This is a genomic window from Streptomyces sp. NPDC031274, assembly GCF_055570235.1.
Genome location: NZ_JBVIHP010000020.1, coordinates 1 through 111,949, shown reverse-complemented (window position 1 = coordinate 111,949; position 111,949 = coordinate 1). Strand labels below are relative to the sequence as shown.

Below are 111,949 nucleotides of genomic sequence, written 5' to 3'. Positions count from 1 at the left end.
CGCCGCCGAGAAGTCCCCGCCGTCATGGGGGTAGCCGAAGGCCACGTCCACCGGTTCACGCGGCAGCGGGTCGAAACGGAGGTTCGCGTCCAGCGGCGCGGGACGCACCAGCATCCCCGGGTTCAGCAGATCCGCCGGGTCCCACACCCCCTTCACCCGCTCGAAGAGCCCCACGAGCTCGGCCCCGTACATCTTCGGAAGCAACTCCGCCCGTGCCTGCCCGTCCCCGTGCTCCCCCGACAGCGAACCGCCGTGCGCGACCACGACCTCCGCCAGATCCTCCGAGAAGCGCCGGAAGCGCCGCACGCCCTCCGTGCTCATCAGGTCGAAGTCGATGCGTACGTGGATGCAGCCGTCCCCGAAGTGCCCGTACGGAGTTCCGCGCAGACCGTGGTCGGTGAGCAGCCCCCGGAAGTCCCGCAGATACGCCCCGAGCCGGGCGGGCGGCACCGCGCAGTCCTCCCAGCCCGGCCACGCCTCGCTGCCGTCCGGCATCCGCGTCGCCGTCCCGCTGGCGTCCTCGCGGACCCGCCACAGGGCGCGCTGCCCCGCCGGGTCGGTCACCACCACCGAGTCCACGACGCCCCCGGATGCGGCCCCCTTGACGATCGCGTCGGCACGCGCGCGTGCCTCGCCCCCGCTCTCCCCGCCCGTCTCCACGAACAGCCAGGCACCGCCCTTGGGCAGCCCGCTCGCTCCCCGTACGAGATCGGCGGCCATCCCCTCCACCGTCAGCGGCCCGTACGGCAGCAGGCCCGCCGCGGCCTCCGCCGCCGCGCTCTCGTCGGCGTACCCGAGTACCGCGAGGGCACGCGCGCGTGGCGCGTCGACGAGGCGTACGACCGCCTCCGTGACCACGCCGAGGGTGCCTTCCGAACCGCAGAACGCGCGGGCCAGGTCCACGCCCCGCTCGGGGAGCAGGGCGTCCAGGGCGTAGCCGGAGATACGGCGCGGGAGCTCGGGGAACCCGGTGCGCAGGAGTTCGAGATCGCCGTCCACCAAGGCGCGCAGGCCGTCGGGCGCGCCGGACCAGCCCTGGCCGAGCGCGAGCCGTGCGCCCCCGCCGCTCACGACCGAGAGGGACGAGACGTTGTCGGCGGTCGTCCCCCAGGCGACCGAGTGCGATCCGCAGGAGTTGTTGCCGATCATTCCGCCCAGGGTGCAGCGGTTGTGGGTGGACGGGTCGGGGCCGAAGGTCAGGCCGTGCGCGGACGCCGCGCCCCGCAGGTCGTCGCAGATCACCCCCGGCTGGACGACCGCGGTCCGCGACTCCGCGTCGAGCGACACGATCCGGTTCATGTGCCGGGTGAAGTCGAGGACGAGCCCCGTACCGGTCGCCTGCCCGGCGATGGAGGTACCGGCGCCGCGGGCGACGACGGGCACCCCGCGCTCCCGGCACACGGCGAGCGCCGCGGCCACGTCGTCCGCGTCGCGCGGGGCGAGGACGCCGAGCGGCACGCGACGGTAGTTGGACGCGTCCATGGTGTTCAGGGCCCGCGCGGTGACGGAGAAGTCCACCTCCCCCCGCACGGCTGCCCGCAGTTCCTTCTCTACGCCTTGGCCTACGCCTACACCGTCGCCTACGCCTCCGAGATCACTCATGCCCATATCCATGCCCTCAGGATGCATCCGCGAAGGGCCCGATCTGGGGCGGAGCCTCGCGCCCGGGGGCGGAGCCTCGCGTCCCTGGCGGTGGAGCCTCGCGGTGTCCGCTCTGTGGAGCTGCGCGATCTCAGCCGCCGGACGCCCGGATGACGGCCCGCCCCGAGCCGTTAGGCTCACCCCGTGGCTGAGATCCAGATTCCCGCTGACATCAAGCCCGCCGACGGACGTTTCGGCGCGGGCCCCTCCAAGGTGCGCACGGAGGCGCTGGACGCGCTCGCCGCCACCGGTACCTCTCTGCTCGGCACCTCCCACCGCCAGGCCCCGGTCAAGAACCTGGTCGGCAAGGTGCGCGAGGGTGTGCGCGACCTCTTCTCCCTCCCCGAGGGGTACGAGGTGATCCTGGGCAACGGCGGCTCCACCGCCTTCTGGGACGTCGCGACGCACGGCCTCATCGAGAACAAGTCGCAGCACCTCAGCTTCGGCGAGTTCTCCTCCAAGTTCGCCAAGGCCTCGAAGCTCGCCCCGTGGCTCGCCGAGCCCACCGTGATCACGAGTGAGCCGGGCACGCACCCGGAGCCGCAGGCCGAGGCGGGCGTGGACGTCTACGCGTTCACGCACAACGAGACCTCGACCGGTGTCGCGGCCCCCATCAAGCGGGTGGCCGGCGCGGACGCGGGTTCCCTCGTCCTGGTGGACGCCACCTCCGGCGCGGGCGGCCTGCCGGTCGACATCGCCGAGACGGACGTCTACTACTTCGCCCCGCAGAAGTCCTTCGCCTCGGACGGCGGCCTCTGGCTCGCCGCGTTCTCCCCGGCGGCGATCGAGCGGGCCGAGCGCATCCACGCGAGCGGTCGGCACGTCCCGGAGTTCTTCAGCCTCCCCACGGCGATCGACAACTCCCGCAAGAACCAGACGTACAACACCCCGGCTCTCGCCACGCTCTTCCTGCTCGGCGAGCAGCTGGAGTGGATGAACAGCCAGGGCGGCCTGGACTTCACGACCGGCCGCACGGCCGCGTCGTCGCAGGCGCTCTACGGGTGGGCCGACGATTCGAAGTACGCGACGCCGTTCGTCACCGACCCGGCCAAGCGCTCGCAGGTCATCGGCACGATCGACTTCGCGGACGAGATCGACGCGGCGGCGGTCGCGAAGGCTCTGCGCGCGAACGGCATCGTGGACACGGAGCCTTACCGCAAGCTCGGCCGCAACCAGCTGCGCGTGGCGATGTTCCCGGCGATCGACCCGGCGGATATCGAGGCGCTCACGAAGTGCATCGACTACGTCATCGAGAAGCTCTAACGCTTTCGCTGTCAGCTGCGGGTGCTCCGTGCTCTGTACTCCGTGGCTGGTCGCGCAGTTCCCCGCGCCCCTTTGGGCGCGGGGAACTCTGCTTTTACCTGCTCAGCTGCTTGAACTTCCGTACCGCGAGCGGGAGGAACAAGAGGGAGATCGCCACCGGCCACACCACCGCCATCAGCACCGCGTTCTGCTCGACCCAGCTCGCCCCGCCCGCCCCGGGGTTGCCGAAGAGTTCGCGTGTCGCCGTGCCCGTGGAGGACACCGGGTTCCAGGCGGCGACCGGCGCCAGCCAGTCGGGCATCAGGGACGGCGCGACGAAGACGCTGGAGATCATGGTGAGCGGGAAGGCGACCGCGTAGAGCCCGCCCGCCGCCTCCGGGGTCGGCACCACGAGGCCCAGGAACACGCCGACCCAGATCAGGCTGAACCGCAGGAACAGCAGCAGGCCGAAGGCGGCCAGGGTCTCGAACAGCCCCGCGCTGGAACGCCAGCCGATGGCCAACGCCGTCAGCGCGAGGATCGTCAGCTCGGCGCAGGCCACGATCAGGTCGGCGAGACCGCGCCCCGCCGCCACCGCCGAAGGTGCCATCGGCATCGAGCGGAAGCGGTCGATGACGCCCTTGGAGGAGTCCGTGACCACCGCCATCGCGGTGTTCATGAAGCCGAAGGCCATGGTCATCACGAACATGCCGGGCATCAGGAACTGCTTGTAGTCACCGTCGTCGCCCCCGCCGGGCACCTTCATCGCCTCCCCGAAGACAAAGCCGTACAGCAGTACGGAGATGATCGGGAAGCCCAGCTGCCAGGCGATGTTGGCGGGCTGGCGCTTGAAGTGGGTGAGATAGCGCCGTGTGACGTTCCAGGTGTCGGCGAACGCCCAGTAGAGGCGTCCGTGCGGGGGCGGCGTGTCCGTGACGTCCGTGGTCAGTACGGCGCTCATGCCGCGACCTCCGTCTTCTTCTCGTCGATGTCGGCGCCTTCCGCGTTCGGTTGGGGCCCGGAGGGCTGCGTGGACTCCGTCCGGTGTCCCGTGAGGCGCAGGAACACGTCGTCGAGGCTCGGCCTGCGAAGGCCGATGTCCTCCACCGCGACCCCCTGGTCCTGAAGCGTCCGCGCCACGTCCGTCAGCGCGCCGACCCGGTCGGTCACGGCCGCCTGGACGCGCCGCTCCAGGTCGACGGCCTCGGGCACACCCGCCGCGACCCGGGCGACGGCCTCCATGGCCGCCGGGAGATCGGCGGCCTCGCGCACCACGACCTCCAGGTAGCTGCCGCCCACCGTGTTCTTCAGGCCGTCCGGGGTGTCGTCGGCGATGGCGCGGCCCTGGTCGATGACGGTGATCCGGGACGCCAGCTTGTCGGCCTCCTCCAGATACTGGGTGGTGAGCAGGACGGTCGTGCCGTCCGCGACCAACTTCCGCACGGTGTCCCAGACTTCGAGGCGGCTGCGCGGGTCGAGACCGGTGGTCGGCTCGTCCAGGAAGAGGACGGCGGGCGCGAGGATCATCGACGCGGCGAGGTCGAGCCTGCGCCGCATGCCTCCGCTGTACTGGCCCGCGCCCTTGTCTGCCGCGTCCGCCAGGTCGAACTGGTCGAGCAGTTCCTGGGCGCGTCGCGCGGCCCGCTTGCCGCCCAGGTGGAAGAGGCGGCCGAACATCTCCAGGTTCTGCCGCCCGGTGAGGACCTCGTCGACCGCCGCGTACTGGCCGGTCAGACCGATGCGGCCGCGCACGACGTCGGGTCGGCGCGCCACATCGGCGCCGGAGACCTCCGCACGCCCGCCGTCGAGGCGCACCAGTGTCGCGAGGATGCGTACGGCGGTGGTCTTGCCCGCGCCGTTCGGGCCGAGCAGTCCGTGCACCGTGCCGCGCTCCACACGCAGATCGAAGGCGTCCAGGGCCTTCTTCTCCCCGTAGCGCTTGTCGAGCCCCTCGGCCCGCACCGCGTAGTCGTCGTTCTCGCTCACTGCCACCCCTCCAGGCTTTGAGTACGCCGTACCCAATGGAGAGTACACCGTACTCAGTTTCGTGGGTACGGTGTACCCAATAAGCGATACGGCGATTAGGCTGAGCGCCATGACGAGCACGAACGGCGGCGGTGACGCCCAGCGCAACGGTGACGACACCCGGCGCACCGGCAGCGACATCGCCCGCAGCCTTGAACTGCTCTGGGGCGAGGGCGAACGCCCCACGCGGGGCCCCAAACCCGGACTCACCCTGGACCGGATCGTCACCGAGGCCGTGCGCCTCGCGGATGCCGAGGGGCTCACGGCGGTCTCGATGCGCCGCCTTTCCACGGAGCTCGGCACAGGCACGATGTCCCTGTACCGCTACGTCCCCGGCAAGAGCGAGCTGCTCGACCTGATGCTGGACCGCGTCTACTCACGGGCGGGCGACGCCGAGCCGCCGGGCGGCGGCTGGCGCGAGGCCGTGGAGGCGTACGCCCGCGAGACGCTCGCCCTCTACCGCGAGCACCCCTGGCTGCTCCAGGTGAACCAGGCCCGCCCGGTGCTCGGGCCCGGCTCGGTCGGCGGCCTGGAGCACGCCCTGTCCGGGATCAAGTCGATGAGCCTGACCGACCCCGAGCTGATCGGCGTGATCGTCATGGTCGAGGGGTACGTCACCGGGGTCGCCCGCACTCAAGTGCACGAGATGGAGGCGGTGCGGAAGAGCGGCCTGACGGACCAGGAGTTCTGGGAGGCGCAGCACCCCACCCTCAACCGGATCATGAGCAGCGGCCGCTATCCCCACCTCGCCGGGCTCTCCGACGACGCGTTCGGCTCACAGTTCGACCATTTCGAGTTCGGCCTCCAGCGCCTGCTCGACGGCCTGGATGTGCTGGTGGCCCGGCGCGAGGCCGCGAAGAAGTAACCCGCGCCCTCTCCCCCTGCCTCTCCCCCTTGGCTACTTCCGCCGGAACAGCCGCTTCAGGCCGAAGAAGGCGACGAGCACGGCGCCGACGGTCAGCGCGCCCACCTTGAGGTCACCGTCGAACCCGGAGCCCCCGCCGTCACCCGCGCCACCGGAACTCCCGCTGCTGGAACCCGAGTTGCCGCCACCGGCCCCCTCGACCTCGACGGGCTCGACCTGGCTCTGCTCGCCCTCGCTGCCGTACATGAGGGTCGTACCGTCCAGGGTGTACGTCACCGACTCGCCCTGCCGCTGGAGCGGCACGCTCAGCCGCCCCTGACGCTCGGGCTTCTTCCCCTCGCCCTTCCAGGTGTACGAGACCCCGCCGAGGTATCCGCGCAGAGCGAGCTGCTTCCCGTCGGGCGAGAAGGCACCGTCCGTGGTCCAGAGGCCGGTGTCGCCGAGGCGCTTGAAGACATTGGTCCCGGAGGCGGACATCCGCGCGGGCCCTTCGTACAGGCCGCCGCCCTCCTCCTTCTTGTCGGCGATGTAGATCCGCCCGGTCTTGGGGTGCACCATCATCGCCTCAGCGTCGCGCGGACCGCCCTCGTACTTCACCGTGTACTGCGTGGCCCGGACCGTCTGGTCGCCCAGTTTCTTCGGCTCGGGCAGCTTGTAGATCCACACGTGGGGCCAGGTGCCGCCGAGGTTGTCGCCGATGTCGCCGACGTAGATGTTGCCGTCGCTGCCGACGGAGATGGCCTCCACGTCACGGGGCGTCCCGACGCCCGTCATGGTGACGGTGGCGACGGTCTTGCCGGTCTTGCCGTCCACCGCGTAGATCAGCGCGCCGTTCTTGTCCTGGTCGTTGTGCGTCCAGTAGACGCCCGGGTGGGCGCGGGAGGCGGCGAGGCCGCTCGACTCGATGATGCGGGGGTCCTTGATGGTGAACCCGTCGTGGCTATCGTCGGCGGTGGCGGGGCCGACGGCGGCGGCGAGAAAGAGCAGGGCTCCGGCGCCGATGGCACCTGTGGCCCTCATGGCACCCATGGCACCCGTGGCACCCGTCGAAGAACGCAGTGAACGCATGGGCCAAGACTGCCACCCCGGCGCAGGGGGCTGTCGTCCGGCAGGTGGTCAGCCTCACATCGCAGGCCGGGGCGTTGATCCGGGATGATGAGCGGATGCTCAGGTTCATGTTCGTCGGCGACTCGATGACGATCGGCAGCGCGGGGGAACACACCTGGCGCCACCGGATGTGGCAGCACTTGCGGGCCTCGCTCGGAGACGCGGCTTTCGCCGTGGTGGGCCCGCGACAGGCGCTGCACGACAAGGATTCCGGCGAACCGGTCTCGTACGCGTACGCCTGCGAGGACCCGGACTTCCCGCGCCATCACCTCGCGGGCTGGGGCGAGGGCTGGCTGCACATGGCGCCGCGGATGGCGGAGGCGGTGCGGCGGGACAGGCCCGACGTCCTTCTCGTCTCGCTCGGCCTGATCGACCTGGGCTTCTACACGGACGCGGAACAGACGGCGCACAACGCACGCCGCTTCATCGCGGAGGCGAGATCGGCGAACCCGCGCGTCCGGCTCGTCCTGCTCCCCGTGATCCCGAACATCCGGGCCCGGACGGACGCCCCCTTCGCGGCGGAGGTCTCACGCTTCAACGTGCTCCTCGCGAAGGCGGTGGCGGACCTGGACACGGGCGCGTCCCCGCTGCTCCTCGCCTCGACGCCGCCGTCGTACGACATCGACGTCGACACGTACGACGGGACGCACCCGGGCGAGAGCGGCGAGCACAAACTGGCGGCGGCGTTCGCGGACGCGATGCACCAGGCGTGGGGTCTCGGCGCGCCGTACAGGACGACGCACCAGCCCATGACGCCCGAGTCACCCGTGTCACCCGTGTCGGCGCTGTCGCCTACCGGCTGAAGTTGGCCTTGAGGGCCTTGAGTCCGGCGATGTCCCACTTCGTGTACTGACCGGCGTACTTCTTGGCGCGGGCGTCGCTGCCGCCCTTGGCCCTGGCGTGGCCGCCGTTGGGCGAGCACATGACCGGCCGGTCCTTGCTGCTGTTGGAGACGCACTCGTAGGGGTCGGCGGTGTTGTTGGCGTCCGAGCCGTCCACGTTGGCGTGGTCGAGTCCTATCGAGTGCCCTATCTCGTGGCTCACCGTGTTCGAGATGAGCGTCGGGGAGGCCGCCCAGTCGCCCGGCTTCCAGTACTCACTGTCGAGCCATATCCATCCGCCCCAAGCGCTCTGGTTCGCACTGGCCGAGCAGGGGTGCGCCTGGGAGTAGCCCGGCTTGTTGCCGGGGGTGAAGGGGCGGTACTTCATCCCCACGGTGATGACGTGACGCTCGGCGGTGTTACAGGCGCTCTGCTCCTTGTGATAGCCGCTGGCCAGCGTGAACTTGGTCCCGGTCACCGAGGTCAGCTGGGCGGCGGTCTTCTTCAACTGCGCCCGCAGCTGCGCCTCCGCCTTCTTGGTCTGCGCGGCGGTGAGCTTGGTGGCGGACGCGCTGGGCTTGACGAGCTGAATGACGTACGGGTCGGGGCTGAGCGACTGTATTTGCCTCTGGGTCAGGATCTTCCATCCGGTGCCCTTGTAGACATCCCCCGCGGCATAGGCCGGATTGCTGAGCGCGACGAGCCCCACGGTGGCGGCGAGGACGCCAAGCGAGCGGACGATCTTTTTCACGGTCATGCCCCGCATCCTCACCCACCCCACCAACAACTCCCCAACGCCCTCTCCCCTCGGTCATCTCCCGCACCTCCCATATCTCGTGTCCCGTATCTCGTGTCCCGTATCTCGTGTCCCGTATCGAGAGCAGTGGAATCGAGAGCAGTGGAGTCGGGAGCGCTGGAGTCGGGAGCGCTGGAGTCGGGAGCGCTGAAATGGAGCGGGCGGGGTGGGCGGGGGTCGGTGGAGGTGGTCGCCCTCACCGGGGGGGGCACGCCTCACTCGGCCCGGGTAAGCCGGTTCGCAAGCGTCGACATCGTGTACGTACCGATGCCCATCACGACCTCAAGGGCGTTCCGCTCCGTGTGACCAGCCGCCAGGAACCCCTTCAGCTCGGCGTCCCCGACGCCACCCGCGGTCGCAAGCACCTCCAGCGTGAACTGCCGTACCGCCTCCAGCCGTTCATCGCCGAGCGCCCGCCCCTCACGCAACGCGGCGATCAGCTCGGCATCCGCGCCCAGCTTCCGCAGCTTGCCGGTGTGCATGGTCACGCAGATGTGGCAGTCGTTGCGCACGGCGACGGTCATGATGACGACTTCCCGGGCCACGGGATCCAACGTCGTGCGCTCGAAGGACGCGCTCAACTCCAGGAAGCCATTGAGCAGTTCGGGCGACTCGGCCAGACGGGCCACGGCACTGGGCGTCTTCCCGGAAGCCGCGGCCGTACGCTCCATCGCCGCGCGAGAGCCCTCCGGCGCGGTCTCCACAGTGTGCTCAGCGAACAAGGCGGACACGACGTACCCCCTACGATGGACAACATGGTTGACGAAAATAAAGTAAACCAGGTTGTCGATACCCGCAAGAGCGACGAGCCGGACGAGCCGTCGGTGTCGGAGCCGGAGCCGGAGAGCGACGACCGCCACGGCTTCGAGCTGCCCCTGCTCCTCTTCGCCGGGTTCCGCACCCTGATCGACCGGCTCCACGCCGAACTCGCCCGCCAGGGACACCCCGACGCCCGCCCCGCCCACGGCTTCGCGATGCAGGCGATCGGTGTGCGGGGCGCGAGCGCGAGCGAGGTGGGCCGCCGCCTCGGCGTCACCAAGCAGGCAGCGGGCAAGACCGTCGACCGCCTCATCACCCTCGGCTACGCGGAACGCACCGACGACCCGACCGACGCCCGCCGCAAACTGGTCCGCCTCACCCCGCACGGCATCGACGCGCTGACCCGCTCGGCGGCGATCTTCGAGGAGCTGCACGCACAGTGGGCGAAACAGCTCGGCGCCCGGCGCCTGCGCGCGATGGAGGACGACCTGCGCGCCGTCGTACCGCCGGACGTGTTCCGCCTGGACGCGGCGGGCTGGCTGGGCGGCTCGTGACCTTGTCCGCCTTCGGAGCGGATGTGGACCTCACCCGCACAGTCCTCGGCCTCACCCTCAAGACCGACGAGTTCCCCCGCGACTGATCACCCCTCGGCCCGCACCCTTGCATAGAGCGCACTTCAAGTCGTTGGCTGAGCAACCATGAAGTACACGCAGCTGGGACGCACAGGACTCAAGGTCAGCCGACTCGCGCTCGGGACCATGAACTTCGGGCCTCTGACCAACGAGCCCGACAGCCACACGATCATGGACGCCGCGCTCGACGCGGGCATCAACTACTTCGATACAGCCAATGTCTACGGGTGGGACGCGAACAAGGGCCGCACCGAGGAGATCCTCGGCACCTGGTTCACGCAGGGCGGCGAGCGGCGCGACAAGGTCGTGCTCGCCACCAAGATGTACGCGAACATGGCCACCGACGGGAAGCCGGCCTGGCCCAACCACGATCTGCTCTCGGCGGTCAACATCCGCCGGTCCGTGGAGGCATCGCTCAAGCGGCTGCAGACCGACTACATCGACATCTACCAGTTCCACCACATCGACCGCCGCACTCCCTTCGAGGAGATCTGGCAGGCGATCGACACCCTCATCACGCAGGGCAAGATCCTTTACGCGGGTTCGTCGAACTTCCCCGGGTACAAGATCGCCCAGGCCAACGAGATCGCCAAGCGGCGTGGCAGCTACGGCCTCGTCAGCGAGCAGTGCCTCTACAACCTCGCCGAGCGCAGCGCCGAGATGGAGGTCATCCCGGCCGCCCAGGACTACGGCCTCGGTGTCATCCCGTGGTCGCCGCTGCACAGCGGTCTGCTCGGCGGCGTGCTGAAGAAGGAGGGCGAGGGCAAGCGGCGCGCCGCCGGGCGTGCCGCCGAGGAGCTCGCGAAGCCCGAGGTGCGCGCGCAGGTGCAGGCGTACGAGGACCTGCTCGACAAGCACGGCCTCGCACCGGGCGAAGTGGCGCTCGCCTGGCTGCTCACCCGGCCCGGCATCACCGGGCCGATCGTCGGGCCGCGCACCTCGGAGCAGCTCACCAGCGCTCTGCGCGCGGTCGAGCTCGAACTCTCGGACGAGCTGCTCGGCGCGCTGGACGAGATCTTCCCGGGGCCCGGTCCTTCGCCTGAGTCCTTCGCCTGGTAGCAGGTGCCGGGCAGCAGGTAGCAGGTAGCAGCAGCTTTACCTTTACGCGGCCGCGGTCATCGCCATCGCCTCACTGGCCGACCGCGGCCGCCACCGCCACGACGACGAACATCAGCACGAGCACACCGGCCATGATCCGGTTCCTGGTTTTCGGGTCCACGTAGTCGAGGTTAACCGGCTCCGCCCAGCGGCCATCGACCGACCACCTCATAGCGGGGCCGCTCCCCCGCCACCCCAGTCCTGCCTCCGGCGGTTCTCTCCCCAACCCCGCCGCCCTTTCCCGAAACCCGCTGCGCGAGGGCCTTGTGCCTCGTGCCTTGTGCCTCGTGCCTTGTGCCTCGTGCCTTGTGCGTACCGTCATCACCGGCTTCGCCGAGTTCGTCCTCAAACGCCGGACGGGCTGCATGGAGGCTCCAGGGGGCGGACCCCCATGGTTTCGGCAAGGGGCGGCGTGGGGGAGAGGAAATCCTATGGATCACATAACCATCCGCCCCGCCGGCCCCGACGACATCCCCACCGTCCTCGCCCTCTTCGACGAGGCGGTCGCCTGGCTCGTCTCCCAGGGGCGTACGGGGCAGTGGGGCGATCAGCCCTGGTCGACGAGGCCGAAGACCGTCGCCCTGGTCGAGAAGTATCTGACCACCGGCTCCGCCTGGATCGCGGAGATCGACGGGGAGGCGGTCGGCACGGTGACACTGACTGACGGACCGGGGGCGTACATCGCGCCGGTGGACGAGCCGGAGCAGTACATCCACCTGCTGACCGCACGGAACGGCACGGGCGCGGGCGCCGCCCTCCTCGCGCACGCGGCAGAGGAAACCCGGAGCCAGGGGATCTCCCTGCTCCGGGTCGACTGCTACGCGGGCGGTGACGGCAAGCTCGTCGCGTTCTACGAGCGCAACGGCTTCACCCGGACCGAGGCGTTCGTCGAGAAGGACGGCACCTGGCCGGGCCAGATCCTGGCCCGGCGCGTCTAGTCACGGAGAACGGCCTACGCCGCCGTCGCCAGCTGCTCCCGCGGCACGAACTGCACATGCTGCTGCCCGCGCCGCAGATCCACCTTCAGCCGCAGGTTCGCGGCGCGGGCCAGCATCAGGCCGACCCCGACCGCGGCCACGGCGCAGATGAGGCCGCCTGCGGCCATGCTGACGCGCACCCCGTACGCGTCGGCGAGCCAGCCGAAGAGCGGGCCGCCCAGGGGCGTACCGCCGGTGAAGACCATCATGAAGAGGGACATGACGCGCCCCCGCATCTCGGGGTCCGTGGCCATCTGGACCGAGGAGTTGGCGGTGACGTTCACCGTCAGGCCGAGGATGCCGATCGGGACGATCAACGCCACGAACATCCACAGCTCGGGCGCGAACGCGGCCACGATCTGCAGCACGCCGAAGGCGATCGCGGCCCCGGCGAGCAGCCTCAGGCGGGAGGTGCCGCGGCGGGCCGCGAGCAGCGCCCCTGCCAACGAGCCGATCGCCATCAGGGTGTTGAAGAGCCCGTACATCCCCACGCCGCCGTGGAAGATGTCGTCCGCGAAGGCGCTCAGCCAGATCGGGAAGTTGAACCCGAAGGTGCCGACGAAGCCGACGAGGACGATCGGCCAGATCAGCTCGGGGTGCTTGGAGACGTAGTTCAGGCCTTCCTTCAGCTGCCCCTTGCCGCGCGGCTTGCGCGGGGTGGCGTGCAGCTCCCCGGTGCGCATCAGGAGCAGGCCGGTGAGCGGCGCGAGGAAAGACAGGCCGTTGGCGAGGAACGCCCAGCCGGGTCCGACGGCGGCGGTGAGACCACTCGCCACGGCGGGGCCGATGAGGCGCGCGGACTGGAAGTTCGCCGAGTTCAGCGAGACGGCGTTGCGGACCTGGTCGGGCCCCACCATCTCGGACACGAAGGACTGCCGGGTCGGGTTGTCGACGACCGTGACGAGGCCCGTGAAGAAGGCCGCGAGGTAGACGTGCCAGACCTGGACGTTGCCGCTCAGGGTGAGCGTGGCGAGGAACAGGCCGCTGATGCTCATCGCGCCCTGCGTACAGAAGAGCAGGCTCCGTTTGGCGAAACGGTCGGCGATGACACCGCCGTAGAGGCCGAACAGGAGCATCGGCAGGAACTGCATCGCGGTGGTGATACCGACCGCGGCCGAGGAGCCGGTGAGGCTCAGGACCAGCCAGTCCTGGGTGATGCGCGCCATCCATGTGCCGGTGTTGGAGACAACGGCGCCGGAGGCGAAGAGCCGGTAGTTGCGGATCTTCAGTGAGCTGAACATCGACGACTTGGCGGCGGGGGACTTGTCGAGGGCGGTTGGTGCGGGGGCGGAGTCTGCTCCGGATCCCGTACTCAAAGGCGGTTCGCCTCCTTGGCGTGGTGCGGTCGTACGGCACACGGCAGGTGACCGCCGTGTGCGCTGCTTACAGGTGCGCGAGCTTCTCCAGTACGGGAGCCGCGGCGCTCAAACGCGCCCACTCGTCGTCGTCGAGCTGCTCGGTCAGGTCGGCCAGCCAGGCATTCCGCTTGCGGCGGCTCTCCTCGAGCATGGCCTCGGCCGTCTCCGTCTGGGTCACCACCTTCTGGCGGCGGTCCTCGGGATGCGGCTCGAGCCGGACGAGACCCTTGGCTTCGAGCAACGCGACGATGCGGGTCATCGACGGCGGCTGCACGTGTTCCTTGCGGGCCAGCTCACCGGGGGTGGCGTGGCCGCAGCGGGCGAGGGTGCCGAGCACCGACATTTCGGTGGGGCTCAGCGACTCGTCGACCCGCTGATGCTTGAGTCGACGGGACAGGCGCATCACGGCGGAGCGCAGAGAGTTCACGGCGGCGGCGTCGTCACCATGGGAGAGGTCCGGCATGTTCGTTAGAGTAACTCATTACTCTAGCTAAAGACCACTCTGTTAACACGGCGGGTCCGACTGGTTCCGTTCAGGAGTCCCGCAGGGCTCTCACGGGGCGCCCCACAGGGCATCTCACCGGGCATCCCGAAGGGCACTCGTACGGTCCCGTCGGCGGCCCCGAGTGGCTCAAATGGCTCCACTGGCTTCCCGCGCCGAGGGCCACGGAACCCTTTCGTCACCCATATGAGTGAGGTGACTTCGGAAAGTGAGACACGGTCCGCGCGGCGGCAGCGACCCTGTCACGCATGGGATCGACAGTGCTCAGCCTGCGAATAGACGGTGAGCTGCTCGACCGGCTCAAGCAGCACGCCGCGAAAAGGGGAATGAGCGTCCAGGACTACGTGGTCGGGACGCTCATCCGTGGAGACTTCGACGAACGCTTCCAGAGCGCCGTCGAGGAGACGGAAAAGTTCTACGGGGCGGCCTGATGGCCGCCCCGTAGGCACTGAGACGTAAGACCGGCCGCCGTTTGAGACGTAAGACCGGCCGCCTTTTACGTGAGGCCGAGCGCCGGCATCAGGTAGTAGAAGGCGAAGACGGCCGACACGACGTACATCGCGGCGGGCACCTCACGGCCGCGGCCCGACGCGAGGCGCAGCACGGTGAAGCTGATGAAGCCGATGCCGATGCCGTTCGTGATCGAGTACGTGAACGGCATCATCAGCATCGTCAGGAACGCCGGGATCGCGATGGTGAAGTCGCTCCAGTCGATCTTGCCGATCGAGCCGGACAGGATCAGGAAGCCGACCGCGAGCAGCGCGGGCGTGGCCGCCTGGGACGGCACCATCGTCGCGATGGGCGTGAGGAACAGCGCCACCGCGAAGAGGGCGCCGGTGACGATGTTGGCGAAGCCCGTACGCGCGCCTTCGCCGACGCCCGCCGTGGACTCCACGAAGCAGGTGGTGGCCGACGCGGACGAGGCGCCACCCGCGGCGACCGCGATGCCGTCGACGAACAGGACCTTGTTCATGCCCGGCATGTTGCCGTTGGCGTCGGTCAGCTTGGCCTCGTCGCCGATGCCCATGATCGTGCCCATGGCGTCGAAGAAGCAGGACAGCAGCACGGTGAAGACGAAGAGGATGCCGGTGAGCAGGCCGACCTTCTCGAAGCCGCCGAACAGGCTGATCTGACCGACGAGACCGAAGTCCGGCGTGCTGACCGGGTTGCCCGGCCACTCGGGCGTCGTCAGACCCCAGGAGGGGATCGTCGCGACCGCGTTGACGATCATCGCCACGATCGTCATGACGACGATGCTGATGAGGATCGCGCCGGGCACCTTGCGCACGAGCAGGCAGAGCGTGAGCAGCGCGCCGAGCACGAAGATCAGGACGGGCCAGCCGTTGAGGTGTCCGTCGGCGCCGAGCTGCAGCGGAACCGTGGTGTGCGCGGCGTCCGGCATGCGCGAGACGAAGCCGGAGTCGACGAGGCCGATCAGCATGATGAAGAGGCCGATACCGATCGCGATGCCCTTGCGCAGGCCGAGCGGCACGGCGCTCATCACGCGTTCCCGCAGGCCGGTCGCCACGAGCAGCATCACGACGAAGCCCGCGAGGACGACCATGCCCATCGCGTCGGGCCACGACATGCGCGGCGCGAGCTGGAGGGCGACCACGGTGTTCACGCCGAGGCCCGCGGCGAGCGCGATCGGCACATTGCCGATGACGCCCATCAGGAGCGTGGTGAAGGCCGCGGTGAGCACGGTCGCCGTGACCAGCTGCTTGTTGTCGAGCTGGTGCCCGTACATGTCCTTCGCGCTGCCCAGGATGATCGGGTTGAGCACGATGATGTAGGCCATGGCGAAGAAGGTGGCGAAGCCGCCGCGGACCTCTCGGACGAGGGTCGAGCCCCGTTCGGTGATCTTGAAGAAGCCGTCGATGCCACCCTGCGGGGGCTTCGGCGGCTCTTTGCTGGCGTCGACCGGGGTGGTGGCCGAGGAAGGCATGCGGGACCTCGCGGGCTCAGAGAAGAGGAAGATCATTAAGTGGCGGATTCTGATTGCTTTGTTTGTTCTTACGAAAACAACCAGCCATTAACGAGTCGTTTCAGTATGAATACATGAGAGGGAAATCGCTATCTCCGCGCGTAGACCCTTGCGGCACCAGGGCGAACCGGCCCCCTCAGTGCCCCCTCGGGGCCCCGGCCCGACGACTCGTAAGCTAGGCGCATGGAGAAGTGGACACCCAAGCACGACGCGCCGGAGCCCCTGGAGGGCCCCGTCGTCGCCACCATCACGGGCGGCACGATCCTCTGGTTCGTCCTCTTTCTCGTGCAGCTCCCGTTCTACGGCTGGTTCGACGACCGCGATGCCACCTGGTGGGTGTGGACCTGCCTGGCCGGTGCGGGCCTCGGCCTGATCGGCATCTGGTACGTGCGGGGCCGCGACGCGGCGATCAAGCGGAACGCGGAGCACAAGGCGGCGCCGGCCACGGAGTAATCAGTTCCGCCGAGGTCCGGGAGCCACCCGTACAACCACGGGAGGGTCCTTGTCCTACCGTGGTCGGATCTTTGGGGCGCTCAAGGGGTGAACCCCCCATCTCGCCCGTACCGTCGTTGGCATGACGCATATCGACGCGGGCGCCGAGCTCGACCCGGTCCACCCGGTGGAGCTGCCCACCGGACGCGCGACGGGTCTGACCGCCGCAGAGGTCGCCGAGCGAGTCGCACGCGGCGAGATCAACGACGTCCCCGTCCGCAGTTCCCGGTCCACCACCGAGATCGTCCGGGCGAACGTCTTCACCCGCTTCAACGCGATCATCGGCGTGCTCTGGGTGATCATGCTTTTCGTCGCGCCGATGCAGGACAGCCTCTTCGGCTACGTGATCATCGCCAACACGGGCATCGGCATCATCCAGGAGCTGCGCGCCAAGAAGACCCTGGACGGACTCGCGGTCATCGGCGAGTCCAAGCCGACCGTGCGGCGCGACGGCAGGGGCGCCGAGATCTCCACCTCCGAGATCGTCCTCGGCGACCTGGTGGAGCTGGGGCCAGGCGACAAGATCCCCGTGGACGGTGAGGCGGTCGAGACCGACAGCCTGGAGGTCGACGAGTCGCTCCTGACCGGTGAGGCGGACCCGGTCGTCAAGAAGCCCGGCGACAAGATGATGTCGGGCTCGTTCGTGGTCGCGGGCGGCGGCGCGTTCACCGCCACGAAGGTGGGCCGCGAGGCGTACGCGGCGCAGCTGGCCGAGGAGGCGAGCCGCTTCACGCTCGTCCACTCCGAGCTGCGCAACGGCATCTCCACGATCCTCAAGTACGTGACATGGCTGATGATCCCGACCTCCATCGGCCTCATCATCAGCCAGCTCGTCGTCAAGGACGACAACTTCAAGGAGTCCATCGCCTACACCGTGGGCGGGATCGTGCCCATGATCCCGGAGGGGCTCGTCCTCCTCACCTCGGTCGCCTTCGCCATAGGAGTCATCCGGCTCGGCCGCCAGCAGTGCCTGGTGCAGGAACTCCCCGCGATCGAGGGCCTGGCCCGCGTCGACACGGTCTGCCTGGACAAGACCGGCACCCTCACCGAGGGCGGCATGGACGTCACCGAGCTGCGCCCCCTCGGCGGCGCCGACGAGGCGTACGTACGCAAGGTCCTCGGGGCCCTCGGCGAATCCGACCCGCGGCCGAACGCGTCGCTCCAGGCGATCATCGACGCCTACCCCGACAGCGAGGAGTGGCGCTGCACCCAATCGCTGCCCTTCTCCTCCGCCCGCAAGTACAGCGGCGCCGCCTTCAGCGAGGGCGACGGCGACACCTCGGCGTGGCTGCTCGGCGCCCCCGACGTCCTGCTTCCCGACGGCGACCCGTCACTCGCCGAGATCGAGGACCTCAACCAGCAGGGCCTGCGCGTGCTGCTCCTGGCCCGCGCGGCCGGTGAACTCGACGACGCCGACGTGGCCGCGGGAGCCGAGGCCACCGCCCTGGTCGTCCTGGAGCAGCGCCTTCGCCCGGACGCCGCCGACACCCTGCGCTACTTCGAGGAGCAGGACGTAAGGGCCAAGGTCATCTCCGGCGACAACGCGGTCTCGGTGGGCGCGGTCGCCGGAAAGCTGGGCCTGCCGGGCGCGGAGAACACCGTGGACGCCCGCCGCCTGCCCACGGAGCACGACGAGATGGCCAAGGCCCTGGACGCCAACTCCGTCTTCGGCCGTGTCACCCCGCAGCAGAAGCGCGACATGGTGGGCGCCCTCCAGTCACACGGCCACACGGTCGCGATGACCGGCGACGGCGTGAACGACGTACTGGCCCTGAAGGACGCCGACATCGGCGTCTCGATGGGCTCGGGCTCGGAGGCGACGCGGGCGGTGGCCCAGATCGTGCTCCTGAACAACAGCTTCGCGACGCTGCCCTCGGTGGTCGCGGAGGGCCGCCGGGTCATCGGCAACATCACGCGGGTCGCGACGCTGTTCCTGGTGAAGACCGTCTACTCGGTCGTCATCGCGCTGCTCGTGGTCTGCTCGCAGGTGGAGTACCTGTTCCTGCCACGCCACTTGACGCTGCTCTCGACCCTGACGATCGGCGTCCCGGCCTTCTTCCTCGCCCTCGCGCCCAACAAGGAGCGGGCCAAGCCCCACTTCGTACGAAGGGTCATGCGGTACGCGATCCCGGGCGGTGTCGTCGCGGGCGTCGCCACCTTCTGTACGTACCTGCTGGCGCGCCACCACTACACGGGCGAGGGAGCGCGGGAAGCCGAGACCAGCGCGGCCACGCTTGCGCTGTTCCTGATCGCCATGTGGGTGCTCGCGATCATCGCCCGCCCCTACACGTGGTGGCGGCTCGGTCTGATCGGCGCGATGGGTCTCGGCTTCCTGCTGGTGCTCACCGTTCCGTGGCTCCAGGACTTCTTCCAGCTGAAGCTGGTGGGCGCGACGATGCCGTGGGCGGCGGTCGCGATCGCGGCGGTGGCCTCACTGGTGATCGAGGTCATCTACCGCTGGGTGGACCGCCGCTTTCCGGCGTAGCCGTTCAAGGGTAGTTACTAGTTGACGTCCACGAAGTCGCTCGTCGACGTGACGGCCGGGGTCGTGGACGTACCGGCGAAGACGTAGCGGTAGTAGCCGTCCGCGGTGGCCTTCACGGTCGTCTTCAGGTTGCCCTTGGTGTCGGACGTGATGGTCTTCAGGGTGGAGTAGGAGGCCGCACCCTTCTTCTTGTACTGGAGCTTCACCGACTGCTTGGTGTAGCCCGCGTACTTGAGGGTGTCCCAGTTGGCGCGGGTCAGGGCGCCCTTGACCGTGAGGGTCTTGCCCTTCTTGATGGGCTCCGGGGAGGCGTTGGTGGTGAGGCGGGCGTTGCGCTGGATGCTGGCGTAGCCGAACGTGTCCTTGGTGACGAAGTCGCCGTCGTTGCCGATCGCGTTCGCCGACACCTTCCACTTGCCGGCCAGGATGTTGCTGTAGAGGTCGAGCTTCGGGTCGACCGTGACGTTGACCGTGCAGGTGGAGGTGGTCGCGTCGACGACCTTGCACGTGGCCCCGTCCTCAGCGGAGAAGAGCAGGCCGTCGATGTCGCTCTCGATGTCCGAGCCGTGCCACAGCATGGCATCGGCGTCGTAGATGCCCTCGGGGTCGGTCGCCGTGATGGCGACGGTGAACTTCTTCTTCTCGGTGGTGCCGACCACGATGTTCTTGCCACCGTTGACGGCGACCTTCGTGATCTTGGTGTCGCCTATGGACTCGTCGACGGGGGCGTTGGCTTTGAAGGGCGCGAACTTCGGGGCGTTCGGCTCGTCGGCGGCCTGGGCGGCCGGGACGACGAGTGCGGAAAGGGCCAGGGTGCCGGTCAGTGCGGCCACGGTGGCACGGATGCGCATGTGTTTCCCCAGGTGGGAAGGGGGCGCCGCGGTGTATGGGGGTTGTCACGCGAAGCCCAGTGGTCTAGGAGTCTGTTGACTCGGAAGATCAGACCCTTGACATGGACCTCTGGTTGTACGGGAAGTGAAGATTTCGTGACCGAGCTCTGGAGCGCGGGATCCAACGGGCCCTGAAGGGGCGCGGGGAACTACGCGACCAGCCACCACGCCCCGCGGACGAGTCAGTCGAACCAGCGGTCCCGCTCCAGCTCATCCGTCCGGGAGGGATCCTCAAGGAGCGCCGCGACCTCGAAGCGGCGCGGCCACTGGCCCGCCGCCCAGGCGAGACCGGCGGCGACGCCCTCAAGCGTGGCAGCGTGGAGGGTGCCGTCCGGCGTCCGCCGCCAGTCCAGCTCGACGTCACCGGCGAACAGCTCCTCGTACTCGACGTACGTCTCCGGGGTGGCCGGACCGAGCAGAGTCCGCACCGAATCCGGCACCGGATGCTCGGCGCCGTCCCCCGAAGGCTCCTGAGCCGCCGTCTCACTCAGCCTGCGCACCTGGAACAGCTCGGCCAGGTCCCCAGCCTTTCGAGGCTGCACGGGCAGCAGCGCCACGCCCCCGGCGAGCGGCAGCAGGTCCGGCGCGTCGGCGACGACCGCGTCCGCCACGTCGACCACCACGACCTCACCGTCCACGACGGCCCGCACCTCGTCCGGCAGCGTCACCTGCTCCGGGTCCAGATCGGCCAGGGCGCCGTACAGCGCGTGCAGTTGGGCCGCCGAAACGGTCCTCTCCGGGTCCGCGAGCCGGTCCAGCAGCTCGGCCGCGCCGCCGGGCTCCTCCAGGAGCGCGGCGACCGACGTACGGACACCGAGAGCACGCAGCACCTGCTCGTCGTCGAAACCGGAGGCGTCGGCGGCGTCGTAGAGCCCTTCGAGCAGCGGGTCGCCGCCCGATGCCCGCAGACCGGCAGGACGCCGTCCGCCGAGCACCGGATTCCCGCGCAGCCACCAGGCCGTGTACGAACGGACAGTCTGCGTCGTGCCGTCCGGGAGCAGGATCCGCAGCGGCTGCGTGAGGGCGTCCCGCAGCGGCGGGCGCGAGAGCATCGCGAGGGCCTGCGGCCAGCAGTCCTCGTCCACCAGATCCAGATCCCGTACGGCGATGATCTCGGTGGCGACCGGCGGAACGGGAGTCTCCGGCAGCCGGTCGAGCACGTCCTCGGCCCACACGTCGACCGCGTCGAGCAGACCGGCGTCATCGGGCTCGGCGAAGTCGCCCTCGCGGGGGTCGAGTTCGTCGGGGTCGAGCACGACGTCCGTGGCGCGGACAAGGGCGAACGTGGCGAGCACGCCGCACGCGGCGAGGGGCTGCTCGCCCCAGCGGTCGGCGAGCTCGGCGTCCACCGAGGCGAGTTCGTCCTCGCGCATGACCTGCGCGAAGGGGCTGCCGGGGAAGACGAGTTCACCGGCAGGGGCGAGGTCGCCGTCCTCGTCGTCGGGGAGTGCGAGTGCGCCGAGCCAGGGCTCGTCGCCGGGTGCGAGGTTCGCGTCGCGGACGAGCGAGAGCACGATGTCCGCGAGCTCCTCGGCGTCGAGCGCGTCCTCGTCCCACGTGTCGTCGTCGAGGGACGCGGCCACGGCGGCACGGACCTGCGGGGTCGTCAGGACGGCGCGCGGCGTGGCGGGCAGGGCGCCGAGCTTCTCCAGAAGGGGATGTACGGCGTCGGGGTGGGCGACCTTCAGACCGAGGCGGACGAGCGCGGCCGGGTCGCTGTCGTCGCCGATGACGGGCAGGAGGATCTGGCGGGGCCCGATGGTGGTGCGCCCGTCGGCGAGGGGGACGGGAAGCCCCGTCAGGCGGTCGGGGTCGACACCGGCAAGTGTGTCGTACAGCCGTCGCCACCAGCCCGGCTCCCGTTCAAGACCGGCGAGGCGGTCGATCGCCTCGGTCAGCGGGAGGCGGGCGACGCCGAGGGTGCGCAGCTCGGCGCGCCGTTCGAGCCCGGCGGGCAGCAGGCTGGGCAGGACATCGGCGAGAACGCGTACGGTATCGGCGCCCGCGCCCTCCACGACCTCCGCGTCACGGGGCCGCAGCGCGACGGGCAGCTGCCACTCGGGTACGTCCGGGTCGTCGTCCTGCGGTGCGGGCTCGACGGCGGGCGGCAGGAACGCGGTGCGGGGCAGCCGGTCGAGGACGGCCTGGCGCAGGGCGCCGTCGAGCTCGCTCTTGCCGAGCGGTCCCGGGACGAGGCTGATGATGCCTTCCCCGACGGGCCGCCAGTCGGCGAGCAGTTCGGCGTACGCGTCGGCCGCGCGCTGCACCAGGAAGTCCGTGAGGGGCCCGGGCGCCGCGTGCCGCCGGGTGGTGTCGAGCGGGAACGAGGCGATGAGCAGGGCGGGCACGCCGAGGGGCTCGTCGCTCGGGGTCGGCGCGTGCAGGACGGGGGCGCTGCGGGGCGGCTGCGGGGCGCCTTCGCGGTCGGTGGGAACGGCCCAGGTGACGGACCAGTGGGGTCGCAGCCGCTCTTCGACGGGCCGGTCGGCGAGGAGTTCCGGCTCCAGGGGGCCCTGGTGGCTGACGAGGCGCCACCGGGTGTCGCCGTCACGGGTGTCGAAGACATCCACGTAGCCGGGCTCGGCGGTGCGGCGCAGGGTGCGGGGGGCGTGGTCGCCGACCTGGACGACGACTTCCTCAAGGCCAGGGAGGGCGAGGAGAAGCGCGTCGTCGATGCCCTCCAGGAGCCGTACGACGAGGTCCTCGGCGGCGGCGTCGCGCAGGGGCAGGATGACGACGGTGTCGTAGCCGTCGGGGGCGGTCCCTTCGGCGGCGAAGGGCAGCCGAAGGAGAGGCACGTGCCCGTCGCGCCTGCGGACCTCGTCCCCGAGGCCGGGGCTGAACCGGGCGGTCTCGGCAGCGAGTTCGCGGGCTTCGGTCAGCGACCACCGGACTCCGCCCGTACGCCCGACGACGGCGGGCTCGTCGGAGACGGCGAGCACGGCGGCGAAGCCGACGCCGAAGCGGCCGACGGCGCCGTTGTTCCGCTCCTCGTTCTGCTCCTCCCGCTTGGCGGACGCGCGGAGGGTGGAGAGGGACTCGACGCCGGTGGCGTCGAGGGGGGCGCCGTTGTTGGCGGCGGCGAGCACTCCGTCCCGGAGGGTGAGGGCGAGGCGGCCCGGGGTGCCGGTCCTCGCTGCCGCGTCGGCGGCGTTCTGGGCGAGCTCGACGATCAGGCGGTCCCGGTAGCCGCCGAGGGCGAGGTCCTCCTCGGCGTTGGCGTCCTCACGGAACCGGGCCGGGCTGGCGGCCCAGGCGTCGAGGACTCCCCGGCGGAGCCGTGCCGTGCCGAACGGGTCAGTACCCTCGGCCGCCGGCCGCACGGTCTTGCTCACGGTGTCGTCTCCCTCGCTCGGTTCGCGGGCCGAACCGTACCGCGTCCTGGGGTTTCCCCGATGGGCGGTCCGTTCCCCAGTGGCCGGGTGTGGCCCACGGGGGCGCTGCGCTGGGCTTGCGCGGATCGTCCACGGGCCGGCGAACTCTCCCTTCCGGGACACGGCAGCGGGCGTGCGCCGCTCTCTCGCGGGCCGACGGACGGCTCCTGCCCGGGTGCTTCACGGGGCGGGTGTACGTCACCTGCGGGTCCGCGGTCGCCCACTACCCGCGCTCCGCGCGGAACTTTCCCGCCCACCCGCCCGATCGCCCCGCATCGCGCGGTGCGCGTAGGTGCGGTGGATCCGCGCGGTGTGGCGTGGGGACGGAGTGCCACCCGCGGGTCAGTGGGCACCTTTCCCGCGCTCCGCGCGGGGTGTCTCCCGCCCACCCACCCGATTACCCCGGGTCAACGGGTGGGCGGGCGGGCAAAACTCGCGCGAAGCGCGAAAAGGCACCACCCACCGAGCTAAGCGAAAGAATCCAGCCCAGCCTGAACCCACCCAGCGGGAGGACCCAAAACCCCGCGCAGAGCGCGGAAACCCGATCAGCCCCACCCGGGGCACCCGGGGCACCCCCAACCCCGTCACCCCCAGCGGGAGCTCAGGAGTGGCCGAGATCCTCCCCCGCCCCCACCAACGGCACCGACCCCGAGTCCGCAGCGGGCCGCAGCGGCAGGACGTCCACCCGGGTCTCGTCGAGGACCGGCGCGGCCGGCCGCGTCGGTGTCGGCATCACGGCCGCCTCCGAGTGGCCCCCGCAGCCGTACGCGAGGGACACGACATGCCCGTCCGCGGGACCGAACTCATTCGCACACACCCCGAACGCCTGCCCGAGCGATCCGCCGATCGGGGCAAGGAAGCCACAGCTGACGCAGGACGCGGGCGCGGCCTGCGCCATCGCCGTCTTCGCGCCGTGCGACTCCTCCCAGCGATCGGCCGCGGCATGCAGCCCGTACCGGGAAAGGACGCGCGCCCGGCGCATGCCGAGTTCGTCCGCGAGCGCGGCGATCGAGCCACGCGCGGGCGCCGACGGCAGCTCGGCGGGCGGGCCCTCGGTGATCTCGGCGTCCTCCGCCTCGACCAGCTCCGCCATCTCCTCCGAGAACACGGAGTTCGGCGGCGGCTCCTCCTCGCCGGAGTATCCGGGTTCGAGGCGCAGGTCCTCGGCGTCGGTCGGCAGCAGGTCCCCGGGGCCCATGTCGCCGGGGCGGAGCCGCTCGCTCCAGGGCACCCACTCGGGTGCGAGCAGCGCGTCGGGCCCAGGAAGCAGCACCGTCTCGTCGAGCGTGACGATCTTGCCGCGCGAGGCGCGGGCCACCGTCACGGCCCAGCGCCAGCCCCGGTAGCCGAAGTCCTTGCACTCGAACAGGTGCGTGACGACGCGGTCGCCCTCGACCACGACCTCCACATGCTCACCGACCACACCGGGTGCGGCGGTCTCCTCGGCCGCTTCCCTGGCCAGTCCCACCGCCTCGGCGCACAGGCGGTCGGGAGTACGCGGGGTACGCGGGGTACGGCTTCGCGTTGTCGCTGCGCTCACAGGTATCGCTTCTCCATTACGCCGTCTCACGAGTGCGCCACCCATACGCGGGGGTGCGGACGGAGCGGACCTGAGGGCCGCGTCGACGTCCGCGCCCGAACGTCCTCGGGCGCACCTACGTCATCCATTCTGCGGGATGACCGAGAGGCGCGCGGCCAAGAACAACCGCCGCAGGCGCGCTACGCACGCTACCTTCTCCTGGCCCCTGGGCCTACACCGGCGTGCCCGGCCCCTGCGTCGAGGCCCAGCTCTGTTGCCGCTTCGCGGTGGTTTCGCCACCCCTCACACAAGCGCCCCGTGACAGGTTTATCGACCGCCCGCCCGATTGCCCCACAGCGTATGCGCACTAGTACACGCCATTAAGGGGCACTATGACGAGGTGGCTGCCGCGCGGTTGTCGTCCCAGGGAGTGAGCGGACGTCGCCCGGTACTGAACCGGGCCGCCCGCTGGGTCGGCCGCGCCCTGCACCTGCCTTTCACCGGCACGGCCCGCGGTATCCGCAAGGCCACGCACGCCCACGGCGCGGGCGAGTCGGGGCTCGGCAAGCTCATCGAACTGCACGCCGTGAACGGCGCCGGCGACGTCATGATCACCATCGCGCTCGCCTCGACCGTCTTCTTCTCCGTGCCGACCGACGAGGCCCGCGGCCGTGTCGCCCTCTATCTCGCCATCACCATGGCGCCCTTCACTCTCCTCGCCCCCGTCATCGGCCCCCTCCTGGACCGCCTCCCGCACGGCCGCCGCTACGCGATGGCAGCCGCCATGCTGGCCCGCGCCCTGCTCGCCCTGCTCCTTTCCGAGGCGGTGATCACCGGGAGCCTGGAGCTCTATCCCGCCGCGCTCGGCGTCCTGGTCGCCTCCAAGGCGTACGGGGTCGTACGAAGTGCCGTGGTGCCCCGGCTGCTGCCCAGAGGCTTCTCCCTGGTCAAGGCCAATTCGAGAGTCACGCTCGGCGGGCTGCTCGCCACCGGGCTCGCGGCCCCTGTCGGCGCGGGGCTCCAGGCGCTCGGGCCGCGCTGGCCGCTGTACGGCGCCTTCGTCATCTTCATCGTCGGAATGCTCCTGTCCCTCTCCCTGCCGTCCAAGGTCGACTCGGCGAAGGGCGAGCACAAGGCGCTGCTCGCGGCCGACGAGGAGCACCTGCATCTGCACGCCCGCGTCGAAGCCGCGACGGACACGTCCAAGAAGCGGCGCCTCGGCCTGCGTACGGTCGGGCCCGCCGTCACGCACGCCCTCACCGCGAACGCGTCACTGCGCTGTCTCTCCGGCTTCCTCATCTTCTTCCTCGCCTTCCTGCTGCGCGAGGAACCGCTCGGCGGCCAGAGCGCCGCGGTGTCCCTGGGGATAGTGGGAGTCGCCGCCGGAGCGGGCAACGCGCTCGGCACCGCCGTCGGCGCGGGCCTGAGATCGCGGGCGCCGGAGGTCATCATCGTGACCGTCGTCGGTGTGGCCCTCGGCGTGGCGATCACCGCCGCGGTGTTCTTCGGGGCGGTGGGCGTCGCCTGTCTGGGCGCGGTGGCGGGTTTCGCGCAGGCCATGTCGAAGCTGTCCCTGGACGCGCTGATCCAGCGGGACGTACCGGAAGAGGTGCGGACCTCCGCGTTCGCCCGTTCGGAGACCATCCTTCAGGTGGCGTGGGTGGTGGGCGGCGGAATCGGCATGGCCCTGCCGCTGAACGGGGCACTGGGGCTCTCGGTGGCCGCGGCGATCGTCGGACTCGGCTGGCTGACGACCGCGCGGGGCCTGCTCTCGGCGGCCCGGCACGGCGGTAAGCAGAGGCCGCGAGTGGCGTGAGCCCGCACCGCGAGTGACGTGAGCCCGGCGACGTAAGCGGCCTGAGCCCGGCACAGTGAGTGGGGTGAGTCCGAGACCGTGAGGGGCATGAGCCCGGCACCGCGAGTGGCCTGACCCCGTCGGCGTAAGTGGCCCGAGCCCGGCACCGTGAGTGGCCCGAGCCCGACGACGTAAGTGGCGTGAGCCCGACAAATCAACAGGTGCGGCACGCCGCGACCCCCACGTGGCGAGACGGCACGGGGTGCCCGATAGCCTTCGCCCATGACCTCCCTGCTCCGCGGCGGAGCCGCACACGTTCACAGCTCGGCGCGCCGCCGCCGTTCCGTGGCCGCCATTGGCGCTGTCTCCGCCGGACTCCTCGTCCTGTCGGCCTGCGACAAGCCGACGCCCCTCGCCACCGTCACGGTCGGCAGCGACTCGGTGAACACCGAGGCCTCCTGCTACAACGACGGCAAGGAGCTCGACCAGTCCCAGCTGCAGGGCTGCCTCAAGGACACGGACGTCAAGTCCATCAAGGTCGACCCCGACGAGAAGGTCCGCTTCGGCGTCGACCCCGAGGTCGCCGAGAAGGGCTGGACGCTCCTGATGAACGGTCAGCCGCTCACCGAGGCCAGCAAGAAGACGTACGTCGTCATCCCCGGCAGCGTCTTCTTCAACCAGCAGTACGGCGGCGGCGCCAAGTCGACCACCGTCAGCCTGCTCGAGGGCGGCAAGGGCTCGACCGCCAAGGCGACGGGCCTGTGGTCGTTCAAGCTCGAGAAGGACGCCTGACCGAGTCCTCGGTGTCCCCCCTCCGGATTCTGGTGGCCACCGCCGTCCCCGCCGAACGGGACGCGGTGGCGAGCCGCCTGCCCCCGTACGCCGACGCCGTCGCTGTCGGCGTCGGCCCCGCGGCCGCCGCGGCGCACACGGCGGCGGCCCTCGCACGCACCCCGTACGACCTCGTGATCTCCGCCGGAATCGGCGGCGGCTTCCAGCCCGACGCGGCCATCGGCTCCCTCGTGCTCGCCGAAGAGATCACCACGGCGGATCTGGGCGCCGAGACGCCCGACGGCTTCCTGCCCGTAACCGAACTCGGGTTCGGTGCCGTCACCCACCAGCCGCCCGTTTCCCTCGTACGGGACATGGCCGCTGCCTGCGGCGCTCTCACCGGCACCGTCCTGACCGTCTCCACCGTGACCGGCTCCGCCGAGCGCGCCGCCGAGCTGCGGCGGCGCCATCCGCGGGCACTTGCCGAGGCGATGGAGGGATTCGGCGTCGCCGAGGCCGCCGCCGCGTACGCACTGCCCGCCCTGGAGATTCGCGCGATCTCCAACGCCGTCGGGCCGCGGGACCGCGGAGCCTGGCGGATCGGCGAGGCGCTCGGCGCGCTGGGAGGCGCGTTCGGGAAATTCGCGCCCGTACTGGAGAGTTGGAAACGGCATGACTGAATCACCCACGCAGCACGCGACCCCGGACACGAACTCGGGCTCAGGCTCGGACCCGGACGCGCTGCAGATCGCCTACTCGCCCTGCCCCAACGACACCTTCGTCTTCGACGCCTGGGCCCACGGGCGGGTGCCCGGCGCGCCCGGACTCGACGTGACGTTCGCCGACATCGACATCACCAACGGCATGGCCGAGCGCGGCGAGTTCGACATCCTGAAGGTGTCGTACGCCGTTCTGCCCTACGTCCTCGACGAGTACGCCCTGCTGCCGTGCGGCGGGGCGCTCGGGCGCGGCTGCGGTCCGCTGGTGCTCACCCGGGAGGCCGGGGTCGATCTCACCGGCAAGACCGTCGCGGTGCCGAGCGAGAAGTCGACGGCGTACCTGCTGTTCCGGCTCTGGGCCGCGGACACCCTGGCCGGTGACGGCGTGGGCGAGATCGTGGTGCTGCCCTTCGACCAGATCATGCCCGCGGTGCGGGACGGCAAGGTCGACGCGGGGCTCGTCATCCACGAGGCGCGCTTCACCTATCAGAACTACGGGCTCAACCGCCTCGCCGACATGGGCGAGCACTGGGAGAAGACCACGGGCCTGCCCATCCCCCTCGGCGCGATCATCGCCAAGCGGTCACTCGGCGAGGAGCGCCTGCGGCAGCTCGCGGACACCGTCCGCACGTCGGTGCGGATGGCCTGGGACGACCCCGAGGCCTCGCGTCCCTACGTGCAGGAGCACGCGCAGGAGATGGATCCGGCGGTCGCCGACCAGCACATCGGTCTGTACGTGAACGAGTTCACGGCCGACCTGGGCGAGAACGGCTACGCGGCGATCCGCGGACTCCTCACGCGCGCGGCGGCGGAGGGGCTCGTACCGCCCCTCGCGCCCGACGCACTCTCCTTCGGCTGACAGTTCGGCTGACAGTCCGGCCGGTAGATCGGCCGACGATTCGGCCGGTGATTCGGCCGATATCCACAGGCCCTGCGGCCGGTATCTACACGTCCAGCTGGTCGGCGACAGCGCGCAGCAGGCCCGCGATCTTCGCGCCCGACGCCTTGTCGGGGTAGCGCCCCTTCTCCAGCATCGGCGTGATGTTCTCCAGAACGGTCGTCAGGTCCTGGACGATGGACGCCAGTTCGTCGGGCTTGCGCCGCTGGGCGGCGGCCACGGACGGCGTCGGGTCGAGGATCGCCACCGACAGGGCCTGGTCACCGCGCTGGCCCGCCACGACGCCGAACTCGACGCGCTGACCGGGCTTGAGTGTCTCGACACCTGAGGGCAGTACGGAGGAGTGCACGAAGACGTCGCCGCCGTCATCGCGGGAGAGAAAGCCGAAGCCCTTCTCACTGTTGAACCACTTGACCTTGCCGGTAGGCACGTGAAGTCCTCGTCCTCGTACTTGTCGTCGTACGCGTCTATGCCGCGGAAAAACGGCTCTGGATAGCACTACAGCGGGTCGCCCGACCCGCCGGAACCAAGAATATTGGTCCCGGGGCCGGTGACAAGACGTCCCCGGATTCTTCCTTCGGGCTGGGAACTACCCTGGTCGGGTGCGTGACAAAACCCAAGCGAATTCCGCCGGACCGGGCGATGGCCTGGTCCGTACCGGAGCGATCGTCTTCTTCGTCGGAGCCGTGGCCACTCTGGTCACGGTGGCCCCACTGTTCCTCGGCACCGACCCCTTCCCATCCATCGCGTACGCGGTGTGCATGCTGATGGGCGTCGGATTCGTCATCGCCGTGGCAGGAGTGCTGCGCGGTATCGCCGTTCAGCGCCGACAGGCGAAATCGGCGGCCACCTAGCGGCGGTCGGCTCCGGCGCCCGCGACGTACGCGTCGAGCCAGGCCGGGAACTCCGTCAGGTCGCTGAGCACGACGTCCGCGCCCGCCGCGCGCAGTTCCGCTGCGTCGCACGGACCGGTCGCCACCGCGACGGAGAGCGCGGACGCCGTACGCGCGCCGCGTACATCACCGGTGTGGTCACCGACGTACACCGCCGCGTCGTGCTCGCGCAGCGCGTCCGCCTTCGCCTCGGCCCACAGCCAGCCGATCACCGCGTCCGCCTCGATGCCCAGGTGCGCCAGGTGGAGCTTCGCGTTCGGCTCGTGCTTGGCGGTCACCACGATCGCCCGGCCGCCGTGGGAGCGCACGGCATCGACCGCCTCGCGGGCGCCGGGCATGGCGAGCGTGGGGGCGATGGCATATGTGGGATAGATCTCACGGTAGCGGTCGGCCGTCTCCTCGATCCGCTCCTCGGGGAACCAGTGGCGCAGCTCCTGCTCCAGGGGCGGGCCGAGCCGGGTGACCGCGAGATCGGCGTCTATGTACGTTCCTGTCTCGGCGGTCAGGGCCAGGAAGGCCTCCTTGATGCCGGGCCGGGAGTCGATCAGGGTCATGTCGAGGTCGAAGCCGACCGTCAGAGCGCGTGAGGTGGTCATAGGGCCATTGTGCCGAGGCCCGACAGCCGGGGCCGGGGGGCCAGGGACTCCCCCTTAGACTTAGCCGAGCCTTACCGCGCCTTCTCATGCTTCTTACCGCGCCTGCTCAGCCCTACTGAACCGAAACGAGCTCAGCCGATGCGTGTGCCAGCCAGACGCGCTGTCGCGATGACGGCGGCCGTCGTGGCCCTGCTGCTCGCGGTCCTGTTCAGCCTCTCCGTCGGCGCCCGCGCGATCGCGCCCTCCGCCGTCATCGACGCGCTCCTGCACGGCGGGCACAGCGACGCCGCCGAGGTCATCCGCGAGATGCGGGTGCCGCGCACGCTCATCGGCCTGATGGTCGGCGCCGCGCTCGCCCTCGCCGGCACGGTCCTCCAGGGCATCACCCGCAACCCCATCGCCGACCCCGGCATCCTCGGCGTCAGCCAGGGCGCTTCGGTGGGCGTGGTCATGGCGATCGCGTTCGCGGGCGTGCACACCCTGACCGGGTACGTCTGGTACGCCTTCGTCGGCGCGGGCATCGCGTCCGTCGCGGTGTACGCGATCGCCGCGAGCGGAAGGGGCGGGGCGACCCCCGTGAAGCTCGCCCTGGGCGGCGCCGCGATCAACGCGCTCCTCGTCTCGCTGACCACCGCGATCCTCACCACCAAGGCGTCGGCCCTGGACGAGTTCCGCTTCTGGCAGGTGGGCTCGCTCTCCGGGCGGGACGCGGAGATCGTCGGGCAGATCTGGCCGTTCCTGCTCGTGGGACTCGTTCTCGTGCTGTCCGTGGCCCGGGGGCTCGACGCGCTCGCCCTCGGCGAGGACGTGGCCAAGGGGCTCGGGCAGAAGGTCGCGACCGTGCGGATCGTCGGGGGGCTCGGGGCGACCGTGCTCACGGGGGCGGGCGTCGCCGCCGCCGGGCCCATCGCGTTCATCGGGCTCGCGGTCCCGCACATCGCTCGCGCGATCGTGGGCAGTGATCATCGCTGGGTGCTGCCCATGGCCGCTGTCCTGGGGCCGGTCATGCTGCTCGTCTCCGACACCGTGGGGCGCGTCGTCTTTCCGCCGAGTGAGGTGCCTGCCGGGGTGATGACCGCGCTCATCGGGGTGCCGTTCCTCGTGACCCTGGTGCGCCGGAAGGCGGTCGCGGCATGACCAACCGTTGCGGGCAGGCGTTGCGCGGGGCGGAACGGGTGGGTACGACCACCGCGGCGGGGCAGCCGACGAAGCAGCGCCCGGCCGGGTACTCGGTCCTACGGCTCGGCAGAGCCGCGTTCCTGGTGCACCGCAGGGCAGCTGCGATCGCCGTGCTCCTGACGCTGCTCCTGGCTGCCGGCTGCCTCGCCTACCTCTGCGTGGGCGAGGCCTTCGTCCCGCCCGGCGAGGTCCTGAAGGTCCTGACGGGGCGGCCGTCACCGGACGAACTGGTCGTGGGAACGCTGCGCGAACCCCGTCTGGTCGTGGGCCTCCTCGTCGGCGCTGCCTTCGGCGTCGCGGGCGGGCTCATCCAGACCGTCGCCCGCAACCCCCTGGCCAGCCCCGACATCATCGGCATCAGCCAGGGCGCGAGCGCCCTGACGGTGGGAGCGATGACCCTCGGGGTCACCTCCGCCACCGTCCTGCCCTGGCTCTCGGTGCTCGGCGGTATCGCCGCGGCCGCTCTCGTGTACGTCTTCGCCTGGCGCGGCGGCCTGCACGCCACGCGCTTCGTGCTCATCGGCATCGGCTTCGCGATCGCCCTGCGCTCCATCACCACGCTCTTCATGACCAAGGGCGACTACCTCGTCGCCCAGCAGGCGCAGATCTGGATGACGGGCTCGCTCAACGGCCGTGGCTGGGCGGAGGCCGAACCGCTCGCCCTGGCCCTGCTCGTCCTGCTCCCGTTCGTGTTCTGGGCCGCCCGCGCCCAGCGCTCGGTGACCATGGACGATGACACGGCGACCGCGCTCGGGGTGCGCCTGGGGCACGTACGGCTCGGTCTCGTCCTGCTCGGCGTCGTCCTCGCCTCCGTGGCGACCGGCGCCGCGGGGCCCGTCGACTTCGTGGCGCTGCTCGCCCCGCAGATCGCCCGCAGGATGACCCGCACCGCGCAGATCCCGCTGTTCTGCTCGGCGCTGCTCGGTTCGCTGATCATGGTCGTCGCGGACCTGCTCGCCCGGCGGCTCTTCTCGCCGACCGAGCTGCCGGTCGGGGTTCTCACGGCGGCCGTCGGAGCCCCGTACCTGATCTGGCTGATCGTAAGAAGCCACGGCGTCCGGTCCGGCAGCCGTTCCGTCGGAAATGGAGGCACCCAGTGACCGCCGCCCGCCTCAGCGCCCGCGAGCTGACCCTCGCCTACGAGGACCGCGAAGTCGTGCACGAGCTCGACCTCGCGATTCCCGACGGCAAGGTCACGGTCATCGTCGGCCCCAACGCCTGCGGGAAGTCGACGACCCTGCGCGCCCTCGGCCGCCTCCTCAAGCCCAAGAGCGGCGCCGTCCTGCTCGACGGCGACGCGCTCACCAAGCTGCCGACCAAGAAGATCGCCCAGCAGGTCGGGCTGCTCCCGCAGACGCCGGTCGCCCCCGAGGCGATCACCGTCGCCGACCTCGTCGCGCGCGGGCGCCAGCCGCATCAGCACTGGTGGCAGCAGTGGTCCGACGAGGACGAGCGGGCCGTGACGGAGGCGATGGAACGTACCGACGTCGCCACGCTCGCCGAACGGTCCGTGGACGAGCTGTCGGGCGGTCAGCGCCAGCGGGTGTGGATCGCGATGGCCATCGCGCAGGAGACGGACATCCTGCTCCTGGACGAGCCGACGACGTATCTGGACATCGCGCACCAGGTGGAAGTGCTCGATCTGGTCCGGCAGCTGGCCGCGCCCGCCCCGGACGGCGAGCGGGGACGGACCGTGGTCGTGGTGCTGCACGACCTCAACCAGGCCGCCCGGTACGCCGATCACCTCGTCGCCATGAAGGCGGGCCGCATCGTCGCGGAGGGCGCGCCCGCCGATGTCGTCACCGAGGATCTCGTACGCGAGGTGTTCGGTCTGGAGTGTGTGGTGGTACCGGATCCGGTGACGGGGTCGCCCCTGGTCGTCCCGGGGGCTCCGTGGGTCGCCCAGTCGCGCCCGCGCCCCTCGTCCGACCGGAAGACGGCCCCCAAGCCATGACCACCATGATCGCCATGATCGCCGTGACTCCGACGCAGCAGTAGTAGCTGCCGAGCAGTAATTACTGTTGCCGCTGCGATCTCCACAGGAGGTAGAGCGCGGAGGCGACGGCCGCGCCGCGTACCACCCACGGCCCCGTCTCGGCCATCGCGTCGCTCATGTGGCCGTCGACGATGGGATCGCCCCAGCGGCGCTCGCTCCTGCCCCACAGCCAGGTGATCCCGGCGGCCACGGAGAGGACCGGCATGCCGATGACGGCCCACTTCGCCTCGGCGCGGCTCAGCCTGCGCGAGGTGTAGGCGAGGAGCCAGCCGCCGCCGAGGGCGAGCCAGTTGCCGAGGATGGCGCCGACGGTGAGCAGGGCCGCGGCGAGCAGGAGGAGGGGGTTGGTGAAGCGGGGCGCGGCCGGGGCCACGGCTGCCGCCGTAGGGCGGCGGATGCGGATGCGACGGCGCCGCGTGGCAGCGGGCTCGTCCTCCTCCCACTCCTCTTCCTCGTCCTCCCCCTCTTCCTCCTCGTCCTCCGCTTCTTTCACGTCCTTTTCGAGGCGCTTCTTCGGCGGGGGCTTGAGGATCTCCGGGATCTCTACGCCGCCGGTGAAGCCCGGCACGCTGTCGCCGAGGCCGAACGGGCTGCTGTCCGTCCGCCACCAGTCGGGCTCGGAGCCGCCCTCACCGAGCTCGTCCGTGCCCGCGAGGTGCGGCGGGGACGGCCCGGGGTCCTCCTCGGGCAGCTCCGGCTTCTCCGCCGCCGGGCGGGGGCGGGGAACCACGCGGCGCAGGCGCTTGACGCGTTCCTTCGGCTCCTTCGGCTCCCTCGGCTCCCTCTGCTGCTTCGGCTCCTGAGTGCGCTGAGCCCACTGGGTGCGCTGGGTGGGGACGGCGGGGCGGGATTCTGTGCTTGTGCTTGCGCTTGTTCCCGTGTCCCTACCCGCGCCCCTACCCGTGCCCGAGCCCGCCGCTTCGACCAGGTCCTCGGGGCTGCCGAGGCGGTCCAGGATGCGGCGTATCGCTGCCGGGCTGTCGGCCGCCGTCTTCGCCCGGCTCCGGTCGATCTCGTTCCGCAGCTCGGAGACCAGACGCATGCGGGCGCCTGACGGCAGTTGGCACTGCTGAGCCAGGTCGCCGACGCGGCTCAGATAGTCGAAGACGAGCTGATCGCTCTCGATCCCCACGAAGTCCCCTCCGGGGCGGCCCCGTTGACGGCCCGCCCGTTGTACCCGGTGGGTCGACGGTATCGCGTCCGCCGCAGAGCGGGGCCCGGGGTACGTGGCGCGGCCGTACGGACATCCGGCGCGGCCCCGCCCCGCAACCCGAGCAACACCGCAACCCGACCCGCTACGGTGAGCGTGATGAGCACCGACGAGCAGCCCCAGCGCCCAGCGGACACCCCCCGGTCCCTCGCCGAGGCACTCCGCTCCCGTGACGACGCGTCCCTCGGCGCGCTGCTCCGCGCCCGCCCCGATCTGCTCACGCCGGTCCCGAACGACCTCACCCAGCTCGCCACCCGCGCGGCCACCCGCGCTTCCGTGGTCCGCGCCCTCGAACGTCTCGACCGGTTCTCCCAGCAGGTCGCCGAGGCGCTCGCCGTGGCACCGGAGCCGGCGACGTACGAAGAGCTGCACGCCCTCGTCGCCGGAGACGAGGGAAGCGGCGGAGACGAGAGCGGCGCGGGCGGCGCTGGAAGCAGCGCCGCCGTCCAGGCCGCGCTCGGCCGCGCCCTGCACACCCTCCGCGAGCAGGCCCTCATCTGGGGCGCCGAGGACCGCCTCCGCCTGGTCCGCACCGCACGCGAACTCCTCGCCCCCGCCCCGCAGTACCCCTCGCCCACCGGTCTCGGCCCGACCGTCGCCGAGGCCACCGCGGGCATGTCGCCGAACCGTATGCAGGACATCGTGGCGGCGGCCGGGCTCCCCTCGACCCACGACGCGGTCTCCGCGGTGCGCTCGCTCACCGAACTCTTCACGGACCGCACGCGGATGTCGGCGCTCCTCGACGAGGCCCCCGCCGAGTCCGTCGAGGTGCTCTCGCGGCTCGTCTGGGGCCCGCCGTACGGCCAGGTGACCGCCGATCCGGCGCGCCACCTGCGCTGGCTCCTCGACCGCGGTCTGCTGCTCCCGACCTCGCCGGGCACGGTCGTCCTCTCCCGCGAGGCGGCCCTGCATCTGCGCGCGGGCCGCGCGCACCGGGTGCTCGAACCGGTGCCGCCGGCCGTCGACGCGCTGCGCGAACACCGTCCACAGGCTGTGGACGCGGCGGCGGCGAGCCAGGCGTACATGGCGCTCGACACCGTCGAGGAGCTCCTGAAGGACTGGGACGAGGGCGGCCCCACGGTCCTTCGCGCGGGCGGCCTGAGCGTGCGCGACCTGAAACGGACGGCGGTGGCCCTGGACGTTCCGGAGCCGGTGGCCGCGTTCTGGGTCGAACTCGCCTACGCGGCGGGCCTCGTGGCGTCGGACGGCGAGGCGGACGAGCGGTACGCGGCGACACCCGCGTACGACGACTGGCAGGAACTGCCCGCCGCCCAGCGCTGGTCCGTCCTCGCCACGGCCTGGCTGTCGGCGACCCGCACGTCGGGCCTGATCGGCGGCCGTGACGGCAAGGACCGCACGCTGTCGGCCCTCGGCCCGCACCTGGACCGCTCGTCGGCGCCGGAGATCCGGCACCGGGTGCTCACGCTCCTCACCACACTGCCGGACGGCGCGAGCCCGACGCCGGAATCGATCCTCGCGCGCCTGCGCTGGGAGCGACCGCCGCGGGGCTCGGCCGGGGGCGGTGCGTCCGCGGGCGGCGTGTCCACCGGCCTCTCGTCCGGCGGGGCGCCCATGGAACTGCGGGCCCGGATCGCCCAGTGGACCTTGAACGAGGCGGAGTTGCTGGGCGTCACAGGGCGCGGGGCGCTGTCCGCGCACGGACGCGCGCTGCTCGGCTCCGAGAGCGGTGAGGGTTCGACGGAGACGGGCTCGGGCTCAGGCTCAGGATCCGCCCACCCCTCCCCCGCCGAACTCGCCGCGTACGGCGCACGGGCCGCCCGGCTCCTCGCGCCGCAGCTCCCCGAGCCGCTCGACCACGTGCTGCTACAAGCCGACCTCACGGCGGTGGCCCCGGGCCCCCTTGAGCGGCCCCTCGCCGAGACCCTCTCCGTGCTCGCCGACGTCGAGTCGAAGGGCGGGGCGACGGTGTACCGGTTCACGCCCGGCTCCGTGCGCCGCGCGCTCGACGCGGGGAAGTCCGCTTCCGACCTGCACGCCTTCCTCGCCGCGCACTCCCGTACGCCGGTTCCGCAGCCGCTGGCGTACCTCATCGACGATGTCGCCCGTAAACACGGCCACCTGCGGATCGGCGCCGCCTCCGCGTACGTGCGCTGCGACGACGAGGCGCTCCTGAACGAGATCCTCGCCGACAAGCGCTCGCAGGGCCTGCGCCTGCGCCGTCTCGCGCCGACCGTGCTCGCCGCCCAGGCCGACCCCGGGGCGCTCCTCGAAGGACTGCGCGGGATGGGCTTCGCGCCCGCCGCGGAGAGCGCCGAGGGAGACGTACTGATCACGCGGGCGCACGCCCACCGCTCGCCGCCCCGCACCGCGCCCGAGCCGGTCCACGACGGCCCGCCCCTCGCCGACTCCACCCTGACCGGCGCGGCCGTACGCGCCATCCGCGCGGGCGACCTGGCGTCGACCACCCCCCGCAAGGCGACCCCGGAGGCGGGCGACTCGCTGCCCCGCACGACGGCGGCGGAGACCCTCGCCACGATGCAGGCCGCTGTCCTGACCAACGAGGCGGTCTGGATCGGCTACGTGAACGCCGAGGGCTCGGCCAGCCAGCGCGTGATCGCCCCGATCCGGGTGGAGGGCGGCTTCGTGACGGCGTACGACCACACGGCGGACGAGGTCAGGACGTACCCCCTGCACCGGGTGACGGGAGTCGCGGAGCTGGCGGACGACTAGGGCAGGAACGTATTCGCGCGCCATGCGGCACACTGGACGTTTGGCTTACCGAAAGGGTGCGCGCGTGAATGGTCCCCTGATCGTCCAGTCGGACAAGACTCTCCTGCTCGAGGTCGACCACGAGCAGGCCGACGCCTGCCGCCGTGTCATCGCACCCTTCGCGGAGCTGGAGCGTGCTCCCGAGCACATCCACACCTACCGCGTGACGCCGCTGGGCCTGTGGAACGCCCGTGCGGCGGGGCACGACGCCGAGCAGGTCGTGGACGCCCTCGTGGAGTTCTCGCGCTACCCCGTGCCGCACGCGCTGCTCGTGGACATCGCCGAGACGATGGCGCGCTACGGACGCCTCACCCTCTCCAAGCACCCCACGCACGGCCTTGTCCTGACCACCACCGACCGGCCGGTCCTGGAAGAGATCCTGCGGTCCAAGAAGGTGCAGCCGCTCGTCGGTGAGCGGGTGGACGCGGACACCGTCGTCGTCCACCCGTCCGAGCGCGGGCAGGTCAAGCAGACCCTCCTGAAGCTGGGCTGGCCCGCCGAGGACCTCGCCGGGTACGTCGACGGCGAGGCGCACCGGATCGAACTCGCGGAGGACGGCTGGGCGCTGCGGCCGTACCAGAAGCAGGCGGTCGAGGGGTTCTGGCACGGCGGCAGTGGCGTGGTCGTGCTGCCCTGTGGCGCGGGAAAGACGCTGGTCGGGGCCGGTGCCATGGCCGAGGCTAAGGCGACCACGCTGATCCTGGTGACCAACACGGTCTCCGCCCGGCAGTGGAAGCACGAGCTGATCAAGCGGACCTCGTTGACCGAGGAGGAGATCGGCGAGTACAGCGGTACGCGCAAGGAGATCCGCCCCGTCACCATCGCCACGTACCAAGTCCTGACGACGAAGCGCAAGGGCGTCTACCCGCACCTTGAGCTCTTCGACTCCCGCGACTGGGGCCTGGTCATCTACGACGAGGTGCACCTGCTCCCCGCCCCCGTCTTCAAGTTCACCGCCGACCTCCAGGCGCGGCGGCGCCTGGGCCTGACGGCCACGCTGGTCAGGGAGGACGGCCGCGAGTCGGACGTCTTCTCGCTGATCGGGCCGAAGCGGTTCGACGCTCCGTGGAAGGAGATCGAGGCGCAGGGGTACATCGCGCCCGCGGACTGTGTCGAGGTGCGGGTCAACCTGACGGACTCGGAGCGGCTCGCGTACGCGACGGCCGAGGCCGAGGAGAAGTACCGCTTCTGCGCCACGACGGCGACGAAGCGCAAGGTGACGGAAGCGCTGGTCAAGAAGCACGCGGGCGAGCAGACCCTGGTCATCGGCCAGTACATCGACCAGCTGGACGAGCTGGGCGAGCACCTGGACGCGCCGGTCATCAAGGGCGAGACGACGAACGCGCAGCGCGAGAAGCTGTTCGGCGCGTTCCGGGAGGGCGAGATCTCCGTTCTCGTCGTCTCGAAGGTCGCGAACTTCTCGATCGACCTGCCCGAGGCTACGGTCGCGATCCAGGTGTCGGGGACGTTCGGCTCCCGGCAGGAGGAGGCACAGCGGCTCGGTCGCGTGCTGCGTCCGAAGGCCGACGGTCACGAGGCCCGCTTCTACTCCGTCGTGGCGCGGGACACGATCGACCAGGACTTCGCGGCGCACCGGCAGCGGTTCCTCGCCGAGCAGGGGTACGCGTACCGGATCGTGGACGCGGACGAATTGCTGGCAGACAACTGAGGGCCAGGGCCAGAGCCAGCACGGTCAAGGGGTAGGGCGAGGCCAGCGGCTGCTGCCAGAGAGGCAGCCGCAGGTCGAGGTCGCCCCGGTGCGGGACGAGCCACAGGGTGCGGGCCGTGAAGAGGGCCGCCACCGCCGAGGTCAGGCGGGGGCGGCCCTCCGCCATGAGCAGGGTCAGGAGCGGTACGCACCAGATCCAGTGGTGGGACCAGCTGATGGGCGAGACGAGGAGCGCCGTGGCCGCGGCCAGGAGGACGCCGCGTGGCTCGCTGGAGGCGCGGCTCGCGAGCCACATCCCGGTGACGGCGACGAGGGTGGCGGGGACGGCCCACAGGAGTCCCGGGTGCGGGTCGTGGGCCACGCGGGCGACGAGCCCCTGAAGCGACTGGTTGTCGACGATCCACGCCTTGCCGACGCGGCCCGTCTCGAAGATCCGGTGGGTCCAGAAGTCGGCGCTGGCGGCGGGGAGAGCCAGTGCGCCGAGCACGACGGTCCCGGTGAGCGCAGCGGTGGCGGTTACTCCTTCGCGTACGCGCCCGGTGAGGAAGAGATACGCGATGAAGACCGCCGGGGTGAGCTTGACCCCGGCGGCGACTCCGATGGCGAAGCCCTTGCCCATGGCACCGGGGGGCCTGGTCAGATCCCAGAGGATCAGACAGGCGAGGGCGAGATTGATCTGCCCGAAGAGGATGGTCTGGAAGACGGGCTCCAGCCAGAGGGCGAGGGCGGTGGCCGCGAGGAGGGGGGCGAGGCGGGTGGGGAGACCGGCAAGGCGGCAGGAGAGGTGGATCAGGAGTACGAGGAGGGCGATGTTCCCCGCGATGAAGGCGAGCTTGAGGGCGGGGAGGGGGAGCCAGGTGGTCGGTACGAAGAGGATGGCGGCGAACGGGGGGTACGTGGCGGGGAGATCCCACTCGGTGACCGTGAACCCGTAGAGATCACCTCCGCCGGCCACGGCGGCGCCTTCGGCCCGGTAGACGAGGGTGTCGGCCATGGGGATGTGCTGGGCCCGGCAGAGGGTGGCCAGGGCGGCGAGGGAGAGGGCCAGGAGGAGAGCGGTTACTGGCACGAGGGCCTTGACGTAATGTGACCTGCTGCTCACCCTGGGTTGTTTCACGGCGGAGACTGTAGTGGACCTGTGAGGCTTCTGGGGCGGGGGCTGCCTTGGGGCGGGGCTGTCCTGGGGTGGGGCCGCCCGGGTCTCGTCTGAACGAACGGGCCTCTCCCGCCCACCAGCCCGATTGACCCGCGTCTCACCCTCGACGAACAAGCTCTCCCGCCCACCCCCACCCGATTGCCCCGGGTCATCCCGCAGGGGAAGAAATCCGGTGGCCCCTCCACGCAAGGGCGGCATAAGATGCCCGGTCTGCCCGCGTGGAACGCGGTCGTCGGCCGGACGGAAACCGGTCGGCCCAGAACCCGCACCCAGGCCGGAGGCAACCGTGCAGGCCCACCCCAACCCCCTCTCCCACGAGCAGTCCCACCTCTCCGCGTCCCGCTCTGCCCTGAGAGCGATGCGCGAGGACGCCGAGGCGCTCGACATCCGCGACGTCACGGCGAACTGGGTGAACGCCGCCGTCCTGCAGAGCCAGATCGACGAGCGGATCAAATCCCTCGCCGACCTCTCCCACACCCCCCTCTTCTTCGGCCGCCTCGACTACCTCCACGCCCCCGGCGCCGACCAGGCGGAAGGCGCCGAGGGCGAGCAGTTCTACATCGGCCGACGGCACGTCCACGACGCCGACGGCGACCCGATGGTCATCGACTGGCGCGCCCCCGTCTCGCAGCCCTTCTACCGGGCCTCCAAGAAGACGCCGATGGACATCGCCCTGCGACGGCGGTTCGGTTACACCGGCGGCGACCTCACCGCGTACGAGGACGAACGCCTCAGCGACGCCGACGAGGTCGAGCGGACCAGCAAGCTGCTCCAGCAGGAGATCGAGCGGCCCCGCGTCGGCCCGATGCGCGACATCGTCGCCACGATCCAGCCCGAGCAGGACGAGATCGTACGGAGCGGGCTCGGCGGATCCGTCTGTGTGCAGGGCGGTCCCGGTACCGGCAAGACCGCCGTCGGCCTGCACCGCGTCGCCTACCTCCTGTACGCCCACCGGGAGCGCCTGGCCAGGACCGGCACCCTGGTCATCGGCCCCAACAAGTCGTTCCTCCACTACATCGAGCAAGTGCTCCCCGCACTCGGCGAGTTGGAGGTGAAGCAGGCCACCGTCGACGATCTCGTCTCGCACGTCGAGGTGCGCGGCACCGACGAGGCGTCCGCAGCCGTCATCAAGGGCGACGCCCGCATGGCCGAAGTGCTGCGAAAGGCCCTGCGGTCTCACGTGGGTACGCCCAGCGAGCCCATCGTGGTGGTGCGCGGGTCGCGGCGCTGGCGTATCCCCGCGTACGAACTCGAAGAGCTCGTGGCCGAGTTGCTCGCCCGTGACATCCGGTACGGGGCCGCCCGCGACGCCCTGCCGCAGCGCATCGCGCACGCCGTGCTCGTACAGATGGAGCGGGCGGGCGAGGCCCCGGACGACCGCGTACAGGACGCCGTGGCCCGCAACTCCGCCGTGAAGGCCGCCGTCAAGGCCGTGTGGCCGCCCGTCGATCCCGCCAAGCTCGTGCTGCGGCTGCTCTCCGACGCCGATTTCCTCGCCGAGCACGCGGAGGGGATCCTCGACCCCGACGAGCAGAAGCTCATCCTCTGGGCGAAGCCGGTACGGGGCGTCAAGGCCGCCAAGTGGTCAGCCGCCGATGCCGTGCTGATCGACGAGGCGAGTGACCTCGTCGCCCGGACCCACTCCCTGGGGCATGTCGTACTGGACGAGGCGCAGGACCTCTCCCCCATGCAGTACCGGGCGGTGGGCCGTCGCTGCACCACCGGTTCCGCCACCGTCCTCGGCGACCTCGCACAGGGCACCACCCCCTGGGCCACGCGGAGTTGGGAAGAGGCGCTGGGGCATCTGGGGAAGGGCGAGGCCGTGGTGGAAGAGCTCACCGCGGGCTTCCGTGTGCCTCGGGAGGTGATCGCGTTCGCCTCGCGCCTGCTTCCCTCCATCGCGCCCGGCCTCGCCGAGGTCAAGTCCGTGCGTGAGTCGGCCGGTTCTCTGGTGGTGCGGCGCGTGAAGGATCTCGACGCCGCTTCCCACGACGCCACCTCCCCCGACACCACCGCCCCCGAAGCCGCTTCCCTCGAAACCACCGCCCTCGAAGCCGCTTCTCTCGAAGCCTGCGTCGAGTCCCTCCGCCACGAGGGGTCCATCGGCCTCATCGCCGCCGACGCCCGCATTCCCGCGCTCGCCGAAGCCCTCGACGCCGCCGGGATGACGTACCTCTCGCCCGGCGACGAGACCACCCCCGACACCCGGCTCACGCTCGTACCCGCTTCCCTCGCCAAGGGACTTGAGTACGACTACGTGGTCCTCGACGAACCCGCCGCCGTGGTCGACGGCGAGCCCGACGAGCGGACCGGCCTGCGGCGGCTGTACGTCGCCCTGACCCGCGCCGTCTCGGGGCTCACCGTCGTCCACGCGGCCGAACTGCCGGAGCAGCTCACCCGCCAGGCCCCCTAGGGCCTCTCGCCGGGCGGGGTGTCGGCGGACGGCAGGTGCGTGACGACGAGGGCGATGCCCGCGAGCGTCACGATCCGCGTGGCCGCGTCCAGACCGTTCCAGTCCTTCGACTGCCACATGGCGAACCATTCGCCGCCGATCCCGATGAATCCCACCCCGAACAGGACGAGGAGCATCAGCAGGCCGATCGTGCCCGCCCGTCGGGCCCTGCGCAGCCCCTGGGGGCGGCGCAGGGCACCGGCCCACAGGGCCGTCGCCGTGAGGAGGACCAGCGCGGCCAGGGTCTCCCAGACGATGATCCCGACGTACGCGGCGTCCTGGAGCGTGGTGGATCCGATGGCGCGCCACATCAGGTCGTCGTCCTTGAAGGTGGTGTCCATCGCGAGGACATGGCGCACGAACTGCTGGTTGCTGTCGAAGTCGGTGATGTTCCCGAACGCGACGAGTGCGATGTAGAGCGCCACCGTCCCGGTGAGCAGCGTCGCGGCCACGGGCAGCGCCCCGGCCGCGAGTATCCGGTCCGCGCGACGCGTCGTATCCGGACGCGTCTTGTTCGCTGGTGTCGGCATGAAGTCCCCCTCTTTGTCCGACCTTTGTCCGACCTTTGTCCGCCCAGTTGTATCGCGTCACGCGGGGAACGTGATCAGGCACCCCGGGCGGAGAGGGATCAGGCGTCCACTGCCGCCCGCCACCGGGCGACGGCCTCGGCGCAGACCGGTGCCGTCCAGCCGCCGGGCCGCGACGCCCCACCGATGTGGAAGGCGTCGACGCCCGCCGCCTTGAGCTGCGGAAGGTGGTCGAGGCGGAGGCCGCCGCCCACCAGGATCTGCTGCTCGTAGCCCGGTTCGCCGGACCGCGCGGCCTCGGCGCACAGCGTGGGCAGGCCGTCGTCCACACCGGTCGCCGAGCCCGCGGTGAGGTAGGTGTCGAGGCCGGGCAGGTCCGCGAGCTGCTTGCGCAGGGCGTCGCGGTCGGGGGTCCGGTCGATGGCCCGGTGGAACGTCCAGCGGCAGCCGTCGAGCACGTCCACCAGCGCTTCCACCGCGGTCAGGTCGGGTCCGCCGACCTGATCGAGGAAGCCCAGCACGAACTCGTCGGCGCCCGCGCTCCTGAGCTCGCGCGCACGGCGTACGAGAGCGTCGACGTCACCCGCGTCGAACCCGTCCGCGAGGCGCAGCATCACGCGCAGGGAGATGTCCACGGCGGCGCGGATCTCGGCAAAGGTCTCGCGGGACGGGGTCAGGCCGTCCGCGGCCATGTCGGTGACCAGCTCGAGGCGGTCAGCGCCTCCGGCCTGGGCGGCGACGGCGTCCTCGGCGTCGAGGGCGATCACCTCCAGGACTGCACGCTTGCTCATGGATGTCTTCCTTCGGGTCCGGGTCCGGGTCCGGGGTCGCGACCGCGACCGCGACCGTACATAGGTCTAGTCCAATTAACCAGCCTACGCGCAGATCACCCCGGCGCGCCCCAAGCGCACCAGGGTGATCGAAAAGCCATGTACACGTCGTACTTGCCGAAGATTAAGACCCGCGCCCCCCATCTGTTCAGACGAGCGGCTCCAACTCCCTCAGCCGAGCGGCTTGAACCCCCTCAACCGCAGGCTGTTGCCGACCACGAAGACCGAGGAGAACGCCATCGCGGCGCCCGCGATCATCGGGTTCAGGAGACCGGCCGCGGCCAGCGGCAGCGCGCCCACGTTGTAGGCGAAGGCCCAGAACAGGTTCGACTTGATCGTGCCGAGGGTGCGGCGCGAGAGGCGGATGGCGTCGGCCGCCGCGCGCAGGTCACCCCGTACGAGAGTCAGGTCGCCCGCCTCGATCGCGGCGTCCGTGCCCGTGCCCATCGCCAGGCCCAGGTCGGCCTGGGCGAGGGCGGCGGCGTCGTTCACGCCGTCGCCGACCATCGCCACGCTCCGGCCCTCCGCCTGGAGCCGCTTCACCACGTCGACCTTGTCCTGCGGCATGACCTCCGCGATCACGTCACCGGGGGCGATGCCCACCTCGGCGGCCACCGATGCGGCGACCGCCTTGTTGTCGCCGGTCAGCAGGATCGGGGTCAGGCCGAGGGCGCGCAGGCGCTCGATCGCCTCGGGGCTGGTGTCCTTCACGGCGTCGGCGACCTCCAGGATCGCGCGCGCCTCGCCGTCCCAGGCGACCGCGATGGCCGTACGTCCGGCCGCCTCGGCCTCCGCCTTCGCCCGCTCGAGCTCGACCGGCAGCCGTATCGACCACTCCCCCAACAGCGCCTCACGGCCGACCAGGACCGCGTGCCCCTCGACGACGCCCTGGACACCCAGGCCCGCCACGTTCGCGAAGTCCTCGGGGGTGGGCAGCGTGCCGACCCGTTCGGCCGCGCCGGTGGCCACCGCCTGGGCGATGGGGTGCTCCGAGGAGTGCTCCAACGCGCCTGCGAGCCGCAGCACTTCGTCCTCACCGACACCCTCCGCGACCCGCGTGGCGAGCAGGGTCATCCTGCCGGTGGTGACGGTGCCGGTCTTGTCCAGGACGATCGTGTCGACCTTGCGGGTCGTCTCCAGGACCTCCGGGCCCTTGATCAGGATGCCGAGCTGGGCGCCGCGTCCGGTGCCGACCATGAGGGCGGTCGGCGTCGCGAGCCCAAGCGCGCAGGGGCAGGCGATGATCAGTACGGCGACGGCCGCGGTGAAAGCCGCCGTCAGACCCGAGCCGTTGCCGAGCCAGAAGCCGAGGGTGGCGACGGCGAGCGCGATGACGATCGGCACGAAGACCGCCGAGATCTTGTCGGCGAGGCGCTGGGCCGCCGCCTTGCCGTTCTGCGCGTCCTCGACGAGCTTGGCCATGCGGGCGAGCTGGGTGTCGCCGCCGACGCGGGTGGCCTCGACGACCAGGCGTCCGCCGACGTTCAGCGTGGCGCCGGTGACGGAGTCGCCCTTGGCGACCTCGACCGGCACGGACTCGCCGGTGAGCATGGAGGCGTCCACGGCCGACGCCCCCTCGACGACCTTGCCGTCGGTGGCGATCTTCTCGCCGGGCCGTACGAGGAAACGGTCGCCGACCTTCAAGTCACTGACCGGAATGGTCTCTTCACGGCCACCGTCACGCTCGCCCCCACGGATGACGGTGACGTCCTTGGCCCCCAGTTGGAGCAGCGCCCTCAGGGCCGCGCCCGCCTTGCGCTTGGAGCGCGCCTCGAAGTAGCGCCCGGCGAGGATGAAGGCGGTGACGCCCGCCGCGGCCTCCAGGTAGATGTTCCCGGCGCCGTCCGTGCGGGAGATCGTCAGCTCGAAGGGGTGGGTCATGCCGGGCGTGCCGGCCGTGCCGAAGAACAGCGCCCACAGCGACCAGATGAACGCGGCCGACGTGCCGACCGAGATCAGTGTGTCCATCGTCGCCGCGCCGTGCCGCGCGTTCGTGAACGCGGCCTTGTGGAAGGGCCAGGCGGCGTACGTCACGACCGGCGCCGCCAGGGTCAGCGACAGCCACTGCCAGTACTCGAACTGCAGGGCCGGGACCATCGCCATCGCGATGACGGGGACGGAGAGCAGGACCGCCGCCGTCAACCGCTCACGCAGGGGCCGCAGTTCATCGTCGGCCCGCCGGTCACCGTCCACCGCCGGGCCCTGCTCCGTCTCCGTACGGGCCGGGGCGGGCTCCTGCGCGGTGTAGCCGGTGGCCTCGACCGTGGCGATCAGGTCGTGGACGGCGACGTCCTGGCCGCGGTAGCTGACCTTGGCCTTCTCGGTGGCGTAGTTGACGGTCGCCTCGACGCCGTCCATGCGGTTGAGCTTCTTCTCGATCCGGGCCGCGCACGAGGCGCAGGTCATGCCACCGATGGCGAGCTCTACTTCTGCCACCTCGGTGGTGCCAGGTGCGCCGGATGTACCGGGTGTGGTGGACATGTCTGCGGGCTCCTTGGGGGTGGGGTACCCGGGGCGGGTACCCCCGATAAGATCCATGTATACCCCTGGGGGGTACTGAAAGCAAGGGAGATCCCGGCTTGACTTCATACCCCAGGGGGGTATCTTCAGGATGCACGAGGAGCGGCGGTCCGCCCTCCTCCGCCCCCTCCTCATCTCTCGGGAGCCGTCATGAACACCGGACTGAAGATCACCGCCTTCGCCGCCGCTGTCGCCGCGACCTTCGGCACCGCGTACGGAGTGGGCCGGGGCGTCGACCCCGTGACCTCACAGAAGAAGCCCGCGAGCGAGCACGGCGGGCACGGCGAGCGCACGGGCGATAAGGAGGGGGCAGGGCGCACGGGCGAGAAGGAGGGGGCGGGGCGCGCGGCCACCGTGCCCGGCGGCCTACAGATCTCCGAGCGCGGTTACACGCTCGCCCTGAAGACCTCCCGCGTCGACGCCGGGAAGCGCGAGGAGCTGCGGTTCGCGGTGGTCAAGGACGGCACGGGAAAGAGCGTCACGGCATACGAGAGGGAGCACGGCAAGGAGCTGCACCTCATCGTCGCCTCACGCGACCTGACGACCTACCGCCACCTGCACCCGACCCGCGCCGCGGACGGCACCTGGTCGACGCCGGTCGAGCTCCCGGAGGGAGGCGGCTACCGCGTCTTCGCCGACTTCAAGCCCAAGGGCGCGAAGGAGGGCCTGACGCTGGGGGCGGACCTGGCGGTGTCGGGGGCGTACGCGCCGAAGAAGCTGCCGGAGCAGAACGCGAAGACGTCGGTCGACGGCTACGAGGTCAGCCTCAAGGGCGAGTTGAAGCCGGGGAGGTCCAGTGACATGACCCTGAGCGTGGAGAAGAACGGCAAGCCGGTCACCGGCCTCCAGCCCTACCTGGGCTCCTACGGTCACCTGGTCGCCCTGCGCTCAGGCGACCTCGCCTACCTCCACGTACACCCCACAGGCGAACCCGGCGACGGCAGGACCACCCCGGGCCCCGACGTCTCCTTCATGGCCACGGCCCCCAGCGCGGGTTCGTACCGCCTGTTCCTCGACTTCAAGCACGAGGGAAAGGTACGAACGGCGGCGTTCACGGTCCACACGGGGACTGTCCAGCCGGGCCACGGCGACGAGACACCCCCAAAGCCGGACGACCACCAGCACTAGCGCCCCAAGGGCCGCGAGGAACTGCGCGCCCAGCCACGACGAGCCCGCCCCGAAAGGGGCACGAGGAACGACGCGCCAAACCACGACGAGCCCGCCCCGAAAGGGGCGCGGGGAACTGCGCGCCCAGCCACGACGCACCCGCAGGAAACGCACAACCGAACCACCGCCCCGCAGGGGCGCGAGGAACGGCGCGCCCAGCCACAACGCACCCGCAGATCACCCCGCCCCAGCTCCCCTCACCGCTCCTCCCCTCCCCCTCCCCTCCCCTCCCCTCCCCTCAGCTGAAGACCCCCAGGTCAGCCTCCTTCGCCCCCGCGAGTTCATACCGCGTCCCCGTCAACGGCCGCCCGGCGCTGAGCCGAATCAGCGTCGGCGCATCGCCGATGTACCGCGCGGGCGGTGCGGTGCCACCGCCCGCGCCGAGCAGCAACGGCTCATCCCGCCCCTCGATGTCCGCGTGCAACGCCGCCGAGCCCACCGCCTTGCTGTGCGCGGCGAGCAACAGCAACGCGTCCGGGAGCCCGGGCCCGCCATAGGCCCCCGGCCTGCCCCACGCCTCGCGGACATCCCCCGCATGCACCCACTCCCCGAGCGCGACACCGTCGAGCCGCCCCTTGGACCGGGCGATCAGCGGCCCCGCCTCCGTCATCCCGCGCTCCAACTCGTCCACCACACGGGAGTTGGACCAGTCGGCGCGCTCGGCGATGTCACGCTCGTTGCTCTCCGGCGAGTACACGCCCTTCTCGAAGCGGCTCTCGACCACCCGCATCAGCGCGGAGCCGCAGTGCGCGAGCACATGGCGCACCGTCCAGCCGGGACAACAGGTCCGGATGTCGTACGCGGCGTCGTCGGCGTCCCTCAACAGCGGTATCAGCGCGTCGCGTTCGCCGCGCAGGAGGCGGCCGGGGCGCTCGGGGTCGTACGTCTCGTCAGTCCTCGTGGTCGTCATGGCCGCAGCCAACCCTGTCACCGCCGCGCATGGCAACGGGGAAACGGGAAAGGGAGGCGTCTAGGGTCGCCCCATGGCCGACGACAAGGAACTCCGCGCCCGCTGGCACGCGACCCTGCTCCACGCGAGCGAGGGAACCCCCGACCCCGCGCCCTACGCGGACAACCTGCTCGCGCGCTGGGCCGAGCCGCAGCGGCGGTACCACACCACCGCCCACCTGACGGCGGTCCTCGACCACATCGACGTACTGGAGGAGCACGCCGAGGACCCCGAGCTCGTACGGCTCGCGGCCTGGTTCCACGACGCGGTGTACGCGCCCGACCGCTCCGAGAACGAGGAGCGCAGCGCCCGCCTCGCCGAACGCGCCCTCCAGGAAGCGGGGTTGGCGCCCGACGCGACGGCGGAGGTGGCCCGCCTCGTCCGCCTCACCGTCACCCACGACCCCGCCGACGGCGACCACAACGGCGAGACGCTGTGCGACGCCGACCTGGCGATCCTGGCCGCCGCCCCTGACGCGTACGCCGCGTACGCCGCCGCCGTACGCGAGGAGTACTCCTTCGTGCCGGACGAGGACTTCCGCGCGGGCCGGGCGGCGGTGCTCCGCCAGCTCCTGGAACTGCCCAGGCTGTACCGCACCCCGTACGCGAGCGCGCGGTGGGAGGACCCCGCGCGCGCGAACCTGGCGACCGAAATTGATCTGCTGAGCGTCTGAAGCTCCCGTACGCTCCCCGCATGCTTTTCATGGGTGGGGACCAGGTCGAGGAAGCCGCGGCGCACGCGGCGAAGGTGCTGCGGGCCACGGTGGGGCTCGACTGGAGCGTCAAGGCGGGCGGCGACTGGAGCTGCCTGGAGACGGCCGAGCACGTCGCCGGAGTCCTCGTCGCGTACGCCGGACAGCTGACCGGCCGGGCGACCGACGGGTGGGTCCCCTTCGAGATCGCCTTCGACGAGGGCTCGGGCCCCGATGACGCGATCCGCGTCATCGAGTCGGCCGGCGGCCTGGTGTCGGCGGTGGTGCGGACCACGCCGCCGGGGGTCCGGGCCTACCACCCGTACCCGCACGGCAGCGCGGACGCGACGGGCTTCTCGGCGATGGGTGTCGCCGAATTGCTGCTCCACACGTACGACATCGCGCAGGCGCTCGGCGTGGACGCGGAGCCGCCCGCCGCGCTGTGCGAGGCGGTGCTCGCCTGGCTCTTCCCGCAGGTGCAGCCCGCGCGTACGCCATCGGACCAGTGGGCGACGCTGCTCTGGGCCACGGGCCGCGGCGCTCTGCCGGGGCGCCCGAAGCGCGACCGGTGGCGTTGGCACAACCCTCTGGAGATCCCCGCCGGGCGGACCGTCCTGCGGGAGGTGTCCCCCGCTGCGGCGGCCGATCTCGCCGTGGGCGGCACGGGGGGTCTGACCTGGATCGAGGGCGGGCCCTTCGACGGGACGCGGACGGCCGCGGAGATGATCACCAAGGCCTACGCGTCCGGCGTCCACCGGCCCGAGTGGGGCATGTTCGCCCTGGTCCGGGTGGAGGACGAGGTCGCCGTCGGCGGGATGGGCTTCCACGGACCGCCGGACGAGGAGGGTGTCGCCGAGGTCGGCTATGACCTGGCGGTCGGCGCTCGGGGCCGGGGTTACGCCTCCGAGGCCCTCGCCGCCCTCTCCGAGTGGGCCCTCGCCCGGCCCGGGACGTCGTCCCTCCTGGCCCTCGTCGAACCGGAGAACACGGCGTCCCAGGCGGTGGTCTCCCGCGCGGGATACGTCCGCGTCTCGGACCGCGAGGACCTGCGCGCGTACGTGCGGCGCGCCACCGCCTGGACCGCCGCTCGCTCAGAGGCGGCAGCTGATTTCGAGGCCGTCCTCCACGGGGAACGTGACGCTGTGGTAGCCGTTGGCGGTGTCGCGGACGTGGTCGATGTAGGGGACGAGGTCGGAGAAGTCCACGTCGTCGGCGACGACGAGGGTGCCGGGGGCGATGTGCGGTTCGAGGAGTTGCAGGACGGGCAGGCAGAGGTCCTTCCACCCGTCCAGGAACAGGAAGTCGACCGGCTCGCGTAGCTCGGCGAGCGTCTCCAGGGCGTTCCCCTCAAGGACGGTGATCACGTCGTCGAGGCCGGTGGCGGCGAAGGTGTCGCGGGCTGCGGCCGCCTTGGCCCGGCTCATCTCCGTGGTGATGACCTGGCCCGTGCCGTTGTCGCGAACGGCCGCGGCCAGGTGCAGGGTGGAGATGCCGTACGAGGTGCCGAACTCGACGACGGTCGTCGGCCTGGTGGCGCGGACGAGGTTGTAGAGGAGTCGGCCGCCCTCGGCGGAGACCGGCATGTAGATCTCCTTCGCCGCGTCGGCGTATTCCTGCGCCGACAACGCCGCCCGGTCGTAGGACGGGACGCTCCGCATCCGTGCCGCGGACTCACCGTCACGGGCGGCGGCTTCGAACATGCGGGTCAGGGCGGCGGAGACACGTGGTTCCGCGAGGGTGTGGGCCTTGGTGGGCATGGTGCTTGCTCCTTCTCGGGGAGGGGGGAGGGGGGAGGGGGGAGGGGGGAGGGGGGAGGGGCGAGGGGGGTACGGCCGTCTCGTCAGGCCGTGTAGGCGCCCGCGGCGATGTCCGCGAGCAGGGTCGGCCCGGCAGGCTCCCAGGAGAGGAGCCGCCTGGTCGCGTCGGAGGACGCGGTCATGGTGGAGGCGAAGAAGCCGCCGACGAAGCCGAAATGGGCTCCGGCGTCCTGCCGCGCGACCGATTCGACCGGCAGGCCGAGGCTGCGGCCGATCGCCTCGGCGATCGCCTTGGTGGTGACGGCCTCCTCGGCGACGGCGTGCAGCCGCGTCCCCGCGGGTGCCTGCTCCATGCCGAGGCGGATGAGGCGGGCGGCGTCGTCGCGGTGCACCGCGGACCAGGTGTCGGAGCCGTCGCCGACGTAGCCGGAGACTCCCTGCTTACGGGCCGCCGCGGTGAGGAAGTTGACGAACCCCCAGTCGCCGCGGCCGTGAACGCTCGGCGAGAACCGGGTGATCACGGTCCGCACGCCCTTGGCCACGTAGTCCAGGGCGAGGTTCTCGCTGCCGCCCCGGTTGGAGTCGGGGCCGATGGCCGGAGAGACGTCGTCCTCCGTGGCGGACCGGCCCTCGACGAGGCCGGAGAGAGGCGCGGCGACGACGAACGGGCGGTCGGTGCCGGTCAGGGCGTCGCCGAGGGTCTGTATCGCGGCGCGTTCGGAGCGGTCGGACTCGGCGGGGTTGCCCCAGTCGTGCTTGTTGGCCAGGTGGATGACCGCGTCCGCCTGGGCGGCTCCTCGCCGCAGCGAGTCGAGATCGTCCAGGTTTCCGCGGACGACTCCGACGCCCTTGGCCGCGAGAGCCTGCACGGCCTCTTCGGACCGGGCCAGGCCGATGACCTGGTGGCCCGCCGAGAGGAGCTCGTCGACGACGGCGGAGCCGATCCAGCCGGTCGCTCCAGTGACAAATGCACGCATGAGCGTGACCTCCTTCGCCCTGAGAAGGGCATGTGAATGATGGGAATGGGTGGTGGTGGGTGGTGGGTCGTGGGTGGTGGGGGTTGCCCTGATCGCGGCGTCGGCGTTCGGCGCCGAGTCAGGTGGCGTGTGGTCCCGCTGCCGCGGCTACCGCGGGACGGTGGCGGTGCGGTGGGCGCGGCGTGCGCCCGCGACGACGACGGCTCCGGCCATGAGCACGACGAGGGCCGCGGCGCGCAGCGCGGTGTTGGCGCCGTGGGTGAACGCTTCGGTGACGGCGGTGTGATCGGCCGGGGCCAGCGTGAGCGCTTCCTTCACCGTGCGCGGGAGCGGCGTGTGCCGGCTGAGGTCGTCGGGCAGGTGGCGCGTGAACCCGGCCGTGAGGATGGTGCCGACGACGGCCACGCCCAGGGCGCTGCCCAGTTCGCGGGTCGCGGACTGCAGGCCTCCGGCGATGCCCGCCCTCTCCACGGGCAGGGCGGAGGCGATCGACGCGGTCAGACAGGGCGCGGCCAGCATGATGCCGAGCCCGATGACGAGCAGACCGGCCGCGTACACGGGGTAGGCCATGGTCGATGCGTACGAGAGGCCGAGCAGTCCCGCGCTGGTGAGCGCGAAGGCCGCGGAGAGTGTCGCGGGGATGCCGACGCTGCGGATGAGCCCGGGAACGTAGCGAGTGCCCAGCAGGATCGGGACGGTCAGCGGGACGATCCCGAGCCCTGCCTGCAGTACGGAGAAGCCGCGCCCGTACTGCAGGAGTGAGGCGTTGACGTAGAAGAGCCCGAAGTTCCCGAAGAACGTGATGGTCATGCCGAGGGCGGCGCTGCTGAGTGCCGGGCTGCGGAACAGCCGCGGGTCGAGCATGGGGTGGGGGACGCGCAGTTCGACACGTACCCAGCACAGGCTCAGCAGGACGCCGCAGGCGAAGGCGGTCAGGACGGCCGTGCTGCCCCAGCCCTGTTCGGGCCCTTCGATGATGCCGATCAGCAGCGCCACGACGGCCGCCACGAACAACAGCGTGCCGGGCACGTCGAGGGTGCGTTCGTGCCGGGAGCTGCGCGGCGCCGACCGTGCCGCCCATGCCGCGCAGCAGGCCGCGATGAGGGCGACCGCCACGAACAGCGCGCGCCAGGAGCCCGTGCTCAGTACCGCGCCGCCTCCGACGTTGCCGACGACGCCCCCGATGCCGGAGGCCGCCGCCCAGATGGCCAGCGCGTGGGGGCGCCGTTCCGGGGCGGTGGCGTGCAGGAGGATGCCGACGCAGTTGGGCAGGACGCACGCGGCGCCGAGGCCCGTGATGGCGCGCCCGATGAGCATGACCGTCACGTTCGGCGCCATGGCCGACACGACGGCGCCGAACGCGAATATGCCGAGCCCCGCCATGAGGACGCCCTTGCGGCCGAGTTTGTCGCCGGCCGCACCTGCGGGGATGACCAGGCAGGCGAAGATCACGACATAGGCGTCGACGATCCACAGCAGGTTCGACGAGGTCGGTCGCAGTGAACTCGCGGCCAGCTGCGGCACCGCCAGGTTGATCGACGCGACGAATCCGACGACCAGGGCGGTGCACACGCTCACGCAGGCGAGCACCGGGCCGGACCGCTGCGCGGGGCGCAGGGCGCCTTCGAGTGTGGGAGCCACCATTGCTCTCGATTCCTTCTGGGATTGCGGTACATGAAGCACGGCATACGACGCACCGCATACGAAGCACGGCCGGAGACTCGTAAACGACTAACGAGTCACCGTGCACCGTAAAGGTAACACATACGAGACACCGTGACTCGTATAGAGTGGCGGCATGGTGGATGGAAGCGGCCGCGGCAGGCCCCGCAGTGAAAGCGCACGCGCCGCCGTGCTGCACGCCGTCGACGATCTGCTGGTCGAGGTCGGGTACGCGGCCCTGACCATGAAGGGCATCGCCGAGCGGGCGGGCGTGGGCCGTCAGACCGTGTACCGCTGGTGGTCGAACAAGGCGGAGGTTCTCTACGAGGCCAGCGCCATCGACGCCCGGCAGGAACTGTCCGTGCCCGGCAGCGACGATCCCCGCAAGGACCTCAAGGCGTATCTTGACGCCCTCGTCACCTTCCTGTCCCGCTCCCACGCGGGCGCCGCCTACCGCGCCCTCCTGGGTGAGGCCCAGCACGACGCGGACGTCGCCGCGCTGCTCGCCTCCCGCGACATCCTCGGGGAGAGCGCCGCGGAGGTCGTGGAAGCGACACGGAAGTCGAGCGGCACCGCCCTCTCGCTCGAACAGGCGACCGCGCTCCTGATCGGCCCGCCCTTCTTCCACATCCTGTCCGGGCGCGGCGCGGACACCATCGACACCGAACAGCTCACGGAGCAGTTCATGCGCACCCTGAACCATCCGGGGACGTGAGACGCCCGGCCCGGCGCGGGTAGGCACGGCGCGGGTGGGCACGCGCGGGTAGGCACGGCGCGGGAACCACCCGCCACAAGGAATGTCAGCCGCAACCCGAGCGTTCAGAACTGTTATGCCGAACCCCGACCCGAAGGCCTTGATGAAGGCCCCAAAGGCCCCTGCCCCCACGGCCCCCGAGCCAGGGAAAAGCGGGGGCCGCACCACCCGCATGCCCATAGCCGTCTACATCCTCGGCCTGGCCGTCTTCGCCCTCGGCACGAGCGAGTTCATGCTCTCGGGGCTCCTGCCGCCCATCGCGGACGACATGAACGTCTCCATCCCCCGCGCGGGCCTCCTCATCTCCGCCTTCGCCATCGGCATGGTCATCGGCGCCCCCCTCCTGGCCGTGGCGACCCTGCGTCTCCCCCGCCGCACGACCCTCATCACCCTCATCACGGTCTTCGGCCTTGGCCAGGTCGCCGGTGCCCTCGCGCCCACGTACGAGATCCTCTTCGCGTCCCGCGTCGTCAGCGCGTTCGCCTGCGCCGGGTTCTGGGCGGTCGGCGCGGCCGTCGCCATCGCGATGGTGCCGATGAACCAGCGGGCCCGCGCCATGGCCGTGATGATCGGCGGCCTCTCCATCGCGAACGTGCTCGGCGTGCCCGCCGGTGCGTTCCTCGGCGACAACTTCGGCTGGCGTTCGGCCTTCTGGGCGGTCGGCGTCGCCTCCGCGATCGCCCTCGTCGGCGTACTCACGCTCATCCCGCGCATCCCGCTCCCGGCCAAGAAGCCGCGCCTCAAGCAGGAGTTGGCCATCTACCGCGACCGGCAGGTCTGGCTCTCCATCGCGATCACCGCGCTCGCGGCGGGCGGCGTCTTCTGCGCGTTCTCGTACCTCTCCCCGCTCCTGACGGACGTCGCGGGCCTCGACAAGGGCTGGGTCCCGACCGTCCTCGGCCTCTTCGGGGCGGGCGCGCTCCTCGGTACGGTGATCGGCGGCCGCTTCGCCGACGCGCACCTCTTCGGCGTCATGCTGAGCGGCGCCGCGGCCTCGACGGTCTTCCTCGTGGCACTCGCCCTCTTCGCCGGTACGGCGCCCGTGGCGATCGCCCTGTCCTTCCTCATCGGCGTCTCCGCCTTCTACACCGCCCCGGCGCTCAACGCCCGCATGTTCAACGTCGCGGGCGCCGCCCCGACCCTCGCGGGCGCGACCACGACGGCCGCGTTCAACCTGGGCAACACGGGCGGTCCGTGGCTGGGCGGCACGGTGATCGACCTGAAGCTCGGCTACGAGGCGACGGCGTGGGCGGGCGCGGCGATGACGGCGGTGGCGATCATCGCCGTGGCCGTCTCCCTCCGCCTGCACCGCAGGACCCCGAGCCGCGTGATCACCACCTCCTCCGCCCCTTCCCCCAACCCTGCCGAGGACATCACCAAAAGCCCCTCCTGGAACTAAAGTTGACCGAGCCACGGAAATCAGGGAGATTCCGGGGCCCAGGGACCAGGGGTGGGGCAGATGACGACGGCGAACGACGACGCGACGGACCGGATCGAGGGCCAGTCGCTGGCCTTCTGGGTCGAGGCGACCGACGAGGACGACACCCTCATCGGGACGGACGGCGGCCCGGGAGGCGACTCCAAGGGACTCTTCAACCGGGACGGCGACGCCGTGCTGCGCGCGGTCCCGCTCGGCCCGCTCCGCAAGAACCTCGCGGACACGGTCGACGCGCTGCAGCAGCTGTTCAAGGAGGTCGCCGAGCGCGACGACACGCTCGCATTCGCCGAGGCGCAGCTCTCGTTCCAGGTGACGGCGAGCGGCTCCATCCAGCTCATCGGCACGGGACAGGTACAGGGAACCAGGGGCCTCACCCTGACCTTCAAGCGCCCCACGACCTGAGCGCGCGGCCGTGCCACAGCACAAGGCCCTCCTGATCGGGGCGAGCGACTACGACGAACCGCGCATCGACAGCCTCCCGTTCATCCAGGACGATCTGCTGCGGCTGCGCGACATCCTCACCGACCGCGGCTTCCAGTCGGTGGAGATCGTCGAGAACAAGCGGGGCATCATCCCCAGCGCCGTACACGCCCAGGTCCGCGGGTTCCTGCGGGACGCGAGGCCGGACGACACGCTGTGGATCCTGCTCAGCGGGCACGGCCACCACTTCGAGGGCCAGGACTACCTGATCCCCGAGGACGCGACCTTCGACGTCGAGCCGTTCTCCGACACGTGCATCGAGATCGGCTGGCGCAAAGAGCTGGAGGAGTCGCGGGCGGCCCACGTCGTCTTCCTCGTCGACGCCTGCCGCGAGGGCATCCAGCGGGACACCAAGGCGGGCCCGCCGGGCATCCAGAGCTGGTCGCGCCGGAAGATCGCCGCGTCGCTGCGCCGCAAGGTCGCATACGTGTACGGGTGCTCGGCGACTCAACAGGCCCTGTTCGTGCGCGAGTCGGAGACAGCGGCTCCCGGCGCCGACACGGGCATCCCGCCCGGCGAGTCGTTCAGCCTCTTCACGCGCGCCGTCGGCGACGTGATCACGGAGAACCCGCACGCGATGCGCCTCCAGGAGTTCTTCCAAGAGGCACAGGCCCGGGTCACCGCCCTGCACGGCGCGTACAAGCAGTACAAACAACGGGACCGCGCCCCGCAGCAGATCAGGGTGGTATCCGAACTCGCGCCTGGCGAACAGGACTTCCCCCTCCTCCCCGGCCCCGACCGGCACACCGAGGCCCACCCGTGGATACGCTCGGTCGCCCAGCACCCCGTGTGGCAACGCACCCGCCCCGGCCCGGCGCGGGACGCCCTGCACGAACTCTGCGGCACCCTCGCGAGCAGTCTCGCCGCCGGGTACGAGATGGCGGCGGCCGCCCTGCGCGACGACCCGTGGCACGACTCCGAACTGGCCCTGCGCACCCACGACAGGCTCGGCTTCCTCACCCACCGGCTCGCGGACGGCGTGGAGCTCTCCCCGTCCGAGGCGGCCCTGGCCGTGCTGCTTCCGCTGGTCGAGCAGACCTTCTGGACGCAGGAGGCGGACCGGCGCCGCGACGTCCTGGCCGACGACGGGAAGGGCCCCGCCCCGGACCGGGACCGCTTCCGCAAGTTCGCCCAGGGCTTCCCCCGGATCAAGCGCAGGCTGCGCGCCCTGGAGCAGGCCAAGGTCACGGACGGCTCGGTGGAGCGGATCCGCTGGTGGCTGTACCACCGCTGGCTGATCCAACAGCCGGAGGTATACGCGGCCGAGTCCCTGAAATTGCTGGTCGGCGTCCCGGCGAACGCGTCGGACCATCCGCGCTGGGTCACCGAGTCGCTCTCCGAGAAGCGGCTGATGCGTTTCCTCCAGGAGCACCGCGCGGCCCCCTTCGCCACCGCACGGGGCGACGGCCTGCACGACCGCGACACGGTGGCCGCGAGCGCGCGCGACGAGCACGAGGTCCGCGAACCGCTGGTCGCGGCGCTCACCAAGGCGGCGTACGCGATGGCGGTGGACCCCGTCGACCTCCCCGAGATCGTCGTGGAACACCTCGGCATCTCGGACAGCGTGAAGCTCGACGAACTCCTGACCACAGTGCGCGGCTCGGACTGGCGCACATCAGGCACGGGCCGCTCCCTCAACGCGGTGTGCGGTCACCCGGCGGTGCAGATCGCTCTGCGGGAACACGCGTCGCGGGTGGACGGCCTGTTCCGTGACATCAACAAGGCGAACAACCCGACGCTCGCGCCGCTGGGGGCCTTGCCTCCTTATGCGGACGGCTCGCGGGTCCGCCTGGGCGGCAACACCCCGGAACAGCTCTCGGACGGCATCCGCTTCCAGTTGGCGGAGGACCGGGTCCAAGAGCTTTTGATGGGCGAGGAGTTGTACGGCGAGCGGGATCTGGCGGTCCGTGAGGTCTACCAGAACGCGCTGGACGCGGTCCGTTACGCCGACCGCCGCCGGGAGTACCTGCGCCGCACCGGCCGGCCTGCCGCCCCCTGGGAGGGGAGGATCGACTTCGTCCAGGGCGTGGGGGACGACGGCCGCCCCTACCTGGAGTGCCGCGACAACGGCATCGGCATGAGCGTACGAGAGCTGCGCGACGTCTTCTCCCAGGGCGGGGCCCGCTTCGTCGACCTGCCCGAGTACATCGAGGAGCAGGCGGCCTGGGCGGAACTGCCCGACCCGAAGATCGAGCTGCACCCCAACTCCCGTTTCGGCATCGGGGTGCTGAGCTATTTCATGCTGGCCGACGAGATCGTCGTACGCACCTGCCGACTGGGCAAGGACGGCCGCCCCGGACGACTGCTCCAGGTGTCGATCGCAGGGCCCGGCAACCTCTTCCGGGTCGAGGACCTGGGCCCCGGGGATGAGTGCGGCACGACGGTACGCCTGCTGCTCACCCGGCACAGAGGGCCGGTCTCCTGTGTGGACGTACTGCAACAGGTGCTCTGGGTGGCCCCGTACCGGACGACCGCGGAACACGGCGCGCGCCGCCACGTGTGGGAGCCGGGCGAGCCCTCGCCGACGGGGATGGAGCTGGTCCAGGCGTCGCCCGCGCACTCTGTCCCCATGGACGAGCGCGGCAGCACCGTCCTGCCGTCCTGTGACCCGGATCTGTGGTGGGTGGACGGCCGGGGGTGGATCCTGGCGGACGGCCTGTGGGCGTCGACAGGCTTCACGAGCGCCATCTACGGCTTCATGCTCAATCTGTACGGCGAGCAGCAGCCCGAGCTGACCGTCAGCCGCTTGGCCATTCAGGACTACGACTGGGATCACGTCAAGAAACGGATCAGCGCGGCCGCGCCCAGTCTCTTCACCGCCCGACAGCCCATGGCGACGGTGCAGTGGCTGGCCCGGCTGAGCGAGATGTCCATCGCGCTGGCCGACCGCGTCGCCGCCCACGCACAGGACGCGGACGTGCCCTGGAACCTGGGCGACGGAACCGTGTTGCCCTATGGCAAGGTCGGCTCCTTCCTTCCCGACGCGGCCCTGCTCCCCCTGGTCACCGGCGAATTCCTCGAGCAGGACGACGCGCACGCCGCGTCGTACGTGTGCAACATGCCGTCACCTGTGCTGCGTTGGCGGCTGCTTGCGCTGTACCGCGCGGGGCTCGGCGCTCCGCTCGCCGCCGAGGTGCCGCAGTCACCGGATCCGTGCGCCCGTCCGTCGGACCTGGCGCTGCTCAGCAGGGACGGCAGGTTCGAGCGCTGGGACGAGCGCTTCGCCGCCTGGCAGCGGGGCCCCGGCACGGAATCCAAGTCCGGGCCACAGCCCTCACAGACCCTGCTCGGTTCCGGCGCCCCCAGCCTCAAGCTGCTTTTTTCCTGGTGGGATCCGGACCGCACGTTCACCGCTGCGGACGTCTTGACGCGTGTCGCGCGCACTGAGCTGCCCGCCTCGGAGGTGACCGCCCGCCTCACCGCGCTCGGCTACCGCGTCGAGCCTCTGCACGCGTATGAGGCCGTGCGCTGGGAGGACCTCAGCCTGCTGCGGCCCATCGCCGGCATGAGTGACTGGCTGGCGCCGGGAGCGGAACTCACCGCCGCCCAGGTCTGTGTCAGCGCGGCGCAGGCCGACTGGCCGACGTCACGGGCCGCCGAACGGCTGCGCGAACTGGGCTTCACCATGCCGTCGGACATCCCCGACCAGGAGACCTGGACCGACGAGGAGATGACGGTGCTCCGGAGTCTGTGGGCGGCGTACTTCGACACCCCGGCCCCCGACCGGGCCCACGATATTTCGGCGGCCCAGCTGGCGGCCGTGGCCTGCGCCTCCGGCTCTTCCGTCCGGCAGACCGCCGAACTGCTCGGCGGGCTGGGCTTCGACGTCGAATCCCCGGAGACCGAGCTGTCCGACGACGACCGGGCGATCATGAACTACGAGGGGGTGCAGCCCAAGCCGGACCGGCCTGTCCCCTGGGCCTATGTGACGGCCGCCGGGCGTCGGTTCGGATCGGTGCGGGACACGGCAGAGCGGCTGCGGGCGATCGGCTTCGACGTCTGCCCCGAGCGGCCGGTCGACGAGCAACTCTCCAAGAAGGACATCGAGTTCCTCGGCCCGCTGGTGCTATACGGCCCGGAGGACGGACCCCTGCCCCTGACCGATGTGGCAGAGACGGCACAAGATGCGAATGTCACGCTGGTCGAGGCGGCGGACCGTCTGACGTCCTTGGGATACCCCTGCGCGCCCGATCAGGCCACACTCGGCGCACTGCGACCTCAGGACGTCGTCGTCGTGCGCTACGGATACGGCGTGCCCGACCCGGAGAGCCACGGCCTCGTCTCCCTGCCCGACCAGTACGCCGCCGCCCTGCACACCGGTCAGTTCGGCCTGGGCATCGACAACATGTCGCACATGCTGTTCCGCCTCGGCTACGAGCTGGCACCCGTCACCCAGGCCTGGGGCAAGGAACGCAACGCCGAATGGGACCTGACCCGTGCACTCCAGCCCCCCGGTGCCGACGCTCTCACGCTCACCGAATGGAACGACGTCCCCCTCTCCCTCGCCGCCCTCGCAACCGTCGCCGCCCGCCTCTCCCTCCCCTTCCACGAGGTGGCCCGCAAAGCCACCGCCCTGGGTCTGCGCCACGAGGCGGAAGGCTGGTTCGCCCCGTAAGCCTCCGCCCCCTCTCTACTCCTACGAACAGGCACCGTGCGGTGGACAGCAAACTGCAGCAGAAGCTCCGCGAACGCCGGGAAAAGGCCGCTCTGGAGGCCATCGCCGGAAAGCTCTCCCGCTTCAGCCTCGGGCTCGGGTCCGTTCCCGGCGGGGAGCCGCCGTGGGTCAGGGCGGCCATCGACCTGTCCCAGGACATCCGCACAGACCCGGACGACGTGATCAGCGATGAGACGGCTTCCGGTGAACTCGACGCATGGATCCAGGAATTGCTGACCCGTAATGGAGTGGCGGGGCACTTCTACGTGAAGACCCACGTGGCCCGCGAACCGTGGGTGGAGTGCCGTGTCGCCGAGGGAGGCGAGAGCGGTGAGGGCGGCGACGGCTGGGCCGCGCTCGTGCGCGAGGCGATCGAGGATCCGTGGATTTTCCTCTCGGCGGACCTGAGCAGGCTGATCATCATCTGCGAAACGGAGTACCACTTCGCGGCGTACGCGAGCCGGGCTACGCCGGACGCCCCTTCGGCCTCCGCAGCCCCGCGTCCGTAAGCCTGCGCACCAGTTCCTTCGAGCCGATCTCGACCGCGCCCGCGCGCACCGCGTCCTCGTAGCGGTGCGAGGGCAGGTCGTAGTGGTCGCGCTCGAAGGCGCGCGGCGGGGCGCCGATGCCTGCCGCGAACGCGTGCAGTTCCTCGTACGAGGAGTCGCTGACCAGGTGCGACCACATGCGCCCGTGGCCCGGCCAGGTCGGCGGGTCTATGTAGACGGTCACGCCAGGCCGCCCGTCGGACCGCTCGCCGGACCGCCCGTCGGACCGCCCGCCAGGCCGCCCACCGGGGCCACGATGACGGTCGCCTTGGCGCACACCCAGTGCGGGTCCGGGCCGAGCTCCGGTTCCACCTCCAGGGCGTGCGGGTCGTCCGCGCCGCAGACCGGGCAGAGCGGCCAGCGGCCGTAGCGCTCCAGGAGTGCGTCCTGTACGTCCTGGGCGACGAGGCCCGCGACGTACTCGACGCCCTCGGGCCACTGCTCGACCCACCAGCGGCGGTGCACCACCGACTCCTCGACCAGCGAGACGACCTCGGCCTCGGCGACCTCACCGGCCACGAGATCGGCGATGACAAGTGCGCGAGCGGCGTGCAGCGCCTGCTCCAGAGGGTCGATCGCTTCCATGCAGCCATTGTCCACCCCACGCACACCCCGCCGAAGCCCGCGCGCGACCTCCGAAGATCCATCCGAGATCGGGACCAAGACCGGGGCCAAGATCGGGGCCAAGACCGGGACCGAGATCGGGACCAAAGGGGTCTTGACCGACCCCCGGTATGAAAATATCTTTCAGGCGTGACCAATGACGTGAAGGAAATTTTCGCTGGCGCGGCGCCCCCCGCCCCGGCCGCCCTCGCGGCCAAGGTGCGGACCCTCGCCCCGTCCATGACCCGCTCCATGCAGCTGGTCGCCGAAGCCGTCGCCGGCGACCCCGCGGGCTGCGCGGCCCTCACGGTCACCGGCCTCGCCGAACTCACCGGCACCAGCGAGGCCACGGTGGTCCGCACCGCCCGCCTCCTCGGCTACCCCGGCTACCGCGACCTGCGGCTCGCCCTCGCCGGGCTCGCCGCCCAGCAGCAGTCGGGCCGCGCGCCCGCCGTCACCGCCGACATCGCCGTGGACGATCCGATCGCGGACGTCGTGGCGAAGCTCGCGTACGACGAGCAGCAGACCCTCGCCGACACCGCGGGCGGACTCGACACCGTCCAGCTCGGCGCCGCCGTCGCCGCGCTCGCCGTCGCGCCCCGCACCGAGATCTACGGAGTCGCCGCCTCCGGCCTCGTCGCCCAGGACCTCGCACAGAAGCTGCTGCGCATAGGCCACATCGCCCACGCGCACTCCGACCCGCACCTGGCCGTCACGAACGCCGTCACCCTGCACTCCAAGGACGTGGCGATCGCGATCACGCACTCCGGATCGACCGGCGACGTCATCGAGCCGCTGCGGGTCGCCTTCGAGCGCGGGGCGACGACCATCGCGATCACCGGGCGGCCCGGCAGCCCCGTCTCGCAGTACGCGGACCACATCCTGACCACCTCCACCGCGCGCGAGAGCGAGCTCAGGCCCGCCGCGATGTCGTCCCGCACGAGCCAACTGCTCGTCGTGGACTGCCTGTTCGTGGGCGTCGCTCAGCGGACGTACGAGAGCGCGGCCCCCGCGCTCGCCGCCTCCTACGAAGCGCTCGCGCACCGGCACAGCCCGCGCGGCGGCAACCGCTGACACCCACCTGTCACGCCCCACCCGTCACGCCCGCACCCGCCCACCCCGCCGCACACGAAAGAGCCGCACGCATGCCCTCCACGACCGACGCCACCCCCTCCCCCAGCCCCAGCCCCTCTCCCTCCCCCACCCCCGGCAGCGGAGAGACGTACGGCGAGCTCCGTGCCCAGCTGGACACGCTCACCACCGAGGCGTTCCGGCCCGAGCTCTCCGAGATCGACCGGCAGCCCACGCTGGAGATCGCGAAGATCATGAACGGCGAGGACGCCACCGTGCCGACGGCCGTCGCCGAGCAGCTCCCGGCGATCGCCGCCGCCATCGACGGCACCGCCGAGCGCATGGCCCGCGGCGGACGGCTCGTCTACGCGGGCGCCGGAACGGCCGGGCGCCTGGGCGTGCTCGACGCCTCCGAGTGCCCGCCCACCTTCAACACCGACCCGTCCGAGGTCGTCGGCCTCATCGCGGGCGGGCCGAGCGCCATGGTCACGGCGGTCGAGGGCGCGGAGGACAGCAAGGAGCTGGCGGCCGAGGACCTGGACGGGCTCGGTCTCACCGCGGACGACGTGGTCGTGGGCGTATCGGCGTCGGGCCGCACCCCGTACGCGATCGGCGCGGTGGAGCACGCCAGGCGGCGGGGCGCGCTCACCATCGGCCTCTCCTGCAACGCGGACAGCGGGCTCGCGGCGGCGGCCGACCACGGCATCGAGGTCGTCGTCGGCCCGGAGCTGCTCACCGGCTCCACCCGCCTGAAAGCGGGCACGGCCCAGAAGCTCGTCCTCAACATGCTGTCGACGATCACGATGATCCGCCTCGGCAAGACGTACGGAAACCTGATGGTGGACGTACGCGCGTCGAACGAGAAGCTGCGCGCCCGCTCGCGGCGGATCGTCTCCCTCGCCACCGGCGCGTCCGACGAGGAGATCGAGGCCGCGCTCGCCTCCACCGACGGGGAGGTGAAGAACGCCATCCTCACCATCCTCGGCGGGGTCGACGGCCACACGGCGGCCGACCTGCTCGCATCGTCGGACGGCCACCTCAGGTCGGCACTCGACACGGCACGCACGCCCCGCACCACCACCTGACCCACCTGCCCCAGCCGCCCCGCCTCCCCTCCCTTCCCCTCCCCTCCCTTCCCCTGCCGCTGACCGAACAGCGCCACCCTGCACACAGCAAGGCATCCGCACCATGGCAACTGACAAGAACCGCGCCACAGCCGCCGCGATCCTGCCCCTCGTCGGCGGCGCCCGGAACGTCACGTCCATCGCCCACTGCATGACGCGCCTGCGCCTGGGCCTCGCCGACCGCTCGCTGGTCGACGACGAGGCACTGAAGGCGCTGCCCGCCGTGATGGGCGTGGTCGACGACGACACGTACCAGATCGTGCTCGGCCCGGGCATCGTCGCCCGTGTCACCCCGGAGTTCGAGGCCTTGGTGGCGGAGGAAGCGTCCGCGGCCCCGACGGCACCTGCCGAACACGTGCTCACCGCGGACGAGTTGGCGACGCAGGGGGCGGCCATCCGGGCGGCCCGCAAGGAGAAGAACGCCACCCCGTTCAAGCTCTTCCTGCGCCGCATCGCGAACATCTTCGTGCCGCTGATCCCGGCCCTCATCGGCTGCGGCATCATCGCGGGCATCAACGGCCTCCTGATCAACCTGGAGTGGCTGCCGGGCATCACCCCGGCGCTCGCGGCGATCGCCTCCGGCTTCATGGCCCTCATCGCGGTGTTCGTGGGCTTCAACACGGCGAAGGAGTTCGGCGGTACACCGATTCTGGGCGGCGCGGTGGCGGCGATCATCGTGTACGCGGGTGTGGCGAACATCGAGGCGTTCGGCCAGAAGCTGTCGCCCGGGCAGGGCGGCGTACTCGGCGCCCTCGGCGCCGCGGTCCTCGCCACCTACATCGAGAAGTGGTGCAGGAAGTGGGTCCCGGAGGCGCTTGACGTCCTGGTCACCCCCACCATCACGGTCCTTCTGTCGGGCCTGGTCACGATCTTCGGCCTGATGTTCCTGGCGGGCGAGGTCTCGACGGGCATCGGTACGGCGGCGAACTGGCTCCTGGACAACACGGGCGCGTTCGCGGGCCTGGTCCTTGGCGGTCTGTTCCTGCCCCTGGTGATGCTGGGCCTGCACCAGGCCCTGATCCCCATCCACACCACGCTCATCGAGCAGCAGGGCTTCACGGTCCTGCTCCCCATCCTGGCGATGGCGGGCGCGGGCCAGGTGGGCTGTGCGATCGCGGTCTACAAGCGCCTGAAGAACAACACGTCGATCCGTACGACGATCAAGTCGGCGCTCCCCGCGGGCTTCCTGGGCGTGGGCGAACCCCTCATCTACGGCGTCTCGCTCCCCCTCGGCCGCCCCTTCATCACGGCGTGCGTGGGCGGCGCGGCGGGCGGTGCGTTCATCGGCTTCTTCTCGATGATCGGCGAGAAGGTCGGCTCCACGGCGATCGGCCCGTCGGGCTGGGCGCTGTTCCCGCTCCTCGACGGCAACAAGGGCCTGGGCCTGACGGTCGCGATCTACGGCGGCGGCCTGCTCATCGGCTACGTGGTGGGCTTCTTCGCGACGTACTTCTTCGGCTTCAGCAAGGAGATGCTGGTGGAGCTGAACGCCGACACGGCCGCCACGGACGCCCCCGAGCAGGTCGTCTCGGCCTCTTCCGGTGCGGCAGCCGGGCCGACTGCTTCAGAGGCGGAACCAGCGAAGGTCTGAGGGCCTTCGTCCGCACGTTGACGAGCCAGGGCGGCATCCCACGCATGCGTGACCGGGGTGCCGCCTTTGCTACATCCCGCCCCGTCCCGCGCCACGCCATGTGTACACATGGTTGCGTACACTTGTGTCATGAGCGAGAACGTCACCATCCGTGAAGCCCGCGCCCACCTCGCCGAGGTCGTCGACAAGGCCGAGGCCGGCGAGGTGACCGTGCTGACGCGCAAGGGGAAGCGTGTAGCGGCCCTGGTCCCCATAGAGGTCCTGGACGCGCTCGACGAGGCGAGTGACGAACTCGCTGCGCGCGAGGCCGAGCAGCACCGCGACGACCCCACCGTCAGCATGGCCGAACTCCTCGCCGACCTCTTCGAAGGAGACGGCGGAAAGGGCGAGGGAAGCAAGGGCGACGTCGCGTGAAGTACGCCTTCCGCTTCACCACGTACGCGCAGCGTCAACTCCGCTCCATCGACCGACAACAGGCCATGCTCATCTTGACGGCCCTCACCGCGCTCGGCGACGATCCGCGTCGCGACGACGCGGACACCAAGAAACTCACGGGCCATGACGGTCTGCACCGGCTGCGGGTGAGCAGCTTCCGGGTCGTTTACGAGATCCGTGACGAGGTCCTGGTCATCCTGGTCGTCCATGTGGGCAACCGGCGCGACGTGTATCGCAACCTGTAAGCCGAGGCAGGAGCCGCGAAACGAGCCAGACACACGGGAAGCCGACAAGGAACCGGCAACGGCCTGACCGCCCCCTGTGCGGGACGTCAGCCGGGAAATGCCGCCGTATCGACGGTCGCCGCGAACGGATCCGGCAGCGTGAGGCTCTCCCCGAACGGCACCCGCTCGGCGTGCTTGTACGCCCCGTTCTGCGGTCCGGTGAACAAGGTGGCCGTCGGACCGTGCTCGTCGAAACGGTCCACGAGCAGGTAGGCCGGAACCGGGGCATGCGCATAGGCCCACAGCTTTTTGGTGCGGTCGTCCTTGGCGTTGCTCTGCGAGGTGATCTCGACGACGAGCAGGGCTTCCGACGCGTCCAGGGGGTCGTTGGTGTCGGGATCTGCGGCGTCCACGACCTCGCGCGGGGCGAGCACCAGATCCGGGACGTACAGCTTGTCCAAAGGGGCGATGTGGATGCCGAGGGTCTGGTAGACCCCCAGTTCATCGGGGGCGACCTGGTAGAGCACCCTCTGCAGGGCGTCCGCGATTCCGTTGTGATGCCTGTGCGGCGGCGGTACCAAGACAATCTGCCCTTCATCGATCTCGGCGTGCCAGCCCTCCGGCACATCCAGCTCACGCCACGCCTGGAGCAGGAGGTCCCACGAACGGCGGTCAGGAGCCATGTCGTGCTCGACCAGTGCTGCGGTCATCGCGGGTCCCTTCTCTTGAAGCCTGCGGCACGTGAGCGTAGATCGACGAGCCTGCGGTCGTTGACCGCTTTCCCCCAGCGTCCCACGAACGAGCGACCGAGGTCGGGCACACCGAGGTCGGGCCCGATTGGACATCCATCCCGTTGCGCGAACCGGTATTAGGTGCCCTGCTCAAGGGGTCAATACGGTCGGATTCATGGAGTCGAACTTTCAGACGGCCGAAGAGATGACGGCTGCCCTGCGTGCCGGTGAAGTGTCCTCGGCGGAACTGACCGATGAGGCGATCGCCCGGATCGAGCGGGACGACAAGGGGATCAACGCGATCTGTGTGCCGGACTTCGACCGTGCGCGGGCCGCCGCGCGCGGTGCCGACCAGGCGCGCGCCCGCGGCGAGGTCCGGCCGCTGCTCGGTATACCGGTGACGGTCAAGGAGTCCTACAACATGGCTGGGCTGCCCACGACCTGGGGCATGCCGCAACACCGGGACTACGTGCCTGCCGAGGACGCGGTGCAGGTGTCGCGGCTCAAGGACGCGGGCGCGGTGGTGCTGGGCAAGACCAATGTGCCGCTGGGACTGCAAGACATCCAGAGCTTCAACGAGATCTACGGCACCACCAACAACCCGTGGGATCACGGTCGTACGTCGGGCGGGTCCTCCGGTGGATCGGCGGCGGCCCTGGCGTCCGGGTTCGGCGCGCTGTCCATCGGCTCCGACCTCGCAGGTTCGCTGCGCACCCCCGCGCATTTCTGCGGCATCTACGCGCACAAGCCGACGGTCGGGCTGGCGGCGACCCGCGGCATGGTCGTGCCACCGGCACAACCGTTGCCGGTCGACCTCGACCTCGCCGTCGTCGGTCCGATGGCGCGCACCGCCCGCGACCTCGCGCTCCTGCTCGACGTCATGGCCGGACCGGACCCGATGACGCACGGTGTGGCGTACGACGTGACGCTGCCGCCCGCGCGCCACGAGCGGATCCGCGACTTCCGGGTCCTGGTCCTCGACGAACATCCGCTCATTCCGACCGGGTCCGCCGTGCGGGCGGGCGTGGACCGGGTGGCCGAGGCGCTTGCCGACGGCGGCGCCCGCGTCGAACGGCACAGCTCGCTGCTGCCCGATCTGGCCGAAGCCGCGACGCTCTACATGCAGTTCCTGTTCTCGGGCTCCGTCGCGCGTTTTCCCGTCGACGCGTACGAGGAACTGCGGACCCGCGCCGCCGGACTGAGCGCGGACGACCAGAGCCTCGACGCGACGCGGCTGCGTGGCATGGTGTTCACCCACCGCGACTGGATCGAGGCGAACAACCGTCGCGAACTCCACCGCCACGGCTGGCGGCAGCTGTTCGCCGAGTTCGATGCCGTGGTGTGCCCGATCACGCCCACTCCCGCGTTCCCGCACGACCACAACCCCCATGTGCTGGAACGTCGGCTCGACATCGACGGCGTCCAGTACCCGTACTTCGACCAGCTCGTCTGGGCCGGTCTTGCCACCATGCCCGGCCTGCCCGCCACCGCCGTACCAACGGGCCGGTCCCCCGAGGGGCTGCCGGTGGGAGTGCAGCTCATCGGCCCGATGTTCGAGGACCGCACCCCGCTGCGGCTGGCCGAACTGCTCGAACAGCAGATCGGCGGCTTCGAGGCCCCGCAGTAGGCGGGTCCGACCTCTCCCGCACCCGAAGGCGGCACCCGGCTCGGCCCGGGCGCCGCCCTGCCCCTCCTGCGCCGCGTGGCCACCGCGATGAACGCCTCCCTGAGCATCGTCCTGGATGCCGGATACGAGAAGGTCGCATTCAACGCCGCCCCGGTGGCCTGACCTACCCGACGGGCCCCTCCTGCACTCGGCGCTCCCGCAGCTCGGCCGCGAACTTCGCTGCCGTCGCGAAGTCGTTGAACCTGTCGTAGGCGGCAGCCCTCTCCAGTCGCCTGTTGTACTCCGCCGACGCATGCGCGACGGCCGCCGTCTTCGTCCGATGCCCGCCGAGACGCTTGGCGGTCTCCAGGGCCTCATCGTCGATCTCGATGTGTGTCAGCGACATCACGATCTCCCGCTCTGTACATGGAGAGCCCACTTCGACCTCTCTCAGCGTACAAATCAGCCCCTCACTTCGCCGGTCCGTCACGTTCACGGCAGCCGCCCCTCCCGGTTGACCAGCCGCACCTTCTCCCGCAGCACCTCGCCCGGCGGCGCCTCCCCGACCTTCTCCGGCGGGCAGTCCCACTCCCGGCCTCCGCCGAGCGGCCTCAGCTGTACGAGTCCGCCCTCGCACCCCATGACCTGCCCCACGCTGCCGTCCCGGTAGTCGACGGCGTACGTCCCCGCCTCCGGAACACTCGGGTCGCTGTCACCGCGCACCCTCCAGTACGGCGGCAAGACGCAACGCCATGTCGAGGTTGCAGCGCCCCAGCTCCACCAGCGGCAGCGCCCCTTCGGCCGTCGCCGTCAGGGGGTCCATCCGTAGCGACGGCAGCGTGACCCCGGCCCCTTCGAGGCCCGCTCTCAACTGCCGCACGGCCTCCTCCACCGCCCGCACCCGTTCCTCTGCCGTCAGCGCCATGCGCTCCACCTTTCACACTGAGTGTTCTCGTTTCATCACCCAGCGTGTCCGCCGCTGCGTACCCTGAGAAGCGTCGGCGACCCAACAAACCCCCTTGTTCGGTGCAGGAGTTGCCCATGACCCGCCCCAAGGACCTCGACCCCTCATCGAACCCCCGAGCCCTCCTCGGCTGTGAACTCCGCCACGCCCGCGAACGTGCGGGCCTCAGCCAGGACGCGCTCGGCGCCCCGCTCTTCGTCAGCGGCTCCTTCATCGGCCAGCTGGAGGCCGGTACGCGCCGGATGCACCTGGAGTACGCCCACCACTTCGACGAAGTCCTCGACACGGGGGGCTTCTTCGCCCGCAACTGCAAGGCCGTCGCCAAGTCCAAGTACCCGGATCACTTCGCGGAGGCTGCGGAGGCGGAGGCGATTGCTACGGCGATCAGGGAGTACGCCCCCCTGTTGATCCCAGGGTTGTTGCAAACGGAGGGGTACGCACGGGCCATGTTCCGGAGTGGGCGCCCGACAGCGACGCCGGATGTCATCGACGAGTTGGTGACAGCCCGTCTAGAGCGAGCTCACATCCTGCGCGATCCAACAACGCCGCTGTTGTGGGCGGTACTCGACGAGGCATCAATCCGCCGAGTGGTCGGAGGGCCTGGGGTGATGGCCGAGGCCCTGCACCATGTCGCCGCACTCGGGCGGCGACACCGAGCGATCGTGCAGGTCATGCCCTTCTCGGCAGGCGCCCACCCGCTCGTCCAAGGCTCCCTCAAGCTCATGACCTTTGAGAATGCACCTCCGCTCGCCTACGCAGAGGGTGTCGAAACCGGGCGCCTTGAGGACGACCCGGCCACAGTCACCCGACAAACTCTGGCCTACGATTTGTTAGGGGCCAGCGCATTGTCACCACAAGATTCCCTGGCTCTGATCGAATCAGTGGCAGAGGATTACACCCATGAGGACCAGCCCTGAGTACGACCTGAGCACAGCTACTTGGCACAAGTCCAGCTACAGCGGCCCTGACGGCGGCAACTGCCTGGAGATGGCCCGCTGGCGCAAGTCCACGTACAGCGGTGGGCAGGGCGGCGACTGCCTAGAAGTAGTCGACGGTCACCCCGAACTCGTCCCCGTCCGCGACTCCAAGAACCCCACAGGCCCGAAGCTCGTGTTCCGGGCCGCCAGCTGGTCCGAGTTCATCGCGGGCCTTAAGGCCAGCTGACCCCGGGGCTCAAGCCGCAAGCCGCGAGCCCTCTTTTCAAGGAACGGGAGGCGGGCCTCAACCCACCCTCCCTCCCCCGGAGTTGGCACACGCGACCACTTTCCGGGTTCGACTTGCCACGCAACGTGACGACGCTCTAGCGTGCCCGCATAACGAACAGCCCCCGCTCGGTGCTAGCAACACCTGCGGGGGCCTGACCATCACGATCGAAAGTCGAGTTCGATCCATGGCTGACGCCAAGCTTAGTGCCGCCTTCCGCCCCACGCACCCGACCCCGCACCCGATGGCCAACCCGGGCTACGGAAAACGCTCGGCACCCGGACAACTCCAACGCACCGCCCACGACTTCACCCACCTCCCACCCCGCGAAGCGTCCATCGCCGCGTACCTCGACCGGCTACCCGACGGCGCGGACATCTCCGTGAAGACCCTGGCCAAGCACCTCCCGTACGGCCAGTGCGCTCTCCGTACCGCCCTCAACAAGCTCCAGGAGGCAGGCAACTTGCGGCGCGGCAGCGAACACGTGCGCGGATCCGGCAGCGCCCGCTGGGTCACTCGGACGTGGTTCTCCCGGACGGCGCGGGACGACGACTGGTGGGCGGCGTTCACGCGTGGCGACGTACCGGAGAAGGAGCCGGAGCCGGAAGCGAGCAGACCCCGGCACCCCACCCGCAGCCGCGCCTTCATCCTCCTCGCGGCTCTCGGCAGGACGGCCCCCGCGCTGTCCCTCGCGTACGCGGACTGCGTCGCCCTCGAACCCCAGGTCACCGAGTGGTTCAGGCGCGGCGCGACGGAGCCGGACGTCCTCCGCGCCCTCACCGCGGGACTGCCCACCCCGGTCCACAGCCCGGCGGCCCTCGTCCGCAGCCGCCTCAAGAGCAAGCTCCCTCCGGAGCCAGCGCCCCGCCCCGCACTTCGCGTACTGGAGTGCGGAAGATGCGGCGCACCCGGCCGCCCCGAAGCCCTGCCCGGCGGCACCTGCGGCCCGTGCCGGGGCGAACCCGTGCGTCACCGCACCGCCCTGGGCCCCACCGAGGTCCGCGCCCACGCGGCACAAGCCCGCGCTGCGGCGACCCGAAACCCCGCAAGGAGCCACACGTGACGGTTCAACCCATCCGTGCCAGAAGCGGGGCACGATGTAGGGGAGGAGGCGACGCCATGACCCCCAGCACCGACGCGCCCCCCGCCGCCCTCACCTGCCGAAGTGCACCGCCGGGAAGGCGCCCGCCGCCCTGAGGGTTCCGGAGAAGGCACCGGCCAGTTCCGTGAGGCGGGCGGTGGCCGCCGGGCCGAGGTGGGCGTACGGGGCGGCGTCGAGGCGGTCGGTGAGCGCCTCGGTCTCGGCGCGCAGAGCCGTGCCCGCCCCCGTGAGGTCCCCCGCCCCGTCCAGCAGGCCACGCTCGCGCAACTGCTCCCGGGCGGCGCCCCATTGCTGCTCGGACCACCCGCGCGTCCGCATGAAGAGTTCCGATGTCGGCGCCTTGCCGGTGGCGTTGTGCAGGACCAGCGCCTCGATGCCGGACAGGCCGGCCATCGTCAGGGCGGTCAGGTGACCGTCACCCCGGTGCTCGCGCAGCAGCGTCGCGGCGTGCCACAGGGCGAGGTGCGGCTCTTCGGGGACGGGGAGGTCGGCGTTGGCGGCGTACAGCGGACGCGCCTCCCTGCGGCACGCTTCGGTGGCGCGCAGCGCCAGTTCGGCCGCTTCGGTCATCTCCTTGGATATGAGGGCCTCCTTCCCGAGCAGCCGCCGCAGCGTCCGGTCCGCGCCGCGCAGCCGTGCCGTGAGCACCGCCTCCGGGGTGGTGACGGTCCACGCCGCGGGGATGGACCGCCGTACGTGCTCGTGGTTGAAGTTGTAGAACGTCGCCGTGACGGTGCCCGCGTCGACGGCCCCCAGCGGTGCGGCGCGGCCCGCGAGGTAGACCATGGAGCCTTGCTCAAGACCGAGTGCCGTGAGTTCTTCCCCCGGCTCCGGAGCGAAGTACATGGCCACGTGCAGAGGGCTGACGGCGTTGTGGCAGTGGCGGCCCGTGCTGGCCTCGATGGACGTCATGCTGTGGCTCCGGTTTCGTCGGTGGGGTTGTCGGTCGGTTCGTGGTGGGGGCAGTCGGTCAGTCCGGCCGCGGTCTGGGTGAGGTGCTGGGTGAGGACCTCGGCGGCGGTGTCGGCGTCGCGGGCGAGCGCCGCCTCCTCAAGGCGGCGATGCTCCAGGGCGCCGTCCCGGCCGGGGTTGCGGTGCGCCGACCAGCGGCGGGCCAGCTCGCTCGCGGTCCACATCCGGTCGAAGGTCTGAAGGAGTACGGCGTTGCCGCACCCCTCAAGCAGGGTGCGGTGGAAGACCCGGTGCGCTTCGGCCCACGCGCCGCTGTAGTGCTCGCCCTCCTCCGGCACGTATGCCGGGGTGCGGGTCAGACGGTGGTGGGCGGCCCGTACCCGGGCTTCCCAGTCGACGTCGCCGCGCTCGACGGACATGCGCAGCATGACCGGTTCGACGGCCCTGCGGGCCTCCGCGATCTCCTGCCAGCGGCGGTCGGAGAAGGCGGGGACGGCGAAGCCGCGGTTGGGCAGCCGGTCGGCGAGACCTTCGCCGACCACCCGCACGAGCGCCTCACGCACGACGGCCAGGCTCACGCCCTGCTCTTTGGCGAGGTCCTGGGGTTTGAGGGGGTCGCCGGGGGCGTGGTCGCCGCGCATGATCGCGTCCCGCAGGTGGGTGTAGACCTGCTCGGAGAGCATCTGCTTCCCCGCCTGTGGCGAGGTGTGGGGCGTCTGACTCATGCCTACACAATAGACGATCCGATGGATAATCGATTACCAAGGCCGACATCGATTCACATGGCGAGCGCTCCCGGCGCCTTCGGGACATACTTCCCCCGCGTCGGCGCGCAGCCCCTGACCGAGTCGAACACCGCCACGCCACACCCGTAACCGCCGTGCGCGCCCCGCCCAGGCCCGGCGGCCCTCATCCCCGTACGGCACACGCGAAAGCGGCCAACACCCCGCTGTCCGAAAGGGCCCCGCTCTCCTTCCGGCGGGCCAACCGACGTACCGAAGATGACACCGCACCTCATCCCGCCATCGGAGCCGCACCACCGGAGGGGACCCTTCATGACCGAGTACGACGACACCGGACAGCCCGGCCAGCACGACGAAGAGCAGATCGCCGAGGCCTTCGGGACCGCCGCCCGCATCACCCTGGCGCCCGGCCCCCGGGAGGTCTCCGAGTCCGCGCCCGCCCCGGACCAGGAGTGGACACTGCCCGAGGGCCGGGCCTGGGTGTATCTCGCCAACGCCAAGGACGGGCTGACCAAGCCGGTCATCATCGCGGACGGCTTCAACACCGGGCCCAGTGACCTGGACTTCTCGTGGGAGACCCTGGAGCGGGGGCCGTACCCGTTCATCAGCAAGCTGCGCAAGCGCGGGTACGACGTCATCCTGCTCGGCTTCGACGAGCGCAGCGCCTCGATCCTGGACAACGCCAAGGCCGCCAAGTCGGCGATCCAGGAAACGATCGCGCGGCGCAACGGCAACCACCCGCTGACCGTCGGCGGCTTCAGCATGGGCGGTCTGGTCGCGCGGTACGCGCTGGCCAAGATGGAGCACGACAGCGTCGACCACGAGACCGCGCTGTACTTCTCGTACGACAGCCCGCACCGCGGCGCCTGGATCCCGCTCGCGCTCCAGTCGTTCGCGCACTACATCCGCCGGCTCAACGCCGCCTTCTCGAACCAGATGAACAGCCCGGCCGCGCGCCAGCTCCTGTGGCAGCACATCTCCGAGTGGGGCGACGCTCCCGAGACGGACAAGGAGCGCGTCGAGTTCCTCGCCGAGCTCGAGCGGGTCGGCGGCTGGCCGAACCGGCCGAAGAACATCGGCGTCGCCAACGGCGTCCGCAGCGGCGCGGGCAACGGCATCGCCCCCGGCGAGCAGGCGTTCCACGGCAGGGGCCTCGCCATCACCGGCACCCGCCTCTACACGCAGCCCGAGGGCGAGGACCAACTCGTCGCGCAGCTACGGGTGGTGACCCTGCGCAAGCCGCAGCTCCGCACCTCGGGCCTGCCCGCGGTCGACGGCGCGCCCGGCGGCACCCTGGAGGGCTTCGGCATCCTCGCCGACGAACTGGACAGGATCCCCGCCATCATCGGCCTCGGCTCGGAGGCCGAGATCCGCGAGCACTGCTTCGTCCCCGCCGTCAGCGCGGTCGCCCTGCGCGACATCGACAGCCACGAGAAGCTGTACGACCCGTTCCCGGAGAAGTCCGAGGACAGCCACCTGGACGAGTACTACTGCGCGGCCCAGAACGAGGGCCACACCCTGGTCACCGAGGAACTCTGCACCTGGATCATGGACCGGCTCCCGGACTGATCCCCTCCTGGGGGCAGGCGGTGAGCGGGGCCCCGGTCGCGTCGGTCGCCCGGCACAGGACGAGGACGACGTCGTCCGTGAGCGGGCGGCCGGTGTGCGCGATCGCCATGGCGTACAGGGCGTCGAGCGCATCGGAGTCCGAGGGCTCGGCCAGCGCCTCGGCCACGCGCGGGAGCAGGGGGAAGTCGACGCCGTCGCCGTCGCGGGCCTCGCTCAGGCCGTCGGTGTAGAAGAGAAGACGCTCCCCCGGTTGCAGGTAGACCCGGTGCGGCAGCGGTGTCGTACGCAGGCCCAACGGCAGCGCGGGCTCCGGGGGTTCGAGGAGTCTGACCTGCTTGCCCACCCGCAGGGGCGGCGGGTGGCCGCAGTTGACCAGGCGGACCTCGCCCGGCGCGAACTCGGCGATGACGGCGGTGACGAAGCCCTCGGGCCCCAGGTCGGGGGCGAGCCGGGTGTCGAGGGCCGTGGCCAGGTCGGCGAGGCCGGGGGTGAGATAGGCGAGGTCGCGGAAGGCCTTCATCGCCGCCGCGGTGGTCCGCAGCGCCTCCAGGCCGTGGCCGCGTACGTCCCCGACGAACAGCCGCGGCCCGTACGGGGTGTGGACGACGTCGTACAGGTCCCCGCACACCGAGGCTCCCTGCACCGGACTGTGCTGCCGGGTGCACACCTCGATCCCGCCGACCTCGGCCGTCAGGGGCTGTAGCAGCGCGCTCTGCGACGCGCACGCCACCTCCGTGACCCGGGCGAGGGCCGCCTCCCGCTCGGCGTGCCGGGCGGCGTTGTGGACGGCGAGCACCCCGCCCGCCACGAGGACCAGGAACTCCAGACCGAAACCCGGTGCCCCCGCCAGATGCCGCACGACACCGGTCACCGACGCGAGCAGCACCGTCCAGGCGACCACCACCGCGGTACGCCGCGCACTCGACCGGACACAGGCGATGAGCGGACCGATCAGCAGCACGGCGACCCCCGTCGGCCAGCCGCTGACGAACGTGCCGAGCGCTGCCAGGAGGAAGCTCACCCCCAGAGCCAGGATCAACAGGATGCGCCATCCCCTCATGTCTGCCTCCCGGCCCCACCTGCCGACGGGCATGGCCCGGCCCCACCCCCATGTTCACGCTCCGTGACGGTTGACGGTCACTATGGACCACCCGTGGCCCCTCCCAGAAGAGGTTGACCGGAGTGGACGGTAGATGACCGGGCCTGACGCCGAAATGCGACGGTGCGAACGTCTCGCCAGTAGAAATGGGCATCTCACGACATCCATGAGCCCGGGACCGTGACGGAGAGCAGACTCACAGGGCGGAAACGGCGGCGGCTGCGGGCCGAAGGGGCTTGGAGCGGCCGGAGACGGGGAGCCACGGGGAGCCACCATGGGGAAAACCGGGCAGAGCCGACAGGTGGGCAACCTACCGGCCGAGACGACGAGTTTCGTCGGACGCGGGGCGGAACTGCGGGCCGTCGCGGAAGCCCTGACCGACGCCCGCCTGGTGACGCTGACCGGTGTGGGCGGCGTGGGCAAGTCCCGCCTGGCACAGCGCGCCGGAGCGGAGCTGAGGGACGGCTTCCCCGACGGAGTATGGCTGGTCGACCTCGCCCAGCTGAGCCAGCCTGCCCTGATGGCCCTCGCCCTGTACGAGGCCCTGCGCCTTGCCGATCAGAGCGCCCGGCCCGCGATCGAGGTGGTGTCCGGCTGGCTGGCCGACAAGGAGCTCCTGCTGATCCTGGACTGCTGCGAGCATCTGGCCGCCGACTGCGCCGACTTCGTACGCACACTGCTGGCCGCGGCCCCGGGAGTACGCGTCCTCGCCACCAGCCGCCACCCCCTGTTCCTCCAGGGCGAGCAGGCAGTCGTCGTGCCCCCGCTGCCCGTCGACGTCCACGGCGCACGACCGTCCGACGCGGCCCTGCTGTTCATGGAGCGCGCGGGCGTCACCGAGGAGGACGGCACGGCGGTGGCGGAGATCTGCGCGCACCTGGAAGGCATCCCCCTCGCCATCGAACTGGCCGCGGCCCGCCTGCCCGAGATGGACCTGGACGCACTCCGCCGGCGCCTGCACGCCCGCTTCGAGACGCTCGCCTCCCCCTCGCCCCCCGGCAGCTGGCACGGCGGGAGCGAACCCCGGCACCAGACCCTGCGCACGGCCATCGGCTGGAGCCACGAACTGTGCACCCCACAGGAGCGGTTGGTCTGGGCCCGCCTCTCCGTCTTCGCCGACGGCTTCGAGCAGGAGGCGGCCGAACTGGTCTGCGCCGTCGGCCCGCTCGGCAGCGGGCAGATCGGGGGGCTGCTCTCCGCCCTTGTGGACAAGTCCCTCCTGCGGTCGGTGGAGACCCAGCGGGGCCTGCGGTACTCGATGCTGGACACCGTCCGTGAGTACGGCGAGGAGTGGCTGCGCAATCTCGGCGAGGACAAGCGTCTCGCGGAGCGGCACCGGGACTACTACCGCTGGCTGGCCCGCACCGGCGGCCGGAAGTGGGCCGGCCCCGACCAGGTGGCCTGGTACGAGAGGTGCACGGCCGAGCACGCCAACCTCCGCGCGGCTCTGGAGAGCTGCCTCGCGGAGCCGGACCCGCGTGACAGCCTTGAGATGACCGGCAGTCTGTGGTTCTTCTGGTTCTGCTGCGGCTTCCAGCGCGAAGGCCGTCACTACTTGGAGCGGGCCCTTGCCAAGACCCCCGGTCCGGGCGCCGAACGGGAACGCTTCTGGGCCCTGTGGACCTGTGGATCGGTCTCCCTCGTGCAGGGCGACCTCGAAGCCTCCACCCAACTGGTGCACATCTGCGCGTCGTTGGCGGACCGGGTCGACGATCCGGCGGCGGCCGACGCCGCTCTCTACCTCGAAGGGGCCCGCCTTGCGCTGACCGGCCGCCCCGCGCGGACGATCGTCCTGCTCGCACCGGCGGCCGGGTCGCCCGGCTGCGGCGGCGGTTCCCCCGCCGTCAAGCTCCTCGTGCTCGGCGTCCTGGCGTTCGCCCGACTCCATCTGGGCGAGTTCGACCGGGCCACCGCGAGCGCCGACGCCCTGCGCGAGGAGTGCGAGCGGCACGGCGAGCTGTGGATGCGCAGTTACGCCTTCGACCTGCTGTCCAGGGCCGCGCTGAGCAACGGCGACCCGGAGTCGGCCGTGCGGCACGCCCGCGACGCCCTGCCGATCAAATGGCGGTTCCGCGACGTCTTCGGTGCCGCCCTGAGCATCGACGCGCTGACCTCGGCCATGGCCGACCCCGAGCAGACCGGGCGGCTGCTCGGTATCTCCGATGTCCTCTGGCGCTCCAGCGGCGTCGCACAGATGGGAAGTCCCTATCTCGTTGCCGTCCGCCAGGCCTGCGAGCGCCGGATCCGCGACGCCATCGGCGACCCGGCGTACGAGGCCGCCTTCCGCAAGGGGCTTGAGTCCGACATCGACGACGGCATCGCCTATGCCCTGGCAACGCCCGAGGGCGGTACCCCTTCCTGAGAAGGGGTACCGCCCTCGGTACGTGAAGACTGGCCTACCGAGCCGAAGAGGCTCAGAAGTCCATGTCACCGCCCGGCATGCCGCCGCCGGCCGGGGCAGCGCCCGCCTTCTCCGGCTTGTCGGCGATGACGGCCTCGGTGGTGAGGAACAGCGCGGCGATCGACGCGGCGTTCTGCAGGGCAGAGCGCGTGACCTTCGCCGGGTCGAGGATGCCCTCGGCGATCATGTCGACGTACTCACCGGTCGCGGCGTTCAGGCCGTGGCCGACGGTGAGGTTGCGCACCTTCTCGACGACGACACCGCCCTCAAGGCCGGCGTTGACCGCGATCTGCTTCAGCGGGGCCTCAAGGGCCAGCTTCACAGCGGCGGCACCGGTGGCCTCGTCGCCCTCGAGCTCAAGCTTCTCGAAGACAGCGGCGGCCTGGATGAGGGCCACGCCACCACCGGCGACGATGCCCTCTTCGACGGCGGCCTTCGCGTTGCGAACGGCGTCCTCGATGCGGTGCTTGCGCTCCTTGAGCTCCACCTCGGTCGCGGCACCGGCCTTGATGACCGCAACACCGCCGGCGAGCTTCGCCAGGCGCTCCTGCAGCTTCTCGCGGTCGTAGTCGCTGTCCGAGTTCTCGATCTCGGCGCGGATCTGGTTGACGCGACCCTGGACCTGGTCGCTCTCACCGGAGCCGTCGACGATCGTGGTCTCGTCCTTGGTGATGACGACCTTGCGGGCGCGGCCGAGCAGGTCGAGACCGGCGTTCTCCAGCTTGAGGCCGACCTCCTCGGAGATGACGGTGCCACCGGTGAGGATGGCGATGTCGCCGAGCATGGCCTTGCGGCGGTCACCGAAGCCCGGGGCCTTGACGGCGACGGACTTGAACGTGCCACGGATCTTGTTGACGACCAGGGTCGACAGGGCCTCGCCCTCGACGTCCTCGGCGATGATCAGCAGCGGCTTGCCGGACTGCATGACCTTCTCGAGGAGCGGAAGGAGGTCCTTCACGTTCGAGATCTTCGAGTTGACGATCAGGATGTACGGGTCGTCGAGCGACGCCTCCATACGCTCCATGTCGGTGGCGAAGTACGCCGAGATGTAGCCCTTGTCGAAGCGCATGCCCTCGGTGAGCTCAAGCTCGAGCCCGAAGGTCTGCGACTCCTCGACGGTGATGACGCCTTCCTTGCCGACCTTGTCCATCGCCTCGGCGATGAGCTCGCCGATCTGGGTGTCGGCGGCGGAGATGGAGGCGGTCGAAGCGATCTGCTCCTTGGTCTCCACGTCCTTGGCCTGCTCGAGCAGGGCGCCCGAGACGGCCTCGACGGCCTTCTCGATGCCACGCTTGAGGGCCATCGGGTTGGCACCGGCGGCTACGTTGCGCAGGCCCTCGCGGACCAGCGCCTGCGCCAGGACGGTCGCGGTCGTCGTGCCGTCACCGGCGACGTCGTCCGTCTTCTTCGCGACCTCCTTGACCAGCTCGGCGCCGATCTTCTCGTACGGGTCCTCGAGCTCGATCTCCTTGGCGATGGAAACACCATCGTTGGTGATCGTGGGGGCACCCCACTTCTTCTCGAGGACGACGTTGCGACCCTTGGGGCCCAGGGTCACCTTGACGGCGTCGGCGAGCTGGTTCATGCCGCGCTCGAGGCCGCGCCGTGCCTCCTCGTCGAACGCGATGATCTTGGCCATGTGAAGTGGTCCTCCCGGACAGGGGTGGCATGCTCCGGATCGCATCGGTGCCCGCGACGGACGGCCTGCAAACCGTGTGGTTCCTTGCCCCACCCGGCCTGCGGGCCTCACCGACCCGATCCAAGTTCTGTCACTCTCACTAGGAGAGTGCTAAGCCCAATGATTAGCACTCGACCCCTACGAGTGCAAGCGTCTCTCACGGATCCCAGACACATGGGGGGCGCACATCCGGGGGCGTACGCACGAGGGGCCCGTACCCCTGTCGGGATACGGGCCCCTCGTCACTCGCTAAGTCGCTGGCCGATCGCGCCGAGATCAGACGGCGAGCTTGACCATGTCCGCCTGTGGACCCTTCTGGCCCTGCGAGATCTCGAACTCCACTCGCTGACCTTCTTCAAGGGTGCGGTAACCGTCCATCTGAATCGCGCTGTAGTGGACGAAAACATCCGCACCACCGTCGACCGCGATGAAGCCGTACCCCTTCTCCGCGTTGAACCACTTGACGGTGCCCTGAGCCATGCCTAACTCCCCTATTACTGGCCCTTGCACGGACCCGCACTTCGCGGGCCCGGGTCAGACCTCACCCCCCCAATGGGTTGTGGAGGCGTGCGCCGGAACGCGTCGACCGCCGCTGAATGTATCTGCCCAACTGCCCTCTGCAACAGGTCAATCGGACGAGAATTCTGGGCACGCGCGATCGGAAATATGCGGAGAATTTGCCGGAGTTCAGGGCAAGTCGGGCCGGGCAAATGCCGCAATAGACTCAAAAGGGCAAGGCGCTTTGGCTACTTCTTGTCGGCCCGGGGCCGACTTCGTCTACGCGCTCGACGCCAAAAGCGAAGCTTGCTTCCCAACTGTACCGCGCTCAACCACATGGAATTGCCCCCTCCGCTTCTCTCGCGGAGGGGGCAATAGAGGTGACGCTGCGTGCTTTCAGGCGGATTCAGCAACCGCCCGCGACGGCGGGAATGATCGAGACGCCGGCGCCGTCCGGCGTCGCGGTCTCAAGGCCCTGCTCGAAACGGACGTCGTCGTCGTTCACGTACACGTTCACGAAGCGCCGCAGCTTGCCCTGGTCGTCAAGGACACGGGCCGCGATACCGGCGTGCTTGGCCTCAAGATCGGCAATGACCTCGGAGAGGTTGGCGCCCTCGGCGGCGACCTCGGACTTGCCGCCGGTGTAGGTGCGAAGAATGGTGGGAATGCGAACGTTGACGCTCATGGAATTCACCTCTTGATACGGGGAGGAAGCGCCCCGTCAGGGGCGCGAGGAACTGCGCGAGGACGGACCACGACCGCCGTTCGACGACGGCGATCAGGCCCTACGGCGATTAATCGGCAAGACCCGCGGCGCGAAACGCGTCGAGGCTGGGCTTGATCGTCGCAGTCGCCTGAGACGTCTCGGCAACAGCGTCGAGGGTCTTGAGGCCGTCACCCGTGTTCAACACGACCGTGGTGAGAGTGGGGTCGATGAGCCCCGCCTCAAGAAGCTTCTTCGTGACGCCGACCGTCACGCCACCGGCGGTCTCCGCGAAGATCCCCTCGGTCCGCGCAAGCAGCTTGATCGCGTCCACGACCTGCTCGTCGTTCACGTCCTCCACCGCGCCGCCCGTGCGACGGGCGATGTCCAGGACGTACGGCCCGTCGGCAGGGTTGCCGATGGCGAGGGACTTGGCGATGGTGTCCGGCTTCTGAGGGCGTACGACGTCGTGCCCGGCCTTGAAGGCGGTCGACACCGGCGAGCAGCCCTCGGCCTGCGCACCGAAGATCTTGTAGGGCTTGTCCTCGACGAGGCCCAGCTTGGTGAGCTCCTTGAGGCCCTTGTCGATCTTCGTGAGCTGCGAGCCCGACGCGATCGGGATGACCAGCTGGTCGGGCAGCTGCCAGCCGAGCTGCTCACAGATCTCGTACGCGAGGGTCTTGGAGCCCTCGCCGTAGTACGGCCGCAGGTTCACGTTGACGAAGCCCCAGCCCTCGCCCAGCGGGTCGCCGATGAGCTCGGAGCAGAAGCGGTTCACGTCGTCGTAGTTGCCCTCGATGCCGACGAGCTCGCCGCCGTAGACCGCGGCCATGACGACCTTGCCCTGCTCCAGGTCGTGCGGGATGAACACGCACGAGCGGAAGCCGGCGCGGGCCGCGGCGGCACCCACGGCACCGGCGAGGTTGCCGGTGGAGGAGCAGGAGAGGGTGGTGAAGCCGAAGGCGCGCGCCGCCTCGATGGCCTGCGCGACGACGCGGTCCTTGAAGGAGTGCGTCGGGTTCCCGGAGTCGTCCTTGACGAAGAGCTTGCCCTGCTCGACGCCGAGCTCACGGGCGAGGTTGTCGGCCTTGACGAGCTGGGTCCAGCCGGGGTTGATGTTCGGCTTCTCGGCGACGTCCGCGGGGACGGGCAGCAGCGGGGCGTAGCGCCAGATGTTGGCGGGGCCGGACTCGATCTGCCTCCGCAGCGCCTCGGGGTCGCCGGTCGGCAGGTCGTACGCGACTTCGAGCGGGCCGAAACAGGCCTGGCAGGCGAAGATCGGGCCGAGGGCGTAGAGCTCACCGCACTCGCGGCACGAGAGGCCGGACGCGGGGCCGAGATCCACGGAACCTGTGGTGGTGGAGGGGGTGGTGTCGAATGTTCCGACAGTCTGCGCAGCCATGGAGGCGAGGCCCTTTCTCCTCATCTTCCCCGCGGCGAATCTCACCGCGAGACGGAATTGGCACCTTCCCCGCCGAGACCTCGCGTGCGCGGTCGGCGGGATGGTTGCCGGGGCTTCAACGGGCCGTATCCCTCTGCCCCTCTGGATGAGCGGTATGGCGCCGGGCTTCAGGGGCCCGGGGCATTTGTGACGCGTCGACCCCCGACATGCGATGGTCATCCGCGTTGTTCAAGACTGTAACCGACGGCCTGGACCCTTGAGATAGTCGTCCGCACCGCGAGATGGATCACATGTAGGCCACACACAGGAGGAACCACCCGTGCTGGAAGAGGCCGAGCGCTGGCTGACCAGGCGTTCCTGGTCCGTTGCCGACCGTCCGCTCAGCGCGCTCGTCGCCGCCAAACGGGCGTCGGGAGCCTCGGTGAGCGTCGTCCTGCCCGCGCTCGACGAGGAGGAGACGGTCGGCGGGATCGTCGCCGTGATCCGCCGCGAGCTGATCGAGAAGGCCGCCCTCGTCGACGAGCTCGTGGTGATCGACTCCGGCTCGCGGGACCGCACGGCCGAGGTCGCGCGCGACGCGGGCGCTCGGGTCGTGCACCGGGACGAGATCCTGCCGCGCATCCCGGCCGTGCCCGGCAAGGGCGAGGTCCTGTGGCGCTCGCTCCTGGTGACAGGCGGTGACATCGTCGCGTTCGTCGACGCGGACCTGAAGGAGTTCTCGGCGGACTTCGTCACCGGGATCGTGGGCCCGCTCCTGACCGAGCCCGACGTGCACTTCGTGAAGGCGATGTACGACCGCCCGCTCGCCGGGGCCGCGGGTCAGGGCGGCCGGGTCACCGAGCTGATGGCGCGCCCGCTGCTCAACATGCACTGGCCTCAACTGGCCGGGTTCGTCCAGCCGTTGGGCGGCGAGTACGCGGCGCGCAGGTCTCTCTTGGAGCGGCTGCCGTTCCCCGTCGGATACGGGGTGGAGCTCGGCCTGCTCGTCGACGCGCTGCACACCGTGGGCCTTGACGCGCTCGCGCAGGTCGACGTCGGCGTGCGCAAGCACCGGCACCAGGACGGGCAGGCGCTCGGCAGGATGGCGGCGGCGATCTACCGGACGGCGCAGGTCAGGCTCGCGCTCGGGCATCACGTACGCCCCGAGCTCACCCAGTTCGAGCGGGGCGAGCACGGGTTCGAACCGCGGACCCATTCGGTGGACACGGAGGAGCGTCCGCCGATGTCCGGCATCGCGGAGTACACGGCCCGCCGCGTGGCGTAACCACCCAAGACCGGGCATTTTGTCTACATTTCCCACTTATGTGGGTCCTTATGCGGGTCAGACAGTTCATGGGAAGCGCGCGACGCGTCGGTGGCGTGGCCATGGCCACGGCCGGTCTCGCGGCAGGGGCGCTGAGCGCGGCAGCCGTGGTACCGGCCGCCGCGGACGTGATCGATCCCTTCGCCAAGCGCTACGACGAATCGCTCTACGGCGACTTCAAGACCATCGGCAACACGGTCATGGGCTGCCCGACGACGCCCGCGGACATGGCGGCGCGCTGTGCCACCGCCGCGGAGGGCGAGGGCCGCGACAACAACAACACCTTCGTCATGCGGCGGATCAACACCGCGGGCATGGACCCCGACCACGGATCGAGCACCGGCCGGGTCGCGATCCCGCCCGGCGCGAAGGTCGCGTACGCGCGCCTCTTCTTCGGCGGCAACGACGGCACGTACAAGGGCCCGAGCGGCGCCCGGCTCAAGCGCTGCGACATCTCCGGCGCCGATGTGGAGCCCTCGCCCGGCGACCCGCTCGACGCGGTGCCCTCGGTCAGCGTGGCCGGCGCCACCCCCTCGAAGGTGACCCCGGCGAACCTGGTCGGGGACCCGGCGTCGGCCAACGGCCCGCACTACTACACCGGCGAGGCCGACATCACGGGCCTCTTCAACGGCATCACCGGCGACGGAACGCCCCTGCCGGTCGCGGTCGGCGACATCTGGGCGCCCACCGGCAAGGGCTGCGTCGCGGGCTGGTCCCTGACCGTCGTCTACAAGTACGACGCCCCCGACGAGCAGTACGCGCCCGACCGCCGCAACGTCTACGTCTACGGCGGCCACGTCCTCCAGCGCTCCACCTCGCCCGCCACCAGCGTCGAGGTCGACGGCTTCTACCGCACGGACGGCAAGCCGCGCGCGAGCGTCACCGCGTACGAGGGCGACTGGAACACCCCCGGCGACCGTTTCGCGGTGGGCGGCCAGAACATCACCGAGGCGCACACGGGCAACACCAACAACTTCTTCATCAGCGAGGACGACGGCGCCCTCGACCCGAGGATGACCAACAACCTGTCCATCGACGCCAAGGAGTTCGACGTCACCGGCGGCAACTCCCGCGCCCCGGCCGCCGCCGAACCGATCCCGGTCGGCTCGACCTCCACGACGCTGAGCTTCTCCACGAAGGGCGACACCTACGTCCCCTCGGCCCTCGCGCTCTCCGTCCCGGTCCCCGACCTGGAGGTGACGAAGACGGCGAGCCCCAAGAAGGTGAAGCCGGGCGGCACCCTGACCTACACGGTCAAGGCGAAGAACATCAGCAAGCTGAACTACCCGAACGCCAAGTTCAGCGACGACCTGACGGACAACCTCGACGACGCGACGTACCGGCACGACGCGGAGGCGACGACCGGCGAGGTCTCGTACACCAGACCGAGGATCAGCTGGACCGGCGACATCCCGGCCGGGCACACCGCGACGGTGACGTACTCGGTCAAGGTCAACGACCCCGTCAGCGGTGACGGCAAGCTGCTCAACGACGTCGACGTCGAGTCCCCCCGCTCCAACTGCGACGCGGGCAGCGCCGACCCCAGGTGCGGGGCGGCGCCGGTCATCGAGCGCAAGCAGCCGAAGCTCAAGGTCAGCAACGTGCCCGCACGGCGGACCGCGCCGGTGTGCAGCGACGTCAAGAACACCATCACCCTCAAGAACCCCTCGGGCAGCACGCGCACCGGGGCCACCGCTTCCTGGCAGGTGACGCCGGGCTCGAAGCCGGTCGCCAGCAGCGGGACGATCACCGAGCGGGGCAGGACGTACGTCTGGAAGGGCGATGTCCGACCGCACGGCAAGGTCACCGTCACCCAGCGGGTCAAGGTGTCCTGCACGGCAGGCGCGATCCGGGTGATCACGGTGACGGCCCCAGGCAGCAACTGCCCCCGGTCCGTCCGGGGCGGCGACGACCCGTGCACCTCGGCGATCCTCGCCACGCGGCAGCGGGTCCAGGCGCGGCCCGCCCCGCAGCACCAGCACAACGAGCCCGTGGGAGCGGCGGCGGCGAGCGGTCCGGGTGAACTGGCCGACACCGGCAGCGACTCCGGCACGATGCTGTACACGGGCCTCGCGATCTCCCTTTGCGTGCTCGGCGCGCTCGCGGTGGCGGCGGCGCGGAGCAGGCGGGACTAGCGGGGCAGGCCTCGACATCGGCCTTGACGCTGCTCCCTGAACGTATACGGCCGGGCCCGCAAGGGTCCGGCCGTACGTTTGAGCCCTTCCGCTAAGGGCTAGGTTCGGCACATGGTCTCCGAGCACGCCCAGATCCTCGTCGCGTCCAACCGCGGCCCCATCACGTACTCCCTGGAGGAGAACGGCGAACTGACGGCGAAGCGGGGCGGCGGAGGGCTCGTCTCCGGGCTCAGCGCGATCGGCGACTCCGCCGGGGACTCCCTGTGGGTCTGCGCGGCGCTGGGTGACGGCGACCGGGAGGCCGTGCGGCGCGGGGTCGGTGAGCCCGGCGTGCGGATGCTCGACATCGACGCGCGGGTGCACGCCGACGCGTACAACGGCATCGCGAACTCGGTCCTCTGGTTCGTCCACCACATGCTGTACCAGACGCCGCTAGAACCGGCCTTCGGCCCGGAGTTCCGGGCGCAGTGGGCGTCGTACGAGACCTACAACCGGGCCTTCGCGGAGGCGCTCGCGCAGAGCGCCGCAGGGGAGGCGGCGGTCCTCGTCCAGGACTACCACCTGGCCCTGGTGCCGGGGATGCTGCGCGAACTCCGCCCCGACCTGCGCATCGGCCACTTCTCCCACACGCCGTGGGCCCCGGTGGACTACTTCCGGATGCTGCCGGACGACGTCGCGGAGCAACTGCTGCGCGGCATCCTGGGCGCCGACCGGGCGGCGTTCCTGACGGGCCGGTGGGCGGACGCGTTCACGGAGTGCTGCGTCGCCGTCCTCGGCGGTACGTCGGGGACGCGGATCGGGGTGCACGGGCTCGGGGCCGACGCGGACTTCCTGCGGGAGCGGTCGCGGCGGGACGATGTGGAGGAGCGGCTCGTCGCGCTGCGGGAGCAGGTCGGCACCGGCCGACGGGTGATTGTCCGGGTGGACCGGACGGAACTGTCGAAGAACATCGTGCGGGGGCTGCTGGCGTACCGGGAGCTTCTCGCCTCGCGCCCCGAGTGGCGTGAGCGGGTGGTGCATGTGGCCTTCGCCTACCCGTCGCGGCAGGACCTGGCGGTGTACCGCGAGTACACGGCGTCCGTGCAGCGGCTCGCGGACGAGATCAACTCCGAGTACGGGGTCGAGGGCTGGACGCCGGTGGTGCTCAACTTGAAGGACGACTTCGCACGGTCGCTGGCCGCGTACCGTCTGGCCGACGTGGCACTGGTGAACCCCATCCGGGACGGGATGAACCTGGTCGCCAAGGAGGTGCCGGTCGTGTCGGACGAGGGGTGCGCGCTGGTGCTTTCGCGGGAGGCGGGGGCGTACGAGGAGTTGGGCGAGGACGCGGTGGTGGTGAACCCGTATGACGTGTCGGGGACGGCGGATGCGTTGCACTCGGCGTTGACCATGCCGGTGGAGGAGCGCGCGGAGCGAACCAAGCGGCTCGCTGCGGCGGCGACGGCGTTGCCCCCGGCCCAGTGGTTCCTGGACCAGTTGCGGGCACTGGGATAAGACAAACGCCGGACGGGCTGGAGTATCCAGCCCGTCCGGCGTTTGAGGACATCTTGTACGGGGTCTGGGGCGGAGCCCCAAGTAGGTCCGGGGCGCAGGCGCGGTTTTCGGGAAGGGGCGGGGTGGGGGAAAGGGTCCTTGCCGGTCAGCCCAGTTGTGCAGCGATCGCTCCGAGCAGGTCCACCACGCCCCCAGGCCCGTCCACCACCAGGTCGGCCCGGTCCGCCAGCTCCGCGACCTCCGCGCTGCCACTGCACACCAGCAGGCCCCGCACCTGGTCCGAGCGGAGCTTCTCCACCGCCGCGAAGGCGGGCAGGTCTCCCAAGTCGTCGCCCGCGTAGAGGACGGTCTCGGCGCCGACTTCGCGCACGTAGTCGGCCAGGGCCACCCCCTTGTCCATGCCGGGGGGACGCAACTCCAGTACCAGGCGGCCCGGTTCGACGATCAGGCCGTGGCGGGCCGCCAGCTCACCGAGAGGTTCACGCAGCTCCTCGAACGCGGCCTGCGGATCGCGCGCACGGCGCGTGTGCACCGCGACCGCACGCCCCTTCTCCTCTATCCACGTGCCGCGCCAGGCACCGATCGCGTCCAGGAACCCGGGCAGCTCGGCCCGCACGGACGCCACTCCGGGATGCGGCTCGGCCGCGTGCACGGTGGAGGAGACCGCGTCCCAGCGCTCGGCGCCGTAGTGCCCGAGCACGACGAGGTGTTCGAGGCCGGGAACGCCCGCGAGACCGCCGTAGCGCACCGCCACGCCCGCCGGGCGCCCGGTGACGACGGCGACGGACCGCACCTTCGGCGCGAGCGCGGCGAGGGCGGGGACGGCACCGGGGTGGGCGCGGGCCTGCTCGGGGTCGGGCACGATCGGGGCGAGCGTGCCGTCGAAGTCGAGCGCGATCACGGCCTTCCCGGGCCGCGCGAGGAGCGCGGCAAGGCCCTCGCGCCCCGCCGGTGTCACGGGCTCGGGCAGCTCGGGCATATCGGGCAGCTCGGGAGAGTACACAGGGTCACCCATGGGCCCGACCCTACGCTCAACGCTCCCCGCGCCGGGACTCCCTGACCCGCCGGAGCCGGTTGACGGTCACCGGATCGTGCGCGAGGGCGCGGGGATCGTCGAGCAGGGCGTTCAGGAGCTGGTAGTAGCGGACCGGCACCAGGCCGAGCTGCTCGCGCACGGCACGCTCCTTGGCGCCGGGCCCGCTGGCCCAGTCGCGGCGCTCCAGGGCGAGGATCGCGCGGTCACGCTCGGAGAGCCCGGTGTCGGGGAACACGTCGCCCCTCGCGTCGTCGTCCATGGCATCGGTCATGCCGTCACGCTATTCCGAGTTCTCCTCGGTCGCCGCCTTGGTCTGGATCTGACTGAGGATCGACTGCGGGTTGCCGTTCGGGTCGACGGCCCTGCCGATGTACTTCTTGACCTCGACGGAGACCTGCGCCCAGGACGTCTTGCCCACCGGGTACAGCTGCGACGTGGGCAGCTCGTCGAGGAACTCGGCGAGCGCCTTGTCGTTCTTGTTGCCCGTCATCTGCTGCGCCGCGGACGTCGTGACGGGCAGCAGGTCGTACTCGCGGGAGAAGTCCAGGACGTTCTTCGTGCTGTAGGCGAAGTCGAGGAACTTACCGATCTCCTCGCCGTTGCCGTGCTGCTTGAAGGCCATCATCCAGTCGGCGACGCCCATCGTGGACTGGGCGTGGCCGTTCACGCCGGGCATCGGCACCATGCCGTACTTCACGCCCTTCTTCGCGGCCATCTGCATCAGCGTGGGATGGCCGTTGAGCATGCCCACGTCGCCGCGCGTGAAGGCGGCGAAGGCCTCGGCGCGGTCGAGCTTCGCGGGGGGCGTGTCGCCCGTCAGGCCCTTGCCGACGAGCTCGTCCTTCAGCCAGGTGAAGGTCTTCACGTTCTGCTTGGAGTCGATGTCGTACGTGCCGACGTTGTCGGTGTAGCCGCCGCCACCGCTGAGCAGCCACTGCATCGTCTCGGCCTGCGCCTCTTCCGAACCGAGCGGCAGGGCGTAGGGGATCTTCACCCCGCGCGCCTTGAGGGCCTTGGCGTCGGCCGCCAGGTCGGTCCAGCTCTGCGGCGGCGTGAGGTCGGCGTCCTTGAAGATCTTCTCGTTGTAGAAGAGCAGGCGCGTGGAGGAGGCGAACGGCATGCCGTACTGGACGCGGTTGACCTCGCCCGCCTCGGCGAGAGGCGCCATGAAGTCGGCCTGGGTGGCGATGGAGACCAGGTCCTCGACGCGGTACAGCTTGTCCTGCGCGGCGTAGTCGGCGTACGCGCCGATCTGGGCCATGTCGGGTGCGTCGCCCGCCTTGACCATTTCCTTGACCTTGCGGTCCACGTCGGTCCAGGAGTAGACGCTGACGTCGACCTTGATGCCGGGGTTCTTCGCCTCGAACTTCTCGGCGAGCTTGTCCCAGTACTTCTGGGAGCTGTTGTCCTTGGAGTCGCCGTAGTCGGCGGCCACCAGCTTGAGGGTGACGTCGCCGGAGTCGCCCGGACCGCCGCAGCCGGCGAGCACCGCCGCCAAGCCCAGTGCGGCTACCGCCGCGGTCAGTCCTGTCGCGCGCCGCTGCACAGCTGTTCCCACCCTCGAAGATCTTCGTGAACTGCGATTTTCCCCCGCGTACGCACACGAGGTCTACACCACTCAAGTATCGCTTGTGCAACGGCGTGCTCCTGACGTCCCACCATTGCCGAAGGGGCCGACCTGCTGCTAAGCACGTCACGTTCCATCAGCACATCGTGAAGTCCCGCACCGGCAAGGAGCCTTGGCGCATGTCGCGTACCGCAACAGAGATCGCAACCCAGCCCGCCTGCTGGCACCGGGCGGCCGAGGCCGCCTCCGCCTTCGACGGACTGCCGAAGCCGGGTGAGCGGGTGGCCGTCACCGGGTGCGGTACGTCGTGGTTCATGGCCATCGCGTACGCGGCGCTGCGCGAGGCCGCCGGGCAGGGCGAGACGGACGCGTTCGCCTCGTCGGAGTTCCCCGCCGGACGGACGTACGACCGGGTGGTCGCGATCACCCGCTCCGGTACGACGACCGAGGTCCTCGAACTCCTCGGCGAGCTGAAGGGCGTCGTCCCCACCACGGCCCTGACCGCCGATCCGAAGACTCCGATCATGGACGCGGCCGACTCGGTGGCCGTCCTGGACTGGGCGGACGAGGAGTCGGTCGTCCAGACCCGCTTCGCCACGACCGCCCTGGCCTTCCTGCGGGCCGGGCTCGGTGACATCCCCGGCGTGAAGTCGATCGCCGATGCCGCGGTCGACGCGGAGCTCGCGGTGACGGAGCCGCTGCCCTCGGCGGTTCTGGCGGCTGAGCAGTGGACGTTCCTGGGGCGGGGCTGGACGTACGGTCTCGCCCTCGAAGCCGCGCTGAAGATGCGGGAGGCTGCGGGGGCCTGGACCGAGTCGTACCCGGCGATGGAGTACCGCCACGGGCCGATCGCCATCACCGGGCCCGGCCGTGTGGCCTGGATGTTCGGCGTACTGCCGGAGGGTCTTGCCGGGGATGTCGCCCGGGTGGGCGGGGAGCTCGTCGCCCGCGAGGAGGCCGATCCGCTGGCTGATCTGATCCGGGCGCAGCGGCTCGCCGTCGCTCTGGCGGAGTCCCGGGGCTTCGACCCGGACCGGCCCCGGAACCTGACGCGGAGCGTCATTCTGGGCTAGTCGGCTCTCCTGCGGCGGGTGGGTGGCTGATCCTGAATCGCCGCTTCGCGGCGCATTTCCCCCACCCGCCCACCCGATTGCCCCGCCCGATTAGTGGGAATGGACCAGGAGTGGACTAGACCTCTCGCACGTCACGCGCGAGACTGTCCCCCGTGAGACATGTCATCGCCCTCGATGTGGGCGGCACCGGAATGAAGGCCGCCCTGGTCGGGGCGGACGGCGCGCTCCTCTACGAGGCGCGGCGGGCCACCGGCCGGGAGCGTGGCGCCGACGCCGTGGTCGAGTCCATCCTCGACTTCGCCGCCGACCTCCGCGCCCACGGGATCAAGGAGTTCGGGGAGCCCGCGGCGGCGGCCGGCGTCGCGATCCCCGGAATCGTCGACACCGAGCGCGGCATCGCGGTCTACGCCGCGAACCTCGGCTGGCGCGACGTCCCCATGCGCGAGCTCCTGAGCCGCAGGCTGGAGGGCGTCCCCGTGACCCTGGGCCACGACGTCCGCACCGGCGGTCTCGCCGAGGGGCGGATCGGCGCGGGCAAGGGCGCCGACCGGTTCCTCTTCGTACCGCTCGGTACGGGGATCGCCGGGGCCATCGGGATCAACGGCGGCATCGAGCCCGGCGCCCACGGCTCGGCGGGCGAGATCGGGCACATCATCGTGCGCCCCGGCGGCCCGCTCTGCGGCTGCGGCCAGCGCGGCTGCCTGGAGCGGCTCGCCTCCGCGTCCGCGGTGAGCGAGGCGTGGGCGGCGGCGAGCGGTGACCCCGAAGCGGACGCCGCGGACTGCGCGAAGGCCGTGGAGTCGGGCGACCCGCGGGCCCAGGCGGTCTGGCAGAACGCCGTCGACGCGCTCGCCGACGGCCTCATCACCGCCCTCACCCTCCTGGACCCGCACACCCTGATCATCGGTGGCGGTCTCGCCGAGGCCGGGGAAACCTTGTTCACACCTCTGCGGGCGGCCATGGCGGAACGCATCGTGACGTTCCAGTCCCAGCCCCTCATCGTCCCCGCCGCCCTCGGGGACACCGCGGGATGCCTGGGCGCGGGCCTGCTCGCCTGGGACCTCCTCGGCACCCCTGACCACCCCACCGGCACCACCGACTCCACCGACTCCACGGAGGTAACCGCCTGATGGCCACTAGCAAGGTGCTCGCCGGTGCTCAGGTGGTCCTGCCCACCGGGACCGTCTCCAACGGCCGTGTGATCGTCGACGGCGCGCGCATCGCCGGGAGCGCTCCCAGCGATGCCGAAGTCGTCGACCTCGATCCCGGCCACTGGGTGGTCCCGGGCTTCGTCGACATCCACAACCACGGCGGCGGCGGTGCCTCCTTCACCTCCGGCACCGTCGACGACGTGCTCAAAGGCGTCCACACGCACCGCCTGCACGGCACCACGACCGTCGTCGCGTCGACCGTCACCGGCGAGATGGACTTCCTCGCCCAGCGGGCCGGCATGCTCAGCGAGCTGGCCGAGCAGGGCGACATCGCGGGCATCCACTTCGAGGGGCCGTTCATCTCGCCGTGCCGCAAGGGCGCACACAGCGAGGTGCTCCTGCGCGACCCCGACCCCGCCGAGGTCCGCAAGCTGATCGACGCGGCACGCGGCCGGGCCAAGATGCTCACGCTCGCCACCGAGCTGCCGGGCGGCATCGACTCCGTACGCCTCCTCGCCGAACACGGCGTCATCGCGGCCATCGGCCACACGGACGCGACGTACGAGCAGACGCAGCAGGCCATCGACGCGGGCGCCACCGTCGCGACGCACCTCTACAACGCGATGCCGCCCCTCGGGCACCGCACGCCGGGCCCGATCGCCGCGCTCCTGGAGGACGAGCGGATCACGGTCGAGCTGATCAACGACGGCACGCATCTGCACCCCGCGTCGTTCGAGCTCGCCTTCCACCACGCGGGCTCCTCCCGTACCGCGCTCATCACGGACGCGATGGACGCGGCGGGCTTCGGTGACGGCCGGTACATGCTCGGCCCGCTGGAGGTCGAGGTGCTCGACAGCGTCGCGCGGCTCGTCGACGGCGGCTCGATCGCGGGCTCGACCCTCACCCTGGACCGTGCGTTCAAGCGCTCGGCGACCGTCGACGGCCTCCCGGTCGACGACGTCGTCCGGGCCATCTCCGTCAACCCGGCCAGACTCCTGGGGATGTACGACGAGATCGGCTCGCTGGAGCCGGGCAAGGACGCCGATCTGGTGGTCCTTGACGCGGAGTTCGACCTGGTGGGCGTCATGCGCAAGGGCGAGTGGGTAGTTGCGCCGCAGTGACGTTGAAATGGCAACGAACAGGGAGCGGTTGGTCCTGACCTCTGGGCCAACCGCCTTCTCTTTGGCATGATCAGCCCGAAAGCAGCCGGAAGCATCCGGAAGCAGACGCAAGCAGAGGACGCGGACAAGCGCGTTCTCAATGATCTCGGAGGTATCTGGGGTGAGTGACGAGTGATTCTCACAGTCACGCTGAACGCCGCCCTGGACATCACGTACCGGGTCCCCGCCCTCACGCCGCACGCCTCGCACCGCGTCACCGAGGTCACCGAACGCCCCGGCGGCAAGGGCCTGAACGTCGCCCGCGTCCTCGCGGCCATCGGCCACGACGTGACCGTGACCGGCTTCTCCGGCGGCGACACGGGCCGCACCCTGCACGAGCGCCTCAAGCACGAGCCCCGCGTCACGGACGCGCTGGTGCCCGTCGAAGGCGCCACCCGCCGCACGCTCGCCATCGTCGACGCGGCGAGCGGCGACACCACACAGCTGAACGAACCGGGCCCGACGGTCTCGCCCGCGGAGTGGTCCGCGTTCCGGGAGTCGTACGAGGAGTTGCTGCGCGAGGGCGCGGCCACGGTCGCGCTGTGCGGAAGCCTGCCGCCGGGGGTCCCGGTGAACGCCTACGCGGCCCTCGTACGGGCCGCGCGCGCCGCCAGGGTCCCCGTGCTCCTCGACACCAGCGGGGAGGCGCTGCGCCGCGGCCTCGCCGCCCGCCCCGACATCATCAAGCCGAACGCGGACGAACTGGCGGAGCTGACCGGCTCCCACGAGCCCGCCCAGGCGATCCGCGACGCCCGCCGCAGGGGCGCGCACGCGGTGGTGGCCTCCCTGGGCGCCAAGGGCCTGCGCGCCGTCACGCCGGAGGGCACCTGGCAGGCGGCCCCGCCCGGCATGGTGCGCGGCAACCCGACGGGCGCCGGTGACTCGGCGGTCGCGGGCCTGCTCTCCGGTCTGGTGGAGGAACTCGCGTGGCCCGAGCGCCTCGCACGAGCCGTGGCCCTGTCAGCGGCGACAGTGGCGGCCCCCGTGGCGGGCGAGTTCGTGCCCGCGACGTACGAAGACCTGCTCACGCGGGTCGCGGTGACCGGGGAGGTCACCGCGGCGTGACGTCACGCGTCACCGCGTGAGCGACGCACAACGGGCCCAGGCGGCCCGAGAATTGGGGATTCATCATGCCACTCGTATCCACCGGCGACCTGGTGGCCGACGCGCGCGCGGCGGGGCGCGGTGTCGCCGCGTTCAACGTGATCACGCTGGAGCACGCGGAGGCGATCGCCGCGGGCGCGGAGCAGGCGGGCTCCCCCGCGATCCTCCAGATCTCCGAGAACGCCGTGAAGTTCCACGGCGGCAACCTCTCCGCGATCGCCGCGGCGGCCGCGGCGGTGGCCAAGGGGTCCTCGGCCCCGCTCTCCCTGCACCTGGACCACGTCATGGACGTGGAACTCATGCGGGCCGCGCACCTCGAGGGCTTCAGCTCGGTGATGTTCGACGCGTCGAAGATGACGTACGACGAGAACGTCAAGGCGACCGCGGATGCGGTGCGTTGGGGCCACGAGCGCGGCATCTGGATCGAGGCCGAGCTCGGAAAGGTGGGCGGCAAGGAGGGCGAGGCCCCGCTGGACGCGCACGCGCCCGGGGTGCGGACGGATCCGGCGGAGGCGGCGGCGTACGTGGCCGACACGGGCGTGGACGCGCTCGCCGTGGCGGTCGGCTCCTCGCACGCGATGACGTCACGCACGGCGTCCCTGGACCACGAGTTGATCGCGTCCCTGACGAAGGCCGTCCCCGTACCGCTGGTGCTGCACGGCTCAAGTGGCGTGCCGGACGCGGAGATCCGGGCGGCGGTGGCATCCGGCATGGTGAAGATCAACGTGGGCACGGCGCTGAACACGGCGTTCACGGGTGCGGTGCGGGAGTACCTCGGCGCCCACGAGACGGGCGTCGACCCCCGGAAATACCTCGCCCCGGCTCGCGAGGCGATGGCCGGGACGGTGGCGGGGTTCCTGGGGTTGCTGAAGTAACCCCAGGACCAACCCCATTGTGGGCGTGGAGGGTTCAGCCGTTGCTGCCCTCCACGAGCCACATCTGGTCGATGTTCGCCCCGGTCGTCCCGCACATGTCGCTCTGCGCGCAGGTGAGCGTGACCGCGTTGGTGCCCTTGGTGAGCTGGACCACCGCCCAGGTGTTGGTCCAGCCCTTCTCCCAGTCCCCTTCGTCCGCGCCGGTGAAGTTCTTCATGTTCAGGGGACGGGTCTGCTTCTTGCCATTGACGAGGATGGTGGCGTTGGAGTCCTTGCCGGGGACTCCGTAGTTCACGCGAAGGCTGTACGCGCCGGCCTTGGGGATGCCGTTGACGGTCCACGTCACCTGGGCCCCGACCTTGTCGAACCCGGAGACGTAGACACCGCCCTCGGACTTCGCGCCCTTGATGTCCGACGCCGTCGCCGTGCCGCCGTCGAGCTTCAGTGCCTTCGCGTCCGTCTTCGGGAGGTCGGCCGCCGGGTCCTTCGGCTTGTTCGTCGGCTTCTCGCTGGGCTTGACCGTCTCGCCCTGCGTCGGCTGGCCGCCCGCGTCCTTGTCGTCGCCCTCGTCCTTGCCGCCGAACGTCATCGCGGCGGCGATCCCGATGGCGACGACCGCGACGACCGCGATCGCGGCGATCAGCAGGCCCTTGGTGTTGGGGCCGCCGCCGCGACCGCCGGAGCCGCGGGACGCCGGGGTGTACTGCGGTGCCGTGGGGGCTCCGCCGGGCTGCGTCTCCGGGGCGGCGTAGTGCGCGTTCGGCTGGCCGTAGGTCTGCGGCTGCTGCGGCACCTGCTGGCCGTACGTGGGCGCGGCCTGCGTGCCGTACGTGTTGGGCCGGCGGTCGCCCACCGCGCGCACGTGGTTGTACGAGGACCGGGGACCCGGGTACCCATAGCCGCCCCCGCCGCTGGGCGGAGTGGCGCCGGCAGCCTTGCCGTCTTCGTACAGATAGCCGAACACATCGTCGTCGCCCTCTGGCGCGTTCGGCGTCTGTTCGCCGTTGTTGCCGGGCGTCATTCCCAGGTCACTCCCTCATATCGCTGACCGGGGGAGCCTACCCGTTCCGAGTGAGCCCACGGGGTGTCGTCGGCCTCATCCAGCCCGCCTGTGCTGCTTGGCACGGGACCGTTTCTCCACGTACATCCGCTGGTCAGCGGAGTGCAACACCTCGTCTGCCGTCATCCCGCAATGTGCCCACCCGATCCCGAAACTGGCACCCACCCGGACCGCACGCCCGTCCACCCGGATCGGCGGGATGATCGAGTTCCGCAGCCGCACCGCGAGGTCCTGCGCGTCGGCGCGGCCGAGCCCGTCGGCGAGGACGACGAACTCGTCGCCGCCGAGCCTGGCGACCGTGTCCCCGTCGCGGACGCCGCTGGTGAGCCGCCTCGCCACCTCGATGAGGACCGCGTCACCCGTGGTGTGCCCGAAGCGGTCGTTGATCGACTTGAAGCCGTCGAGGTCGCAGAAGAGAACGGCGAGACCCTTGGTGCCGTCGTCCGTGTCCCCGGGCCCTTCCGGCGGCGCGACGGTGTGCACGTGGTGATCGAAGCCCTCGCCGCTCTGCTGCTGGCTGTGCGCGTTGTCCGAGCCGTAGTCGAAGCTGTGCCGCCCGTGGGCGTCGTACACGCCGTCGTACGCCGCGTCCAGCGAGTCCACCGCGCTCGGCTGACCCGCGTGCGGCCTGCGACAGAGACGGGCGCTGAGGCGCGAACGCAGCTCGGCGGAGTTCGGCAGGCCGGTGAGGGAGTCGTGCGACGCGCGGTGCGCGAGCTGGAGCTCGCGGCGCTTGCGGTCCTCTATGTCCTCGACGTGGGTGAGCAGGAAGCGCGGGCCGTCGGCGGCGTCCGCGACGACGGAGTTGCGCAGGGAGACCCAGACGTACGTCCCGTCGCGGCGCGCGAGGCGCAGCTCGGCCCTGCCGCCCTCGGCGGAGGTCCGCAGGAGCGTGCCGATGTCCTCGGGGTCGACCAGGTCGGAGAAGGAGTAGCGGCGCATCGCGGACGCGGGGCGGCCGAGCAGCCGGCACAGCGCGTCGTTCGTGCGCAGGATGCGGCCGTGCTGGTCGCCGCCCATCTCGGCGATGGCCATGCCCGAGGGCGCGTACTCGAAGGCCTGCCGGAAGGATTCCTCACTGGCCCGCAGCGCCTGCTGCTCGCGCTCGAGGCGGACCAGGGCGCGCTGCATGTTGGCGCGGAGGCGGGCGTTGCTGATCGCGATCGCGGCCTGGAAGGCGTACATCTGGAGGGCCTCGCGGCCCCAGGCGCCGGGCCTGCGGCCGTTGCGCGGCCGGTCCACGGAGATCACGCCGAGCAGCTCGCCCCCGGCGGCCCCCGTCGCGTACATCGGCGCGAAGAGCCGGTCCGCGGGGTGCCACTCGTCCTCGAAGCGGGGCGCGGGGCCGTCGGTGTACCACTGCGGTACGTCGTCCTCGTCGAGGACCCAGCCCTCGGTGTACGAGATGAACCTCAGGGCGCCCCAGGGCTCGCCCATGGCGAGGCGCTTCTCCCAGGCCTCACGCGAGCCGACCCGGCCGGTGATGAGCGCCTCGGCGGCGGTGTTGCCCGCGAAGGCGGCGACGACGAGATCGCCGTCAGGGCGCACGAGATTGACGCACGCCAGTTCATAGCCAAGGCCATTGACCACGCCGTCGGCGACGGTCTGCAGCGTGTCCGCCAGGCTCCGGGCCGTATTGAGATCCGCCACCACCTGATGCAGCTGCCGCAGGGTCGCAAGACGGACGTACGGCTCCGACTCGGTCTCCATTGCTCGCTCTCCCCGAGACCTCGACAGCAACTCCAGGATTCGCAGCGCCCTTAGTGTTCCCTCAGTACTGAGTTCTCACAGTGTGTCTGATTGCCACCGTCACTGAATCACAGCGAGCAGCTTGCCCGGTACACAGGGTCAACAAAATATGGGTCCTGTGACTCAAGTCACAGATGGGAAGCCTTCGTTGGTCCAGTCCACTCGGCCGAAGGGCGCCTTTTGAGAGTGTCCCGTGCCACACCATCGGTCATCGGTCCTAGGCCCGGTCTCGGCCCTCGGCCCGATGCGGGGACCGGGGCGGCGGGGCTAGCGTCGCTCCTGTGGTTCCCGTACTGAAGACATCCCTGACGTCCCCGGAGAACGCTCCCGAGACTCCCTCCGCCCTGCCCTCCCCACCTGCCCCGTCCCTCGACGGGCATCCTGTGGGGGTGAGCAATGAACAGTTCCGCGCCGCCATGTCCCGGCTCGCCGCGGGTGTGGTCCTGGTGACCGCCTGCGAGCCGTCCCTGGACGCGGACGACCCTCAGGCGCCGGTCGGCGAGGACGTCGGCATGACCGCGACGGCCTTCCTCTCCGTGTCCCTCGATCCGCCTCTCGTGCTGGTCAGCCTGCGTGAGGGCTCCCGGATGGACGACCTGCTCGCCGAGCAGCCGATGTGGGGCGTCTCGGTGCTGTCCGAGAACCAGAGCCACATCGCGGGCCGGTTCGCCATGAAGAACAGGATCAGTGACCGACTGCTCTTCGCGGACGTCCCCTACGTGCGGGGAGAGGCGTCCGGGGCGCCCCTGATCGGCGGCGCGCTCGCGACACTGGAGTGCCGGACGGAACAGACGGTGACTGCGGGTGACCACACCCTCGTCATCGGGCGAGTGCTTTCGGCTGAGCTGCCGAGCATGGACGGGGGCCCGCTGACGTACTTCAAGGGGAAGTACCGGCAGCTGGGCTGAGAGCCCGCACTCGGCTCTTTCCGCTGTTTCCCGCCGAGCGGTCTTCACTTACGCACATTTGCCGCGACGGCCGCCGGGGGTCAGCCCCAGCCCTCCCCCGAGCGCCCGCGCTTGGTCTGGCCGCGCTGCTTCTTCTCGCGCAGGCGCCGCTCGTTGATCCCCCGGGGGATCTTCGTGGCGCGGCGAGGGCGCGGCGGCGGTGCGGTCGCCTCGGCGAGCAGCGAGGCAAGGCGGGTCGCCGCCATCTCGCGGTTGCGCCACTGGGAACGGTGCTCGGAGGCCCGCACGCTGACGACACCGCCGACCAGCCTGCTCGCGAGCCGCTCCAGGGCGCGCTCCTTCCACACCGGAGGCAGCGCCTCGGTGTTGGCCAGGTCGAATCTCAGCTCCACCTGCGAATCACTGGTGTTGACGTGCTGACCGCCCGGCCCGGAGGACCTGGAGAAGCGCCACATGAGCTCGGCCTCGGGCAGGGAGACGGAGCCGCGGATGACATAGGGACCGGACATGAGTCCTATCGTCCCGCGTCTGTCCGGTCCACGTCACCCGTATTTACGGCGGGTCCCGCTTGCCCCACGTGCCCGTCGGACGCACTCCAGGCGCGCTCCCGGGGCGGGTAAAGAAAGTAAAAGGAACTGGAACCTCTGGGACCCCGGTCGACGTTCATAGGGGTGACGGTAGCTTCGTCCCCAGTACGAAGCCCGTTCGTACGCAACGAGGGAAGGGACTCCCAACAATGGCAGTAAGCCTGTCCAAGGGTGGCAACGTCTCGCTCACCAAGGAGGCTCCGGGCCTGACCGCCGTCACCGTGGGCCTCGGCTGGGACGTCCGCACCACCACTGGCACCGACTTCGACCTGGACGCCTCGGCCATCGCGGTGAACCCGGAGGGCAAGGTCTACTCGGACGGCCACTTCGTCTTCTTCAACAACAAGGCGACGCCGGACCAGACCATCGTGCACACCGGTGACAACGTCACGGGTGAGGGCGAGGGCGACGACGAGCAGATCAACGTCAACCTGGCGGGACTCCCGGCCGACGTCGACAAGATCGTCTTCCCGGTCTCGATCTACGACGCCGAGAACCGCTCGCAGAACTTCGGCCAGGTGCGGAACGCCTTCATCCGCATCCTCAACCAGGCCGGCGGCACGGAGATCGCCCGCTATGACCTGAGCGAGGACGCCGCCACCGAGACCGCCATGGTCTTCGGCGAGCTGTACCGCAGCGGCGCGGAGTGGAAGTTCCGCGCGGTGGGCCAGGGCTACGCGTCCGGCCTCGTCGGCATCGCGCAGGACTTCGGCGTCAACGTCTGAGGTTCGTAGTCCGGTCAGCAGTTCACGAGGGCCCCCGGCGGAATCCCCGCCGGGGGCCCTCGTGGCGTGTCGGGGTGATGTCGAGTGACGGCTCGTCGTTCATTCCTGCAACTCTGTTTTCATGCCCAAGCACATGCTGCAATTCTTCCCGGAGGTGAGCGATGGCGGAGGAACCCACGTTCGAGGAGCTGTTCCGGCTGGCGAAACGGTCTGCCGTGCACCTGGAGATGCGAGACGGCTATATGCAGTCCGACCCGGAGTACATCACCTGGAGGAAAGGTGCGCGGGACACATCTCGCTACCTGGACCGGGAGACGAGCACTTGGCTCGCACTCATCCGGGAAACCACAGGTCGGGGGGTCGCGGTGCGCCGGGCGAGGATCGTGTCCGAGCCCGTCACGGACTACATCCGCTTCGAGCACCACGTCACGGCCGGGAATGTCGAAGCAGGGGAGCAGGTCCGTTGGCTACCCCGACGCAGCGCCTCGGACCTGGCACTTCCGGGGAACGATTTCTGGCTGTTCGACAACAGCCTGGTCGTGTTCCTGCATTTCACCGGGGATGGAGAGTTGGCCCCCGAAGGCGATGAGGAACGTACGGCGGATCCGGAACTGATCCGGCTGTGCTCAACGGCTTTCGAAGCAGTGTGGAACCGCGCTGTTCCCCACAAGGAGTATCGACCTTCCTAGGGCCGGTGCGGCAGCGGTGATCCAGTGACCAGTTCCATCTCCTCAGCCGTGCAGAAGGCTCGTAGGACTCTGGGAACGAGACTTCGACTCGCGCCTTCAAGTGCCGCAAGACGCACGGCTGAACGAGCCGGGGGCTAATCTGCGCCGCATGATCCTCGAACCGCTCGCCCTCGCGGAGGACGGCGCGCTCCCCGGTGAGCTGCTCACCGAGCTCACCGCCCTCTACGCGTCGAACCACGTCTTCCACGCACTCTCCGGCGACTTCCCCGACCCCCACGACATCAGCCCCGAACAGGTCGCCGCCGCACTCGCGGACGATCTGGCCGAGCCGGGGGCAGAGGTGCTCGTCGCGCGGTCCGAGGGGCGGGCCGTCGGGATCGGCATCACACTGGACCGGCATCCCGACCCGGCCGACCCGGATCCGTGGATCGGCCTGCTCATGGTCGACTCGGGGCAGCAACGCAAGGGCTACGGACGGGAGTTCGCGACCCAGATCGAGGAGCGCTTCCGCCGGGAGGGGCGCGACGGGGTTCGTCTCGCCGTCCTCGACGGGAACGACACCGCGCTCGCCTTCTGGGGCGGGCTCGGGTACGAGGTCATCGACCACCGGCGCGACATCGACGCGGGCCGCCCCTGCGCGGTACTGCGCAAGCCGCTCACGTAACCCCACCGCCTTACGGGTGGTCCGGCTTTCCGTCCCCGTACAGCCACGGGCCCCAGATCGCGTGCACCTTCTTGCGGGCCGCCTCGCCGCCCGCGTGCTTCTCCACGTAACGCGTGAAGTCCTCGGTGTCGGCGTTGCGGTGGCGGTAGGTCTTCGTCCAGCCCTGCACGATGTCGTAGAAGGTGTCGTCGCCCACCGCCTGGCGGATCTTGTGGATGACCATGCCGCCCCGCTCGTACACCGGACTGTCCGAGATCTGACCGGCGGACGGCGGCTTCGCGGGCGGGAACTCCCAGATGGCCTCGTTGTCCTCCTTGTCCTCGTAGTAGTCGTCCGCGTAGATGGCGTCGAAGGTCTCCTGCACGCTGTCGCCGTCGTTGTCCTCCTCCCAGAGCCACTCGGCGTACGTCGCGAAGCCTTCGTTGAGCCACATGTCCCGCCAGGACTTGGGCGTCACGGAGTTCCCGAACCACTGGTGGGCCATCTCGTGGACCACGAGCTCGGTACTGGGGGCGCCGGGGTAGGTGGGGCGGGTCTGGGTCTCCAGGGCGTAGCCCGCGTCCTCCTCGTGGGCGACGATCGCGCCGGCCGACGAGAAGGGGTAGGGGCCGAAGTTCAGCTCCTGCCACTCCATGATCTCGGGGATGCGGTTCAGCGCCTTCGCGCTCGCCTTGGCCTCGGAGGGTTCCACCGCCGTGAGCACCGGGATGCCGGACTTCGTCGTCGACTTCTTCACCTCGAACGACCCGATCGCCACCGTCGCCAGATAGCTCGCCATCGGCTCCGCGCTGTGCCAGGCGAAGGTGGTCCGGCCGTTCTTGGTCGACTCGCGGGTCAGCTCGCCGTTGGAGATGGCCTTCAGGCCCTTGGGGACGGTGACGCGTATGTCGTACGAGGCCTTGTCCGAGGGGTGGTTGCTGGAGGGGAACCAGGCCATCGAACCCGTCGGCTCGCCGAGCGCCAGGGCGCCCTCCTCCGTCCGCAGCCAGCCCTCCTCGGAGTCGTCCGGGTCGGTGATGGTCTCCGGGCTGCCGGAGTAGCGGACGACCGTGCGGAACGTCTCGCCCTTGTCGAGGTCGTCCGCGGGCCGGATCGTCAGCTCCTGCCCGTCGCGGTGGAAGTTGGCGTCCTTCCCCTCGACGGTCACGCCCTTCACCTCCAGACCCTTGAGGTCGAGGTTGAAGGCGCTGAGGTCCTGGGTGGCGCGCGCCGTCACCTCGGCCGTGGCGGTGAGGTGGCGCGCGTCCGGGTCGTACCCGAGGGTCAGGTCGTAGTGCGCGACGTCGTAACCGCCGTTGCCCAGCTTCGGGAAGTACGGGTCACGCACGCCGTCGGCTCCGGGCGTGCCGAACACTCCGGAGCCGCTGCAGGCGGTGAGGACGAGGGCGGCGAGGGCGGCGGCGGAGGTGCCGCGGAGCGCCGTGGATCGTGGGTGCACGGCTGTGATCTTATGCGGCATATGTTCGGGGTGCGAGTGCCCCGTAAGGGGCGCGGGGAACTGCTCGTAAGGGGCGGGAGCTGCCTGTAAGGGGCGCGGGGAGCTGTGCGGCCAGTCCCCAGCCTCCACCCGGCCCGTGGATTCTCCGCCTCGCTCCCATCAGGGGCTCAGGGACTCACAGCACCGCGATGCCCAACGGCCTCTCCCCTGCCGGGAGGCGACGCGTGTCGCCGCTCTCCAGGTCGATGACAGTGATCCCGTTCCAGAATCCGTCGCGCGTGAAGCCGCCGGTGACGTACGCGGTGCCGCCGTCCTCGGAGACGGCGACGTCCTCGTGCGGTCCGTCCAGCGGGAAGACCTTCTCCTTGCCGTCCTTCGTCCGCATGGTCAGCGAGGGGCCCTTGTCCGACGAGTCGATGGGTCCCGTGCCGACCGCGAACAGCGTGCCGTCCTCGGTGATCTCCGCCCCGTGCTGGTGAGTGTCGGCCGTCATCGGCTCGATGTCCGACTCACCGGTGCGCGGATCGAGCACGACGAGCTTCTCGCCCTCGAAGGGGAGCAGGAGCCTGCCGTCCGAGGGGCGTACGGCGGCGTAGTGCGGCTTGAGCCAGGAGCCGAGGCCGCCTTCGGTTCCGTAGGGGGCGACTTCGATGCGGCGGGGTTCGAGCGAGTCGGCGCGTACGACCGTCACGTCGAAGGAGTCGTGGTTGGTCGCGTAGACCTCGCGGCCGTCCTTCGACACGTCCACGTCGAAGGGGCGGCGGCCCACGGGGACTGTGGCGGTGACCTCACGCTTCTTGGTGTCGATGACCTCCAAACTCCCCTTGCCGTCAGGGACATTGACGCCCACGTAGACGTGCTCGCCGTCGGGGGCGAGCGCGATGCCCATGCCGCCGCCGCGGTACTCGCCGGTCGTCGCGCCGGTCGTCGCGGGGCCGCTGTCCGTCTCGTACGGGATGCGGTCGACGCGTTCGCGGGTGTGGGTGTCGATGACGGTCACGGCGTCGGCGGTGGCGACCCAGGCGCGGCCCTCGTCGCCCACGGTCAGCCCGTAGGGGGCCGTGCCGACCTTCACGGATTCGATGGGGCCGCGCTCGGGGTCGACGAAGGTGACGGTGTCGGAGCCGAAGTCGGCCACCAAGAGGGTGCCTTCGGGGGTGCGCCGTTCGGCGGGGAGGGTGGCGGTGGGGGGCGCGGTGGGTGGCGCGGTCTCCTTCTCGGTCGCGCGGGAGGGTTCGGAGCCGGTGCCGCAGCCCGCGAGGACGGCGGCGCCCAGGAGCACCGTGCCGACGGAGAGCGCCGCGCGGGGCACCTTCACGAGGCGGCCCTCAGCAGCGCGGCGATCTCGGCGAAACCACGGCGCTCCGCGTGCTCCAGGGGCGTGACGCCGTCCCGGTCGGCGAGATCGGGCGTCGCGCCCGCGGCGAGCAGCAGCGCCACGATCTCCTGGTGCGCACCGCCGCCGTCGCCGAGGATCACGGCCTCCAACAGGGCGGTCCAGCCCAGGTCGTTCACGTGGTCGGCGTCGATGTCGGTGACGCGCAGGACTTCCCGTACGTACGTGACGTGGCCGCGCTCCGACGCCGGGATCACGCAGATGCCGCCGAACCGGTTGCGGAGCTTCAGGTCGGGCCCCGCGGGAAGCAGGACGTGCAGCATGGCGACGCTGCCCGTCACGCCGGTGACCAGCCAGGGGCTGTCGGCGCGATGGTCCTGCGCGTCGACGTCGGCACCGGCGGCCACGAGAATCTTGGCGGCCTCGACGTGGTCGCCGATGGCGGCGAGCAGGAGGGGCGTACGCAGTTCGGTGTCGCGGGCCTCGACGCGGGCTCCCGCGTCGAGGGCGGCTCGCACCCCGGCGGCGTTCCCGGCCCGTGCGGCGTCGAGCAGCCGCTGGTCCTCGGCGGTCCTTGTCATGAACGTTCTCCTCGTCGTCGTACGGACCGGGAACAGCCTCAGCATGATGAGCTCCGGTGGCTTCGGCAGCGGGGCGGTGTCAGCGGCCTCGGGGCCCAGAGCCTTCGGGGCCTCGGTGCCTCGGTGCCTCGGTGCCTCGGTGCCTCGGTGCCTTAGAGCCTTATCGGCCGAGCGCCGCGACGCCCGCCTTCGCGAACTTCTCGTCCAGGTCGCCGCTCGGGGCGCCCGCGACACCGATGCCCGCGATGGGCGCGCCCTTGGCCGTCACCGGCGCACCGCCCGCGAGGAACAGGGTGCCGGGGATGTCCTTCAGGTTCGGCGTCTTCTCCAAGTTCTTGGACAGCTCGGAGGTGGGCGCGTTCCAGGAGACGGCGGTGTACGCCTTCTTCTCGGCGGACTCGTACGACTGCGGCCCGGCGCCGTCGCCGCGCAGGGTGACGATCGTGTTGCCGTTGCGGTCGACCACGGCGACCGTGACGCGCTGGTTCTCCTTCTCGGCGGCGTCGAGGGTGGCCTTGGCGGCCTTGGTCGCGGCGTCGATGTTCAGGTGCGTCGACTGCGTGAGGTTCTTGTTGCCCGCGTCGGCGGAGACGGCGGCCTTGGTGGCGGCGTCCGGGGTACCGGCGGTGGCGGAGACGGCACCGAAGGTTCCGGCGCCCAGGACCGCGGCGGTGGCGGCGACGGTGAGGACGCGGGTGCGGCGGGAGGTCTTCTTCATGGGGGCTCCTCGGAGTAAAGGTGAAGGTGAAGGGGGCGGTGGAGGGGGCGGTGAAGGCGGGGACCCGGGGAATCGAGCGGGTCGAGGGGGATCGAGGGGATCGAGGGGATCGAGCGGATCGGGGGAGGTTGTTTCCTCTGCCTCAATCCTCCGGCCGCACCCGGGGCCCACCCCTCGACGTACCGGCTGGGAGCGGCGCGCGACTCGGCCGACACCAGGGTCAACCGATCGGTTGACCCGCTCGTGGCCCCACCGGGTCACAATGAGGGTGTTTGCCCAGTTCAGCGCCCGCGTGACGGCGACGGAACGGGCGCGCGACGGCGACACGAGACGGCAGTACGAGACGGCAGTACGAGAGGGAGGCGCCCCCGTGACGGGACCGAGAGTGGGACAGCGCACGCCGGGCACAGCCCCCCGCACACCGAGTGCCGGTCCCGCCCCCCGCACACCGAGTGCCGACCTCGCCCCCCGCACGCCGGACCCGGACGCCCGCTGGCTCGCGGCCGTCATGCACGCGACGTTCTACCTGCTCCTGGCCACCTCACTGGCCCGCTTCCTGCTGCGCCACCCCACCGGCGGTGCGCGCGTCCCGTGGATCATCGCGCTCTCCGTCGTCCTGGCCTTCCTCTACGCCCTGCCGCCCCTCACCGCGGCCCTGCGGGGGAAGCGCTCCGCGCCCTTCGTGTCAGGACCGGCGCCCGGCACCCGCCCCACACCCCTCCGGCTCACCTGGCTCGCCCTGGTCGTCGCGGTCTGGCTGGTGCTTGTGATCCTCGCGCCGAGCTTCGCGTGGTGCGCGGTGCCGCTCTTCTTCACCGGTCTGCGGACGCTGCCGCCGCGCGCGGCCTTCGCCCTGGTGGCCGTCCTGACCGGCTGCGTGATCGCGTCACAACTGCGGCTCGCGGGCCGCTACGACCCGGACCTGGTCCTCGGGCCGCCCGCCGTGTCGGCGATCGCGACGGCGGTCTTCGTCCACATGCAGCGCCAGGCGGCCCGCCAGCGCGAGCTGATCGACGACCTCATCCGCACCCGCCGCGAACTGGCCGCCACCGAGCGCCGCGAAGGCACCCTCGCCGAGCGCCAGCGCCTGTCCATGGAGATCCACGACACCCTCGCGCAGGGCCTGTCCAGCCAGCAGATGCTGCTCCAGGCCGCCGACCGCGTCTGGGACTCGGACCCGGACAAGGCCCGCGCCCACGTCCGTACGGCCGAGTCGATCACCGAAGTCGGCCTCACCGAGGCCCGCCGCTTCGTGCACGACCTGGCGCCCGCCGACCTCGCCGACGGCGGCGGCCTCGACGAGGCGCTGCGGACACTGGCCGCGCGCACCGCGCAGGACACGGGCCTCACGGTCCGCTTCCACTCCGAGGGCACACCCGCCCCGCTCCCCGACCGGACGCAGTCCGCGCTCCTGCGCATCGCACAGGGCGCCCTGGCCAACGTGACGGAACACGCCGACGCGACCACGGCGGCGCTGACGCTCACGCACCTGGACGACCAGGTCGTACTCGACATCGCGGACGACGGCCGCGGCTTCACCCCCACCGACGGGCCCCCCACCGACGAGCCGCCCACCGACGAGCCACCCTCCCGCGAGCGGCGGGGCCACGGGCGGCGGGGCCACGGGCTGCCCGCGATCCGCGCCAGGGCGGGGCAGCTCGGCGGCACGCTGACGATCGAGTCGGCACCGGGCGAGGGCACGGTGCTCTCGGTCTCGATCCCCCTGACCCCGCAGGAGACCCCATGACGCCCCCTACGCCCGCCACACCGGCCACGCCCCCCACACCCGCCACGCCCCCGGTCCGCCTGCTGGTCTGCGACGACCACATCGTCGTACGCGCCGGACTGCTCGCCCTGCTCGGCAGCGCACCGGACATCGAGGTGGTCGGCGAGGCGGGTACCGGCGAGGAGGCGATCGCGCTCGCCGCCAAGCTGGCCCCCGACGTGGTCCTGATGGACCTGCAACTGGGCGAGGGAATGGACGGCGTGGAGGCGACACGCCACATCACGTCCACCGGCACCCACGCCGATCCCCCCTCCCCCACACCCACCGCCTCCTCCCCCTCCCCCACACCCACACCCCACGTCCTGGTCCTGACGACGTACGACACGGACGCCGACATCACCCGCGCCATCGAGGCGGGCGCGACGGGCTACCTCCTGAAGGCCGAACGCCCCGAGGAGCTCTTCGCCGCGATCCACGCCGCCGCGCAGGGCCGCACCACGCTCTCCCCGCCGGTCGCGTCGCGCGTGATGGCCCGCATGCGCAAGCCGCTGCCCACCCTCACCGACCGCGAGCTCGACATCCTCGCCCAGCTCTCCCAAGGCCTCGGCAACCGCGACATCGCCCGCGCCCTGTTCATCAGCGAGGCCACGGTCAAGACGCACCTGGGCCGGATCTACGACAAGCTCGGCGTCGACACGCGTGCGGGCGCGGTGGCGGTGGCGAAGGAGCAGCGACTGCTGCCCTGACGTGCGGTCTGCCCTGACGTGCGGTGTCGTCACACGCCCTGCGGAGCCGTGACACCATCGTCCACGTGCTCGACATCGGCTACGCCCTCTCCCGCCGCTTTCCCGACCCCCCGCAGTTCGACTACCGCGGCGCGGACGTCCACGCGCTGCGGCACGACCTGTTCTGCGGGGACGTGTACCTCGCGGACACGAAGGCGGACCGGGAACTGTCCACAGCCTGGGGATGGGTTCCCGTGCTCGACTTCGCGTGGGCGCTGTGCGACATCGTCGAGCTCGTGGACCAGGACCCCCGGGGGAGCCGGGCGTCCCGCCCGCAGCACGCCGAGCTCGACTTCACGGAGTCGACGGACCGCATGCTGTTCACCCGTCGCTTCGGGTGGGTGGACATCGAGGCGGACTGGATGCGGGTGGAGGAGCCCGCGCTGACGTTCTCCCACTCCGAACTCCGGCGCGAGGCGCGGGACTTCCTCCAGGACCTCCTTGCGGACCTCATCGACCTCCACGAGTCCCTGGCGGACAACCCCGCGATCTGGTCCCTCCAGTCCCGGTTCCCCCGAGTCCCGGCGTAGACGGACAAGAGCGCCCGCGGCGGGCGGGGCGACAGGCGGGGCGGGCGGGGTGGACCGAGACGCCCCCTGAGCCGGAAAGCTAGTCCACCCGGACTCCCACCTGCGCGGCGAACGCCGGTGCCAGATCCATCAGCTGCGCCGCGCTGATCACCGCCCCCGCCAAGCAGTCGATCCCCCGCAGGATGTCCACCTCGGCCGCGCCCCGCAGGTCTACGTCCCTCATGCGGGCCCCGCTGAAGTCCGCCCCCTTCAGCACACACCCCACGAACTCCACCCGCTCCAGCTCCGCCTGCCCGAAGTCCGGCTCGACCAGCACGCATTCCTCGAAGACGACGTCCTTCAGCCGCGCCTTCCGCAGGTTCAGATAGTCGATCTTCCCGCCCCGCACGACGACCCGCTCCAGCACACTCCCGTGCAGCTGAACGCCCCCCAGCCGCGCGTCCACCACCTCCACGTCCCGCAGCGACGCCTCCGCAAGCTCCGTGCCGACCCCCCGCAGCTCCGTCAGCACGGAGTCCACGAACCGCGCCCTGCTGAGCCGCGCCTCCGTCACCCCGCAGCCCGTCACCGCACAGTCCAGGAACAGCGCTCCCCCGCCGTCCTGCCCCGCGAGATCGAGGCCCCGGAACTCGACCCCGTCGTAATCCCCGTCGGGCTCCAGCTCACCCCCGCCGAGCCCCAGCTCCCCGAACGCCCGCAGCTGCGGCAACCGCACCTCGGGCCGCCGGGCCTTCTTCACTCCCGCCGCATCTCTCTGCCGCTCCCTCTGTCCCATGCACCCATCGTGCACCCACCCACTGACAACGCCACCGCCCCCCGATGTCACATCCCGGGCACCCCCATCCGTCGTACCGAGAGAAAGCAGCCACCCGCACCCGACCAAGACCAGAACCACGCCCACGCCCACGCCCACGCCAGGAGCCCACCCCATGTCCAGCTCCCCCACCCAGCTCACCGTCATCGGCGGCGGCTTCGCCGGTCTCACCGCTGCCATCACCGCCGCGGAATCCGGCGCCCGGGTGACAGTCCACGAGGCCCACCACACCCTCGGCGGCCGAGCCCGCACCGCCGAAGGCACATACCGCACGAACGAAGGCCCCCACGCCCTCTACAACGGCGGCCCCCACTGGATCTGGCTCAAGCAGCGCGACCTGATCGGCCCCCTCGCCCCCGTCCCGCCCCTCGAAGGCACCCGCCTGCGCCTCCACCACCAGGGACGGTTCCGCCGTACCCCACCCCTCGCGATGCTGAAGCTCCTGCGCCGCAAGCCCGAAGAGGCGCCCGTGGACGCTGACTTCACGACCTGGGCGACCGGTGAGGTGGGCGAGGAAGGAGCGCGCGCCGCCGCGCACTACATCGCCGTGGCGACGTTCCACCACGACCCCGGCTCCCTCTCCGCCAGGTTCGTGCAGGAGCGCCTGCGCCGCGCCACGAAGCTGCCCCCGGAGGCGCACTACCCGCGCGGCGGCTGGGGCTCGGTCATCGACCGGATGGCGTCGCTCGCCTGGAACCTGGGCGTACGCGTGGAAACGCTGTCCCGCGTCGACAGCATCGCCTCGCTCTCCGCCCAGAACCCTGTGGTCGTGGCCACCTCACTCCCCGCGGCCCGCGGCCTCCTCCAGGACGAGACCCTGCACTGGGACAGCGCCCGCACCGCCCTCGTCGACGTGGCCCTCACCTCCCGCAAGGGCGACCCCTTCGCGATCTCCGACCTGGACAGGACCGGCTGGATCGAACGGTTCACCACCCAGGACCGCACCCTCGCCCCCGCCGGACAGGACCTCGTCCAGGGTCAGATCCCGCTCTCCCCACAGGAGTCCAAGGCGGACGGAGCGGCCCGCGCCGACCACCTGCTCGACCTCGGCTTCCCCGGCTGGCGCGACCGCCTTCTCTGGCGCCGCGACTCCGTGTCCAACGGCCGCACCGGCGCGGTGGACCTGCCCGGCACCACCTGGCGCGACCGCCCGGCGATCGACCGCGGCGACGGCGTCTACCTCGCAGGCGACCAGGTGGCGGCCCCCGGCCTGCTCTCCGAGGTCTCCTTCAACAGCGCCCTGGAGGCGGTGACGCTCGCACTGGCCCCCACAAGGCTTGACCTCAAGTCGGCTTGAAGCACGAGGGTGATGACCGCACCCCCGGAAGGCCGCCCGACGCCCCCTGATGGTCGGGATCCCCTGATGGTCGGGGCGAACCCACCGCCCACCGGTGCTGCGGTCGCGGTCGCGGTCGCGGGGGGGGGGGGGGGGGGGGGGGGGGGGGGGAGGGGTAGCTGAACCGAGAAAAAAAAGATGGACAGCCTCCTTCGCCCTAC

100 protein-coding genes, 2 pseudogenes and 1 riboswitch (1 of these 103 cut by a window edge) are annotated in these 111,949 nt (G+C 70.8%); of the genes and pseudogenes, 55 read left to right on the top strand and 47 right to left on the bottom strand.

Annotated elements, in window-relative coordinates; genetic code table 11:
• Positions 1-1,602, bottom strand: the 5' portion of a protein-coding gene (locus ACZ5CR_RS29240) for an FAD-binding and (Fe-S)-binding domain-containing protein (RefSeq protein WP_468862724.1). 1,254 nt of this gene lie to the left of the window's left edge; only the first 1,602 of its 2,856 coding nucleotides appear in the window; it begins with the start codon at positions 1,600-1,602; its stop codon lies beyond the left edge, outside the window.
• Between the two features lie 183 nt (positions 1,603-1,785).
• On the opposite strand from ACZ5CR_RS29240, the gene serC reads away from it, so the two are divergent.
• Entirely contained in the window at positions 1,786-2,904 is a 1,119-nt protein-coding gene (gene serC, locus ACZ5CR_RS29235) for a phosphoserine transaminase (RefSeq protein WP_468862722.1), read from the top strand.
• Positions 2,905-2,998: 94 nt separating this feature from the next.
• On the opposite strand, the gene ACZ5CR_RS29230 is transcribed toward serC, so the two are convergent.
• Both ACZ5CR_RS29230 and ACZ5CR_RS29225 read right to left on the bottom strand, forming a co-directional pair.
• Positions 2,999-3,844: an ABC transporter permease gene (locus ACZ5CR_RS29230; protein WP_468862720.1), complete on the bottom strand. Its 846-nt coding sequence runs from the start codon at positions 3,842-3,844 to the stop codon at positions 2,999-3,001.
• On the bottom strand, positions 3,841-4,980 hold the full coding sequence (locus ACZ5CR_RS29225) for an ATP-binding cassette domain-containing protein (protein WP_468862717.1): 1,140 nt from the start codon (positions 4,978-4,980) through the stop codon (positions 3,841-3,843). The genes ACZ5CR_RS29230 and ACZ5CR_RS29225 overlap by 4 nt, the downstream gene beginning before the upstream one ends.
• On the opposite strand from ACZ5CR_RS29225, the gene ACZ5CR_RS29220 reads away from it, so the two are divergent.
• Entirely contained in the window at positions 4,979-5,773 is a 795-nt protein-coding gene (locus tag ACZ5CR_RS29220) for a TetR/AcrR family transcriptional regulator (RefSeq protein ID WP_468862715.1), read from the top strand. The genes ACZ5CR_RS29225 and ACZ5CR_RS29220 overlap by 2 nt on opposite strands.
• 33 nt (positions 5,774-5,806) lie before the next feature.
• Here ACZ5CR_RS29220 and ACZ5CR_RS29215 read toward each other — a convergent pair whose 3' ends face one another.
• Positions 5,807-6,793 (bottom strand): TolB-like translocation protein, encoded by a 987-nt coding sequence (locus tag ACZ5CR_RS29215; RefSeq protein WP_468862714.1) that lies wholly within the window; start codon positions 6,791-6,793, stop codon positions 5,807-5,809.
• 143 nt (positions 6,794-6,936) lie between these two features.
• On the opposite strand from ACZ5CR_RS29215, the gene ACZ5CR_RS29210 reads away from it, so the two are divergent.
• Positions 6,937-7,683, top strand: a complete 747-nt coding sequence (locus ACZ5CR_RS29210) for a GDSL-type esterase/lipase family protein (RefSeq protein WP_468862712.1) — start codon at positions 6,937-6,939, stop codon at positions 7,681-7,683.
• Here ACZ5CR_RS29210 and ACZ5CR_RS29205 read toward each other — a convergent pair.
• Together ACZ5CR_RS29205 and ACZ5CR_RS29200 are read right to left on the bottom strand one after the other, a co-directional pair.
• Entirely contained in the window at positions 7,673-8,458 is a 786-nt protein-coding gene (locus ACZ5CR_RS29205; protein ID WP_468862710.1) for a zinc metalloprotease, read from the bottom strand. The two genes, ACZ5CR_RS29210 and ACZ5CR_RS29205, sit on opposite strands and share 11 nt — an antisense overlap.
• Positions 8,459-8,712: 254 nt before the next feature.
• Positions 8,713-9,219: a carboxymuconolactone decarboxylase family protein gene (locus ACZ5CR_RS29200; RefSeq protein WP_468862881.1), complete on the bottom strand. Its 507-nt coding sequence runs from the start codon at positions 9,217-9,219 to the stop codon at positions 8,713-8,715.
• 24 nt (positions 9,220-9,243) lie between these two features.
• Between ACZ5CR_RS29200 and ACZ5CR_RS29195 the strand changes: the two genes are divergently transcribed.
• The 3 genes from ACZ5CR_RS29195 to ACZ5CR_RS29185 all read left to right on the top strand — a co-directional run bounded on the left by ACZ5CR_RS29195 (position 9,244) and on the right by ACZ5CR_RS29185 (position 11,924).
• Positions 9,244-9,810 (top strand): MarR family winged helix-turn-helix transcriptional regulator, encoded by a 567-nt coding sequence (locus ACZ5CR_RS29195; protein ID WP_468862708.1) that lies wholly within the window; start codon positions 9,244-9,246, stop codon positions 9,808-9,810.
• Positions 9,811-9,954: 144 nt separating this feature from the next.
• Complete coding sequence (locus ACZ5CR_RS29190) at positions 9,955-10,947, top strand: aldo/keto reductase (protein ID WP_468862706.1); 993 nt, start codon at positions 9,955-9,957, stop codon at positions 10,945-10,947.
• A 470-nt stretch (positions 10,948-11,417) separates the two neighbouring features.
• Positions 11,418-11,924 (top strand): GNAT family N-acetyltransferase, encoded by a 507-nt coding sequence (locus ACZ5CR_RS29185; protein ID WP_468862704.1) that lies wholly within the window; start codon positions 11,418-11,420, stop codon positions 11,922-11,924.
• A 14-nt stretch (positions 11,925-11,938) separates the two neighbouring features.
• On the opposite strand, the gene ACZ5CR_RS29180 is transcribed toward ACZ5CR_RS29185, so the two are convergent.
• Together ACZ5CR_RS29180 and ACZ5CR_RS29175 are read right to left on the bottom strand one after the other, a co-directional pair.
• Positions 11,939-13,279, bottom strand: a complete 1,341-nt coding sequence (locus ACZ5CR_RS29180; RefSeq protein WP_468862702.1) for an MFS transporter — start codon at positions 13,277-13,279, stop codon at positions 11,939-11,941.
• 67 nt (positions 13,280-13,346) lie between these two features.
• Positions 13,347-13,784 (bottom strand): MarR family winged helix-turn-helix transcriptional regulator, encoded by a 438-nt coding sequence (locus tag ACZ5CR_RS29175; RefSeq protein ID WP_468862700.1) that lies wholly within the window; start codon positions 13,782-13,784, stop codon positions 13,347-13,349.
• A 287-nt stretch (positions 13,785-14,071) separates the two neighbouring features.
• Between ACZ5CR_RS29175 and ACZ5CR_RS29170 the strand changes: the two genes are divergently transcribed.
• Positions 14,072-14,254, top strand: coding sequence for a ribbon-helix-helix protein, CopG family (locus ACZ5CR_RS29170; protein WP_363211910.1), 183 nt, complete (start codon positions 14,072-14,074; stop codon positions 14,252-14,254).
• Between the two features lie 65 nt (positions 14,255-14,319).
• Here the strand turns inward: ACZ5CR_RS29170 and ACZ5CR_RS29165 are convergent, their stop codons facing one another.
• Positions 14,320-15,768, bottom strand: a complete 1,449-nt coding sequence (locus ACZ5CR_RS29165; RefSeq protein ID WP_468862698.1) for an NCS2 family permease — start codon at positions 15,766-15,768, stop codon at positions 14,320-14,322.
• A 222-nt stretch (positions 15,769-15,990) separates the two neighbouring features.
• On the opposite strand from ACZ5CR_RS29165, the gene ACZ5CR_RS29160 reads away from it, so the two are divergent.
• Both ACZ5CR_RS29160 and ACZ5CR_RS29155 read left to right on the top strand, forming a co-directional pair.
• Positions 15,991-16,260, top strand: coding sequence for a DUF2530 domain-containing protein (locus ACZ5CR_RS29160; protein WP_468862695.1), 270 nt, complete (start codon positions 15,991-15,993; stop codon positions 16,258-16,260).
• Between the two features lie 121 nt (positions 16,261-16,381).
• Positions 16,382-18,784 carry a cation-translocating P-type ATPase gene (locus tag ACZ5CR_RS29155; RefSeq protein WP_468862693.1) on the top strand — a complete coding sequence of 801 codons (2,403 nt, stop codon included), beginning with the start codon at positions 16,382-16,384 and terminating at the stop codon, positions 18,782-18,784.
• Between the two features lie 17 nt (positions 18,785-18,801).
• On the opposite strand, the gene ACZ5CR_RS29150 is transcribed toward ACZ5CR_RS29155, so the two are convergent.
• The 3 genes from ACZ5CR_RS29150 to ACZ5CR_RS29140 form a co-directional block, all read right to left on the bottom strand.
• Entirely contained in the window at positions 18,802-19,635 is an 834-nt protein-coding gene (locus ACZ5CR_RS29150) for a DUF5707 domain-containing protein (RefSeq protein WP_468862690.1), read from the bottom strand.
• A gap of 221 nt (positions 19,636-19,856) precedes the next feature.
• Complete coding sequence (locus ACZ5CR_RS29145; protein WP_468862688.1) at positions 19,857-23,009, bottom strand: sacsin N-terminal ATP-binding-like domain-containing protein; 3,153 nt, start codon at positions 23,007-23,009, stop codon at positions 19,857-19,859.
• A gap of 640 nt (positions 23,010-23,649) precedes the next feature.
• Entirely contained in the window at positions 23,650-24,588 is a 939-nt protein-coding gene (locus tag ACZ5CR_RS29140) for a DUF3027 domain-containing protein (RefSeq protein WP_468862686.1), read from the bottom strand.
• A 409-nt stretch (positions 24,589-24,997) separates the two neighbouring features.
• Here ACZ5CR_RS29140 and ACZ5CR_RS29135 point away from each other — a divergent pair, with 409 nt between their 5' ends.
• The 4 genes from ACZ5CR_RS29135 (at position 24,998) to ACZ5CR_RS29120 (ending at position 28,711) form a co-directional block, all read left to right on the top strand.
• Positions 24,998-26,383, top strand: coding sequence for an MFS transporter (locus tag ACZ5CR_RS29135; RefSeq protein ID WP_468862684.1), 1,386 nt, complete (start codon positions 24,998-25,000; stop codon positions 26,381-26,383).
• A gap of 261 nt (positions 26,384-26,644) precedes the next feature.
• Positions 26,645-27,154, top strand: a complete 510-nt coding sequence (locus ACZ5CR_RS29130; protein WP_468862682.1) for a DUF2771 domain-containing protein — start codon at positions 26,645-26,647, stop codon at positions 27,152-27,154.
• Positions 27,124-27,813 carry a futalosine hydrolase gene (locus tag ACZ5CR_RS29125; RefSeq protein ID WP_468862680.1) on the top strand — a complete coding sequence of 230 codons (690 nt, stop codon included), beginning with the start codon at positions 27,124-27,126 and terminating at the stop codon, positions 27,811-27,813. The genes ACZ5CR_RS29130 and ACZ5CR_RS29125 overlap by 31 nt, the downstream gene beginning before the upstream one ends.
• Complete coding sequence (locus tag ACZ5CR_RS29120; protein ID WP_468862679.1) at positions 27,806-28,711, top strand: 1,4-dihydroxy-6-naphthoate synthase; 906 nt, start codon at positions 27,806-27,808, stop codon at positions 28,709-28,711. Before ACZ5CR_RS29125 ends, ACZ5CR_RS29120 begins: the two co-directional genes overlap by 8 nt.
• Positions 28,712-28,796: 85 nt before the next feature.
• On the opposite strand, the gene ACZ5CR_RS29115 is transcribed toward ACZ5CR_RS29120, so the two are convergent.
• Positions 28,797-29,180: a cold-shock protein gene (locus ACZ5CR_RS29115; RefSeq protein WP_389905124.1), complete on the bottom strand. Its 384-nt coding sequence runs from the start codon at positions 29,178-29,180 to the stop codon at positions 28,797-28,799.
• Positions 29,181-29,352: 172 nt separating this feature from the next.
• Between ACZ5CR_RS29115 and ACZ5CR_RS29110 the strand changes: the two genes are divergently transcribed.
• Entirely contained in the window at positions 29,353-29,604 is a 252-nt protein-coding gene (locus ACZ5CR_RS29110; RefSeq protein WP_453543964.1) for a hypothetical protein, read from the top strand.
• Here the strand turns inward: ACZ5CR_RS29110 and ACZ5CR_RS29105 are convergent.
• Entirely contained in the window at positions 29,601-30,239 is a 639-nt protein-coding gene (locus tag ACZ5CR_RS29105) for an HAD family hydrolase (RefSeq protein ID WP_468862676.1), read from the bottom strand. The genes ACZ5CR_RS29110 and ACZ5CR_RS29105 overlap by 4 nt on opposite strands.
• A gap of 138 nt (positions 30,240-30,377) precedes the next feature.
• Here ACZ5CR_RS29105 and ACZ5CR_RS29100 point away from each other — a divergent pair, with 138 nt between their 5' ends.
• The 3 genes from ACZ5CR_RS29100 to ACZ5CR_RS29090 are packed head-to-tail and all read left to right on the top strand — an operon-like array spanning position 30,378 to position 33,372.
• Complete coding sequence (locus ACZ5CR_RS29100; RefSeq protein ID WP_468862674.1) at positions 30,378-31,376, top strand: FecCD family ABC transporter permease; 999 nt, start codon at positions 30,378-30,380, stop codon at positions 31,374-31,376.
• Positions 31,373-32,518 (top strand): FecCD family ABC transporter permease, encoded by a 1,146-nt coding sequence (locus ACZ5CR_RS29095; RefSeq protein WP_468862672.1) that lies wholly within the window; start codon positions 31,373-31,375, stop codon positions 32,516-32,518. The genes ACZ5CR_RS29100 and ACZ5CR_RS29095 overlap by 4 nt, the downstream gene beginning before the upstream one ends.
• Positions 32,515-33,372, top strand: coding sequence for an ABC transporter ATP-binding protein (locus ACZ5CR_RS29090; protein ID WP_468862669.1), 858 nt, complete (start codon positions 32,515-32,517; stop codon positions 33,370-33,372). The genes ACZ5CR_RS29095 and ACZ5CR_RS29090 overlap by 4 nt, the downstream gene beginning before the upstream one ends.
• A gap of 61 nt (positions 33,373-33,433) precedes the next feature.
• On the opposite strand, the gene ACZ5CR_RS29085 is transcribed toward ACZ5CR_RS29090, so the two are convergent.
• Entirely contained in the window at positions 33,434-34,546 is a 1,113-nt protein-coding gene (locus ACZ5CR_RS29085; protein WP_468862666.1) for a hypothetical protein, read from the bottom strand.
• 177 nt (positions 34,547-34,723) lie between these two features.
• On the opposite strand from ACZ5CR_RS29085, the gene ACZ5CR_RS29080 reads away from it, so the two are divergent.
• Together ACZ5CR_RS29080 and ACZ5CR_RS29075 are read left to right on the top strand one after the other, a co-directional pair.
• Positions 34,724-37,315, top strand: a complete 2,592-nt coding sequence (locus ACZ5CR_RS29080) for a helicase-associated domain-containing protein (protein ID WP_468862665.1) — start codon at positions 34,724-34,726, stop codon at positions 37,313-37,315.
• Positions 37,316-37,379: 64 nt separating this feature from the next.
• Entirely contained in the window at positions 37,380-39,023 is a 1,644-nt protein-coding gene (locus ACZ5CR_RS29075; RefSeq protein ID WP_249589228.1) for a DNA repair helicase XPB, read from the top strand.
• On the opposite strand, the pseudogene ACZ5CR_RS29070 reads toward ACZ5CR_RS29075, so the two are convergent.
• Positions 38,929-40,017, bottom strand: a pseudogene (locus ACZ5CR_RS29070) (glycosyltransferase 87 family protein); the annotation flags it as partial. The gene ACZ5CR_RS29075 and the pseudogene ACZ5CR_RS29070 overlap by 95 nt on opposite strands.
• Positions 40,018-40,537: 520 nt before the next feature.
• Between ACZ5CR_RS29070 and ACZ5CR_RS29065 the strand changes: the two are divergent.
• The gene (locus ACZ5CR_RS29065) at positions 40,538-42,592 is read left to right on the top strand and encodes a HelD family protein (protein ID WP_468862879.1); all 2,055 of its coding nucleotides are present in this window, start codon (positions 40,538-40,540) and stop codon (positions 42,590-42,592) included.
• Here the strand turns inward: ACZ5CR_RS29065 and ACZ5CR_RS29060 are convergent.
• The 3 genes from ACZ5CR_RS29060 to ACZ5CR_RS29050 all read right to left on the bottom strand — a co-directional run bounded on the left by ACZ5CR_RS29060 (position 42,589) and on the right by ACZ5CR_RS29050 (position 46,469).
• Entirely contained in the window at positions 42,589-43,161 is a 573-nt protein-coding gene (locus ACZ5CR_RS29060) for a DUF2165 domain-containing protein (protein ID WP_468862662.1), read from the bottom strand. The two genes, ACZ5CR_RS29065 and ACZ5CR_RS29060, sit on opposite strands and share 4 nt — an antisense overlap.
• A gap of 98 nt (positions 43,162-43,259) precedes the next feature.
• Positions 43,260-43,949, bottom strand: a complete 690-nt coding sequence (locus ACZ5CR_RS29055; protein ID WP_468862660.1) for a copper homeostasis protein CutC — start codon at positions 43,947-43,949, stop codon at positions 43,260-43,262.
• Positions 43,950-44,159: 210 nt separating this feature from the next.
• Positions 44,160-46,469, bottom strand: coding sequence for a heavy metal translocating P-type ATPase (locus ACZ5CR_RS29050; RefSeq protein ID WP_468862658.1), 2,310 nt, complete (start codon positions 46,467-46,469; stop codon positions 44,160-44,162).
• 189 nt (positions 46,470-46,658) lie between these two features.
• On the opposite strand from ACZ5CR_RS29050, the gene ACZ5CR_RS29045 reads away from it, so the two are divergent.
• Positions 46,659-47,636: a hypothetical protein gene (locus ACZ5CR_RS29045; protein ID WP_468862655.1), complete on the top strand. Its 978-nt coding sequence runs from the start codon at positions 46,659-46,661 to the stop codon at positions 47,634-47,636.
• Positions 47,637-47,913: 277 nt separating this feature from the next.
• Here ACZ5CR_RS29045 and ACZ5CR_RS29040 read toward each other — a convergent pair whose 3' ends face one another.
• Positions 47,914-48,585 carry a maleylpyruvate isomerase family mycothiol-dependent enzyme gene (locus ACZ5CR_RS29040; RefSeq protein WP_468862653.1) on the bottom strand — a complete coding sequence of 224 codons (672 nt, stop codon included), beginning with the start codon at positions 48,583-48,585 and terminating at the stop codon, positions 47,914-47,916.
• A 73-nt stretch (positions 48,586-48,658) separates the two neighbouring features.
• On the opposite strand from ACZ5CR_RS29040, the gene ACZ5CR_RS29035 reads away from it, so the two are divergent.
• Positions 48,659-49,297 carry an HD domain-containing protein gene (locus tag ACZ5CR_RS29035; protein WP_468862651.1) on the top strand — a complete coding sequence of 213 codons (639 nt, stop codon included), beginning with the start codon at positions 48,659-48,661 and terminating at the stop codon, positions 49,295-49,297.
• A 20-nt stretch (positions 49,298-49,317) separates the two neighbouring features.
• Positions 49,318-50,355 (top strand): annotated as a pseudogene (locus ACZ5CR_RS29030) (GNAT family N-acetyltransferase); the annotation flags it as partial.
• A 51-nt stretch (positions 50,356-50,406) separates the two neighbouring features.
• Here the strand turns inward: ACZ5CR_RS29030 and ACZ5CR_RS29025 are convergent.
• The 3 genes from ACZ5CR_RS29025 to ACZ5CR_RS29015 all read right to left on the bottom strand — a co-directional run bounded on the left by ACZ5CR_RS29025 (position 50,407) and on the right by ACZ5CR_RS29015 (position 53,693).
• Positions 50,407-51,072, bottom strand: a complete 666-nt coding sequence (locus ACZ5CR_RS29025) for an O-methyltransferase (RefSeq protein WP_468862649.1) — start codon at positions 51,070-51,072, stop codon at positions 50,407-50,409.
• Between the two features lie 83 nt (positions 51,073-51,155).
• Positions 51,156-52,049, bottom strand: a complete 894-nt coding sequence (locus ACZ5CR_RS29020; RefSeq protein ID WP_468862646.1) for an SDR family oxidoreductase — start codon at positions 52,047-52,049, stop codon at positions 51,156-51,158.
• A 147-nt stretch (positions 52,050-52,196) separates the two neighbouring features.
• Complete coding sequence (locus ACZ5CR_RS29015; RefSeq protein ID WP_468862644.1) at positions 52,197-53,693, bottom strand: MFS transporter; 1,497 nt, start codon at positions 53,691-53,693, stop codon at positions 52,197-52,199.
• 154 nt (positions 53,694-53,847) lie between these two features.
• On the opposite strand from ACZ5CR_RS29015, the gene ACZ5CR_RS29010 reads away from it, so the two are divergent.
• The 5 genes from ACZ5CR_RS29010 (at position 53,848) to ACZ5CR_RS28990 (ending at position 61,546) form a co-directional block, all read left to right on the top strand.
• On the top strand, positions 53,848-54,426 hold the full coding sequence (locus ACZ5CR_RS29010; RefSeq protein ID WP_468862642.1) for a TetR/AcrR family transcriptional regulator: 579 nt from the start codon (positions 53,848-53,850) through the stop codon (positions 54,424-54,426).
• Between the two features lie 211 nt (positions 54,427-54,637).
• Entirely contained in the window at positions 54,638-55,864 is a 1,227-nt protein-coding gene (locus ACZ5CR_RS29005) for a Cmx/CmrA family chloramphenicol efflux MFS transporter (protein WP_468862639.1), read from the top strand.
• Between the two features lie 60 nt (positions 55,865-55,924).
• Positions 55,925-56,305, top strand: a complete 381-nt coding sequence (locus ACZ5CR_RS29000; protein ID WP_468862637.1) for a Pepco domain-containing protein — start codon at positions 55,925-55,927, stop codon at positions 56,303-56,305.
• 10 nt (positions 56,306-56,315) lie between these two features.
• Complete coding sequence (locus ACZ5CR_RS28995) at positions 56,316-60,998, top strand: HD domain-containing protein (RefSeq protein WP_468862635.1); 4,683 nt, start codon at positions 56,316-56,318, stop codon at positions 60,996-60,998.
• Between the two features lie 41 nt (positions 60,999-61,039).
• Positions 61,040-61,546 carry a hypothetical protein gene (locus ACZ5CR_RS28990; protein WP_468862634.1) on the top strand — a complete coding sequence of 169 codons (507 nt, stop codon included), beginning with the start codon at positions 61,040-61,042 and terminating at the stop codon, positions 61,544-61,546.
• Here the strand turns inward: ACZ5CR_RS28990 and ACZ5CR_RS28985 are convergent.
• Both ACZ5CR_RS28985 and ACZ5CR_RS28980 read right to left on the bottom strand, forming a co-directional pair.
• Complete coding sequence (locus ACZ5CR_RS28985) at positions 61,503-61,769, bottom strand: DUF4031 domain-containing protein (RefSeq protein ID WP_468862633.1); 267 nt, start codon at positions 61,767-61,769, stop codon at positions 61,503-61,505. The two genes, ACZ5CR_RS28990 and ACZ5CR_RS28985, sit on opposite strands and share 44 nt — an antisense overlap.
• On the bottom strand, positions 61,766-62,170 hold the full coding sequence (locus tag ACZ5CR_RS28980; protein ID WP_468862631.1) for a hypothetical protein: 405 nt from the start codon (positions 62,168-62,170) through the stop codon (positions 61,766-61,768). The genes ACZ5CR_RS28985 and ACZ5CR_RS28980 overlap by 4 nt, the downstream gene beginning before the upstream one ends.
• Before the next feature lie 168 nt (positions 62,171-62,338).
• Between ACZ5CR_RS28980 and ACZ5CR_RS28975 the strand changes: the two genes are divergently transcribed.
• The 5 genes from ACZ5CR_RS28975 to ACZ5CR_RS28955 all read left to right on the top strand — a co-directional run bounded on the left by ACZ5CR_RS28975 (position 62,339) and on the right by ACZ5CR_RS28955 (position 66,654).
• The gene (locus tag ACZ5CR_RS28975) at positions 62,339-63,262 is read left to right on the top strand and encodes a MurR/RpiR family transcriptional regulator (protein ID WP_468862629.1); all 924 of its coding nucleotides are present in this window, start codon (positions 62,339-62,341) and stop codon (positions 63,260-63,262) included.
• A 71-nt stretch (positions 63,263-63,333) separates the two neighbouring features.
• Positions 63,334-64,344, top strand: coding sequence for an N-acetylmuramic acid 6-phosphate etherase (gene murQ, locus ACZ5CR_RS28970; protein WP_468862627.1), 1,011 nt, complete (start codon positions 63,334-63,336; stop codon positions 64,342-64,344).
• A 103-nt stretch (positions 64,345-64,447) separates the two neighbouring features.
• Positions 64,448-65,974, top strand: a complete 1,527-nt coding sequence (locus ACZ5CR_RS28965) for a PTS transporter subunit EIIC (protein WP_468862625.1) — start codon at positions 64,448-64,450, stop codon at positions 65,972-65,974.
• Between the two features lie 129 nt (positions 65,975-66,103).
• Positions 66,104-66,388, top strand: a complete 285-nt coding sequence (locus ACZ5CR_RS28960; protein WP_468862623.1) for a type II toxin-antitoxin system Phd/YefM family antitoxin — start codon at positions 66,104-66,106, stop codon at positions 66,386-66,388.
• Positions 66,385-66,654, top strand: a complete 270-nt coding sequence (locus tag ACZ5CR_RS28955) for a type II toxin-antitoxin system RelE family toxin (RefSeq protein WP_468862621.1) — start codon at positions 66,385-66,387, stop codon at positions 66,652-66,654. Before ACZ5CR_RS28960 ends, ACZ5CR_RS28955 begins: the two co-directional genes overlap by 4 nt.
• Positions 66,655-66,740: 86 nt before the next feature.
• Here ACZ5CR_RS28955 and ACZ5CR_RS28950 read toward each other — a convergent pair whose 3' ends face one another.
• Entirely contained in the window at positions 66,741-67,343 is a 603-nt protein-coding gene (locus ACZ5CR_RS28950) for a Uma2 family endonuclease (protein WP_468862619.1), read from the bottom strand.
• A gap of 196 nt (positions 67,344-67,539) precedes the next feature.
• Between ACZ5CR_RS28950 and ACZ5CR_RS28945 the strand changes: the two genes are divergently transcribed.
• Positions 67,540-68,991, top strand: a complete 1,452-nt coding sequence (locus ACZ5CR_RS28945; RefSeq protein ID WP_468862617.1) for an amidase — start codon at positions 67,540-67,542, stop codon at positions 68,989-68,991.
• Between the two features lie 163 nt (positions 68,992-69,154).
• On the opposite strand, the gene ACZ5CR_RS28940 is transcribed toward ACZ5CR_RS28945, so the two are convergent.
• From ACZ5CR_RS28940 to ACZ5CR_RS28930, 3 genes are all read right to left on the bottom strand, one after another.
• Complete coding sequence (locus tag ACZ5CR_RS28940) at positions 69,155-69,376, bottom strand: type II toxin-antitoxin system VapB family antitoxin (protein WP_468862614.1); 222 nt, start codon at positions 69,374-69,376, stop codon at positions 69,155-69,157.
• Positions 69,377-69,462: 86 nt separating this feature from the next.
• Positions 69,463-69,693 carry a hypothetical protein gene (locus ACZ5CR_RS28935; protein WP_468862612.1) on the bottom strand — a complete coding sequence of 77 codons (231 nt, stop codon included), beginning with the start codon at positions 69,691-69,693 and terminating at the stop codon, positions 69,463-69,465.
• On the bottom strand, positions 69,683-69,895 hold the full coding sequence (locus ACZ5CR_RS28930; RefSeq protein ID WP_468862610.1) for a hypothetical protein: 213 nt from the start codon (positions 69,893-69,895) through the stop codon (positions 69,683-69,685). The genes ACZ5CR_RS28935 and ACZ5CR_RS28930 overlap by 11 nt, the downstream gene beginning before the upstream one ends.
• Before the next feature lie 116 nt (positions 69,896-70,011).
• Here ACZ5CR_RS28930 and ACZ5CR_RS28925 point away from each other — a divergent pair, with 116 nt between their 5' ends.
• The 3 genes from ACZ5CR_RS28925 (at position 70,012) to ACZ5CR_RS28915 (ending at position 72,200) form a co-directional block, all read left to right on the top strand.
• Complete coding sequence (locus ACZ5CR_RS28925) at positions 70,012-70,851, top strand: helix-turn-helix domain-containing protein (protein WP_468862608.1); 840 nt, start codon at positions 70,012-70,014, stop codon at positions 70,849-70,851.
• Positions 70,835-71,098, top strand: a complete 264-nt coding sequence (locus ACZ5CR_RS28920; protein ID WP_468862606.1) for a DUF397 domain-containing protein — start codon at positions 70,835-70,837, stop codon at positions 71,096-71,098. Before ACZ5CR_RS28925 ends, ACZ5CR_RS28920 begins: the two co-directional genes overlap by 17 nt.
• A 226-nt stretch (positions 71,099-71,324) precedes the next feature.
• Positions 71,325-72,200, top strand: coding sequence for a hypothetical protein (locus ACZ5CR_RS28915; RefSeq protein WP_468862604.1), 876 nt, complete (start codon positions 71,325-71,327; stop codon positions 72,198-72,200).
• 90 nt (positions 72,201-72,290) lie between these two features.
• On the opposite strand, the gene ACZ5CR_RS28910 is transcribed toward ACZ5CR_RS28915, so the two are convergent.
• Positions 72,291-73,151, bottom strand: coding sequence for an SCO6745 family protein (locus ACZ5CR_RS28910; RefSeq protein WP_468862602.1), 861 nt, complete (start codon positions 73,149-73,151; stop codon positions 72,291-72,293).
• Positions 73,148-73,876: a GntR family transcriptional regulator gene (locus ACZ5CR_RS28905; protein ID WP_468862601.1), complete on the bottom strand. Its 729-nt coding sequence runs from the start codon at positions 73,874-73,876 to the stop codon at positions 73,148-73,150. Before ACZ5CR_RS28905 ends, ACZ5CR_RS28910 begins: the two co-directional genes overlap by 4 nt.
• Positions 73,877-74,206: 330 nt before the next feature.
• Here ACZ5CR_RS28905 and ACZ5CR_RS28900 point away from each other — a divergent pair, with 330 nt between their 5' ends.
• On the top strand, positions 74,207-75,463 hold the full coding sequence (locus ACZ5CR_RS28900) for an esterase/lipase family protein (protein ID WP_468862598.1): 1,257 nt from the start codon (positions 74,207-74,209) through the stop codon (positions 75,461-75,463).
• Here ACZ5CR_RS28900 and ACZ5CR_RS28895 read toward each other — a convergent pair.
• The gene (locus ACZ5CR_RS28895) at positions 75,441-76,523 is read right to left on the bottom strand and encodes a PP2C family protein-serine/threonine phosphatase (RefSeq protein ID WP_468862596.1); all 1,083 of its coding nucleotides are present in this window, start codon (positions 76,521-76,523) and stop codon (positions 75,441-75,443) included. The two genes, ACZ5CR_RS28900 and ACZ5CR_RS28895, sit on opposite strands and share 23 nt — an antisense overlap.
• A 313-nt stretch (positions 76,524-76,836) precedes the next feature.
• Between ACZ5CR_RS28895 and ACZ5CR_RS28890 the strand changes: the two genes are divergently transcribed.
• Positions 76,837-78,924 (top strand): ATP-binding protein, encoded by a 2,088-nt coding sequence (locus tag ACZ5CR_RS28890; protein WP_468862594.1) that lies wholly within the window; start codon positions 76,837-76,839, stop codon positions 78,922-78,924.
• Between the two features lie 52 nt (positions 78,925-78,976).
• Here ACZ5CR_RS28890 and groL read toward each other — a convergent pair whose 3' ends face one another.
• The 4 genes from groL to thrC form a co-directional block, all read right to left on the bottom strand.
• Positions 78,977-80,602: a chaperonin GroEL gene (gene groL, locus ACZ5CR_RS28885; RefSeq protein WP_055551550.1), complete on the bottom strand. Its 1,626-nt coding sequence runs from the start codon at positions 80,600-80,602 to the stop codon at positions 78,977-78,979.
• 315 nt (positions 80,603-80,917) lie between these two features.
• On the bottom strand, positions 80,918-81,121 hold the full coding sequence (locus tag ACZ5CR_RS28880) for a cold-shock protein (protein ID WP_005315736.1): 204 nt from the start codon (positions 81,119-81,121) through the stop codon (positions 80,918-80,920).
• A gap of 424 nt (positions 81,122-81,545) precedes the next feature.
• A complete protein-coding gene (locus tag ACZ5CR_RS28875; protein ID WP_383269896.1) occupies positions 81,546-81,824 on the bottom strand; it encodes a MoaD/ThiS family protein in 279 nt (92 codons plus the stop codon).
• Between the two features lie 109 nt (positions 81,825-81,933).
• On the bottom strand, positions 81,934-83,268 hold the full coding sequence (gene thrC / locus ACZ5CR_RS28870; protein ID WP_468862592.1) for a threonine synthase: 1,335 nt from the start codon (positions 83,266-83,268) through the stop codon (positions 81,934-81,936).
• Positions 83,262-83,396, bottom strand: a riboswitch (SAM riboswitch). (Overlaps the previous gene by 7 nt.)
• Positions 83,397-83,563: 167 nt before the next feature.
• On the opposite strand from thrC, the gene ACZ5CR_RS28865 reads away from it, so the two are divergent.
• The 3 genes from ACZ5CR_RS28865 (at position 83,564) to ACZ5CR_RS28855 (ending at position 88,176) form a co-directional block, all read left to right on the top strand.
• A complete protein-coding gene (locus ACZ5CR_RS28865; protein ID WP_468862590.1) occupies positions 83,564-84,508 on the top strand; it encodes a glucosyl-3-phosphoglycerate synthase in 945 nt (314 codons plus the stop codon).
• A 68-nt stretch (positions 84,509-84,576) separates the two neighbouring features.
• Entirely contained in the window at positions 84,577-86,682 is a 2,106-nt protein-coding gene (locus ACZ5CR_RS28860) for a DUF7927 domain-containing protein (protein WP_468862588.1), read from the top strand.
• Between the two features lie 111 nt (positions 86,683-86,793).
• Positions 86,794-88,176, top strand: a complete 1,383-nt coding sequence (locus ACZ5CR_RS28855) for an alpha,alpha-trehalose-phosphate synthase (UDP-forming) (RefSeq protein ID WP_468862586.1) — start codon at positions 86,794-86,796, stop codon at positions 88,174-88,176.
• A 145-nt stretch (positions 88,177-88,321) separates the two neighbouring features.
• Here the strand turns inward: ACZ5CR_RS28855 and otsB are convergent, their stop codons facing one another.
• Genes otsB through ACZ5CR_RS28840 form a run of 3 tightly spaced genes read right to left on the bottom strand, consistent with a single transcriptional unit; the run spans position 88,322 to position 90,758 of the window.
• Complete coding sequence (gene otsB / locus ACZ5CR_RS28850; RefSeq protein ID WP_468862584.1) at positions 88,322-89,191, bottom strand: trehalose-phosphatase; 870 nt, start codon at positions 89,189-89,191, stop codon at positions 88,322-88,324.
• A gap of 16 nt (positions 89,192-89,207) precedes the next feature.
• On the bottom strand, positions 89,208-89,483 hold the full coding sequence (locus ACZ5CR_RS28845; RefSeq protein ID WP_468862582.1) for a DUF3263 domain-containing protein: 276 nt from the start codon (positions 89,481-89,483) through the stop codon (positions 89,208-89,210).
• A 9-nt stretch (positions 89,484-89,492) separates the two neighbouring features.
• Entirely contained in the window at positions 89,493-90,758 is a 1,266-nt protein-coding gene (locus ACZ5CR_RS28840) for an extracellular solute-binding protein (protein WP_468862876.1), read from the bottom strand.
• 200 nt (positions 90,759-90,958) lie between these two features.
• Between ACZ5CR_RS28840 and ACZ5CR_RS28835 the strand changes: the two genes are divergently transcribed.
• From ACZ5CR_RS28835 to ACZ5CR_RS28815, 5 genes are all read left to right on the top strand, one after another.
• On the top strand, positions 90,959-91,852 hold the full coding sequence (locus tag ACZ5CR_RS28835) for an SIS domain-containing protein (RefSeq protein WP_468862581.1): 894 nt from the start codon (positions 90,959-90,961) through the stop codon (positions 91,850-91,852).
• Positions 91,853-92,004: 152 nt separating this feature from the next.
• Positions 92,005-92,982, top strand: coding sequence for an ROK family protein (locus ACZ5CR_RS28830; protein ID WP_468862579.1), 978 nt, complete (start codon positions 92,005-92,007; stop codon positions 92,980-92,982).
• Positions 92,982-94,124, top strand: a complete 1,143-nt coding sequence (gene nagA / locus ACZ5CR_RS28825) for an N-acetylglucosamine-6-phosphate deacetylase (RefSeq protein ID WP_468862577.1) — start codon at positions 92,982-92,984, stop codon at positions 94,122-94,124. Before ACZ5CR_RS28830 ends, nagA begins: the two co-directional genes overlap by 1 nt.
• A gap of 171 nt (positions 94,125-94,295) precedes the next feature.
• Positions 94,296-95,228, top strand: coding sequence for a 1-phosphofructokinase family hexose kinase (locus ACZ5CR_RS28820; RefSeq protein ID WP_468862575.1), 933 nt, complete (start codon positions 94,296-94,298; stop codon positions 95,226-95,228).
• Between the two features lie 65 nt (positions 95,229-95,293).
• Positions 95,294-96,142, top strand: coding sequence for a class II fructose-bisphosphate aldolase (locus tag ACZ5CR_RS28815; protein WP_468862573.1), 849 nt, complete (start codon positions 95,294-95,296; stop codon positions 96,140-96,142).
• 34 nt (positions 96,143-96,176) lie between these two features.
• On the opposite strand, the gene ACZ5CR_RS28810 is transcribed toward ACZ5CR_RS28815, so the two are convergent.
• Complete coding sequence (locus ACZ5CR_RS28810; RefSeq protein WP_468862571.1) at positions 96,177-97,163, bottom strand: carbohydrate-binding protein; 987 nt, start codon at positions 97,161-97,163, stop codon at positions 96,177-96,179.
• A 75-nt stretch (positions 97,164-97,238) separates the two neighbouring features.
• Complete coding sequence (cdgB, locus tag ACZ5CR_RS28805; protein ID WP_468862569.1) at positions 97,239-98,912, bottom strand: diguanylate cyclase CdgB; 1,674 nt, start codon at positions 98,910-98,912, stop codon at positions 97,239-97,241.
• 455 nt (positions 98,913-99,367) lie between these two features.
• Between cdgB and ACZ5CR_RS28800 the strand changes: the two genes are divergently transcribed.
• On the top strand, positions 99,368-99,859 hold the full coding sequence (locus tag ACZ5CR_RS28800) for a flavin reductase family protein (RefSeq protein WP_468862874.1): 492 nt from the start codon (positions 99,368-99,370) through the stop codon (positions 99,857-99,859).
• A gap of 80 nt (positions 99,860-99,939) precedes the next feature.
• Here ACZ5CR_RS28800 and arfB read toward each other — a convergent pair whose 3' ends face one another.
• A complete protein-coding gene (gene arfB, locus ACZ5CR_RS28795; protein WP_389905234.1) occupies positions 99,940-100,368 on the bottom strand; it encodes an alternative ribosome rescue aminoacyl-tRNA hydrolase ArfB in 429 nt (142 codons plus the stop codon).
• 227 nt (positions 100,369-100,595) lie between these two features.
• On the opposite strand from arfB, the gene ACZ5CR_RS28790 reads away from it, so the two are divergent.
• The 3 genes from ACZ5CR_RS28790 to ACZ5CR_RS28780 all read left to right on the top strand — a co-directional run bounded on the left by ACZ5CR_RS28790 (position 100,596) and on the right by ACZ5CR_RS28780 (position 102,524).
• Positions 100,596-101,171, top strand: coding sequence for a TerD family protein (locus tag ACZ5CR_RS28790; protein WP_468862567.1), 576 nt, complete (start codon positions 100,596-100,598; stop codon positions 101,169-101,171).
• A 161-nt stretch (positions 101,172-101,332) separates the two neighbouring features.
• Entirely contained in the window at positions 101,333-101,860 is a 528-nt protein-coding gene (locus ACZ5CR_RS28785; RefSeq protein ID WP_468862565.1) for a DUF6879 family protein, read from the top strand.
• Between the two features lie 148 nt (positions 101,861-102,008).
• Positions 102,009-102,524 carry a GNAT family N-acetyltransferase gene (locus ACZ5CR_RS28780; protein ID WP_468862563.1) on the top strand — a complete coding sequence of 172 codons (516 nt, stop codon included), beginning with the start codon at positions 102,009-102,011 and terminating at the stop codon, positions 102,522-102,524.
• A gap of 10 nt (positions 102,525-102,534) precedes the next feature.
• Here the strand turns inward: ACZ5CR_RS28780 and ACZ5CR_RS28775 are convergent, their stop codons facing one another.
• The 4 genes from ACZ5CR_RS28775 to ACZ5CR_RS28760 form a co-directional block, all read right to left on the bottom strand.
• The gene (locus tag ACZ5CR_RS28775) at positions 102,535-103,983 is read right to left on the bottom strand and encodes a M1 family metallopeptidase (RefSeq protein ID WP_468862560.1); all 1,449 of its coding nucleotides are present in this window, start codon (positions 103,981-103,983) and stop codon (positions 102,535-102,537) included.
• Positions 103,984-104,137: 154 nt separating this feature from the next.
• Positions 104,138-105,280, bottom strand: coding sequence for a hypothetical protein (locus ACZ5CR_RS28770; RefSeq protein WP_468862558.1), 1,143 nt, complete (start codon positions 105,278-105,280; stop codon positions 104,138-104,140).
• Positions 105,277-105,879 carry an ankyrin repeat domain-containing protein gene (locus ACZ5CR_RS28765; protein ID WP_468862556.1) on the bottom strand — a complete coding sequence of 201 codons (603 nt, stop codon included), beginning with the start codon at positions 105,877-105,879 and terminating at the stop codon, positions 105,277-105,279. Before ACZ5CR_RS28765 ends, ACZ5CR_RS28770 begins: the two co-directional genes overlap by 4 nt.
• A 160-nt stretch (positions 105,880-106,039) precedes the next feature.
• A complete protein-coding gene (locus tag ACZ5CR_RS28760; protein WP_468862554.1) occupies positions 106,040-106,597 on the bottom strand; it encodes a GlcG/HbpS family heme-binding protein in 558 nt (185 codons plus the stop codon).
• A 508-nt stretch (positions 106,598-107,105) separates the two neighbouring features.
• On the opposite strand from ACZ5CR_RS28760, the gene ACZ5CR_RS28755 reads away from it, so the two are divergent.
• From ACZ5CR_RS28755 to ACZ5CR_RS28745, 3 genes are all read left to right on the top strand, one after another.
• The gene (locus ACZ5CR_RS28755) at positions 107,106-108,344 is read left to right on the top strand and encodes a sensor histidine kinase (RefSeq protein WP_468862871.1); all 1,239 of its coding nucleotides are present in this window, start codon (positions 107,106-107,108) and stop codon (positions 108,342-108,344) included.
• Positions 108,341-109,069 (top strand): response regulator, encoded by a 729-nt coding sequence (locus ACZ5CR_RS28750; protein ID WP_468862552.1) that lies wholly within the window; start codon positions 108,341-108,343, stop codon positions 109,067-109,069. Before ACZ5CR_RS28755 ends, ACZ5CR_RS28750 begins: the two co-directional genes overlap by 4 nt.
• 65 nt (positions 109,070-109,134) lie before the next feature.
• Complete coding sequence (locus ACZ5CR_RS28745; protein WP_468862868.1) at positions 109,135-109,638, top strand: hypothetical protein; 504 nt, start codon at positions 109,135-109,137, stop codon at positions 109,636-109,638.
• Between the two features lie 79 nt (positions 109,639-109,717).
• Here ACZ5CR_RS28745 and ACZ5CR_RS28740 read toward each other — a convergent pair whose 3' ends face one another.
• Positions 109,718-110,413 carry a pentapeptide repeat-containing protein gene (locus ACZ5CR_RS28740; protein ID WP_468862550.1) on the bottom strand — a complete coding sequence of 232 codons (696 nt, stop codon included), beginning with the start codon at positions 110,411-110,413 and terminating at the stop codon, positions 109,718-109,720.
• Positions 110,414-110,567: 154 nt separating this feature from the next.
• Here ACZ5CR_RS28740 and ACZ5CR_RS28735 point away from each other — a divergent pair, with 154 nt between their 5' ends.
• Positions 110,568-111,749, top strand: a complete 1,182-nt coding sequence (locus ACZ5CR_RS28735) for an FAD-dependent oxidoreductase (RefSeq protein ID WP_468862548.1) — start codon at positions 110,568-110,570, stop codon at positions 111,747-111,749.
• Positions 111,750-111,949: the final 200 nt, after the last annotated feature.

Bases quoted from the DNA above. Each gene is read 5' to 3' on its own strand.
- ACZ5CR_RS29195 (WP_468862708.1), top strand. From the start codon at position 9,244: ATGGACAACATGGTTGACGAAAATAAAGTAAACCAGGTTGTCGATACC.
- ACZ5CR_RS28960 (WP_468862623.1), top strand. From the start codon at position 66,104: ATGAGCGAGAACGTCACCATCCGTGAAGCCCGCGCCCACCTCGCCGAG.
- ACZ5CR_RS28835 (WP_468862581.1), top strand. From the start codon at position 90,959: ATGTCGCGTACCGCAACAGAGATCGCAACCCAGCCCGCCTGCTGGCAC.
- ACZ5CR_RS28780 (WP_468862563.1), top strand. From the start codon at position 102,009: ATGATCCTCGAACCGCTCGCCCTCGCGGAGGACGGCGCGCTCCCCGGT.
- ACZ5CR_RS29230 (WP_468862720.1), bottom strand. From the start codon at position 3,844: ATGAGCGCCGTACTGACCACGGACGTCACGGACACGCCGCCCCCGCAC.
- ACZ5CR_RS29215 (WP_468862714.1), bottom strand. From the start codon at position 6,793: ATGAGGGCCACAGGTGCCATCGGCGCCGGAGCCCTGCTCTTTCTCGCC.
- ACZ5CR_RS29080 (WP_468862665.1), top strand. From the start codon at position 34,724: ATGAGCACCGACGAGCAGCCCCAGCGCCCAGCGGACACCCCCCGGTCC.
- ACZ5CR_RS29185 (WP_468862704.1), top strand. From the start codon at position 11,418: ATGGATCACATAACCATCCGCCCCGCCGGCCCCGACGACATCCCCACC.
- ACZ5CR_RS28775 (WP_468862560.1), bottom strand. From the start codon at position 103,983: ATGCCGCATAAGATCACAGCCGTGCACCCACGATCCACGGCGCTCCGC.
- groL (WP_055551550.1), bottom strand. From the start codon at position 80,602: ATGGCCAAGATCATCGCGTTCGACGAGGAGGCACGGCGCGGCCTCGAG.
- ACZ5CR_RS28755 (WP_468862871.1), top strand. From the start codon at position 107,106: ATGCACGCGACGTTCTACCTGCTCCTGGCCACCTCACTGGCCCGCTTC.
- ACZ5CR_RS29150 (WP_468862690.1), bottom strand. From the start codon at position 19,635: ATGCGCATCCGTGCCACCGTGGCCGCACTGACCGGCACCCTGGCCCTT.
- ACZ5CR_RS28930 (WP_468862610.1), bottom strand. From the start codon at position 69,895: ATGGCGCTGACGGCAGAGGAACGGGTGCGGGCGGTGGAGGAGGCCGTG.
- ACZ5CR_RS28815 (WP_468862573.1), top strand. From the start codon at position 95,294: ATGCCACTCGTATCCACCGGCGACCTGGTGGCCGACGCGCGCGCGGCG.
- ACZ5CR_RS29165 (WP_468862698.1), bottom strand. From the start codon at position 15,768: ATGCCTTCCTCGGCCACCACCCCGGTCGACGCCAGCAAAGAGCCGCCG.
- ACZ5CR_RS28905 (WP_468862601.1), bottom strand. From the start codon at position 73,876: ATGAGTCAGACGCCCCACACCTCGCCACAGGCGGGGAAGCAGATGCTC.
- thrC (WP_468862592.1), bottom strand. From the start codon at position 83,268: ATGAGGAGAAAGGGCCTCGCCTCCATGGCTGCGCAGACTGTCGGAACA.
- ACZ5CR_RS28910 (WP_468862602.1), bottom strand. From the start codon at position 73,151: ATGACGTCCATCGAGGCCAGCACGGGCCGCCACTGCCACAACGCCGTC.
- ACZ5CR_RS29065 (WP_468862879.1), top strand. From the start codon at position 40,538: ATGCGCGAGGACGCCGAGGCGCTCGACATCCGCGACGTCACGGCGAAC.
- ACZ5CR_RS28750 (WP_468862552.1), top strand. From the start codon at position 108,341: ATGACGCCCCCTACGCCCGCCACACCGGCCACGCCCCCCACACCCGCC.
- ACZ5CR_RS28790 (WP_468862567.1), top strand. From the start codon at position 100,596: ATGGCAGTAAGCCTGTCCAAGGGTGGCAACGTCTCGCTCACCAAGGAG.
- ACZ5CR_RS28980 (WP_468862631.1), bottom strand. From the start codon at position 62,170: ATGGAAGCGATCGACCCTCTGGAGCAGGCGCTGCACGCCGCTCGCGCA.
- ACZ5CR_RS29190 (WP_468862706.1), top strand. From the start codon at position 9,955: ATGAAGTACACGCAGCTGGGACGCACAGGACTCAAGGTCAGCCGACTC.
- ACZ5CR_RS29040 (WP_468862653.1), bottom strand. From the start codon at position 48,585: ATGACGACCACGAGGACTGACGAGACGTACGACCCCGAGCGCCCCGGC.
- ACZ5CR_RS29130 (WP_468862682.1), top strand. From the start codon at position 26,645: ATGACCTCCCTGCTCCGCGGCGGAGCCGCACACGTTCACAGCTCGGCG.
- ACZ5CR_RS28880 (WP_005315736.1), bottom strand. From the start codon at position 81,121: ATGGCTCAGGGCACCGTCAAGTGGTTCAACGCGGAGAAGGGGTACGGC.
- ACZ5CR_RS29120 (WP_468862679.1), top strand. From the start codon at position 27,806: ATGACTGAATCACCCACGCAGCACGCGACCCCGGACACGAACTCGGGC.
- ACZ5CR_RS29005 (WP_468862639.1), top strand. From the start codon at position 54,638: ATGCCCATAGCCGTCTACATCCTCGGCCTGGCCGTCTTCGCCCTCGGC.
- ACZ5CR_RS28945 (WP_468862617.1), top strand. From the start codon at position 67,540: ATGGAGTCGAACTTTCAGACGGCCGAAGAGATGACGGCTGCCCTGCGT.
- ACZ5CR_RS28740 (WP_468862550.1), bottom strand. From the start codon at position 110,413: ATGGGACAGAGGGAGCGGCAGAGAGATGCGGCGGGAGTGAAGAAGGCC.
- ACZ5CR_RS28915 (WP_468862604.1), top strand. From the start codon at position 71,325: ATGGCTGACGCCAAGCTTAGTGCCGCCTTCCGCCCCACGCACCCGACC.
- ACZ5CR_RS29095 (WP_468862672.1), top strand. From the start codon at position 31,373: ATGACCAACCGTTGCGGGCAGGCGTTGCGCGGGGCGGAACGGGTGGGT.
- ACZ5CR_RS29010 (WP_468862642.1), top strand. From the start codon at position 53,848: ATGGTGGATGGAAGCGGCCGCGGCAGGCCCCGCAGTGAAAGCGCACGC.
- ACZ5CR_RS29060 (WP_468862662.1), bottom strand. From the start codon at position 43,161: ATGCCGACACCAGCGAACAAGACGCGTCCGGATACGACGCGTCGCGCG.
- ACZ5CR_RS29055 (WP_468862660.1), bottom strand. From the start codon at position 43,949: ATGAGCAAGCGTGCAGTCCTGGAGGTGATCGCCCTCGACGCCGAGGAC.
- otsB (WP_468862584.1), bottom strand. From the start codon at position 89,191: ATGGGTGACCCTGTGTACTCTCCCGAGCTGCCCGATATGCCCGAGCTG.
- ACZ5CR_RS29205 (WP_468862710.1), bottom strand. From the start codon at position 8,458: ATGACCGTGAAAAAGATCGTCCGCTCGCTTGGCGTCCTCGCCGCCACC.
- ACZ5CR_RS29015 (WP_468862644.1), bottom strand. From the start codon at position 53,693: ATGGTGGCTCCCACACTCGAAGGCGCCCTGCGCCCCGCGCAGCGGTCC.
- ACZ5CR_RS29155 (WP_468862693.1), top strand. From the start codon at position 16,382: ATGACGCATATCGACGCGGGCGCCGAGCTCGACCCGGTCCACCCGGTG.
- ACZ5CR_RS29045 (WP_468862655.1), top strand. From the start codon at position 46,659: ATGAACACCGGACTGAAGATCACCGCCTTCGCCGCCGCTGTCGCCGCG.
- ACZ5CR_RS29210 (WP_468862712.1), top strand. From the start codon at position 6,937: ATGCTCAGGTTCATGTTCGTCGGCGACTCGATGACGATCGGCAGCGCG.
- ACZ5CR_RS29000 (WP_468862637.1), top strand. From the start codon at position 55,925: ATGACGACGGCGAACGACGACGCGACGGACCGGATCGAGGGCCAGTCG.
- ACZ5CR_RS28855 (WP_468862586.1), top strand. From the start codon at position 86,794: ATGGTCTCCGAGCACGCCCAGATCCTCGTCGCGTCCAACCGCGGCCCC.
- ACZ5CR_RS29035 (WP_468862651.1), top strand. From the start codon at position 48,659: ATGGCCGACGACAAGGAACTCCGCGCCCGCTGGCACGCGACCCTGCTC.
- ACZ5CR_RS29020 (WP_468862646.1), bottom strand. From the start codon at position 52,049: ATGCGTGCATTTGTCACTGGAGCGACCGGCTGGATCGGCTCCGCCGTC.
- ACZ5CR_RS28860 (WP_468862588.1), top strand. From the start codon at position 84,577: ATGGGAAGCGCGCGACGCGTCGGTGGCGTGGCCATGGCCACGGCCGGT.
- ACZ5CR_RS29225 (WP_468862717.1), bottom strand. From the start codon at position 4,980: ATGGCGCTCAGCCTAATCGCCGTATCGCTTATTGGGTACACCGTACCC.
- ACZ5CR_RS29220 (WP_468862715.1), top strand. From the start codon at position 4,979: ATGACGAGCACGAACGGCGGCGGTGACGCCCAGCGCAACGGTGACGAC.
- ACZ5CR_RS28900 (WP_468862598.1), top strand. From the start codon at position 74,207: ATGACCGAGTACGACGACACCGGACAGCCCGGCCAGCACGACGAAGAG.
- ACZ5CR_RS29025 (WP_468862649.1), bottom strand. From the start codon at position 51,072: ATGCCCACCAAGGCCCACACCCTCGCGGAACCACGTGTCTCCGCCGCC.
- ACZ5CR_RS28920 (WP_468862606.1), top strand. From the start codon at position 70,835: ATGAGGACCAGCCCTGAGTACGACCTGAGCACAGCTACTTGGCACAAG.
- ACZ5CR_RS28735 (WP_468862548.1), top strand. From the start codon at position 110,568: ATGTCCAGCTCCCCCACCCAGCTCACCGTCATCGGCGGCGGCTTCGCC.
- cdgB (WP_468862569.1), bottom strand. From the start codon at position 98,912: ATGGAGACCGAGTCGGAGCCGTACGTCCGTCTTGCGACCCTGCGGCAG.
- ACZ5CR_RS28765 (WP_468862556.1), bottom strand. From the start codon at position 105,879: ATGACAAGGACCGCCGAGGACCAGCGGCTGCTCGACGCCGCACGGGCC.
- arfB (WP_389905234.1), bottom strand. From the start codon at position 100,368: ATGTCCGGTCCCTATGTCATCCGCGGCTCCGTCTCCCTGCCCGAGGCC.
- ACZ5CR_RS28895 (WP_468862596.1), bottom strand. From the start codon at position 76,523: ATGAGGGGATGGCGCATCCTGTTGATCCTGGCTCTGGGGGTGAGCTTC.
- nagA (WP_468862577.1), top strand. From the start codon at position 92,982: ATGGCCACTAGCAAGGTGCTCGCCGGTGCTCAGGTGGTCCTGCCCACC.
- ACZ5CR_RS29160 (WP_468862695.1), top strand. From the start codon at position 15,991: ATGGAGAAGTGGACACCCAAGCACGACGCGCCGGAGCCCCTGGAGGGC.
- ACZ5CR_RS28890 (WP_468862594.1), top strand. From the start codon at position 76,837: ATGGGGAAAACCGGGCAGAGCCGACAGGTGGGCAACCTACCGGCCGAG.
- ACZ5CR_RS29105 (WP_468862676.1), bottom strand. From the start codon at position 30,239: ATGACCACCTCACGCGCTCTGACGGTCGGCTTCGACCTCGACATGACC.
- ACZ5CR_RS29100 (WP_468862674.1), top strand. From the start codon at position 30,378: ATGCGTGTGCCAGCCAGACGCGCTGTCGCGATGACGGCGGCCGTCGTG.
- ACZ5CR_RS28965 (WP_468862625.1), top strand. From the start codon at position 64,448: ATGGCAACTGACAAGAACCGCGCCACAGCCGCCGCGATCCTGCCCCTC.
- ACZ5CR_RS28845 (WP_468862582.1), bottom strand. From the start codon at position 89,483: ATGACCGATGCCATGGACGACGACGCGAGGGGCGACGTGTTCCCCGAC.
- ACZ5CR_RS28760 (WP_468862554.1), bottom strand. From the start codon at position 106,597: ATGAAGAAGACCTCCCGCCGCACCCGCGTCCTCACCGTCGCCGCCACC.
- murQ (WP_468862627.1), top strand. From the start codon at position 63,334: ATGCCCTCCACGACCGACGCCACCCCCTCCCCCAGCCCCAGCCCCTCT.
- ACZ5CR_RS28875 (WP_383269896.1), bottom strand. From the start codon at position 81,824: ATGAGCGTCAACGTTCGCATTCCCACCATTCTTCGCACCTACACCGGC.
- ACZ5CR_RS28940 (WP_468862614.1), bottom strand. From the start codon at position 69,376: ATGTCGCTGACACACATCGAGATCGACGATGAGGCCCTGGAGACCGCC.
- ACZ5CR_RS29175 (WP_468862700.1), bottom strand. From the start codon at position 13,784: ATGCCGGACCTCTCCCATGGTGACGACGCCGCCGCCGTGAACTCTCTG.
- ACZ5CR_RS28785 (WP_468862565.1), top strand. From the start codon at position 101,333: ATGGCGGAGGAACCCACGTTCGAGGAGCTGTTCCGGCTGGCGAAACGG.
- ACZ5CR_RS28925 (WP_468862608.1), top strand. From the start codon at position 70,012: ATGACCCGCCCCAAGGACCTCGACCCCTCATCGAACCCCCGAGCCCTC.
- ACZ5CR_RS28950 (WP_468862619.1), bottom strand. From the start codon at position 67,343: ATGACCGCAGCACTGGTCGAGCACGACATGGCTCCTGACCGCCGTTCG.
- ACZ5CR_RS28800 (WP_468862874.1), top strand. From the start codon at position 99,368: ATGTCCCGGCTCGCCGCGGGTGTGGTCCTGGTGACCGCCTGCGAGCCG.
- ACZ5CR_RS29170 (WP_363211910.1), top strand. From the start codon at position 14,072: ATGGGATCGACAGTGCTCAGCCTGCGAATAGACGGTGAGCTGCTCGAC.
- ACZ5CR_RS28810 (WP_468862571.1), bottom strand. From the start codon at position 97,163: ATGACGCCCGGCAACAACGGCGAACAGACGCCGAACGCGCCAGAGGGC.
- ACZ5CR_RS29050 (WP_468862658.1), bottom strand. From the start codon at position 46,469: ATGTCCACCACACCCGGTACATCCGGCGCACCTGGCACCACCGAGGTG.